A 115,343-nucleotide genomic window follows, 5' to 3' on the forward strand; every position below is an offset into this window, starting at 1 on the left:
CCAGCCATGATGAAAAAGCCGGAGCGATACGTATGCAGTTCGGTGGCGATGCTGCTGACTTCGGGAAACCAGCGTGAGTACAGCAGCGGAACTTCGCCACCTACCTCGTACTGGGTGTGTTCGATATAGCGTTGGTCTGGGTATTCGTCTTCGTGGACTCGCTGATCACCGTCGGTGTATCGGTAGTGAATGATCATGCCGTTTTCGTTCATTGGAATGCTTTCAAGTTGCGTCACGGTGCCTTTCACCTCGACGGCACTCCATTGAATCGCTCCGTAGATGATCCCTGAATGTTTTGCCAGGGACGCGAGGAACAGGAGCACACAGCACGCTACGGTAAGCAGGATGATTCGGGTATACAGGTGATCTTTTTCGGCTTCGCGTGGGTAGTACATGTTCCGGTCCTTCGTATGAGATTGCTGCGCAACCTATCGACGGTCGACCGAGCAACTTGAGTTTTATCCAGCGCCGTAACCCCTCCCTCCTAAATTTAGCCGGAGGGGAGAAGCCGGGGTTTGTTTGGGTGGGGACTTTCGAATAAGGGCTGCTGCGCAGCCCAGCGGGAGCAAGCTCCCTCGCCACGGGATTTGATGTTTACCCAGTGAGCAACGTGGTGCTAGGCGCCCTCGCCCTTCTCCGACGCTTCATCGCTGTGCACCACCACCAGCAATTGCGCCTGGACCTCGCCCACCGACCGCAGGCGATGGGGCTTCTGCGCATTGAAGTGCAAGGCATCGCCACGGTTCAGCAGCACGCGCTCGTTCATGAAGTCCACTTCAACCTGGCCTTCGTGCACGAACAGGAACTCCTCCCCGGTGTGTTCCTTGAACGCGTGGTGAGCGGTGAATTCGCTCGCCGGATAGAGGATGAAGGGCAGCAGGCTGCGCTCGGACACCTGGTGGGCGAGGACCGCGTATTCGGAGCTACCACTGCTCGCCGCCAGCGATTGACGGTCTTCGCTGCGCACCAGGCTGTAGCTGTCGAGGGCGACGTTTTCTTCGGAAAACAATTCCTCGACTTTCACGTTCAGCGCCTTGGCGAGCTTGAGCGCCGTGGCGATGGAGGGCGAGCTCAAGCCCCGCTCCACCTTGGACAGGTAGCTCTTGGTCATCCCGGTTTTCTCGGCCAGGACGTCCAGTGTCACCCCGAGTTTTTTCCTGAGCAATTTCAAGCGAATGGACATAGGTAACCAACATTTCCAGGGAAACGGACAATCTGCGATTGCAAATGACACTTTGTGTCATATAGTCTATTTAGTGTCATTAGCACCTCCATCCCACAGCTTCCATGACGCGGATCAAGAACGGTCAAAGAACGAATCAGGAGAACTGACATGAGCAAGACCCTGGCGACACCCAAGGACCAGCTGGTCCAACACGCTGTTAACCAGATGCAGAAAACCCTGCCGGATAATACGTGGACTGTACGACAAAAGCTGGCCCTGACCTGCCGAATCCTGTTCGAAAACGGCCACGACTCCGGCCTGGCCGGGCAGATTACCGCGCGCGGACCGCAACCCGGCACTTACTACACCCAGCAACTGGGCTTGGGCTTCGACGAGATCACCGCCGGCAATCTGCTGTTGATCAACGAGGACCTGGAGGTGCTGGAGGGCCACGGCATCCCCAACCCGGCCAACCGCTTTCACACCTGGGTCTACCGCGCCCGGCCGGATGTGAATTGCATCATCCACACCCACCCTACCCACATCGCCGCGCTGTCGATGCTGGAAGTGCCGCTGCAGATTTCCCACATGGACCTCTGCCCGCTGTACGAAGACTGCGCATTCCTGGAGGGCTGGCCGGGCGTGCCCGTGGGCAATGAGGAAGGCGAATTGATCGCCGGCGCCCTGGGTGACAAGCGCGCCATCCTGCTTTCCCACCATGGCCAGTTGTCGACCGGCGAGACCGTGGAAGAAGCCTGCAACATCGCCCAACTGATCGAGCGCGCCGCGAAGCTGCAACTGCTGGCCATGGCCGCCGGCGAGGTGAAACCGATCCTGCCGCACCTGGGTCGCGAAGCCCACGACTGGATCGCCCGCCCCAAGCGTCACGCCGCCGCCTTCAACTACTACGCCCGGCAGAACCTGCGCCAACACGCCGATTGCCTGAACTGAATCCATTAGGAGCGAAGCCATGTCTACCCCCAACATCCACGGCATCATCGGATACACCATCACGCCCTTCTCCGCCGACGGCCAGAACTTGGACCTGGACGCACTGGGCCAATCCATCGACCGCCTGATCGACAGCGGCGTCCATGCCATCGCGCCCTTGGGCAGCACCGGCGAAGGCGCCTACCTGAGCGATGCGGAGTGGGACCAGGTCAGCGAGTTCAGCATTGCCCGCGTCGCCGGCCGGGTGCCGACCGTGGTCAGCGTGTCTGACCTGACCACCGCCAAAGCGGTCCGCCGCGCACGTTTTGCCCAGGCCCATGGCGCCGATGTGGTGATGGTGTTGCCGGCCTCTTACTGGAAGCTGAGCGAGGCGGAAATCCTCAGGCATTACCAGACCATCGGCGCCAGCATCGACCTGCCCATCATGCTTTACAACAACCCGGCCACCAGCGGCATCGACATGTCCGTGGAGCTGATCCTGCGGATTTTCAACGCGGTGGATAACGTCACCATGGTCAAAGAAAGTACCGGCGACATCCAGCGCATGCACAAGCTGCAACTGCTCGGCGAGGGCCAGGTGCCGTTCTACAACGGCTGCAACCCGCTGGCGCTGGAAGCCTTCGCCGCTGGGGCTAAGGGCTGGTGCACGGCAGCGCCGAACCTCATCCCGCAGCTTAACCTCGACCTGTACGCAGCGGTATTGGCCAACGACCTGAGCCAGGCGCGGGCGTTGTTCTATCGTCAATTGCCGCTGCTGGATTTCATCCTCAAGGGAGGCTTGCCCGCCACCATCAAGGCCGGTTTGCGCACCCTCGGCCTGGAAGTCGGCGACCCACGCTTGCCGGTCTTCCCGCTCGACGATGCGGGCAATAGCCGATTGCACGCCATGTTGAACGAACTGCTCTGATCCTTCCGGCCCTGGCGACTCGGCAGGTGGCGTCTGAAAACACACACCTGTTCGGTCGCCTTTGAACGAGAGACTTCAATGACCATCAAAGTCTATGACACGCACGTACGCACCCAAGACGGACGATACTTGCACTTCGACGTGCTGATCGACCGCAACGACCAGGAATTCGCCCAAGCCTGCGCGCGACGTTTCCTGGCCGAACAGGGCATCGAAGACCAGGACATCACCTTGAACGACTGCCGTTTCTGCCACGTCGAGCCAAGCAACCCCAAGGTAGTCGAGGCCATCGCCCGGCAAGGTTTTTTCATCCTGAAACTGCAAGGCTGCGAGATTTGAAATGGATACCTATAAACCGTTGCACTGCGACCTGCATGACTATCTGGAAATCGCTTGCCTGTGCGGCTACACGCTGGACATCGAACTGACTGACGGCCAACGACTGACAGCCCAGGCGATCACCACGCGGACCGCTTCCACGCGGGAAGAGTTTCTCGAAGTCGAAACTACAGATGACCGCCAGGAGATTCGCCTCGATCAGCTATTAGCAATTACGCCGCTAAATGAGAACGCCAGGTTTGGCCGGGTTGTGTTGACGGTGGGTGACCCGATTAGCCGTTGAAATGGATCTAAGTTGTGCGGGGCGGGTTTTGTCCTAAGAAGCCGGCGCCGTTTTCACGCTCGCTGACTGACGCACCGCTATCGCGAGCAAGCTCGCTCCCACAAGGGGATGTTGCGCCTGGAACTCGATGGACATCCAGCTACCCTATGGCGAGGGAGCTTGCTCCCGCTGGGCTTCAGCAAAGGAGACGGATTATTTCAACAGGTGAAATAGATCTGTCCCCTTTCGTCGGTAACTAGGCTGGATAGGCTTCGTTAAACGCCAATGCAAAGTCTTCCGCTTTTGAAAAGAGCAGCATCTCCACGTCACCTATCTCGACATTGAGTTTTCGGGAGACATTCACCAACAACCCGATGTAGGTTGGGTAGACATCGGTCGTCGCAATTCGAAGCCAGCTCTGTTGCCGCGCCAGGGTCTTCAAGCGCGGCCAACATGCGTTGAGCTGCGTGTTTCGACCTGCCAAGTGCGGAAACCACATGCGTTGCTCATCACCGTGAATCAGTTGCAGGACGTTCAGGGAAAATGAAACCCGCGCATCGAAGATGGCATGCTCGTTTGGATTCGAGAATGCCGCCACCTTCGACCATGAGGCGATTCCTTTGTGATTTGACGGCACTTGCCCCTGTGACACGGTCTGAACGTAGCCTTGCATCGTTGCAGGCGCATTTCTTTTGACTCCGCCCCAGACTCGCACCGCGTAGTCCGCAAGTGCCATCCGTTGTTCGGGCGACGAACCCCACTTTCGGGCGGCATGCCGCTTCAGTGCGTGTGTCTTTTCATACCAGTTCGAGCCACCAATCTCCCATTCAAACGAGTGGCGGACGAGCGCGGTATCAAACTTCCAAGTGTAGATTTGGGGAAGTGATGGCAGGTGCTGTGTGGCGTAAGAAAGCAGCGTATTTTCGAGAGAATGCATGAACGGGATCACGTGTTGAACGAGGCGGCCATGGTAATGGACTCCCAGTGTTCCTACACCCCACGCAAAAAAAATTTCCAATCCATCCCCTCCCGCAAAGCCCCCATCCGCTTCTGCAAACACCCCCACCCATCCCCACCTCGATAATGCCCTCCTCACTCACCCCTACCGCTACAACCGAGCACCGTGTACCCCCCATGAACCTACGCACCGTCATCCGGAGCTATTGCCTCAACTCCAAGCTCGCCACACATACCCTGACCCGCCTGCACAAGGCGCTGTCCTCCCTGGCCGGCTACCTGGCCCAACAAGGCTTCGATTCCAATACATGGCCGACCACCCGTGACGAAGCCACGCTGGACCGTCGCCTCAATACCGTCTGCCCAGAACTGGCCGCCACCGTATTCAGCCACGCCCGCGAAGGCATCATCCTGGTCGACCCCTTCGGCCGGGTCATCGCCGTGAACGAGGCCTTCACCCGGCTCACCGGTTACGGGCAGGAAGAGATAGAGGGCCGCGAGCTGAACGCCCATCGCATGGTCCGTCGGCTCACAGCGTTTTATGCGCCGATGAAGAATGCGCTGGATTTTCACGGGCATTGGTCCGGCGAAATCCAAAGCAGCCACAAGGATGGTCGGGAGATGACGTCGCGGATCAGCGTCAGTGCGGTGCATGACCGGCACGGCAATGTTCAGCACTATGTGGCGCTGCTCGGCGATATGACGCAGATGAAGCAGCGGCTGCAGTTACTTGAGCGTGATGCCCGGTATGACGCGCTTACGCAGTTGCCCAATCGGTTGTTGTTGGCCGAGCGGATGCGTCAGGCGTTGGGCAAGGCGCGTATTCATCAGCAGAAGGTGGCGATCGCGTTTATTGACCTGGATGGGTTCAAGGCGCTGAACGACAGTTATGGCCATGACTGGGGGGATCGGGTGTTGCAGATTGTCGCGGCGCGGATCAATGCGACGTTGCGTGAGGGCGATACGTTGGCGCGGCTGGGGGGTGATGAGTTTGTCGCGGGGCTGGTGGGGTTGCAGGCGGTGGAGGACAGCGAGCCGTTGCTCAAGCGGATGCTGGCGGCGGCGAATGCGCCGATTTTGATTGGTGCGCAGACGGTGGAGATTGCCGCGAGTATCGGGGTGGCGTTTTATCCTGAGCATGGGCATGAGGTCGATGGGCTGATCAGCAAGGCGGATCAGGCCATGTATCTGTCAAAAAAGGCCGGCGGTAACCGTTTGGCGTTTTGTCCGACGCGGTTTATTTCCCTCAATAGCGAAGCCTGACGGTGGTGCCGACGGTTCGTTCGCTACCGGTCATGACGCCGTAGTCGCCGGCGCCGAGCAGTGAATACACGGCGGTGATGTACTGACGGTCGAAGACGTTGCGCACCCAGCCTTCCACTTCCCAGGCGCGGTCCTGGCTGCGCAGGCCCAGGCGCAGGTTGGTGAGGCCGTAGCTGGGTTGGTAGCTGCCTTCACCGCCTTCGAGGGTGCCGGAGTAGCCGGTGCGGAAGCTGTAGTCGATGCCGCTGAAGGCTTCCAATCCGTAGGGCAGCGGGTGGGTGTGGTCGAGGCCGCTACTGAGGCTCCATTCCGGGGCGTTGTAGAGGCGCTCGCCGCTGAGGTCGCAGGTCCATTGGCCCGAGGCCGGTGGGCACGGTGCGTTGGGGAAGCTGCGGTAGCGCGCATCGCTCCAGGCCAGGCCCAGGCGCCCGGTGAGTCGCGGGGTGAGTTGCCAGGCGGAATCGAGTTCGATACCGCGCAGGCGGACTTTGCCGACGTTGATCAGGTTGTCCCGCAGCGGCGGCGCGAACACGGACGTGGGCGGGCTGTAGGTGAGCGCTTGGTAGTTGTCGACGTCGGTCTGGTAGACGGCGAGGTCGAGCAAGGCGCGCTCATCCCAGAAGCGCGTCTTCATGCCCAGTTCCAGGGACGTGGCCCGCTCGGGCTCGAAGGTGGGCGCGGTGAACGGGCCGACCACGTCGAAGTTGATGCCGCCGGCCTTGTAGCCCCGCGACCAGCTGACGTAGCCCATTACCGCATCGCTGAAACGGTAGCTGGCGCTGAGGAGGCTGGAGACGTTGTTTTCTTTTATCGAATCCTCGCGGTAGTAACCACCGCCGAGGGCGATGTCGCGCAGCAATTGTCCACCGGCCTGGAACACCGGTGGCAAGCCGGTCAGCGGGGTGAGGTTGCTGGCGTCGCGGGAGATCCAGCCGTCCTTGCGTTCCTGGCTGTAGCGCAGGCCGCCGGTGAGTTCCAGCGGGTCAATCGGGCGCCAGGAGAGCTGGCCGAAAATGGCCCGGCTGTCGCCCTTCTGCTCGCCGTCGTAACGTTGCCGGGTGCCGTCCAGCAGCATGGCTGGCACCTGCCTCGGATCGGTGAAGGTGATGCCGTAGAGCTTTTGCAATTGCGCCAGTTGATCGCCGACGAACCAGGGCGCGGCGTCCTTGCCGAATTCGGTGTCGATCTGGCGGTCGAGCTGTTGGCGCAGGTAGTAGAGGCCGGCGACATAATCGACGGACGAGCCGGCCGTGCCGGACAGGCGCCATTCCTGGCTGAACTGCCGATGGCCCAGCTCGGTTTCGGATTGGGCCACTGAGAGCGCGGTGCTGTCGCTGTCGCGGGTGGCGCGGTAGTCCCAGTCGCGGTAAGCGGTGATGCTGGTGAAGCGCATCGCCTCGTCGAGGTCCCAGTTCAATTCCAGTGACACGCCGTTCTGCAGGGTTTGCGGATGACCCGGTGCGTCGATGCGGGACTCGCGTTTGTAGGGGTCGGGCTCGGTCAGCGGATAGCCGAGGAACTGGGCGCGCTTGCGGGTCTGGGAGCTGTAGTGATTGACCAGCAGGACGTTGCCGGCTTCGTTTTGCTCGGCATAGTCGGCGATCAGGCGGGCGCTGAAATCGGTGTTCGGCGTCCACAGTAGTTGGCCGCGCAGGCCTTGGCTGTCGGCGTCGCCGAGGCGGGCGCCGTCTTGCAGGTTTTCCACGGCGCCATCGGTGGCGCTGTCAAAGACATTGAGCCGGCCGGCGAGCACGTCGTCTTGCAGCGGCCCGGAAATCGTCCCGCGATATTCGCGCAAACCGCGCTCACCGTAGCTGGCTTCGAGGTTGGCTTCGGGCTGGAACGTCGGTTGTTTGGTGATGATGTTCAGCGCGCCGGCGGTGGTGTTTTTGCCGAACAAAGTGCCTTGGGGTCCGCGCAGCACTTCGATGCGTTCGATGTCCATCAATTCGGTGAAGGCCATGCCCTGGCGCGCCTGGTAGACGCCATCAACGTAGGTGCCGACGCTGCCTTCCAAGCCATCGTTGTAGGCGGTCGCGCCGAAGCCGCGCAGGCCGAAGCCGGCGTAGCGGGCGTCGTGGCCGGACACGATCAGGCCGGGCACGCGTTGTTGGATGTCTTGCAGCCGGTGCAGGCCGGCTTCGTCCAATTGATCGCCGTAGAGGACGTTGATCGGGATCGGTACGTTTTGCGGGTCTTCCTCGCGGCGGCGAGCGGTGACGGTGGTTGCGTCGAGCGTAAGGGCGCTGGGCGCCGCTTGTTCGGCCTGGACCGACACCCAAGGCAGTGCCGAAAGGCTGCCAAGCAAGAACAAGCGGTACCCCAAACCCGGCATGCTAGAACTCCCGAGCCATTTCGCGACGCACCGTGTCCGGGCAGCAGGCCAGTGTCTTGACGCAGGCCAGCAATTCGCGGCTGTCGGCGGGTTTGAGCAATATCGCGTCGAAGGCCAGGTCCTTTGGGTAGTTCTCCGGCCGGCGTGGCGGGACCGCGGAGTAAAGGATCACGGGCAGGTGATCCCAACGCTCGCGCACTTGACGCAGCAGTGCCCAGCCGTCCATGCCCGGCATCATTTGGTCGCTGATCAGCAGGTCGATAGGCTGTTCAGCCAGGCAGGCCAAGGCGTCTTCGCCGTTCGCCGCCATGCTCACGTCGAAACCGTAGCCGGCCAGCAAGTCGTAGAGCCATTCGCTGTTTTGCTCGATGTCGTCCACCAGCAGGACGTGTTTGCCCTGGCCGTCGAGCGGCGTGACGTTGTTGTCGACGATGCCGTTTTCCAGGTCGTGTTCTTCGGCACATTTGAGTTGCAGGCGAAAACTGAAGTGGCTGCCCTGCCCCGTGGCTTGGGGTTCGAGGCGGCTGTCCATGCGTTCCAGCAGTTGGGTGACGATGGACAGGCCCAGCCCGCTGCCTTCGTAACGCTGGGCATTGCGGCCGCGGCGGAACGGTTGCAGCAGTTGTTCGAATTCTTGTGGGTCGATGCCGATACCGCTGTCGATCACGCTGAAGCGCAGTTCCACGGCGTCGGCGGTCGTCCCCGGATGAGCGCTCACTTCGAAACGGATCTGGCCGTGGCGGGTGAATTTTGCCGCGTTGGCCAGGAGGTTCATGAGGATCTGCCGGAGGCGTTTGAAATCGGCCTCCACCAGTGGCGGCAAGTCATCCGCCAGCACAGCCTTGAAGGTGTTGCCCTGGCGCGCGGCGAGAAAGCCCGCTTCGTCTGCGATCTCCTTGAGGAAGCCGTACAGGTAGCCCGGCGCAAGGGTCAGTTGCATCTGCTCCAGCTCGCCACGGGAGAACTCGAGCATTTCGTCGATCAGCTCCAGTTGCTGGCGGGCGTTGCGCTCGATCGTGGCTGGATAGTCGCGGTTGGGGCCGGTGTGCAGCAGGCGCGCGTAGTCGATGATGCGCACCAGCGGCGAGCGCAGGTCGTGGCTGATCCGCGCCATCAACGCGCTGCGGGCCGCCAGGGATTCGCGCAGCTGCGAGGTGCGCAGCGCCACGGTGCTTTCCAGGCGTTCGTGCTCGGCTTGGCGTTGTTGTTCGAGGGTGGACAGGGCGTTTTTTTCGCGGTGGCGACTGCGGCTGACTTCCATGATCAACGTGCACACCAGCAACACCACGCCCGCCAAGGTGGACGATAGGCTGTATTTCGTTTCCGGCGATTGCCAGGGCAATTGTTCCTGGGGGAAAAACAGCCGCATCAGCAGTTGTGCAAGCAACAGGCCCGGCACCAGGTAGGCCATCCAGCTGTAGCTCAGTCGTTTGCGCCAGGCCATGAACAGCGTGGCGAGCAGTACGCCGTAGAAGCTCAGCAGGGACATCTGGACGATCTGTGCGCCCTGGACGGGATCGATTTTCAGCCACCAGAGTCGGCCGAAAACACAGCCCAACAGCGGCAGCCAATAGCTCCAGCCGATGACCCGAGGCAATAGGGACACCTGCAACAGCACGCGGAAGTAGGCCAGGAACAGCACGAACGAGACCGCGCTGGCGCAGGTCAGCAGCTCCCGTGTCCAGCCCAGCGCCGTGGGCCAGTAGATCAGGTAGCCGTTGAGGATGCAGGTCAGCAGGATGTAGCTGAAGACCGCGCCGGCGTTCACGGTGAGCAGTCGGGAACGAAGGATCCAGCCGACGATGAAGCCGAACGGGACGACCAGCAGGACAATGCCGAGGGTGAGTCCGTCGCTCAGGTAGGTCTGTTGCTGACTACGCAGCAGCGCGGGTTCGGACCAGAGTTCTGGCTCCAGCAACATCTGGAAATTGCTCGCCACGCGGACGAACACCGTGACGCTCTCCCCCGCCGCCACCGAGACCGGGAACGCCGGCTGACGCGCCGCCGGCTGGAGCCATTCAACCAAGGGATAGGCGGCTCCGCCGTGGGCAACACGTCCCGGTTGGTAGACGCGGATGTCTTCCAGGCGCGGCGCGCCGATCACCAACAGGCGCGAACACGCCACAGCGCTTGAGTTGGTGAGCGGCACTTTCAGCCAGAAGGCGGAGCGGCTGTAGCCTTGGGTCGGCCAGCTTGGGGTTGCGGGGTTGAAATGCGTGTCAGGCAGTTGGGCGACGTCTTCCAGGCTCAGGCTGGCCTGGGTGTCTTCGAAAACTTGCATCGCGGGCATCAAGTCCTGGTGGTCAGCCCGGCAGATATCCACAGGCGCGGCGTGCAGCGAGCCTGTGGATAACAACGCTATCGTCAGCAATAAAAACGGTAGGAGCCGCATCAGGCGCGCCCGGCCGACTCGGTTTCAGCGATGCCCAGGGTCTGCTGGCGAAACTGACTGGGTGTCATGCCGATTCGCTGTCGAAAGGCCGTGGTGAAATTGCAGGCGTTGCGAAAGCCCACCAGTTCGGCAACGTCCTGCACGCTCATGGCGCTTTCACAGAGCAGATCCTGGCCGCGCCGCAATCGGGCGTCGCGAATGTAGGCGAACACGGTCATCCCCAGGTGTTCGCGAAAAATGGCGGTGAGGCGTTTTTCATGGGTGCCGACTTTTTGCGCGAGCATGCCCAGGGACGGCATGTCGTCCAGCTGGTTTTCGATCAGTCGCATCGCCGCGCGCAGCACGATCTCATCGCCTTGGGGCTCCGGATCGGCCGGGCTTTCATGGACGGCCGGTGGCGCGCGCCAGGTCAATTGCAGGTGGATCTTGATACGCGCCAGCACTTCTTCGGGGGCGCAGGATTTGGGAATGTAGTCCACCGCGCCCACGGTCAGCCCCTCCAGCCGCTCCAAGGAAGTATTGGCCGACGACAGGAACAGGATCGGGACATGCCGGGTGGCCGGTGCCTCGCGCAATAGCCGGCAGAGGCTGAAACCGTCCATTTGCGGCATGTGCACATCCAGGACGATGAGGTCCGGACGCAGGGCCAGTGCGCGTTGATAGCCTTGATAGGCGTCGCTGGCCAGGGAAATGCGCCAGGGCTGTGATTTCAACAGAACGAGCGTGGCGCGGATGTCTTCAGGGACATCGTCGATCAGCAGAATATGCGGCAACAGCTCGGACGCCGCCACGCCCCCCGCCGTCGCTGCTTGCCTTTCGTATCGTCCGTTGTCCATTCGCCAGGTCTCTTGTTGTGTTTAGCCAGGTCACTGTCGCGAAATTGCCAGGCAAGAATCACATATCGGGCCGGCAACAAGTCGATATAACGGCAGATCAGGCGAGAACTGAAGCTATCAAATTTTTAATGGGCGATAAACGGTCATCCCGACCTGCGGGATGTTATGGACGGGACGCAGAGGCGTGTGGTGGGGGATATGGAACAAGCGGTGGCTGCGCCTGAAAAATCCAGACGAGCCGACCCACGCGGTTGATGCTGTTCACTCCAACCGTGGCGAGGGGATTTATCCCCGTTGGGCTGCGAAGCGGCCCCAAAGCAGCGAACCCAGCCTGGTTTGGGGCTGCTGCGCAGCCCAGCGGGGATAAATCCCCTCGCCACAGGGTTTAACTCCTTACCTTAAATGGACAGCAGTACCACCGTTAGCTGGCCTTGAACCGGTTAGAACTGGTAACCGATCTGAGCCAGCAATTGAGGGTTTTCCTGGCGGGTATCGCTTTGCGCTTCACCGCCGGAGTGGCGCCACGCGACTGTTGCGTCGAATGAAATCTGGCCGTATTGAGCGCGTAACCCCACACCGCCGCCGGAGATACTGCGGGTATTTTTCTCATCGGCCCACTCGTTGTGGTTGATGCGTACTTTACCGGCATCCCAGAACAGGTAAGGCGTGAGTTTGTCGATCGGGTAGCGAAGTTCGATCTGGGTCAGCATGCCTTCGTCGCCCGAGGCTTCGCTTTGGGGATAAGCCCGCACGCCATCGATGCCGCCGAGGCTGAAATCTTCGGACGAGTCGAGGTTGTCGTTGCTCCATTGCCCGAGAACGCGGGCGAAGAGCGTGAAGTTGGCGGGCAGCGCTTGCAGACGGGCGAGGTCGACGTTCACTTTGCTGAATTGGCCTTCGGTCTGGGCGGTCTGACGGTCGCCCTCGCGCAGGGCCGAATCCAGTTTCAGGTCGCCGTAGGTCAGCGTCGCGCCGCCGTAGGTGATGCCGCCGCCGAACAAGGTGTCCCTCACGTCGAATTGCAAGCTGATGGGCAGCGTGTTGCTGCTTTTTTCAAAGCTCAGACCCAGCACTTCGTACTTATCCTCAAGGTCCTTGTGCTGGTATTGCCCGGCCAACATGACGTTCGCCTGGTTACTGCGCAGGAGCGGATAACTCAGGCCGATGCTGCTGACCTCGGCGGTGCCGGTTGCCCCCAGGTCGGCGAATTCGGCGCCCAGGTCATAAGCGCTTTGGGCGTAACCCACGTTGCCGCGCAGGCCAGACGTGCCCAATGGCATCGAGTAACCGAGGCTACCGAAATACAGTTCCTCATCGGTCGCCATCACCGCGGCGCTGAGCCTGTCGCCCAGCATTAACGGGCTGTTCCAGTCACCTTGTACCGTCAGGCGGTTGCGCCCCGAATAGCGGTTGCCATGGTTGTCCAGCGTGGCCTTGCCCTCAAAGGCCTCGGTTTTGCTCACTTTGGCATCAAGATCGCCCGTACCGAGCGCCTCCCCCGGCCGGATAACCGGGCGAACAGCCACGCCCGGCAAGTCAGACAGTACCAATATGCTGCGCTCCAGCCGGTCACGCTCGATCACCTCGCCCGGCTTCAAGTCGTCCAGGAAGGGCTGCGCCTGCGCAGCCAGTTTCGCATCGTCGGTGGCAGCGGTGACTTTCCCATAACGGCCTTCAATGACCGCAATGGTCAGCTCGCCGTTGGCCATGCGCTGGGCCGGCAAGTAGGCACGGGCAAACGGGTAGCCTTGCTCGCGGTAGTAAAGCGTGACCTGCCGGGCCACTTCCCGCAGCTCATCCAGGTCAAGGGCCTGACCGATGGCCGGGGCGACGACGCGTTGCAGGCTGGCCTCGTCGATGCGGGTGTTGTCGGTGAACCGGACGGCGTTGAGCTGGACTTTGGCGCCGCCGACTTTTTCCTGGGCCGGTTGCGGTGCCTCTACATCCAGGCGAATGCTTTGCGGCAGTTCCTGCTGAGGAATCGGCAGTTCCTGCAGGATACGGCCGGCGTCGGGGATCGGGCGTGTCGGCAGGGTCGCCGCCCAGGCCTGGGAGGTGGACAACAACGCCAGACCAGCGGCGCAGGACATCAGTTTGTTATGCATTGGATAAGTCTCGAATAATGCGGGTTGCCTGAGCCCATGACCGCGTCCGGGGACGCGGCCAAGGGGCTCCTTCAAATGAAAAGGTGGATGTCAGGGATCAGGGACGCATGGCCAGACTCGGCAAGCGCACACCACCGCGCACCACGAATACGGTCTGCGGCGGGTAGGCCGCACAGGCGCTTCCACCCGATACACCGCCATCGGCGCAGACGTTCCCGGCCAGTTCCCGCTCGCTGTCGGCGCTCTCGGCCTGGGCAGCCGAATCGCCGTCGCCATTGCCAGCGCCGTTCGCACGAGTGCCGCCCTGGTCCACCAGCAACAAACCACCGTCGTCGACCCCGTAGTCAGACCAGTCAGCCGGTTTCGGCTGGGCCGGGTTGAGCTCCGGCGCATGCGGCGAAGTCACCTGCGCGCCGACGCGGGTTGCATCGGCGACGCTCTGCCGGACGGCGTCGTAATCAACGGACGGTGTCACGGTCAGGTTGGCGTTGGCCGGGTTGCTCACGATCAGGTAACCCAGGTCAGCCAGCCCGCCGATGTTGATCAGGTGCGAGCCCGGGCCTTGCGTCCCAACCGAGTACAGTGGGTTGCCGAGCATCTGCTTGGTGTCGCCGTTCCACAGACCATTGGCGTCATAACCGGCTATACCGCCACCGTTGAACGTGGTTTGGCCATCGAATGGCTTGGTCTGGGTGGTCGAACCGTTCGTGGACGCCACCAGGACGGGTTGCTCGCGGTACACGGCATGAACACCGGTGCTGCCCAACGCCCTGCCGAAATTGCTCTGCTGCTCGTCACTGTTGTAGCGGAAATTGCCGCTGCCACTGCCGACCACATCCACCACGCGGGTGCTGCCAGCGAGGCTACCGGTGTAAATCACCGCCCGGCCGCCGGCGCCGGTGGACACCGTCACGCCCGCGCCAGCCTTCACGTCGCCGCCCGCAGCCACGCCTGCCGAAGCGGATTGACCGGCGTTAAGCACGATCGCATCGGAGGCGTTGCTGGTGGTGCTGACATTCTCGGCCAGGGTGATGTGACCGGTGGTCGTCACCACTTGGACTTTGCCGGTGTTGCCAATGCCGACGATCTGATCCAGCTGGGTGCCGTCCAGTGCCGTCTCGGTCAGCCTGCCGACGGTGACGTCACTGCGGTTGACGAAGCTGACATCCTTCGCGCGGCTGGCGATATCGCCGACCCAGTTGCTGGCGTTGCGCAGGTCGAAATTACCGCCCTTGAGCGCCAGGCCATCGGCGGTGATGTTGCCTTTGGCGTTTTGGGTAGTCTTGCCATCGATGTTGAGGAACACGTTGCCACTGGTGGCCAGCGCTTCGTTGATCGCCAGGTTGCCTTGGGTGCCGATGCTCACATCGCCAGTGTTGTTCACACCGGTGGTGGTCTTGATCAGGTTGCCGTTGCCATCGGTTTCAGTCAGCGTGCCGACCTTGAGGTTGCCGGTGTTGTTGAACGCGACCTTGCCCGCCTTGCTGGCGATATCACCCACCACGTTGCCGTTGTTGCGCAACTCGAAGTCGCCACCGTTGAGGGCCAGGCCGTCGGCGGTGATGTTGCCCTTCGCGTTCTGAGTGGTCTTGCCATCGACGTTAAGGAACACGTTGCCGCTGGTGCCCAGGGCTTCGTTGATCGCCAGGTTGCCTTGGGTTCCGATGCTGACGTCGCCGGTGTTGTTCACGCCGGTGGTGGTCTTGACCAGGTTACCGTTGCCATCGGTTTCGGTCAGCGTGCCGACCTTCAGGTTGCCGGTGTTGTTGAAGGCGACCTTGCCCGCCTTGCTGGCGATATCACCCACCACGTTGCCGTTGTTGCGCAACTCGAAGTCGCCGCCGTTGAGGGCCAAACCGTCAGCGGTGATGTTGCCTTTGGCGTTTTGGCTGGTCTTGCCATCAACGTTGAGGAACACGTTGCCGCTGGTGGCCAGCCCTTCGTTGATCGCCAGATCCCCGACGGTGCCAATGCTCACGTCGCCGGTGTTGTTCACGCCGGTGGTGGTCTTGACCAGGTTGCCGTTGCCATCGGTTTCAGTCAGCGTGCCGACCTTCAGATTACCGGTGTTGTTGAACGCAACCTTGCCCGCCTCGCTGGCGATGTCGCCCACCACGTTGCCTTTGTTGCGCAACTCGAAGTCGCCGCCGTTGAGGGCCAAACCGTCAGCCGTGATGTTGCCCTTGGCATTTTGGGTGGTCTTGCCGTCGACGTTGAGGAACACGTTGCCGCTGGTGGCCAGCCCTTCGTTGATCGCCAGATCCCCGACGGTGCCAATGCTCACGTCGCCGGTGTTGTTCACGCCGGTGGTGGTCTTGACCACGTTACCGTTGCCATCGGTTTCGGTCAGCGTGCCGACCTTGAGGTTGCCGGTGTTGTTGAACGCAACCTTGCCCGCCTCACTGGCAATATCGCCGACCACGTTGCCGTTGTTGCGCAACTCGAAGTCGCCGCCGTTGAGGGCCAAGCCACCGGCGGTGATGTTGCCGTTGCTGTCCTGGGTGGTCTTGCCATCGATATTGAGGAAGACGTTGCCGCTGGTGGCCAGCCCTTCGTTGATCGCCAGGTTGCCCTCGGTGCCGATGCTGACGTCGCCGGTGTTGTTCACGCCGGTGGTGGTCTTGATCAGGTTGCCGTCGCCATCGGTTTCAGTCAGCGTGCCGACCTTCAGATTACCGGTGTTGTTGAACGCAACCTTGCCTGCCTCGCTGGCGATGTCGCCCACCACGTTGCCTTTGTTGCGCAACTCGAAGTCGCCGCCGTTGAGGGCCAAACCGTCAGCGGTGATATTGCCCTTGGCATTTTGGGTGGTCTTGCCGTCGACGTTGAGGAACACGTTGCCGCTGGTGGCCAACCCTTCGTTGATCGCCAGATCCCCGACGGTGCCAATGCTCACGTCGCCGGTATTGTTCACGCCGGTGGTGGTCTTGACCACGTTGCCGTTGCCATCGGTTTCGGTCAGCGTGCCGACCTTCAGGTTGCCGGTGTTGTTGAACGCGACCTTGCCCGCCTCGCTGGCGATGTCACCCACCACGTTACCGTTGTTGCGCAACTCGAAGTCGCCGCCGTTGAGGGCCAGGCCGTCGGCGGTGATGTTTCCGTTGCCGTCCTGAGTGGTCTTGCCATCAACGTTGAGGAACACGTTGCCGCTGGTGGCCAGCCCTTCGTTGATCGCCAGATCCCCGACGGTGCCAATGCTCACGTCGCCGGTGTTGTTCACGCCGGTGGTGGTCTTGACCACGTTGCCGTCGCCATCGGTTTCGGTCAGCGTGCCGACCTTCAGGTTGCCAGTGTTGTTGAACGCAACCTTGCCCGCCTCACTGGCGATATCACCCACCACGTTGCCGTTGTTGCGCAACTCGAAGTCGCCGCCGTTGAGGGCCAAACCGTCAGCCGTGATGTTGCCCTTGGCATTTTGGCTGGTCTTGCCGTCGACGTTGAGGAACACGTTGCCGCTGGTGCCCAGCGCTTCGTTGATCGCCAGATTGCCTTGGGTGCCGATGCTCACATCGCCAGTGTTGTTCACGCCGGTGAGGGTGGTCTGGGTGCCGTCGGCATGGGTCGCGGTCAGCGAGCCCACCTTGAGGTCCCCACTGTTGTTGAACTGGACTTTGCCCGCCTCGCTGGCGATATCGCCAATCACGTTGCCGGTGTTGCCCAGCGCGTAATTGCCGCCCAGCAGCACCAGGCCGCTGGCATCGAGCTTGGCGCCGGCGTCGCCGGACTGAGTGGTTTTGCCCGCCACCTCCAGGGTGATGATGTCGTCGGCACGGGTTTGGCCCTGACCGGCGTCATCCCGTGGACCATTTTCGATGGTGATGCCTTTTACCAGCGTCAGGTCGTGATCGGTTTTCAGGGTGACCGCCTCATCGGAGGTGATTCCCACGGTGCCGTCCACGACGCCCACTGTCAGGTTGCCGTTGCCGGCGAATTTCAGGCTACCGACATCGGCGGCGATGACACCTACGTCATGCCCGCCGTTGCCCAGATTGAAATCACCTTCGCCGCGCAAGGCCAGCTCGTCTGCAGTGATGGTCGCGCCTGTTGCCTGGGTCGCACCTTTGCCCGCGTCGACGCTCAGGGTCAGGCCCTTGCCGGTGGTGCCGTCTTCGTCGGTGCCTTCAGGGTCCTTGAGCGCCAGATCGCCCAGCAGGTTCAGGACGCCGTTTGCGATCAGGGCCAGATCGTCCTTGAACGTTGCGCCTTCATCGTCGACGGTGATGTTGCGCGTCTTGTCGTTACCGATGGCGACCTTGTCGAAGCCATCCTGGATATTCGCCAGGTCAGCGTCAGACAGCACCAACGGATCGTTAGGCCCGGTCACTTCCGGGTCATCGCTGCCACCCAGGTGGATATCCAGGCCATCGGTCTTCTGCTTCAGCGTGAGGCTGCCGCTACCGGCAACGCTCGCGGCGAGGTCGATTTCATCGGCGCTCAGGCTGGTATCGCCTTGGGTGAGCAGGGCCTGGCCGACCGTGAGTGTATCCGCGACCAGGTTCAGGTCGCCGGTCTGGGTCATGCCGGCGACCGGCACGCCCTGGGGGTTTGCCGGGGTCTGGCTATCGGGAATGGTCACAACGCCGACGGTCAGGTCATCGACATCGGCAAAGCTCACCGTGCCGGTGTCGCTGGCGATCGTGTTGACGTCGTTGGCCGCGTCGTCGAGGTCATGCACGGCACCGTCACCCAGCAGCACCAGGCCATCGGCGACGATGGCACCGCCGGCGGTCTGGTCGATCTTGCCGCCATTGCTTTGCAACGCCAGGACCGGCGCCGGTTTGTTGTCATCGTTACCGGTGCCCGGTGCGTCCGCCACGGTCAGTTGGTCATTGATGTGGATGTTGCCGGTACCGGCATCCAGGATGAGGTTGTCGTTGATCCGGGTCGCTTCGATGATGCTGATGTCACCGGTCATGTCCGCGCCACCGATCTTGACCGAGGAGAACCCATCGCCCAAGGCGTTGATGTCGGTGCCGGTCAGTTCCAACGAACCAGGGGCATCGCCGGTGCTGCCGCCCACGGCAATGTCTTTGCTCGGGGTGTTGGTCTCGAGGGCAATTGAACCGTTGCCGGTGACGCTGCCGGCGCCGCCGTTGAAGTTGATGTCGTCGGCCTTGATGGCCAGGTTGTTGTCGGTGCTGTTGAGGCTGCCGTTGAAGGTGATGGAACTGCCTTGCAGGCCCTTGCTGCCCGAGGTGTTGGTCTTGATGTTGTCGACGTACAGCGAGCCGCCGACCTGCTTGCCCGCGGTCTGGTCGAAACTGCCCGAGACGAACACGAACTTGTACGTGCCGGCCCTATCAGCCGTTGCCGTATGGGTCTGCCAATTCACCGCGCCGGTACCGTTACCCGTTTCGTTCAGGATGATTTGGTATTCGCCGGTGTTGACGTTCAACAGATAGCCGAAGACATCGTAGGTATCGCCGCCCGCGACCGGTTTGTAATCGAAACTGACCGATTCCCCCGCCGCCAGGGAGACCGTGCCTTCACTCACCACCGAAGGGCCGCGCATGATGCAGCCGGCGGGTGCGTTGAGGCAGTTTGAGTTGTTCTCGGTACCCAGCAGCAGCGCAGCGCCGCCGTCCTTGCCCTGGCCAGCCGCGGCGACCGGGGTGAGGGGTTTGTAGTTCATGTCGCCTTGGTCGCCAGGCGAAACGCTCGGTGGGTTGCCGTTCGTTGGCGATGTGGTCGGCAGCGTCGGGTCATCAGGCGACACCACGCCATCGACCACGGTGACGCCGGTGAAGAACTGGGCGATGGAGGTCTTCCACCCGACCAGGCCGTTTTCGAAGTCGGCGTTCAGGAACTGCGAAGTGCCCAGCTCAACGGCCCCGGTGTAGACCTGCTCGCCGCTGGTGAAGACTTTCGCGCCGTTGATAAACGTCTTGCCGGCGCCGCTGGTGGTCGCGTACAGAGCACCCAGCGCACTGTTACCGCCGACCATGTCGCTGAAGATGATCGAGCCCGAACCGGCGTCGACGCGCAGTTGGCGGTTGTTGGCCACCGCATCGGAATCCACCACGCCGGCAAACACGATGTTGCCGCCGTTGCTCTTCAAACTGACGTCGGTGTTCAGCGCCATCTTGCCGTTGAAGATCAACGCCAGGCTGTTGCCGTTGCCCGCGCCGCTGGCGTCGATGTCACCGTTGAGGAAAATATTGCCGAAGACGTAGCGGCCCGTTCCAACGTCGTTGTGTCCGGACTGCAAGGTCAGCGTCCGCTCGCCGCTGATGCTCGTCGGGGTGTAGTCGCCGTTCCAGTGGATACTGTTGTCGGCCTTGATCGCGACATCGGTGCCGCCGGCCAGGGCCGTGTCGATCGCGTTGAAGCCAACCGTGGCGTCTGTCCCATTGGTGCCGCCGGTCAACCCGCCGTTACCCGGCCCCACCGTGACGCTGTCCGGATCGAGCAACCACAAGCCGCCCTTGCCGTTTTTAGCCGAAGCGTCGGCGGCTTTGCTCACCGCCAGTTTCGCGCCGCTGGTCTCGATCTTGCCGCCGTCGCCGCCCTTGGCGCCGCCGGTGGCTTTCAATGTGCCGTCCACGCGGGTCACGCTGCCCGGTTTCTTGACATCGGACCAAGCCACCACGGTGCCGCCCTTGCCGTTGTCGGTCGCCGACGCATCGAGCACGGCACCGGCGGCAATGGTGGTCTGGCTGGCCTGTTTGATCGACGTGTCCTTGCCTTGCCAGCTACCGCCCACATAAATCTCGCCGCCACCCTTGGCGCCGGTAGCGTCGAGCTCGGCGCCGCCGTTGATCGCCACGCGATCCCCGGTCACGACGATCTTGCCGCCCTTGGCGGTGTCGGAGGACACATCGATACGTCCAGCGACTTGCACACCGCCCTGGTCGCCCATCAGCGTGACCAGGCCGTTTTCACCGATATCCAGGGAACGGGCTTCGATCAGCCCGGTGTTGTTGATGACGGTGCTCGCCAGGGTTTCCGCGGCACGGGCGGTCAGCAGGATTCGGCCGGCATCGGCACGAATGGCCCCGCCGTTTTCGATCAACGCTTGGAGCGCGCCTTCTTTGACTTCCAATTGCACCGGCCCGCCCAAGTCGAGCGTCACGACACGGCCGGCGCCCAGCAGCACATTGCCCTTGTGCGCGGTGATGGTGCCTTCGTTGACGATTTTCGCCGCGATCAAGGCAATGGTGCCGCCCTGTGCGGCATTGATGTTGCCTTGGTTGACCACCGAGGCGGCGCTGTCGCCACTGAAACGGTAGTTGCCGGCGAGGAAGTCTTCTGTGGATAAGTTGAGCGTGGAAGCCACCAGGCCGCCGACATCAACCTGCGCGCTGGGCGTAAACAGGACGCCGTTGGGGTTGACCAGGAACACTTGGCCGTTGGCTTTCAGTGCGCCCTGGATCACCGACACATCCGAGCCCAACACGCGGTTCAACGCGACGGACGCCGCGCCAGGCTGGACGAACTGGACGGTGTTGCCTTTGCCGATGGAAAAGCTCTGCCAGTCAATGGCGAGCTTATCGCTGCCCTGGTGGATGGCCATGTTGTTGCCGTTCTGATGAACGCTGCCATTACCCGCCACGATATTGCCGCCGGAAGGCAACCCTCCCGCCGCGGCGACCGAGGCGAAAACACCGCTGCTCACGCCGATGACGAGGCTGAGGGATTGACGGCTTTTGTCTTTGCCCTGGCTTTTGACCAACTCGGATGCCACCTGCCACGCGCCCATCACGGCATTCCAGACGACTCGGTAAGCTCTATTCATTTTTGTTCACTCATCCCTAATGCGGCGGGTCGCGCCATGACGACCAGGCGGTTCGCTGTCGACAAATCAAATGGAAAACCGCATCCGGACGGATGGCGGCTCGAAAATCCCACAGTGCTCCGCGCCATCATCTCTGCGGCTTACGGGTCGCGCTTTTGCTTGAGCGCCTAGGGCTTTTGATTGAAGGGATCCGATGAATTTTTTTTTACGATGGGTGGGTGAAGTGCGGCGGATCAATCCTGGTCGCCTCGTCGTGGGCGACCTATGCTCAGGCGGTCTCACTTCGACAGGCAGGCTTCGATGATCCAGTGCAAACGCGCCTATGAAACAGCGAGCGCCGAGGATGGCGTACGGGTTCTGGTGGACCGCTTGTGGCCGCGCAATTGCCGCAAGGATGCGCTGGCGATTACGGAGTGGCTGCCGGAGGTCGGGCCTTCTCATGAGTTGCGCAAGGCGTTCAAGGCGGGGACGGTTTCGTTTGCCGAGTTCAGTGGGGCGTACCGGCGAGAGCTGGCGGGACGACCGGAGCATTGGTGGAAGCTGGTGGATATTGCGCGCAATGGGACGCTGACGTTGGTGTATGCGGCCAAGTCGACGGTTGAAAATAATGCGGTGGTGTTGGCGCAGTGGTTGGAGGATGAGGTGGAGAAACGGGCGGACGCGAGTTCACCGGTTTGTTATTTGTCTGAGTTTCCGGAGCGTTGAGTCACTGGACTACCTATGGGAGCGAGCTTGCTCGCGATAGCGGTAAACCAGCCGCCATTGAGGTTGCCTGACCTGGCCCTATCGCGAGCAAGCTAGCTCCCACAATGGTCTGTGCCCGGCCAGGGGACGGTGGTTGTCTTTTTGGGAGGGTGTGCGGCTAAGATGGCGCGCAGAGAAACCACAAGGAAGACAGGCGTGATGCAATCGCAATTCGATCCGTTGGTTCATATCGATTGGAAAACACCGGGCGGCGATTTGCTCGGGCTGTTGCAGCACTACTATCCCGACGTCGGTGTGTTTGCCGGCCCGGGGTTCGAGGCGTTGTTGGATGAGCTGTCCAACGAGATGCCCGAGGTCTGCTTCGAGGCGCTGGCGCCGGTGTTGGCCGGTCAGGGTTATGACTTGTGGAACCTGGATGCCGGTGGCGATGATTATCGGCCGGTGATTGTCCCGGTCGGCCAGCGCGAGGCGTTTGCCCAGCATTGGCAAGCCCAGCGCGGCGAGCCGAGGTTTACGGCGAGCTTGATCGAGCCGCCGAAACCTGCCGCCGTCGAACGCAAACCGGCCAAACCCAAGCGCGGCAAAGTGAAGTGGCTGCAGGAAGTCCATGACTACCCCGGCGCCACCTATGTGCATGAGTACAACTACCGCAACGGTTGGGCCGCCATCACTGAGCAGGACGAAGACCAGTGGCTGTGCTTTCTGATCGATTACAACCAATGGCCGCCCGCCGAGCAGGACATGCTCGAACACCGCACCGATGGCGTGGACGGTGCGGACTTGCAGCTCATCGATGCCGATGCCCAGCGCAGCCTGTGGAAACGTCGGGTCATACGCGGTGATTACAGTGCAGACGACCGCTACCAGTACGAAATTCGGCAAGGCGATGAGATCGCGGCGTTCGGGCCTGCCGGGGTGCAATGGCCGGAGTTTGAACAACCCTGCGTGGTGGTGGGTTCGCAGATATTCGAACGTCAGCGCCTCTATGAACCTGAGCATTTGACACGGATCTGGCGGATCACGGCAGACAGCAGCGAGGTGATTTTCGAGTTTGCGGATGAACTGACAATCCTGCCCATCGGCCCGCGCCGCTTGTTGTTCATGCAGCACAACGGCCCGAAGTGCTGGGTCTGGCATCAAGACCCGCCGCACCAGTCCATCGTCGCCAAACCGATGCCCGCTGAGGCCTATAAGCTGCGGACGTCAACCGCGTACCTGGGGGGTGATGAGGTTTTGCTGTTCAGCGAAGGCGCGCGGCAGAACGTTGAGCATTCGGGTTATCAGGAAACCGTGCTGTTGGCCTGGCGCTTCAACTTCATGACCGGCGCCAAGACGAAGGCGACGCTGGACGGTTTCGGCAGTGAACTGCGCCAGGACACACGCCTGCTCGTCACCCAGCCCAAGCAAGTCATCACGTTGCGCACCTTTCATGGGCAGTTGCATGTTGCCCGGGGGCATGGGGATTGGTGGGTGTGGACTTACCGCGCCAACACCTTTGGCACACAGACGCTGGCGTGGTTTTGGAATCAAGAGAGTCATGAGGTGGTGAAGCTGTCGACCAAGGACATTGCGCGGGTCAAGCCGGATGTCCGTTATGTGCCGGCGCAGGATCGCTACCTGGCGTTTGAGACGGAGTTTGTGGCGCGCTTGCCGGGGTTTAGCGAGATGGTTGAGGCCAAGGGAAGTGAGGTTTTGGTTTTTGAGTGAGGTGGTTTTGCCCCGCCACGATCCTTCGAGCACACAAGTCCCTTGTGGCGAGGGGATTTATCCCCGCTCGGCTGCGCCGCAGTCGTAAAACCTGCCGACGCCGTTTTTCCTGGTGCACCGCGGTGGATGGGTTTGGGGCTGCTACGCAGCCCAACGGGGATAAATCCCCTCGCCACAGGTGCGGGTCTCCCTTTAAACCTGCAGCAACCCGCGAAACCCGCGCGCCGCGTAATACGACTGCACGCCATTGTGGTAGATGAACACCCGGCCATACCGGTAGTCGCCAAAAATCGCCCCATCGAGCGAACGAAGCTCTGGCGGGGTTGCCAGCCAACTGGACGTCTTCGCGTCAAACTCGCCGAGGGTTTGCAGCGCTCGGTACTGGTCTTCCGTCAGCAGGGCGATGCCCATCGCTTCGGCCATTTCGATGGCACTGCCTTTGGGCTTGTTCTCCTTGCGCGCATCCAGGGCCGCGCGGTCGTAGCAAAGGCTCCGGCGTCCGGTGGGGCTCTCCTTGGCGCAATCGCAGAAGGTGACAGCGCCGGTCTTCGGGTCGAAGTCGATCACGTCTGGCTCGCCGCCGGAGACTTCCATGGCCTGGAGGGATTTCAGGGCATTGGGGTGGTGTTCGAGCCGGGTCTGGACGTCGGCCCAGGGGATGTCTGGGTGACGGTTCAGGTTTTGTTCGAAGCGGGTTTGCAGGGTTTGGATGAGGTTGTCTTGTTCTTGTTTTTTCATGGTGTGGATGTCCGTGGGTGATCGGTTGGTCAATGATAGTGACTTCTAGAGACGCTGAGTCATGCCCAAATGGTTATAGGAAATGCGTCAGACGCTCTGCTGAGCTTTCGTCCGGTTAACCTCAATCAGGACAGCGATCTTTGCGTGCGCTTCTTTGAGGACATGCTGCTGTGTGCGTTTGGTTCTGCACAACAGCTTCACGACCCCGATGGTAGGCAGCGATACCTTCAGTCGCTGCAAGAAAAAGCAGCCGAGGCTCCTGGCAGCGTTGTCCATGCCTGGGATGAAACACGGATCGTGGGGCAGATAGAGATGTCGCTGCTGAAGACAGAACCTGCAGTGGGTTACATCCACTTTTTCTATCTCACCCCTGAATGGCGATCACGCGGCGCTGGGAAGTTGCTGCTGGCTTATGCGACCCACTTTCTTGCAGGGCTGGGCTGCGAGCGGATGAGATTGTCGGTGAGCGAAACGAACCCGAGGGCGGCGCGGTTTTATCGTCACCATGGTTGGGCTGATATCGGGCCCAGGCAAGATAAGCCAGAGCTGCGCTTGATGGAAAAGCCCATTAGCTCGGCGCAGCCGGCAACCGTCTGACCTAAGGTGAAGTCACCCGAAGCGTCCATCACTGAGCACATGAGGCCCCTATGAAGAACTTCACGATTCAACGTATTGACCACATCGTCATGCGGGTAAAAGACATCGAACGCAGCCCCTGTGGGAGCGAGCTTGCTCGCGATGGCGGCGTATCAGCCAGCAGATTGGTTGACTGTGAATCCGCTATCGCGAGCAAGCTCGCTCCCGCAGGGGGTTGGAGGCCTGCTTAGCTGTTTGTCAGGCACTGAACTGCTTGATCCAATCAAGGCCTGCCACGGTAGAGCCGGTGGGACGGTACTCACAGCCGATCCACCCTTGGTAGCCACGCCGCTCCAAGTCTGCGAACAAGCCCGCAAAATCCATATTCCCCGTCCCCGGTTCATGACGCCCCGGGCAGTCAGCAATCTGCACATGGACAGTTCTGTCATAAAACCGAGCCAGGCTATCCGCTGCATCCCCAGTCAGAAGTTGGGCATGGTAAAGATCGAGAATCAGCCCAACACTCGGAAAGGTCTCCAGCACCTGTTGCGCCTTGCTGAAGTCAGACATGTAATAGTCCGGCATTTCCTGGGTGCAGATGACTTCGATGAGCGGTCGCAAACCCTGGTCTTCGAAGTATTTGACTGCGTACTCCAGGTTGCTTGCGAAGATAGGCGCTGCGTCATCCTGCGTCGTAACGCCCGACATGATGTGGACATCCGAACACGCCAACGCTTTTGCATAACGAGCGGCCTGGAGCAGCCCGCTACGAAACTCCTCTTCCTTGCCCCGTAAGGCAGCGATGCCTTTGGTAACGCCAGCCGGTGCGGCGAACTGGATCAGCGGCAGGCTGTATTGAGTCAGGTGATCAGCCAGAAGACTGGCGTCGAATTCATAGGGCGATGGGAATTCCACCGCACGAAACCCCGCAGCAGCGGCGGCTTCGATGCGTTGTAGAAACGGCACTTCATTGAATTGAAAACCGAGATGAGCGTTGAACTTGGGCATTGGGTAAATCATCCATCCTGGGAAGAAACGAAATCATCCGTTTTGAAGCAACTTGCGCAGCGCCAGCACTGCACTGTCGGGCGTGGTCAATACCGGCAGACCGGAACGAGCCTGAGCTTGCCCGGCGGCACTGGTCATCGAAAACTGGGCGAAACAAATCAGGTCGCAGCCCTCGACCCGGGCGGACATTTCCACGATGGCGGCATCATGGGCTTGCGGGTTGTCTTCTTTCAGCGCCTGCAATGCGCCCGGAACGAAATAGGGCACGACTTCCACCGCGCAGCCACTGCGCTCTGCCGCTTGCTTGAACTCGGGCATCATCGAGGTAATAGTGGGCTCGAACGTTGCCAGCACAGCAATGCGCGATGCCTGGCTCAGCGCCAGGTCGATCATGGCTTCGTTCGGCTTGAGCACGGGAATGGCCACCTGGGGTTTAACCAGGTCGATGGCATCGCCAAACGCCGAGCAGGTAAACAGAATGGCATCCGCTGCGCTTTGTACCGCGTAGTGGGAAAGCGTCACGAAACGCGCCTTCATACTCGTGGTTAATTCGCCCTCTTCCACCCGATCCCCGGGCAGTGAGTCTTCGAGCAGATTGATGATCTGCGCCTGCGGCCAGTGCCGGGCAAAAGCCGCCGCTATGGGCTCGATTGCCAATGCCGTCGCGTGGATCAGAAAGATGCGTGGAGCCTTCATGCTTATGCCTTTCTCCAGATCATGTTTTTTGCACGGTATCAGAAGCCCTGATAGCGTGTGGAGTTTCTGAGGCGATCAACTCCGCGCCAGGCGTGATCAAGACTCGGGCGCAGTTTTCTGACAAGTTTGCTCCTCTTACGCTGGCTTGGGTACGTCTCCCGAGCCAGGCAATATCACGACATCACTGCGTTGGGTGACGATGCAGGCATGTGAATGTTGCGGCCATTCGCCCAACCGTGTACCACTCAAACCACTGGGGCACAGAAGCAGAACGTCACCAAGCGAGAAGAGCGGAAAGGCTTTTACAACCGGGAGGTTCTGGCTCGCCTCTACCGTTCCCCAGCTCGCCGGATCAAAGTCCTTGGACTCGAAGTTTTTCAACAAACGATATTTGAGTGGAGTCGTCTCGCGCACGCCCATCATTCCGGCTGCCTTGAACACTACGGTGGAACTTGCACCCGGATAGATGGCGACGATGACTAGGGTCACCAGCAACGCCGATCCGACCGACAATAGTCCTCGCGTGACGATATGTTTTTTGCTCACAAAAAAGATCAGGGCTGGCAAGAACAAGAGGACCACCGCCACCATGGAAATGATCATCAGTGTCGTGATGACTTCCGGGGTGTCTTTGCCGGTGTAAGACTTCAGCAATATCAACATCGGGTAGACGGCAGCGAAAACGGCAACCATCAAAACGAAGTAGGCAGATAGGAATATGCCAGCCTGATGCCACCAAACCCCAAGTTTCTTCAAGTTACTGAAGAGGGACACCAGTTCCAGCGCCGTTCGAAATTTCTTTGATTTCAACGACGCCCCCATGACGGCGCTCATGCCCAAGATAATCACGCAAGCGACAATGGGATGGCCGACCTCGGGTCCTTGAAACGCGAAGGCGACGATGATCAAGGAGCCAACCACCGCCGCCCAGAAAAAGAACCACGCAATTGTTGGCCTGAGGTTCGGCGTTTGGTTGAACATCGACACGGCTAATGCGTAAAACAGCGTAGTGACGCCCATCACCACCATATAAAGAAACAGGACAAAGGCGACCATCCCCATCCAAGGAAGCAATGCCGAGAGCTGCTTGTCGAAGACCAGGGGTAAAAGGTCGATTCTGTCGATCGCCTTTGCATAGGTCATCAAGATCCCGAAACTGACTACTGCACTGAGCAAGGCGCCGAGGCTTCCTATCAGGCCCCAATGCTCCGCCATCAACTTGAGGGCCGCGTAGATATCCGGCTGGAATGAGGCGAGTTTCTGTTTCTCGTCCGTTGTACCGACTTTTTGGTCCATTGCCCCTATCCTTGTCATAACGAGGCGCTGATGGGTGCGCACTCTTCCAGAAAGACCCTATCGACTTCATGTCGATGAACTTTAGCCAGCAGGATACCGGTAACGGGTCGACAGCCGTGGATGAACTGTGCGACGACATTCCAGCATGAATAGCTAAGGTGAAGTCACCCTAAGCGTCCATCACTGAGCACATGAGGCCCCTATGAAGAACTTCACGATTCAACGTATTGACCACATCGTCATGCGGGTAAAAGACATCGAGCGCAGCCTCGCTTTCTATACCTTGGTGCTCGGTTGCGAACTCAAGAAGCGCCGGGACGATCTTGGCATGGTGCATCTGGGCACCGGTGTTTCGATGATTGACCTGGTTGCCGTCGACGGGCCTCTCGGTCGCCAGGGTGGGCCGGCAGCCGGTAAGCAGGGGCACAATGTCGATCACCTCTGCCTGCGTATCGAGCCGTTTGATGAACCAGCCCTCCTCGCGCATTTGGCCTCAGCCGGCCTGACCGTCGAGAAGGCGCAGATGCGCTATGGCGCGGAGGGCAAGGGGTGGTCGATTTACTGCTTCGATCCGGACGGTAATCAGATCGAGTTGAAGGGGCCGGCGCTGGAACCCTGAGCTGCAACTGGCGGCTGCGGCCCCTGTGGGAGCGAGCTTGCTCGCGATAGCGGTCTGTCTGGCCGGTGATGTTGAATGTGCCGCCGTCTTCGCGAGCAAGCCCGCTCCCACAGGGGCTGCGGTGGAGGTCATTACGCCGTCACTTCGACCACACCCCGAACCCGCTGCTGCATATTGATCAAATGCAACCGCATCGACGCCCGCGCCGCTTGCGCATCATGCCGCGCCAATGCGGCATAGATCTGCTCCCGCTCACGCACCACCAATGTCCGATTTTCACCCGTCACCGCGGGCCCGGCCTGTTGCACTACCGCGATCAACGTATTGCCCACATGGCCCATGGCGTCGATGAAAAAGCTGTTGCCGGTGCACTGGGCGATCTGCCGATGAAAGTCGAAATCGACCCGGGCGCTTTCTTCATCCGTCGTATCAAGAGCATTCGCCGCGTCGAGCGCTTCACGCATCGCCTGCAATTGCTCCGGCGTGGCGCGTTGTGCGGCGATGCCGGCGGCTTCCACTTCCAGGCTCAGGCGTAGTTCGATGACGGCCAGCGCATCGTAGGCGCCGCCCTTGACGTGTTTGCTGCCCTGGAAATCCCCCGGGCGCGCGGTGTCCACCACGAAGGTGCCGATGCCGTGACGGGTTTCCACCAAACCTTCTGCCTGGAGCCGCGACATGGCTTCGCGGACCACAGTTCGACTGACGCCGCGTTCCTTGATGATCACCTGTTCGGTGGGTAACTTGCTGCCCGCGGGCAGTTCGCCGGCCAGTATCTGTTGCGTCAGGTCGACCACCAGTTGCTGGGTCATGCTCAGGCGTCGATCGGGTGTGACACGGTCCATTGCACCTATCCATTAAAGCCAGACGATCGCGGCATTATAGCCGCGACCTTGCGCCAAAACTCACTATAATGCCCGCTGATCACACTAGAGCACGCCGATGACGGATCAAGCGTTATCTCCACTGAACAAGCCGCGCCGCCTCGCCGAAACCCTGGTCGACCGCTTTGCCCAGCGCATGCGCGACGGCATCCTCAAGTGCGGCGAAAAGCTGCCTACCGAAGTGCATATCATGGAGGCCGAAGGCGTCAGTCGTTCGGTGGTGCGTGAGGCGCTGTCGCGCTTGCAGGCGGCAGGGCTGGTGGAGACGCGGCATGGCGTCGGCACCTTTGTCCTCGACATGCCGGCGCCGGAGGGCTTCACCTTGGGGCCGGCGACGATTGCCACGTTGTCGGATGTGCTCAACCTGCTGGAATTTCGCCTGAGCCTGGAAGTCCAGGCCGCCGGCATGGCCGCCGAGCGCGCAACGCCTGAAGCGCAGGCCGAATTGGCCCAGGCGCTGGAGGCGTTGCTGCAAGGGCCGGAAAAATCCGGTACCACCATCAATGCCGATTTCCAGTTCCATCTGAAAATCGCCAAGGCCGCCGGCAATTACTACCTGATCGATATCATGAAACATCTGGGCACGAAGCTGATCCCGCGCACGCGCATGAACTCCGCCTATTCCGGGCAAAGTGACCGCAGTGCTTACCTTCAGGGGATCAACGCCGAACACCAGCAGATCTTCGACGCCATCGCCAGCGGCAATGTCGACGCGGCGCGGGCGGCCATGTACTTGCATTTGAGCAACAGCCGCATGCGCCTGTGTGAAACCCAACAACGGCAGGCGTTCTACAACGAATAACCCGCACTGCTTCTGTGGGAGCCGAGCTTGCTCGCGATGACGGCGATACATCCAACATCATCGGCACAGGCAGACCGCTATCGCGAGCAAGCTCGCTCCCACAGTTTTTGATCCCAGTGTTCACACAACTTAGAAGAAGCTGTATTTAACACCGACCCGCAACCGCAACTGGCGATCACTGTCGACCGAATTGACTTTAATATCACCGATTTCAAAGAACGGCGCCCAGCGTTTATCCCACTGGTATTTGACCACGGCATTCTGTTCATAGTCGTCGGTACCGCCGTTATAGCGAATGTAGTCGGCATCGAAGTAAGTCAATTGATATTCATAGGCCCACGGTCCTTGAGGACCATAGTTGATATAAACATCGTAACGGTTGACCTTCTGATCGTCCTGCCCATTATCCGGCACGTCACGGTCGATCTGGTCGCGGTCCAGCTTGGCTGAATCAAAACGGTAGCGACCGGCAATGCTCAGCTCCTTGGTCACGCGGTAACCCAGGCGCAGGCCCATTTTGTAGGTGGTGGACTCCTCATCGCTGTCCAGGGCCAACGAAGGCGTCAGCGTCCAGCGGTCATTGAGCTTGTGCTGGTAGTTGACGGTAAATTCATGACCACTGCCGACGGTGTTGTCGAAGGCGACGTCTTGCCGGTCACCGGCGGTCTTGTATTTGAGTTCACCTTCCAGACCCACGCCGTTATCCAGCCGAATACCAAACTTGGCACGGTCGGCGTGCATGCGGGTTTTTTCCGCATATTGATGGCGTACGTTGATATAACCGGTATCGGCCACGGCAACGACTGAAGTGAACAAGGAAGTGAGGGACAGCGCGACGAGTGTCTTTTTCATGTTTTTTTATTCTTGTTAGTTGAGTGATTAGTTGGGTTGAACGCCAAATCACAGGCGAGCGCGTGCGCGGCATTGAAACCTGCGGTTCAACGTCTTCTGCGGGTTAAAACACGTGCAACGAATCAGTTACCTCAAACAGCGATAGGTATTCGCTGTATGTCCCGACTGGCTTGCACCAGCAAACGGGTGTACGCATGGCTCGCGCCATCATTTGCCAAGAGATGGCTGTCGAGCGTCTCCACCACCCTGCCCTGCTGCATCACCGCCAGCCGATCACACAGATGCGCCACCACCGCCAGGTCGTGAGTGACCATCAGGTAGGTCAACCCTTCCTGGCGGCGCAAGTCGGCCAGCAGGTTGAGGATTTCCGCCTGCACCGAGACATCCAGCGCCGAGGTCGGCTCGTCCAGCAACAACACCCGGGGACGCAGGATCAGCGCGCGGGCAATCGCCACGCGTTGGCGCTGGCCACCGGACAACTGGTGCGGATAACGGAAGCGAAAGCTGTCGTTCAAGCCGACCTTGCGCAGGATCTCGCTGACCTTCTGTGCGCGCCCATCGATGCCATGGATGCGCAGCGGCTCCTGCAACGCGGCATCAATGGTGTAGCGCGGATGCAACGAGGCATACGGGTCCTGGAACACCATCTGCACGGTGCGGTAGTGGTTCAACGGCAGGTTTCGCGTCACGGCCTGGCCGGCGACCCGCAGTTGTCCACTCCAATGCTGGTATTGCCCGGCCAGGCAGCGCAGCACGGTGGTCTTGCCCGAACCGGACTCCCCCACCAGGCCGAATGCCTCGCCTTCGGCAACGCGCAAATCGACGTCGTGCAATACCGCATTAAGTGCCGCGCCGGTGCCGAAACTGAGGTTCAGGCCGGCGATTTCAATCATGCTCATGACAGGCTCCTCAAGCATTCAACCACTGTGGGTCACGCTGCAGCACCGGCAAGGTGGTGCGTCGATGATCCAAGCTCGGCAATGCGGCCAACAGGCCTTGGGTATAGGGGTGGGTGGCGCGGTCTAGATCGGCGGCAACAATCGACTCGACCACGCGCCCGGCATACATCACCAGCACGCGATCACAGAAATGCCGCACCAGGTTCAGGTCGTGACTGATGAAAATCAGCCCCAGGTCCCGCTCGCTGACCAACTCTTCCAGCACATTGAGCACCTGCCGGCGCACCGACACGTCTAGCGCCGAAGTGGGTTCGTCGGCGATGATCACCTGGGGATCGGTGATCACCATCATGGCGATCATGATCCGCTGGCCCATGCCGCCCGAGACCTCGTGGGGGTACAAGTCATAGACCCGCCGAGGATCGCGAATGTGCACCTTGGCGAGCATGTCCAGGGCCCGTTCGCGGGCTTCGCGATGGGGCACCTTGTGATGGGCCAGGTAGGCCTCGGCGATTTGCTCGCCGACCCGCACCACCGGATTCAACGAGTACTTGGGGTCTTGCATGATCATCGACATGCGCGCACCGCGAATCGCCTGGATCTGCTTTTCGCTGGCGGCCAACAGGTCGATATCGGCGAAGCGCAAGGTCTTGGCGGTGACCCGCGCCGTCGGCGGATGCAGACGCAAAAGGCTGCGGCCAACGGTGGATTTGCCCGAGCCGGACTCACCGACAATGGCGAGTTTTTCCCGCCCCAACGTGAACGACACATCACGCACCGCCTGGGAGGTTTTGCCGGCGTTGCGAAATTCCACGCACAAATCCTGTACCGCAAGTTTTATCTCAGTCATGGCCTGTTCCTCAGGATTGGCTGCGGGGGTCGAGGACGTCACGCAAACCGTCGCCCAACAGGTTGAAGGCCAGGCTGACCAGCATGATCGCCGCACCGGGCGCCGCCACCAGCCACCAGCTTTCGAGCATGTAACGTCGCCCGGTGGAGATCATCGCGCCCCACTCCGGCAACGGTGCCTGGGCGCCGAGGCCGAGAAAGCCTAGGGCGGCGGCGGTGAGGATGATGCTCGCCATGTTCATGGTCAGGCGGATGATCACCGACGACAGGCACATGGGGATGATGTGGCGCAGGATGATCCGGGTGCTCGACGCGCCCTGAAGCTGCACCGCAACGACGAAATCAGCGTTGCGCAGCGGCAGTGTTTCGGCGCGGGCAAGCCGGGCAATCGGCGGCCAGGCCGTGAGGGCGATGGCGATCACTGCATGCTCCAGTCCCGGGCCGAGGGCGGCGATGAAGGCCAGTGCCAGGACCAGGCTGGGGAACGAAATGAAGATGTCGGTGATGCGCATGAACAGGCTGTCGACCCAGCCGCCGAAGTAACCGGACACCGTGCCGACCAACAGGCCGATGGGGCCGACGATCACCGTCACCAGCAAGACGATGTACAGGGTGATGCGCGAGCCATACACCAGCCGCGCGAACACATCGCGACCGTACTCGTCAGTGCCGAACCAGTGCGCACTGCTGGGTGCCTGCAACGCGCCGGCGAGGTTCTGCAACAGCGGATCGTGGCCGGCGATCCAGGGCGCGAAGACGGCGACCAGCATCAGGGTCGCGACGACGATCAGGCCGGCGAAGGTCATAGGGTTGCGCAGCAAAAAACGCAACAGGCGCAAGGTGCTGGCGACCATCGCCGCCGTACTGGAAGCCGGCAACGCGGCGTTGCCAGGGGCGCTGGAAGCAAGGGGCAGGTTCATTAGCGAGTCCTCGGGTCGAAGATCTTGTACAGCGCATCGCTGATCAGGTTCAGCGTCACGAAGATGAGGCCGATCAGCAGCACGCAGGCCATCACCGCGTTCATGTCGCCGAGCAACAGACTGCTGGTCAGGTACTGACCGAAGCCCGGCCAGGCGAACACGGTTTCGATCAGCACCGCGCCTTCCAACAGGCCGCCGTAGGCCAGCGCGACGATGGTCAACAGCTGCACGCGGATGTTGCCGAAGGCATGACCCCAGACGATGCGACGCTGGGACAAACCCTTGACCCGGGCGGTGATGATGTACTCCTGGGACAGTTGTTCGAGCATGAAGCTGCGGGTCATGCGGCTGATGTAGGCGACCGAGTTGAAGCTGAGGATCACCGCCGGCAACAGGATGTGCCGCAGTGCGCTGCGAAAGGCCTCCCACTCGCCAGACCAGGCGGTGTCGATCAACAGCAGTCCGGTGTGTTTCGGGATCAACCCGTCATAGGCCAGGCCGATGCGCCCGACGCCGCCGGCCCAGCCCAGCCAGGCGTAGAACACCAGGAAGGCCATCATGCCGATCCAGAAAATCGGCGTGGAGTAACCGAACAGCGTGATCAGTCGTGCGACATGATCACCGGCACGGCCCTGATGCGTTGCCGCGTAGACCCCCAGCGGCAAGCCCGCCAATACGCCGAACAGAATGGCCAGGGTGGCCAGTTCCAAGGTGGCCGGGAAGACCCGGGCGATGTCGGTGATGACCGGGTTACCGGTCAGCAAGGCCATGCCGAAGTCACCGTGCAGCAGATCGCCAAGGTAGATCGCGAATTGGGTCCACAACGGCTTGTCCAGGCCCAGCTCTTTGTACACCTGGGCGTAGGCCGAGGCATCGGCGTCCGGGCCGACGATGGCCAGCACCGGATCCAGGGGCATCACCCGCCCAATAAAGAAAGTCAGCAGCAACAACCCCAGCAGCGTCACCGCCACCGAGCCGCTGCGCCGGGTCGCCGCAGCGGCCCGGGTGGTCCAGATTGAAAAGGATGCAGTCGACATGTTCATTCCTGCCTTGGCCCTGTGGCCGTCGATTTCAGCGCTGCTTGTAGACGTCGCGAAGACGCGTGGTGGCGGCGGTGTGGCCGATGTAGTTGCGCACATCCGCATGGATCACCACTTCGTCCACCATCTGTGAGACCGGCATGATCGCCCCGACCTGTTGGTCGTAGAGGGTCTGGATCTGGGCGTAGATTTCGCGCTGGCGCTCGGGGTCCCGCTCACGCTCGGCTTGCTCGATCAACTGGTTGAGCTGCGGGTTGAAGAACGAGGTGCGCCAGCCCTGGAAATTGCTCAGCTTGGCTTCGGTGCGGTTGTCCGGGTTGTACACCAGGGCCCGCAGACTCGAATGCGGATGACGCTCCGCCCCGCCGCCGCCACGACCGACGAGGATGTCGAACTGGCGGTCGCGCATCGCGCCATAGATCTGGTTGCCGGTGCCGGTGATGATCGTCGCCTGGATCCCCGCCTGGGCCAGCGTCGCTTGCAGGCTGGTGGCGATGTTGATGAACGGTGGATCGGTCAGCGAACGAATGGTCACCTTGAAGCCTTCGGCATGTCCGGCCGCAGCCAACAGACGCTTGGCCTCGGCCACGTCCAGGCGATAGCCCGGATCGTCCAGGCGCGCTGGCAACCCCAGTTGCAACGGCCGCTGATTGATCACGCCGTAGTGCGGCATGACCACGTCATTGATGCCTTGGTAGTCGATCAGCAGGCGGATGGCCTGGCGCACGCGGATGTCCTGGAACAACGGTTGCTGCATGCTCATCGCCACGTAGTACAGCGTGCCGCGGGCGATGCTCTGGATGCGCACTTCATCGACCTTCCCCAACGCCTGGATGTCAGTTGCGGCCATGCCGCGGGCAACGTCCAGGTCGCCGCGCTCGACCATCAGGCGCAGGGCCTGGGACTCGGTCATGTTGCGCATGATCACCCGGCGCAACTTCGCCGCGCCGCGCCAATAGTCGTCATTGCGACTCATCAGGATCACATCGTTGGCGCGCCAGATGTCGAGCTTGAACGCGCCGGACCCAGCCGTGTGCGTCGCCAGCCACGCCGCGCCCTGATCGTCGCCGACCTGATGCTGCAAGGCGACGCTGCGATCGATGATGAAGGCGCTGGGTGAAGTCGCCAGGGTGTTGAGCACCAGCATCGGGTCAGTGACCCGTGGCAATTCCATGACAAAAGTGTGCGGCCCTTCGGCGCGCATCAGTTTGACCACGTTGTCGGCGGTGAAACCGTAGGCTTTCCAAGTGGAAGCCAGGGCGCGGTTGAGGGTGACCACGCGCTGCAACGACCAGGCGACGTCTTGGGCGGTGAGTGGCGCACCGGAGTGAAAACGTACGTCGTCACGCAATTGGAAGGTCAGGCGCATGCGGTCGGGGCTGACGTCCCAGGTTTTCGCCAGGGCCGGAATCAGCGTGTCCGGCTGCGCCGCGTCCTGCTCCAGGAGCATGTCATAGACATTGGCATTGACTTCGGCAACCTCCAGACCCGTCGCCGCGGCAGGGTCCAGGGACAGCAGATTGATCATGCTCATGCCCACCACCAATTGGTCGGGGGGCGTTTCGCCTTGGGCCAGGCTGACGGGCACCTGCACTGCGCACAGGGCCACGGTGACACACAGCAGCCTGGTCAGGCGCTTGGGCCAGAGATTCATGGTTCAGTCCTTTCTTATATTTATAAAGACTTGTCGCCCGGGCAGTCATCGGCCCCAGGCGTGGAACAGGCTCAATGTCGGGACAAGGTGTTGGCCTCGATATACGCGAAGTTGATGTCCTCGCCCAAGCCCGGCCGGTCGGACAGGTGCACAAAACCGTCGGCGTCCATGGGGTCGACGATGCTGTTGAGGTGCGCCGGGATTTCTTCATAGTCAAGGAACGGGTGCAGCAGGCCGCGCTCGTACCAACGGCAATTGCTGATGGCCCCGACCACCGCCAGGTTCGCCGCGCCATTGCCGTGGACTTCACAATCCATGCCGAACGACTCCGCCAGGTGCGCCACCTTCAGGCACGGCCCGATCCCCCCGACCCCGGCCACGCCGGCGCGCAGGATGTCACAAGACTTCTGCGTGACCCAGCTGGCGCGACTGTGGAACTTGCCAGCGATGCTCTCCGGGCCCAGCACCGGGATGTCTAGGTTGGCGGCCAGCCAGGCATAAGACTCCGCCGAGTCTTCCATCATCGGCTCTTCGAACCAGGCGAAATTCAGCTTTTGCAGCGCCTTGCCAATGGTCAGCGCGTCCATGCGGCTGTACCAGTGATAACCGTCGAGCATCAGCGCGATGTCCGGCCCCACCGCCTCACGCACGGCGGCGCAGGCCTGGATGTCCATTTGTGGATTCGGCGCGAAGGAAATCGGCGGCATCCAAGTGTGCAACTTGATGGCCTTGTAGCCGCGCTGCACCAGCTTTTCGGCAAATTGACCGTACTCATCCGGCGTCGACAACCCACCCGGTAAATCGTCGCCGCACATCGTCGAGCCGTACGCCGGGACCTTGTCGCGATAACCACCAATCAGTTTATGCACCGGCAACTTGAGCGTGCGCCCGGCCAGATCCCACAACGCTTGTTCCACCAGCGCCAGCGCCCGGTCGGTGAACTGCCCGGCACTGCCGCGCTGCCAGTGCGCCAGGTTTTGCCAGATGCTTTCGCGGTCCATCGGATCGCGACCGATCAGCACTTTGCGTACGAAGGATTCAATGATGTGCGGACGAATCAACTCAGGCGGACCAAAGGCATAACCCTCGGAGCCATCGTCGCAACCGATTCGCAGCAAAGCCATCTTGATCATGACCTCATCGCCTGGATGGGCATGGCCGGCGCTGTCCTGGGCACGGCGCGAAGGAGTGGAAAAAACTTCGACGTGAACGCCTGTGATTCTCATAGGGGAGGAACACCAATGTTGTTATTGTTTATTTGTATGTCGTCATACAACGTGATGGATTATTCTGACGTTACTGGCGGACTGTCAACCCCATAACGCAATAAAACCTACACATACAGGAGACCTTTTGCGGAGATGCGAGTATTTCAGCGAGCGGAATTTTAAGAAGTCGTCATACCACGCAACATGAGGTGGTACCACTTGCCGCAGACGAGGTAGTGCCCTGAAGGCTGATGACGCGGACCAGGAGATGGGCAATTGTGGGAGCGAGCTTGCTCGCGAAGGCGGCCTGTCTGAGACGGTGATGTTGGCTGGGCCGCCGTCATCGCGAGCAAGCTCGCTCCCACAGGGGTCGGTGGTGAAAGCACAATCCACAGCCACGCCCCATGGATTCACCGAGCACTGGCGCGAGATTGAAAGCCAGTAGCCATCACCGCTCCTTTATGGTTTCCTGCCCCAGGCACGGTTGCTGACTGAAAGCATTAAAAAATGAGCCGTTTGTGATGTTTCAGCCCGACGCAAGGAAGGCTCTAGCGCAACCTGTCGAGAGGTACAGCCGAATGACGGTTTTTCCCGTTAACCGTCCCCGACAAGTTGTTTTTCTGCCTAGACTCATCATTGTTCCGCCGTGCGCTGTATGTTGAATGAGCCCGCACGAAAATACTAAAAACAAGAGGAAAGCCCCTAATGTTCAAACCTATCTGGAAAGCGCTCGCTTGCACATTGGCCCTTAGTGCGATGAGCACGGCCATGGCGGCAGATCCGGTGGTCATCAAGTTCTCCCATGTGGTCGCCGAACAAACACCCAAAGGCCAAGGCGCACTGCTGTTCAAGAAGTTGGTGGAAGAACGGCTGCCAGGCAAAGTGAAGGTCGAGGTCTACCCCAACTCTTCTTTGTTCGGCGACGGTAAGGAGATGGAAGCCTTGCTATTGGGCGACGTGCAGATGATTGCGCCATCGCTGGCCAAGTTCGAGCAGTACACCAAGACGGTGCAGCTGTTCGACTTGCCGTTTCTGTTCGATGACATTTCCGCTGTGGATCGCTTCCAGTTGAGCCCTGAAGGCCAGAAACTGCTCAAGTCCATGGAAAGCAAGAACATTACCGGCCTGGCCTATTGGCACAATGGTATGAAGCAGTTGTCGGCAAACAAGCCGTTGCGTGAACCCAAGGATGCCCGGGGCCTGAAGTTCCGGGTGCAGGCTTCTGCAGTGCTGGAAGAACAATTCAAGGCGGTGAACGCCAACCCGCGCAAGATGAGTTTCGCCGAGGTGTACCAAGGTTTGCAGACCGGCGTGGTCAACGGTGCGGAAAACCCGTACTCGAACATCTACAGCCAGAAAATGCATGAAGTGCAAAAGTACATCACCGAGTCCAACCACGGTTTGCTCGACTACATGCTGATCACTAACACCAAGTTCTGGAACGGCCTGCCGCCGGACATCCGCACGGAACTGGACAAGATCCTGGTGGAAGTCACGGCCCATGTGAACAAAGAGGCAGCGCAGCTGAACGAGCACGACAAACAACGCATCCTCGAGGCCAAGACCACCGAGATCATCACCCTGACGCCAGAAGAACGCGGCGAATGGCGCGACAAGATGAAACCGGTGTGGAAGAAGTTCGAAGGTGATATCGGCGCGGACCTGATCAAAGCCGCCGAAGCCTCCAACAAAGCCCAGTGATTGGTTGGCCGATGCCGTCACCCTGGCGGCATCGGCCTGTCGTCCCCCACAGGAGATGTCATCCATGAACGCCCTCCGGCGCATCTGGGAACACTTCGAGGAAGGTTTCATTGCCTTTCTTCTGGCCGCCATGACGCTCGTCACGTTCGTCTACGTGGTACTCAATAACCTCTATGCGGTTTTCTACAGCCTCGGCGACCATTGGCCCGCCGCCAGCGAGCCGATGTTCGCCATCGGCGACAACATCATGGGCATGGCCCAGGCAATGACCTGGAGTAGTTCGCTGACCAAGGCGCTGTTTGGCTGGCTGATTTTCTTTGGCCTGTCGTACGGCGTGCGCACGGCCGGGCACATCGGCGTCGATGCGCTGGTGAAGCTGGCGAGCAAACCGGTGCAGCGCTTGATCGGTGTCATCGCCTGCCTGTGCTGCCTCGCCTACGCCGGGCTGCTGGCGGTGGCGAGTTTCGAATGGATCAACACCTTGATGGTTGCCGAGATCGGCGCCGAGGACCTTGGCCATTTCGGCATCATGCAATGGCATATCGGGCTGATCGTGCCGGTGGGGTTCGCTCTGGTGTTCATTCGTTTCGCGGAAATTCTCGTGCGCATCCTGATGAATCGCCAGACCGGCCTGGGCCTGGCCGATGAAGCGGCCGAAGCCATCAAATTGACCGAACACGAGGAAGACAAGCCATGACCATTGCCTTCCTGTTCATTGCACTGTTCGTGCTGATGTTCATCGGCGTGCCCATCGCCATTTCGTTGGGGCTGGCTGGATCGTTGACCATCATTTTCTTCAGTCCCGACTCGGTTCGGTCCCTGGCGATCAAGCTGTTCGAAACGTCCGAGCATTACACGCTGCTGGCGATTCCGTTCTTCCTGCTGGCCGGTGCGTTCATGACCACGGGCGGCGTGGCGCGACGGTTGATCGATTTTGCCAACGCCTGCGTCGGCCATATCCGTGGCGGCCTGGCAATTGCGGCGGTGCTGGCCTGCATGCTGTTTGCGGCGTTGTCGGGTTCAAGTCCCGCGACAGTGGCGGCGGTCGGCTCCATTGCCATTGCCGGGATGGTGCGTTCGGGTTATCCACAGGCGTTTGGCGCCGGCATCGTCTGCAACGCCGGGACCCTGGGCATCCTGATTCCGCCCTCGATCGTGATGGTGGTGTATGCCGCGGCGACCGAAACCTCGGTGGGCAAATTGTTCATGGCCGGTGTGATTCCCGGCTTGCTGTTGGGGTTCTTCCTGATGGTGGCGATCTACATCGTCGCCGTGAAGAAAAACCTGCCGGCAATGCCGCGGGCGACGCTGCGGGAATGGTTGAGCACGGCACGCCAGGCGATCTGGGGCCTGTTGCTGATGTTCATCATCCTCGGCGGGATTTATTCCGGGATGTTCACGCCCACTGAAGCGGCGGCGGTAGCGGCGGTGTATTCGGCGTTCATTGCCTTGTTCGTCTACAAGGACCTTACGTTCCGCGAGACGCCCAAGGTGCTGCTGGAGTCGGCCAAGCTGAGCATCATGCTGATGTTCATCATCGCCAACGCCATGCTCTTCGCCCATGTGCTGACCACCGAACAACTGCCGCAGCAAATCACCGCCTGGGTGATCGATGCCGGATTGACGCCGGTGACCTTCCTGCTGGTGGTGAACATCGTGCTGCTGATTGCCGGCGCGTTCATGGAGCCTTCGGCGATCATCCTGATCCTGGCGCCGATCCTGTTCCCCATCGCCATGAAGCTGGGCATCGACCCAATTCACTTGGGCATCATCATGGTGGTCAACCTGGAGATTGGCCTGATCACGCCACCGGTAGGGCTGAACCTGTTCGTCACCTCGGCGGTGACCGGCATGTCCCTGCCCGCCACGATTCGTGCGGCGATGCCGTGGTTGATGATCCTGTTGGCGTTCCTGGTGCTGATTACCTACGTGCCATGGATCTCGCTGGCGCTGCCTAACTGGTTGGGGATGAGTTAAACCCGGTAAACACACACCGTGGCGGGCGCAGGACAACTTGCCCGCTTACAGAGGTATGGGGCCGACCTGTCGGCCCTGTGCCTTCGGACACTGAAAGGGACGCCTTGCAATGCTAAAACCTGTATGGAAAGCGCTCGCCTGCACCCTGGCTTTCGGGGCGTGGGGCACGGCCATTGCGGCTGAGCCGATCGTCATCAAATTCTCCCATGTGGTAGGCGAACAAACGCCCAAGGGCCAGGGCGCGTTGATGTTCAAGAAGCTCACGGAGGAGCGGCTACCGGGCAAAGTGAAGGTCGAGGTGTACCCCAACTCCACGCTGTACGGCGATGACAAGGAGATGGAAGCCTTGCTCCTGGGAGAGGTGCAGATCATTGCCCGGTCGCTGGCCAAGTTCGACCAGTACACCAAGACCGTGCAGTTGTTCGACCTACCGTTTCTATTCGACGACATCGCCGCCGTGGACCGTTTCCAGCAGAGCCCCGAGGGCCAGAAGCTGCTCAGGTCCATGGAAAGCAAGAACGTCACGGGCCTGGCCTATTGGCACAACGGCATGAAGCAGTTGTCGGCCAACAGGCCATTGCGCACCCCTGAGGATGCCCGTGGCCTGACGTTCCGGATCCAGACTTCTACGGTGCTGGAGGAACAGTTCAAGGCAGTGGACGCCAAAGCCAAACCGATGATTTTCTCGGTGGTGTACCAGGGCCTGCGCACCGGCTTGGTCCACGGCACGGAAAACACCTATTCGAATTTCTACAACCAGAAGCTCAATGAGGTGCAGAAATACGTCACCGAGTCCAACCACGGCATACTCGACTACATGTTGATCACCACGTCGGACTTCTGGAACGGCCTGCCGCCGGACATCCGCAGCGAGCTGGACAAGATCGTGGTCGAATCCACCGCCCATGCCAACCAGGAAGCGGAGCGATTCAACCAGCAGGACAAGCAGCATGTGCTGGATGCCAAGACCACCGAGATCATTGCCCTCACGCCGCAAGAACGCAGCGCCTGGCGTGACAAGATGAAGCCGGTGTGGGCCAAGTTCGAAAAGGACATCGGGGCGGATTTGATCAAGGCGGCGCAGGCGTCCAACGTCGCTCAATGATGCAGTGACTTGCATAGGTATCAGATGGCCAAGTACTTCCCCTTGTGGCGAGGGGATTTATCCCCGCTGGGCTGCGCAGCAGCCCCGAACAATTAACCAGGCACACCGCTGTGTCAGGTTTTAGGGGCGCTTCGCACCCCAGCGGGGATAAATCCCCTCGCCACAAAAGCAGGGTTACCACAATGCCTCCCCATCCCCAGCAACCCGGCACATTGCGCTATGATCCCCGCCTCTCCCTGAACAGAGCTTTTCTCGCGAATGCTGTCGTCCACCCCAGACCTCACCTCTACCCTGCCCCCCGTCCTGGTCGGCCCGCTGTTACGGCGGCTGGAGCCTGCGCGCCTGGTGATGTGGCTGGTGGGCACGCGAGCGTTGGCATTGACGCTGCGCATTGACGGTGTCGGCGACCTGGAACTCGATGCATCGCGTTGCACCGTGGTGCCGGTGGGGCAGCGGGCGTTTGTGCACTTGATCGATGTGACGCTCGACGCGCCCCTGCCCCAGGACGTAGCGATTGACTACGACCTGCTGGTGGACGACGCGCCCATCGCCGAGTGGGCGCCGCACCTGTTGTATGACGGCGCCCAGTGCCCGAACTTCATGTTGCACTCGCGCATCGAGCAATTGGTCCACGGTTCTTGCCGAAAACCCCACTACCCGGCCAACGACGGCCTGCTCTGTGTCGACCGACTGCTGGCGCAAGCCCCCGCGCAACGCCCGGCACTGTTGATGATGAGTGGCGACCAGGTCTATGCCGACGACGTCGCAGGGCCCATGCTGCGGGCGATTCACGGGCTGATCGAACGCCTGGGGCTGTTCGAGGAATGCCTGGACGGCGCCGTGGTGGAAGACAGCGCCAAGCTCTACCAACACCCGGCCAGTTATTACCATCGCGCCGATTTGCTACCGGCACTGGAGAGCAACGAAACCCTGCGCGAACGCTTTTTCGGCGGGGCGCGCAAGCCGATCTTCACCAGCAGTAGCGCCGACAATCACTTGGTGACCTTCGCCGAGGTCATGGCGATGTACCTGCTGGTGTGGTCGCCGGTACCCTGGACACTGATCGCGGTGCAGCCGCCAGAGCTGACCGTCGAACGGCGCCAGCGCTACGACCTGGAACAGCAACGCATCGATGCGTTCAAGACCGGACTGGGCGGCGTGGCACGGGTGTTTGCGCACTTGTCGTGCCTGATGATTTTCGACGACCATGACATTACCGATGACTGGAATCTGTCCGCGCAGTGGGAGGAAACGGCCTACGGCCATCCGTTCTCCAAACGCATCATCGGCAATGCCTTGATCGCCTACATGCTCTGCCAGGGCTGGGGCAACAACCCGGATGCCTTTGTTGACGTACTCCCGCAAACCTTGGCCTTGAGCGACACAGCCCGGGACCGTTACCTCGACAGCGAGCCACAGGACACACTGATCGACTCCTTGCTGGCTTTCCAGCACTGGCATTACGTGCTGCCAAGCACCCCAGCCCTGGTGGTGCTCGACACCCGGACCCGCCGCTGGCGCAGCGAGAACAACCTCAAGCAGCCTTCCGGCCTGCTGGATTGGGAAGCCCTGAGCGAGTTGCAGCAGGAGTTGCTGGATCACCCCTCGGCCATCATCGTCTCACCGGCGCCGATCTTCGGGGTGAAGCTGATCGAGACCGTGCAGCGGGTGTTCAGTTGGTGCGGTTATCCGTTGCTGGTGGACGCGGAAAACTGGATGGCCCATCGCGGCGCGGCCCAGGTGATCCTGAACATTTTCCGACACTCGCGCACACCGGGTAATTACGTGGTGCTGTCAGGGGACGTGCATTATTCCTTCGTCTACGAGGTGCTGATCCCACACCGCAAGGGCGGCCCGCGCATCTGGCAGATCACCAGCAGCGGCATCAAGAATGAATTCCCGCCGGTGTTGCTGGAATGGTTCGACCGCCTGAACCGCTGGCTCTACTCGCCGCGCTCGCCCCTGAACTGGTTCACCAAGCGCCGCAGCATGCGCATCGTCCCCCACACCCCGGAACACGCCGAAGCGGGCGAACGGTTGTGGAACAGCGCCGGCATTGGTCAGGTGTTCTTCAATGAACAGGGCCAGCCCACGCAGATCTACCAGCACAACGCCAACGGCCAGCCACCGACACGCATGCGGGCTCCCAAACCTCCATCCCCCTGAAACCTGTGATCTGCGATCAATGTGGGAGCGAGCTTGTTCGCGATGACGGAGGCACAGCCAACACATTCGCAAGCTGACTATCCGCTATCGCGAGCAAGCTCGCTCCCACAGTTGTTTTAGGGTGACTATAAATTTGCATCCACTCCCACAAGGAAAGTGGCAGTCAGAACGCCAATTGCAGGCTCTGCTGGCCTTCGAGGCTGAGCAGAAATTGTTTGGCCGCCAGGCCGCCAGCGAAGCCGGTAAGGCTGCCGGAGCTGCCGATGACGCGGTGGCACGGGGCGATGATCGAGATGGGGTTGCGACCATTGGCGGCGCCGACCGCCCGGACCGCCGTCGGTTGGCCGATCTGGAGGGCGATGTCGCGGTAGCTGCGGGTTTCTCCAAAGGGGATGGTCAACAAGGCGTGCCAGACTCGGACCTGGAAATCAGTGCCGGCAAAGTCCAGCTCCAATTCGAAACGACGGCGCTGACCGGCGAAGTATTCCAGCAACTGACGTTCGGTTTCCTTGAGGACTGGATGCTGGGTGTCTTCCTCCAAAGGCCCCAGACGCACCCGATTGAGCCGCTCGTTTTCCCACAGGATGGCCGCCAGTCTTGTCTCCCGGGCGACGAGGATCAGTTGGCCGACGGGGGATGGGATGGTTTTGTAGAGGGGCAACATCAAACATTCCTTCACTGGCACTGACTGTTTTTTGTGGCGAGGGGATTTATCCCCGCTGGGCTGCGAAGCAGCCCTCGATTGCTTCGGACATGATTTATGCCTGATACACCGAGGAGGGGGCTTCGCCCCCAGCGGGGATAAATCCCCTCGCCACAAAAGCTCTTCGACACAAATAAACCCCGCTCAGCCCAACAACCCCAACGCCTTCGCCCGCGCCACCGCCTGGGTGCGGCGCTCGACGCCGAGTTTGCTGTTGATGTGACTGGCGTGGGTCTTGACGGTGTGTAGCGAGATGAACAATTGCTCGCTGATTTCCTGGTTCGAGCAGCCTTGGGCAATCAACTGCAATACCGCCCGTTCGCGACTGCTGAGGGTTTCGACAGGCGCCGCCGGGTCGGTAGGCTGAGCCACCGTCGAGGGCAGGCGTTCGAGCAAGTGGTCGCGCAAGGTACTGGGCGGCGCGTGCAGCAGTTGCTCGCGCAACCAATCACGGTGCTTGCCGAACAACCACTCGAAGGGCTGCAACACCCCGCCGCTGGCGGCTTCGAAAGCCTGGGCCAGGGTGCGGCGTGCTTCGGGTTCGCGGCCGAGGCTCAGCAGCAAGGCGACCTTCTGGTTGAGCGCCATCACGCTGAGCATCTGCCGACCGGTTTGCTGCCCATGCTCAAGCAAGGCATTGAGCCGCCCCTCTGCAAGCATCGGTTGACCCCGAATGGATTCCAGCACCGCCTGCTGCAGTTCGACATGCAGCGGCAGTTGCGGGTGGAATTCCGGTGGCGCGGCGGCCCGTTCGCCCGTGTAGGTCTGGCCCAAGCGCGCCAACCAGGCTTCGGCCAGATCGGTGCGGCCCTGAGCCAGCCAGAGTTCGCATTTGACCAGGGTAATCATCGCCAGGTAATAGATCGGCGGAACGTCCCAAATGTGCATCAGGCGCTCGGCTTCAGCCAGTTCGGCAAAGGCCCGGGCGAACTCGCCGCTATAGCCTTCGATACGGGCGATCACGCAATGACCGATCAGCACGCTGATATCGCGGCAGGCTCGGGCTTCGGTGAGGCCCGCCTGCAACCGCGCCAGGCCGACCTGGGGTTGCATGCGCAAGGTCAGCAGGAAACCCTCGTACATGATCAACCGTGCCCGCACCGCATACAGCCGTTGGGGCGGTAGCTTGTGCAAACGTTGCAGGCCCTGGTGTACTTCGTCCAACGCCCGCAGGATCTCCCCCCGCGCCTGCAAGACCCGGGCACGATCGTAATGGGCCAGGGCCTCGAACAGTGGGTTGCCGACCCGCTGCGCCAGTTCCAGGGATTCGCGGTTCAGGTTCCGGGCGCGCCACAGGTCGCCGTCAGCAATCGCCAGGTTCGACAATGTGGACAGGCACATCAGCCGCTGGCCGTAGCGTTTTTGCGGCAGGCTTTCCAGGGCTTCGCTGCAATAACGCACGGTGGCTTCCCGGTCCCCACGGCCACGGGCGACAATGCCGCTCAGGGCCAGCCATTGGGCGAGCATGGATTTTTGCGCAGTGGCCGAGGGGGCCGGCAGGAAACGACTCAAGTGCGCGGCAAGCTCTTCAGCAGCGTCCAACTGGCAGGCCAGCCCCAGCGCCCAGCTGTAGAGCACGATCAACCTCGGCGTGCTGATGAGCAGGCTGTCGGGCAGGTCCATCTTCCAGCGCAGCAACATGCCGACGTTCTGCTCGGCCAGCAACTGCTCCTCCGAAAGGTTCTGCACCAGGTTCGCCGCCACGTCCAAGTGCCCGGCCCGTAGCGCCTGCTCCACGGCTTCGTCGATCAGGCCCTGGGCATTGAACCAGCGACAGGCCCGCAGGTGCAGGGTCGCGGCTGGGACCATGGCCGGGGCGCTGGGGCGACTGCGCAGCAGGTCGGAAAACAAGTGGTGATAACGGTACCAATGGCCATGCTCGTCTAGCGGCACCAGGAATACCTGGTGAGCCGCCAGGTAACGCAGGATCTGCGCACTGTCATGGGCTTCGCGCACGGCATCGCACAGCGCGCTGCAAAAGCGTTCCTGAGGAGCGGTGTCGTAGAGGAACGCCTGCACCTCGGCGGGCAGGCAATCGATGACTTCTTCGAGCAGGTAATCGCGGATCAGCCCTTCCCCGCCGTGCAGGGCCTGGGGCAGCAGGCCTTCGGTGCCGGCTTCGGACGCGGCCAGCAACCAGAAGCGCAGCCCGGCCACCCAGCCTTCACTGCGCTGGATGAGATTCTCCAGTGCCTCACCGCGCAACGAGCTGCTGTGGTGCTGGAGCAGGGTCAAGGCTTCTTCGTGGGTCAAGCGCAGGTCTTGCTCGTTGAGTTCGAGCAATTGCCGTGACAGGCGCAGGCGTGCCAGATGCCAGTCCGGGCGCTGGCGGCTGGTGACGAGCACCAGCAAACCGTCGGGCAGGTGATTGAGAAAAAACTGCAGGCAGCGATCCAGCACCGGGCTTTGGGCCAAATGGTAATCGTCGAGGACCAGCAGCAAGGGCTCGCGCGCCGATAAGTGCGTGGACAGCTCGTCCAGCAGGCCATCGAGCCATTCTTCGAAGGCAAAGGGTTGATGGCGCTGGCGCATTTTCAGCAGCCCCAGTGCCCGGCCGCCCAGTTGCGGGAAAAACGCCTGGAGCCCTTCGAGCAGGCGTTCCAGGAAACGCCCAGGGTCGTTGTCTCGGGCACTGAGCCCCAACCAGAGGCTTTGCCAATGGGCCGGCAGGCTCTGGCAGAACTCCACCGCCAGGGAGCTTTTACCAAACCCCGCCGGTGCACTGACCAGCAGCAACCTGCCCCCGAGCCCTGCGCCCAACCGCTCGCACAACCGCGGCCGCGCGACATGGCCATCGGGCAAGGGCGGGCGGTAGAAACGCCCGTCCTGTACCGCGATGGCTGCGCGGGCAGAATCCGGAAGTGAAGACAAATCAGTCATGGCCGGCTCTTGTAGGAATGCGGGTGGCGGCATTGCAGATGTCCGCAGACTAGCGGTAAACGAGGAGGTATTGAAGGGAGTGCTACAAATGGCTACAAAAAGACTACACGCCGACCTGGAAAAAACCGCTCTTGTGGCGAGGGAGCTTGCTCCCGCTGGGTGGCGAAGCCGCCCCAAAAAGCGATGAGCGCTTCGCACTCAAGCGGGAGCAAGCTCCCTCGCCACAGGGTTTGTGTTGACTGATCGAGCAAAAAAAAACGCCCCGAACCAGTCGGGGCGTTGTTTCGAGGATGCGGCCTCGGGTGGAGCGGTTTAGCGGATGCCGTCCTGACGCAGTGCGTTCGGGGTGAAATCGGCGGTGGTGGCGGTGAAGCCGAAGTCATAGGCCGATTTCTCTTCGTTCTTCATGCCCAGTGCCAGGTAGCGGCCGGACTGCAGGTCGTAGAGGGTTTCCAGGGCGTACCACGGCACTTGCTTGTCGTAGTAGTTCTCGGCATGGGCCTCGGCCACGCGCCACAGTTGGCCACGACCGTCGTAGTGGTCGATCACCGCAGCTTGCCAGGTGTCTTCATCGATGAAGAAGTCACGCTTGGCGTAGATGTGGCGCTGACCTTCCTTCAGGGTCGCGGTCACGTGCCAGACACGACGCAGCTCATAACGGGTCAGGTCCTGGTTGATGTGGCCGGCCTTGATGATGTCGGCGTACTTGAGTTGCGGCGAATCGATCCTGTAGCTGTTGGCAGCGATGTACATCTCTTGCTTGCCTTCCAGTTTCCAGTCGTAGCGGTCCGGTGCGCCGTTGTACATGTCCAGGTTGTCGGAGGTACGCAGGCCGTCGGCCGCCGTACCCGGGCCGTCATAGGACACTTGCGGGGCACGGCGCACGCGGCGCTGACCCGCGTTGTAGACCCACGCCGAGCGCGGTTCCTTCACTTGGTCGAGGGTCTCGTGCACCAGCAGCACGCCACCGGCCAGGCGCGCTGGCGCGGTCACTTGTTGCTTGAAGTAGAACAGGATGTTGCCAGGGTTGGCCGGATCGAAATCCTTCATCTTGTCGCGGAACACGAATTGGTCGCGGAAGTACACCAGACTGTACGAACCGTTGGGCTGCGGGGTGGCCTGGGTGACCAGGCGCGTCACGCTGCCGCCGCGATAGCGGGTGATGTGGTTCCAGATGACTTCCACGCCGCTCTGGGGAATCGGGAACGGCACGGCCGTCTCGAAGTTCTCCAGGCCGTTGCCACCGGAGACCAGCTTGGTGTTGACCGCGTTTTTCTTGATGGAGGCGAACACCTCGTCCGGCACGGTGGCGCCGCGATGGGTCGGGTAGACCGGCATCTTGAAGGTTTCCGGGTAGCGCTTGAACATCGCGTACTGGCCCGGGGCGAGCTTGGCCTTGTACTGCTCGACATTCTGCGCAGTGATGGTGAACAGCGGTTTTTCCGTCGGGAATGGATCGGCAAGGAAGCCCTTGCTGTCCACGGCACCGGCGTTCTTGGCCATGGGTTTCCAGGCCGAGATCGAGCCGTCGGCATTGCCGGCCATCTCGGCGCCCATCGGCGTCAGGCTCTTGCCCAGTTTGTCGGCCTCGGCAGCAGGCACTGCCGCCATGACGCTGGCAGCCAGCAGGGATAGCCCCAGAACACCGACCTGCAACAGATTCTTTGTTATTTTCATAGTGTGTCGTCCTGAAATTCGGTGCTTAGAAGGTCACGCCGACGCTGAGCGCCAGGAAGTCACGATCGTCCACGGTACTGAAGTCGCCACCAAAGAAGTTGGTGTAGGCCAGGCTGGCGTTGTAGGTGTTCTGGTACTCGGCATCCAGCCCGAGGCTGACGGCCTTGCGGCCTTCTTCGAAGTTGCCGCCAGGGCCTGGCGAGTAGCCTTTGACGTCATGGGACCAGGCCACGTTGGGCTTGAGGTTCACGCCGGCGAAGACGTCCGGGTATTCCCAGATGGCGCGAGCGCGGTAGCCCCAGGACGTGGAGGTGGTGAAGCCGTCGTTGTTGCAGTTGCTGTTCACACCGCTGCTGGTCTGGCCGCCACCTGCGGCGGTAGAGGCGTTGAGCGTGTTACAGAAGCCATTGGGCAGTTCACCTGGACCGAACACTGGGTCACGGCCGTAGCGAGCCTCGGACCTGCTTTCCAGCCCTCCGACGTGAGTGACCCCAATCTCACCCACCAAGGTCAGACGGCTCGCGCCCATAACTTGATCGAGGAAGTGGGTAAAGGTGGTCTGGAACTGGGTGATTTCCTTGCGGCGATAGCCGTGCAGATCCTGACCTGGGGTGCCATCGAGCACCGAGGCATTACCAAAACCCGGGATCGGAGTAACACCTGCAAAGAGAATATCGGTGGTACTCAACTGCACCGGCGCATTCGGCCGATAACTCAGCTCGCCGCTCCAGGCCGTGCCGGTGGGCAAGGTAGTGGAGAAACTCAAGCCATAGAGCCGAATGTCTTCCGGGTATTCAACGAAGTATTTGGAATTACCCGCCACGATCAGAGGGCGCAGCCCTGCCAACGGCCCCAACGGCGTGGAGTAGAACTGTTGTGCAGCTCCCGTGGCACTGAAAATCGGCGCACGGCTGTGGTAGTTCATGAAGTAGGCACCGAATTCGGTGTCCAGCGGCTCGAACATATACTTCAAGGACGCGCCCCATTGGCCGCCGTCACGGGCATCACGATCAGCCCCCCGGCGGACCAGGACCCCTTCCTCGTTCACGTCCACACCAAATGCACCCAAGGCCGGCAAGGCAGCCCCTGGGATCCTGGAACGTTTATTCAACACCCGCAGATTATCCGTACAGCCATCGGCAATAACATCTGGCTGGGAGAAGAACGTACCGCAGTTATCGACAACAGTCTGGTCCCACTCCAACTGGTAGAAAGCTTCAGCCGACAAGTTGTCGGTCAGGCTCTGGGACACATAGAACATGTTGACCGGGATCAAGCCTTCCTTGACCTCGGCACCAGGACGACGGAATGCGGACACATCGACCGGGTTGATGGAGTTGATGCCGCCCTGGATGAAGGTACTTTCACCCCAGCTGACAACCTGCTTGCCCAGGCGGACCGAACCCGGCTGATCGGCAATGGCATAGTTGTGATAGACGAACGCATCGAGGATCTGCCCGCCGGAAGACTTGGCGCCTTCCTTGCGATTGTTGTCGCTGATGTCCTTGTACAGGCGGTTTTCGTCCTTGAGTTCAAAGTCGTACCAGTACTTGCCGCGCACAAACACGCCGGTATCGCCGTACTTCAGTTCCAGATCGTGGATGCCCTTGAAGATCTTCGAGAAGGTTTCCCCGCGCTTGAAGTTCAAGTGGCCGTCATCGGAGGTCTGCGACAGCCCACGGCCGCCGTTGTTGACACCGATCAGATCCTTGTTGGCGTTGGCCGTGGACCAGCTCGCCCCCACCGACAAGGACGAGTCGAACTGGCCTTCGATTTCACCAATGTTGAAGCTGACGCCGAATGCAGGGCCGGCGAGCGAGGAGGCAAGACTGACAGCCAGAGGCAGTTTTGCCCGGCGCCAGAAAGTGTTTGCTGAGGTCATCGACGCAACTCCATGTGTTTTATTGTTATGGCAGCGGACATTTCCGGAAACCCTTCGCCGTGCTGGCACGTACGTCCCATTCCGAAAATCCCTTGAGCGGACTATAGCCAGCAGGTAGTACGGCTTGATCCCTCTAAAGTGTGATTTGCAGCCCTCAACCACTCTGGAACAGTCCTTTTGCCAGGCCGACAGATGCCGGCACGGCAAGGATGGCTGAAATTTTCAGTTTGACAAGGCAAGCGCTTGCTTGGTGGGGCTGCCGTGCCCTTTCGGGCACGGCAAAAGGGCCTAAAGCGTGGAGAGGAAGGTGCTGTTGTTGCTCTGCCATTCGGTGATGTCGACGCGGATGCGCTTCTTATCGAGCTTGCCGACGCTGGTCTTGGGAATTTCCGTAACAAGGGCGATCTGGCTCGGGATCGCCCACTTGCTCAAGTGCCCCAGCTCAACGAACGGCTTGAGGTGCTCCTTGAGTTCGCGAGCCCCGATCTCATGCCCTTCGCGAACCACCAGCAAGGCAAACGGCCGCTCGCCCCACTGCGGATCGGGAATGCCGACCACTGCTACTTCACGTACCGCCGCGTGACGGCTGATGAGGTCTTCCAGGTCCAGGGAGGAGATCCATTCGCCACCGGTCTTGATCACGTCCTTGATGCGGTCGCGGATGTCGATGAAGCCCATGTTGTCGAGCGTGGCGACGTCACCGGTGTGCAGCCAACCGCCGGCCCAGAGCTCGGCGCCCTTCTGCGGCTCGTTGAAATAGCCCTCGGTGAGCCACGGCGCGCGCAGCACCAGTTCGCCCTGGGTCTCGCCATCGGCCGGCAGGAACCGTCCCTCGGCGTCGACAATCGCAGCCTCCACCAGCGGCCCCGGCACACCGGCCTTGATCCGGTAGGTGGTACGTTCGTCTTCGCTGCCGGCCATCAGTTCCGCGTTGAGGTGGGCGCAGGACACCAGCGGGCCGGTTTCCGACATGCCGTAGGCGGCGGTGAGCTGGATGCCCCGGGCCTTGGCCGCTTCGTACAGGCTGCGGTTCAGGGCGCTGCCGCCGATGACGATCTTCCAGCCGCCGAAGTCGGTGTCCTGGGCGCCCTTGGCATTGAGGACCATTTGCAGGATGGTTGGCACGCAATGGGAAAAGGTGACCTTTTCCTTGCGCCACAGCTGGACCAGGAGTTCGGGGTCGTAGCGGCCCGGGTAGACCTGCTTGAGCCCGAGCATGGTCGCCACGTAGGGCAGGCCCCAGGCGTGGACATGGAACATCGGCGTGATGGGCATGTACACGTCGTTGGTGCCCAGCAGCCGCACGCTGTCGATGGCCCCCATGATGGTCGCCACGCCCATGGTGTGCAGCACCAGTTGCCGATGGGTGAAGTACACGCCCTTGGGGTTGCCCGTGGTGCCGGTGGTGTAGAACGTGGTGGCGACGGAGTTTTCGTCGAAATCCTGGAAATCGTAGGTGGGCGTGGCGGCGGCCAGCAATTGCTCGTACTCACCCACCAGGTTCGGCAGGTCGGCGGTTTTTTCCGGCAGGTCGGTCAGCAGCAGGGTCTTGTCCACCGTGGTCAGGTGCCCGGCGATCGCCTGGTACAAGCCGACGAACTCGCTGTTGACCAGCACGAAGCGGTCCTCGGCGTGATTCATGGTGTAGACGATCTGCTCCGGTGACAGGCGCACGTTGATGGTGTGGATCACCGCGCCGATCATCGGGATCGCAAACATGCATTCCAGGTAACGGTGGCTGTCCCAGTCCATCACGGCCACGGTATCGCCGGCCTTGACCCCCGCCTCGGTCAACACGTTGGCCAGGCGCGCGACCCGTTCGATCAGCGTCGGATAGCTGTAGCGCAGTTGGTCACGGTAGATGATCTCGCGGGTTTTCTCGTAACGCGTGCCGGACATCAGCAGCCGCTTGATCAGCAGCGGGTATTGATAGGCGCCTTCGGCTGGAGGAATAACGCGAGTCTGCAACATAAGAGTCCCTTTTCTGACTGCACGGTCTTGGCTGGAAGTAAGCACTCTAGAGCGCTTATACACGGATCAAATCACCCAAAGGAATGATTTGATCCGCGCGCAGATACTAGCCTTGAGCCATGTCCGGGACAGTGGGCGCTGGATCAATGCGCCTCGGTAAACGCCAGCTTCACCCCAATGGCGACGAGCACCGCGCCCATGGTCCGGTCGAACCAGTGGCCCATGCGCGCGAAGCCGGCGCGCACCCGTTGCTGGCTAAACAACAGCGCCACCAGGCAGAACCAGACGGCCGTCGCCATCGCCAGGTACACGCCATAACCGGCCTGGATCGCCAACGGCGTATGCGGATTGATCACCACGGTGAACAGCGACAGGAAAAACAGCGTCGCCTTGGGGTTCAGGCCATTGGTGACAAAGCCGGAAATGAACGCGCCACGGGCGGTACGCTCACCGACTTCCTTGTGCAGGTTTTCCTCGGCCGGCTTGGCCGGTTGCGCCCGTAGTGCCTTGAAGCCGATGTACAGCAGGTACGCGGCGGCGGCCCATTTCAGCGCGTTGAACAGCACGATCGATTGCGACACGATCAGGCCGATGCCCAGCAACGAATAGCCCACGTGCAGGAAAATCGCCGTGCCGACGCCCAGCGCCGTCCAGGTCCCGGCGCGCCGGCCATGGGTCACGCTTTCGCGCACCACCACGGCAAAATCCGGCCCGGGGCTGGCGACGGCCAGCAGGTGGATCAGGGCGACGGTGAGGAATTCGGTGAGGTACATGGTGGCTCCTTGGCTAGCTCAATCTCGAAACAAACATCAACTGTGTGGCAAGTGAATCTGTGGCGAGGGGATTTATCCCCGTTGGGCTGCGCAGCAGTCCTAAAAGCAGTGAACTCAATCTGCCTGGTACACCGAGTTGCCTGGTTTGGGGGCCGCTTCGCAGCCCAGCGGGGATAAATCCCCTCGCCACAGGGTTCTTCATAAGCCCATTATTCGGGCCAGGCCACAGCCACATTCCATCTGATAGGCTCGCCACATTACGCCTTCGGTTCTTGACATAAAAGGTACAGCTGATGACGAACACCGCCCGCGCCGTTTTCCTCGACCACCCTTCCCTGGACCTCGGCGACCTGGACCTGGCCCCGTTGCGCGCCTGCTTCGGCGACCTGCAACTGTTCGCCCGGACCACGCCGGAGCAGGTGATCGAGCGGCTCAAGGGCGCCACCGTGGCGATCACCAACAAGGCCGTGATCGATGCCCAGGCCATGGCCGCCAACCCCGAACTGAAGCTGATCCTGATCAGCGCCACCGGTACTAATAATGTCGACCTGGAAGCCGCTCGCCACCACGGCATCACGGTGTGCAATTGCCAGGGCTACGGCACGCCGTCGGTGGCCCAGCACACCATCATGCTGTTGCTGAACCTGGCGACGCGCCTGGCCGATTATCAAAAAGCGGTGGGGGAAGGTCGCTGGCAGCAGGCTTCGCAGTTTTGCCTGCTGGACTATCCGATTGTCGAACTGCAAGGCAAGACCCTGGGCTTGCTCGGCCATGGCGAGTTGGGCAGCGCTGTCGGGCGGCTGGCCGAGGCCTTTGGCATGCGCGTGCTGCTGGGGCAGATTCCCGGGCGCCCGGTCCGCCCCGACCGCTTGCCGCTGGAGCAACTGCTGCCGCAAGTCGATGCCCTGACCCTGCACTGCCCGCTCAACGAGCACACCCGAAACTTCATCGGTGCCCGCGAACTGGCCCGGCTCAAGCACGGCGCATTTGTGGTCAACACCGCCCGTGGCGGCCTGATCGACGAACAGGCCCTGGCCGAAGCACTGCGCAGCGGTCATTTGGGTGGTGCCGCCACCGACGTGCTCAGCGTGGAGCCGCCGACCCAAGGCAACCCGCTGCTGGCCAACGATATCCCACGGTTGATCGTCACTCCACACAACGCCTGGGGCAGCCGCGAGGCGCGGCAACGGATCGTCGGCCAAATGAGCGAAAACGCCCAAGGCTTTTTCAGCGGTACAGCGCGGCGTGTCGTCAGTTGATAAACTGCCGCACTTTTTTTCAAGGAGCAGACCATGGATCCGCGCAGTGAAGTACTGCTTCGTCAGGCCGAATTATTCCAGGGTTCGGTGTTGTTGGCCGGCCTGCCCGCCGATGACCTGCTCGGCCGTTTGCCTGAGGCCCATGGTTGGTGCTGGCATGCCGGCGATCAGGCGGCGCTGGACGCTCGTTTTCCCGAGCGCAGCCACTTTGGCGTGAACGTCCCCGAGCATGGGTTCGACACCGCCGTGGTGTTCTTGCCCAAGGCCAAGGACCTGACCGACTACCTCCTCAATGCCGTGGCGGCGCGCCTGGCCGGGCGCGAGGTGTACCTGGTGGGGGAAAAACGCAGCGGCATCGAAGGCGCCTCCAAGCAGCTCAACCCGTTCGGCAAGCCGCGCAAACTCGACAGCGCGCGGCACTGCCAGCTGTGGCAAGTCACGGTCGCGAATGCGCCCGAGGCCACGCCACTGGAAAGCCTGGCCCAGACCTACGAACTGCCCCTGGCCGAAGGCCCGCTGAAGGTCATCAGCCTGCCGGGGGTGTTCAGCCACGGTCGCCTGGATCGCGGCAGTGCGCTGCTGTTGGAACACCTGGATAAACTGCCCAGCGGGCATTTGCTCGACTTCGGCTGCGGTGCCGGCGTGCTGGGGGCGGCGGTCAAGCGGCGCTATCCACACAACACCGTCACCCTGTTGGACGTGGACGCGTTCGCCGCCGCCAGCAGTCGCCTGACCCTGGCCGCCAATGGCTTGGAAGCCGACGTACTGACCGGTGACGGCATCGACGCTGCACCGATGGGTTTGAGCGCGATCCTGAGCAACCCGCCGTTCCATGTCGGTGTGCACACCGACTACCACGCCACGGAGAACCTGCTGCGAAAAGCGGCCAAACATCTGAAAAATGGCGGCGAACTTCGCTTGGTCGCCAATAGTTTCCTCAAATACCAGCCGCTGATCGAGGAGCATTTGGGCGTCTGCGCAATCAAGGCCGAAGGCCAGGGTTTTCGCATCTACCGGGCCAAGCGCGGCTGAAGTTTTTTAGGCAACAGCACTTGCTCAATCGGATTTGCCTAGGCAGAATCCGCTCCGTCCTAGGGGAGTAGTCTCCCGCGAGCGCCATGCTCGCCCGGCATACGTCAACATACTTGGTCAGCAGACCATGGCGTATGCGGCCCAAGCGTCCACGCAGATGGTCGCTGGGTTTGACAAGACCTATGACACGCACACCTTACCCGGGGCGGGAAGGCTGTACGTGTCATAGCCGTGTCGACCCGCCCCTTTAGGAAATCCCTGATGCTGGATTCACTCCTCGTACCCACGGCGATCGTTGCGCTGGCCGAAATCGGCGACAAGACGCAATTGCTCGCGCTCATCCTGGCCGCTCGCTTTCGCAAACCCTGGCCGATCATCGCCGGCATCGTTGCCGCGACCCTGGCCAACCATGCGGCGGCCGGTGCGGTCGGCGCCTGGGTCAGCGGTTTTTTCTCCGACCCGGTCCTGCACTGGATATTGGCGGCCAGCTTCACGGCCACGGCACTGTGGACCCTGATCCCGGACAAACTGGACGATGAGGAAGCCAACACGGCCCGCCGGTTCGGACCATTCCTGACCACGCTGATTGCGTTCTTCCTGGCGGAAATCGGCGACAAGACGCAGATCGCCACGGTGATGCTCGCCGCGCAATACCCGGAGCTGTGGCTGGTGATCATTGGCACCACGGTGGGCATGTTGATTGCCAACGTGCCGGTGGTCCTGGCGGGCAATTTCGCCGCCGAGAAGCTGCCCCTGACCCTGATCCGCCGCCTGGCCGCCTCGGCGTTCTTCGTCCTGGCGATCGTGGCGGTGTACAAAGCGATGCAGAGCAGTGGGTGGGTTTGACCCTGTGTCACACTTTGGGCTGAGGATAACTGTGGGAGCATAGCTTGCTCGCGATAAGCCATGACGCGGTTTGATTGACGTCTGCGTCGCCCCTGTCGCGAGCAAGCTTTACTCCCACAGCGATGCTTACTTCTTGGCCTGCTGATACAGCGGCATCACCTTCGGAATCGCCGCCTGCAACGAAGCGATACGACTGCTCGACGATGGGTGGGTGCTCATGAATTCCGGCGGCGCGCCTTCCGAGGCCTTGGCCATCTTGTTCCACAGGGTGATCGCGGCGTTCGGGTCGTAGCCGGCGCGGGCGGCCAGTTCGAGGCCGATCAGGTCGGCTTCGTTCTCGTTACCTCGGCTGTTGGGCAAGGTCATGCCGTAGTTGGCGACGGTGTCAGCCAATGCCAGGCTATCCTGGCCGAGGCCGAAGATGGCACCGGCGCCCTGCTTGGCCATTTCGATACCGTAGGCCTTGGACATTGCTTCGCGCCCGTGCTCGCGCAGGGCGTGGGCGATTTCATGGCCAATGATCGCGGCGATTTCATCGTCGGTGAGCTTCAGCTTATTGATCAGGCCGGTGTAGAAAATAATTTTCCCACCAGGGCCGCAGCTGGCGTTGAGCTCATCGCTCTTGATCAGGTTCACTTCCCAGTTCCATTGCGCCGAATCAGGACGGAACACCGGCGCCTGGGCGATCAGCCGACTGGAGATAGCCTGGACCCGCTTGGCATCACTGCTGGTCTTGTCCAACACGCCCTGGGCACTCGCCTCGCCCATCGTCTTTTGATAGGACTGGGCGTACATCTGGTTGACCTGGTCGGTCGACAGCATGCTGAACATGTACTGCTTGCGCTCCACGCCCACGGCTCCGCCGCTGGTGGTGTTGACTGACTGGCAACCTGCAAGCAGCAGACCCGCGCTGATAGCGCTGACCATCAAAGTCTTGTTCATACAAAAGAAGCTCCATGGAATCGTGGGCGTATCCTAGGCCTTGATTTGTATCGGCGCCAGATACACAAGGAGGGATTAGCGTTTTTTCGGACAGATCTCACCGCGTCCATTTGCGACACCCACTTCGCTAATACAGTCACCCGACGAACAGCGCCTCATGCCGCGCCACAGAAACGCCGATACAGACTCCAGACGTCATTTCCGCGTCCGGAGCCTTTATGAAATTCAGATCGATCCAGTTTTCCGTGGCCGCCCTGGCCGGTGCCATCGTGCTCAGCGTGGTCGGCGCCCTTGTGCTGTACGCGCTGTTTGCCGGCGCCCGCACCCAGGAGATGGTGCAACAGCGAACCAAGGCGCAGTTCGAGCAACTCATCGAACAACGCCTCAGTGCCCTGGCCCGCACCCAGGCCAGCCTGATCCAGCGGGAATTGGAAGCACCGCTGTTGCTCGCCCGTGGCCTGGCCACCAGCAATGCCTTGATGGGTATGAACGGCGCGGACGGCAACCCGCAACTGAAGGTACCCCGCGAGCAAATGATCAGCCTGCTGCGCGAAACCGTGGTGCGCAACCCGAAGATCCTCGGCGCCTATATCGCCTGGGAGCCGAACGCCATCGACCACGATGACGCCAATTATGTGAACAGCCCGGTGCTGGGCATGGAAACCAACGGACGTTTCCTGCCGTGGTGGTTTCGCAACCAGGACGGCTCCCTGGGCCTGGAAAAACTTGCCGACGTGACCGACCAGAAACTGCTCTCCACCGGCATCCGCGCCAGTGAGTACTACCTGTGCTCCCAGGACAGCAAGAAAGCCTGCGTGATCGACCCGGCGCCCTACCGCGTCGGCAGTACGATGACCATGCTCGCCTCGTTCATCGAGCCGATCATGATCGATGGCAAGTTCCAGGGCATCGTCGGCGCCGACCTGTCGGTGAACTTCATCCAGGACATGCTCGTGGCCGCCGACGGCAAGTTGTACGACGGTGCCGGGGAAATGGCCTTGCTCTCCAACAACAACCGGCTGGTGGCCTTCACCAAGGACCCGAGCAAACTCGGGGAAAAGGCCAGCGACCTGCTGGACGCCAGCGAACTGGATAACCTCGCCAAGCTGGGCGTCGGCGAGGTGCGCTACGACATTGATGAAGAACACGGGCATATCGAGGTGTACATGCCGTTCGGCATCGGCGAGACCAACGCTCGCTGGACGCTGATGCTGCAGTTGCCGCTGAAAGCGGTCATGGCCGACCTGCAAGCGTTGCAGCAAGATCTCGACCAACAGCGCCAGGCCGATATCTTCGGCATGGCAATGGTGGGTCTGGTGATCGCCGGCATCGGCCTGCTGGTGATCTGGCTGGTGGGCCACGGCATTGCCCGGCCACTCAAACAAATGGTGGCAATGCTTGATGACATCGCCCAGGGCGAAGGCGACCTGACCCGCCGCTTGGTGAGCGACCGCGCCGATGAGCTGGGGGCGATCGCCAGGGGGTTCAACACCTTCCTGAGCAAGTTGCAGGGCATGATCACCCAGGTGGTGACCTCGGTGCAGAGCGTCAGCGACTCATCGGAGCACACGGCCGATATCGCGATCCGCACCAATCAGGGCGTGCACAAGCAGATGTCCGAGATCGATCAGGTTGCCACAGCGGTGCACGAAATGACCGCCACGGCCCAGGACGTGGCCCGCAACGCGACTCAGGCGGCCCAGGCCGCCAGTCATGCGGACCAAGCCGCCAGCCAGGGCATGCAGATCGTCCGGGATACCTCCACCTCCATTGGTGCCCTGGCCGTGGAAATCGGCAAGGCGGTGGGTGTGGTGCAGACACTGGCCAAGGACAGCGAGAACATCAACGCGATCCTCACCGCCATCCGCGGCATCGCCGAGCAGACCAACCTGCTGGCCCTCAACGCGGCCATCGAAGCGGCCCGGGCCGGTGAACAGGGCCGTGGTTTCGCGGTGGTCGCCGATGAAGTGCGCAACCTGGCGCAGAAAACGCAGCAGGCGACCGAAGAAATCCAGGCGATGATCCAGCAGTTGCAACAAGGCACCCGGGACGTGGTGCGGGTGATGGAAGACAGCCAGCACCGTACCGATGAAAGCGTGCAGCATGCGGCGAAAGCGGCCCAGGCCCTGGAGACGATTACCCAGGCGGTGTCGGTGATCAATGACATGAACACCCAGATCGCCAGCGCTGCCGAGGAACAAAGCGCCGTGGCTGATGACATCAACCGCAACGTGATCAACATCGGGCAAGTGGCGAACGAAGTGGCCAGCGGCGCCGACGAATCCAGCGCGGCCAGCGCCGGGCTGACCAAACTGGCGGAGCAGCAGCGGCGGTTGATCAACCAGTTCAGGGTCTGATCCAAAGGCCCCATCGCGAGCAAGCTCGCTCCCACAGGGGTATCTGCGGTGGCATGCCGATCTGGTGAACACCCCAAAACAACTGTGGGAGCGAGCTTGCTCGCGATAGCGTCAGGTCAGCCAACATTGAAGTGACTGACACTACGCCTTCGCGAGCAAGCCCGCTCCCACAGAGGATTTGCGGTGGAATTCCGACCTTGCTAACACCCCAAAAAACTGTGGGAGCGAGCTTGCTCGCGATAGCGTCAGGTCAGCCAACATTGAAGTGACTGACACTACGCCTTCGCGAGCAAGCTCGCTCCCACAGAGGATTTGCGGTGGAATTCCGACCTTGCTAACACCCCAAAAAACTGTGGGAGCAAAGCTTGCTCGCGATAGCGTCAGGTCAGCCAACATTGAGGTGACTGACACGACACCTTCGCGAGCAAGCTCGCTCCCACAGGGGTATCTGCGGTGGCATGCCGATCTGGTGAACACCCCAAAACAACTGTGGGAGCGAGCTTGCTCGCGATGGCGTCAGCTCAGCCAATATTGTAGTGACTGACACTACGCCTTCGCGAGCAAGCCCGCTCCCACAGAGGGTTTGCGGTGGAATTCCAACCTTGCTCCCACAGATTCCTACAGACTCCCACAGGTTCAATGCAGGGTTTCAGAGTTCGCCGAGGGCGTCGATCAGGGCCTGGTTCTGCTCCGGTGTACCGATGCTGATCCGCAGGAACTGGGCAATCCGCTCCTGCTTGAAGTGCCGCACGATCACACCCTGTTCCCGCAGTTTTGCCGCCAACCCTGCCGCATCGTGGCGGGGGTGGCGGGCGAAGATGAAGTTGGCCGCTGAGGGCAGGACTTCAAAACCCTTGGCTTGCAACTGGGCCACCACCCATTCACGGTGCTCGATGACTAACCGGCAGGTCTGGTCGAAATGCTCACGATCATCGAACGCCGCCGCGCCGCCGACGTTCGCCAGGCGATCCAGCGGGTAGGAGTTGAAGCTGTTCTTGATCCGCTCCAGCGCTTCGATCAGGTCCGGATGGCCCACCGCCAGGCCCACGCGCAGCCCCGCCAGCGAGCGGGACTTGGACAATGTCTGGGTCACCAGCAGGTTCGGATAACGGTCCACCAGGCTGATGGCCGTTTCACCGCCGAAGTCGATGTAGGCCTCGTCGACCACCACTACCGAATCCGGGCTGGCCTTGAGGATCTGTTCGACCGCGTCCAGCGCCAGCAGGCAGCCAGTCGGTGCGTTCGGGTTGGGGAAGATGATCCCGCCGTTGGGTTTGGCGTAGTCGGCCGGGTCGATCTGGAATTGCTCATCCAGCGGCACCGCCTCGAACTGGATGCCGTACAACCCGCAATACACCGGATAGAAGCTGTAGCTGATGTCCGGAAACAACAGCGGCTGGTCGTGCTGCAACAGGCCGTGAAAAATGTGCGCCAGCACTTCATCCGAACCGTTACCCAGGAACACCTGGTTGCTCTGCACGCCGTAGTAGCGGGCCACGGCGCCTTTGAGCAGGTCGCTGTTAGGGTCCGGATACAGGCGCAGGTTGTCGTTCAGTTCGGTCTGCATCGCCGCCAGGGCCTTGGGCGATGGGCCGTAGGGGTTCTCGTTGGTGTTGAGCTTGACCAACCGGGTCAGCTTCGGCTGTTCGCCCGGCACGTAGGGCACCAGGTTCTTGACGAACGGGCTCCAGAATTTACTCATTTCAGTTCCCCTGCCCTTTAATGGAATTCTCGTCAAGAATACGGTACTCGGCGCTGCGGGCGTGGGCGCTCAGCGATTCGCCACGGGCCAGCACCGAGGCGGTCTTGCCCAGTTCGGAAGCACCCTGCTCGGAGCAGAAAATGATCGACGAACGTTTCTGGAAGTCATACACCCCCAGCGGCGACGAGAAGCGCGCGGTGCCGGAAGTCGGCAACACGTGGTTGGGACCTGCGCAATAGTCACCCAGGGCTTCGCTGGTGTGGCGGCCCATGAAGATCGCACCGGCGTGGCGGATCTGCGGCAACCAGGCCTGCGGATCGGCGACCGACAATTCCAGGTGCTCCGGCGCGATGCGGTTGGCGACCTCGATGGCCTGCGCCATGTCGTCGACCTTGATCAGCGCCCCACGACCATTGATCGAGGTGTTGATGATCTCGGCGCGGTCCATAGTCGGCAACAGCTTGTCGATGCTGGCGGCGACCTTGTCGAGGAACTCGGCGTCCGGGCTGACCAGGATCGCCTGGGCGTCTTCGTCGTGCTCGGCCTGGGAAAACAGGTCCATGGCGATCCAGTCCGGATCGGTCTGGCCGTCGCACACCACGAGGATTTCCGACGGGCCGGCGATCATGTCGATGCCGACCTGGCCGAACACGTGGCGCTTGGCAGTGGCGACATAGATGTTGCCCGGGCCGACCACTTTGTCGACCCTCGGCACGCTTTCCGTGCCATAAGCCAGCGCGGCAACGGCCTGGGCGCCACCGATGGTGAACACCCGGTCCACGCCAGCGATGCAGGCGGCGGCCAGCACCAGTTCGTTGATTTCACCCCGCGGGGTCGGGACGACCATGACCACCTCGGTCACGCCAGCAACCTTGGCCGGAATGGCGTTCATCAGCACCGAGGACGGATAGGACGCCTTGCCGCCCGGTACGTACAGACCGGCGCGGTCCAGCGGTGTGACTTTCTGGCCCAGCACCGTGCCGTCGGCCTCGGTGTAGCTCCAGGAATCCTGTTTCTGCCTTTCGTGATAATCACGCACCCGCGACGCGGCTTTTTCCAGGGCTTCGCGCTGGGGTACGGTGATCCGGGTCAGGGCCAGTTCCAGGCGCTCGCGCGGCAGGATCAGATCGGCCATGGACGCCACTTGCAGGCCATCGAATTTCTGGGTGAATTCCACCAGGGCGGCGTCGCCACGCTCGCGCACGGCCTTGATGATGTCCAGCACCCGCTGATTGACCGAGTCGTCAGACACACTTTCCCAGCTCAGCAGATGATCCAGATGATGTGCGAAATCCGGGTCGGCAGCGTTGAGTCGGCGAATCGAAGTGGGAGCGGTCATAGCGAGGGCCTCATTAATGGCAATGCTCAGGCGCCCTAAGCTACCAGTCCATTCGCGTGGGCACCTGAGAAAATTGGCTATGACACGGATAGACGGGCGCGACTCAAGGTCGCGCAGGTGGATCAGCCGCGGTGTCGCGATTCCACTGCCTTGCGCAGGGTATCGATCAAAGCCTGGATACGGGCATGCTGCATTTTCATCGACGCCTTGTTGACGACCAGCCGGGAGGTGATGTCAGCGATGAAATCCTGGGGCTCCAGGCCGTTGGCCCGCAGGGTGTTGCCGGTGTCGACCACGTCGATGATCTTGTCCGCCAGGCCGATCAGCGGCGCCAGCTCCATCGAACCGTACAACTTGATGATGTCGACCTGACGGCCCTGCTCGGCGTAATAACGCTTGGCAATGTTGACGAACTTGGTCGCCACCCGCAGACGCCCCTTGGGCTCCGGCGCGCCGACTTTACCGGCGGTCATCAGCTTGCAGCGGGCGATCCGCAGGTCCAGGGGCTCGTACAGGCCCTGGCCGCCGTATTCCATCAGCACGTCTTTACCGGCGACGCCCAGGTCGGCGGCGCCATGTTCCACGTAGGTCGGCACGTCGGTGGCACGCACGATCAGCAAGCGCACGTCGGCCTGGGTCGTGGGGATGATCAGCTTGCGGCTCTTGTCCGGATTCTCGGTCGGCACGATGCCCGCTTCAGCCAGAAGCGGCAGGGTGTCGTCAAGGATGCGGCCCTTGGACAGTGCGATGGTCAACATGGGAAACGTCAGTCCTTATCAAGGTACTCATGCCCGGTCGCAAGCGGCGCCGGACACACATCGAGGGTGCAAACACCCTCGACCTGAAACGAAATCAACGGGCACATCCTTATGCCCATGCAGCCGGAACTAGCCCGGCACGCGGCGGATCTTGGCGCCGAGCATCTGCAGTTTTTCTTCGATGCACTCGTAGCCACGGTCGATGTGGTAGATGCGGTCGATGAGGGTATCGCCTTCGGCAACCAGGGCCGAGATCACCAAGCTGGCCGAAGCCCGCAGGTCGGTGGCCATCACTGGCGCGCCCTTGAGCTTCTCGGTGCCGGTGACGATGGCTGTGTTGCCTTCGACCTGGATCTTGGCGCCCATGCGGTGCAGTTCGTAGACGTGCATGAAGCGGTTTTCAAAGATCGTCTCGATCACTGCGCCGGTGCCTTCGGCAATGGCGTTGAGGGAGATGAACTGCGCCTGCATGTCGGTCGGGAACGCCGGGTACGGAGCGGTCCGCACGTTGACGGCCTTGGGCCGTTTGCCGTGCATGTTCACTTCGATCCAGTCTTCGCCACAGGTGACTTCGGCACCGGCTTCCTTGAGTTTTTCCAGGACGGCTTCGAGGATGGTCGGATCGGTGTCCTTGACCTTGACGCGGCCACCGGTGACGGCAGCAGCCACCAGGTAGGTGCCGGTTTCGATCCGGTCCGGCATCACTTTGTAGGTGGCCGAGTGCAGGCGCTCGACGCCATCGATGGTGATGGTGTCGGTGCCGGCGCCGCTGATCTTGGCACCCATGGCGATCAGAAAGTTCGCCAGGTCGACCACTTCAGGCTCGCGGGCGGCGTTTTGCAGCACGCTGCGGCCCTTGGCCAGTGCAGCGGCCATCATGATGTTCTCGGTACCGGTCACGCTGACGGTATCGAAGAAGAAGTGCGCGCCGCGCAAGCCGCCTTTCGGCGCCTTGGCCTTGATGTAGCCGCCTTCGACGTCGATTACCGCGCCCATGGCTTCCAGGCCGCGGATGTGCAGGTCCACCGGACGCGAGCCAATGGCGCAACCGCCAGGCAAGGCGACTTCGGCTTCACCGAAACGGGCGACCATCGGGCCCAGTACCAGGATCGACGCACGCATGGTCTTCACCAGCTCGTACGGGGCGATCAGGGTCTTGATGGTGCGTGGGTCGATTTCGACGCTGAGCTTCTCGTCGATCACAGGCTCAATGCCCATGCGGCCGAACAGCTCGATCATCGTGGTGATGTCGTGCAGGTGCGGCAGGTTGGCCACGGTCACAGGACCATCGCACAGCAGGGTCGCAGCCAGGATGGGCAGGGCGGAGTTCTTTGCCCCGGAAATACGGATTTCGCCATCAAGACGAACGCCGCCGGTAATAATCAGTTTATCCATAAGAATCTCGAGGCCCTTGGGCTCAGGTGCGCTCGGCCCAGGCCGCGCTGCTGAAAAATTTCATCGTGACCGCGTGGATGCTGCCATCGGCAATCCATGGGTTCAAATGGGCATAGATGCTCTGCTGACGCTTCACTGGGCTCAATGCCGCCAGTTCATCGCTGATTACGTTCAGCTGGAAGTTGCAGCCTTCGCCTTCAACTTCCACCTGCGTACCAGGCAGCTTTCCTTCAAGGAAGCTCTTCACTTCTACAGCCTGCATGCTCAACCTCAATCGGCGCCCTGTGCGCGCGGGTCGCACATCATACAAAAAAGCCCCGCGCCTGCGAACCCCGCGAAGCAGGACTCTGACGGGGGGACTTTTCCAACGATGTGGGTCAGGAGTGCGCCAACAGCTCGGTCAGCTCGCTGACCTGGGCTATTTCGCGCATGTCTTCGGGCATCCCACGGATGCTCCACGTTTTGCCGGCCGCCTTGGCGTCCCGCATGAAGCACAGCAGCAGCGACAAGCCGACACTGCTGGACTTGCGCACCGCCGAGCAGTCAATGACCACCTCGGCGGCGCCGACGGACTTGATCAGCGCCTGGCCCTGCTTGCGCAAGGCCGGGCCGGTGCGGTAGTCCAGCACGCCACTGAGCAGCAGCTCACCAGCCCCGCCCAGACGAACGGCCGACTCACTCACCGACTCGATCATTGTTCCTGGTTCTCTTTGGCTTCTTCGGTCACTTCCTTGGCCTTGGCGACTTCACCGGCCCAACCGTTGATGGTCTTGTCCAGGTCGTTGCCGTTGCGCTGCATCGCGTCGGCGAACTGATCGCGGAACAGCTTGCCAATGTTGATGCCATTGATGATCACGTTGCGCACCTTCCACTCGCCGTTGATTTTCTCGAGTGTGTAGGACACAGGGTAGACCGCGCCGTTGTTGCCCTTGACCTGCATGTCGACGCTGGTGCGGGTGCCGCTTTCGTCCTTGGCCGGGGAAACGGTGATGCCCTGGTTGTTGTATTCCAGCAAGGCGTTGCCATAGAACTGCATCAGGCTGCGTTTGAAGTTCTCCTGGAAGCGGGTCATCTGCGCCGGGCTTGCCTTGCGCGAGTACTTGACGGTCATGATGCTCTTGGAGATGCCATCGGCGTCCACCACCGGGCCGACGATGCCGTTCAGCGCGTCATAGAAGGCGCTGGGGTCCTGCTTGTATTTCTCTTTATTGGCGGCAAGGTCCGCCAACAACCGGGTGGTCGTGTCCTGGATGATGTCATGGGCCGAAGGCGCGGCCACGGCGTTGGCCATCAACGGCAGCGCCGCGAGCAGCACCAACAGGCTACGTCGCAAGATAGAGATCATTCAAAAGCTCCTCATTTGGCGTCTTTGCTAACGGTATTGAGCAGGAATTTACCGATCAGGTCCTCGAGCACCAGGGACGACTGCGTGTCATGGATGACGCCGCCGTCCTTGAGCACGGTGTCTTCCCCACCCACGCTGATGCCAATGTATTTCTCGCCCAGCAGCCCGGCCGTGAGGATAGATGCAGTGGAGTCAATCGGCAGGTTGTCCACGCGCTTTTCCAGCTGCAGCGTCACCCGACCGGTGAAATCCTCGCGGTTAAGATCGATTGCCGTGACCTTGCCGATGGTCACACCGGCCATGGTCACCTTGGCTCTGACCGTCAAACCGGCGATATTGTCAAAGTTTGCATAAAGTTTATAAGTATCGGTGCTTGCCGTCGGCGCCAATCCACTGACCCGCAGGGCCAGCAGCAGCAAAGCCAGGATGCCAGCCAGCAAGAAAAGGCCGACACCGATTTCCAGGGTGCGGTTTTGCATCAGAAATCTCCAAACATCAAGGCGGTCAGAATAAAGTCGAGGCCCAGGACCGCCAGCGAGGCGTACACCACGGTCTTGGTTGTGGCACGGCTGATCCCCTCTGAAGTGGGCTCACAGTCATAGCCTTGAAACACGGCGATCCAGGTCACGACGAACGCGAACACGGCACTTTTGATCACGCCATTGAGGACATCGTCGAGAAAATCGACGCTATTTTGCATGTTGGCCCAATAGGAACCCTCATAGACCCCCAGCCAGTCGACAGCCACCCAGGAGCCGCCCCAGATTCCCACGACGCTGAAAATCATCGCCAGCACCGGCAGGGAAATGAAGCCGGCCCACAGGCGCGGGGCAATGATGTACTTGAGCGGGTCGACACCGATCATTTCCAGGCTGGACAGCTGTTCGGTGGACTTCATGTTACCGATTTCAGCCGTCAGCGCCGAACCGGCCCGCCCGGCGAACAGCAGCGCGGTCACCACGGGGCCGAGCTCACGCAGCAGTGTCAGGGCAACCATCTGCCCCACCGCCTGCTCCGAACCGTAGCTGGACAAAATGCTGAAGCCCTGCAGCGCCAGCACCATGCCGATGAAAATCCCGGAGACCACGATGATCACCAGGGACATCACGCCCACCGAGTGCAACTGCTTGACCAGCAGGCCAAAACCGCCGCCCGTCGAGTTGCGACCGAGCAAGGCGTGCATCAAAAACAGCGAGGAACGGCCCAGTACTGCCACCACGTCGATGCCGGAGCGGCCGAACAGGCGAATTCTTTCCAATAGTGATTTCTTGCGCATCAGCGCTTCCCCAGCAGATCGGTACGGTAATCCGTGGCCGGAAAATGGAACGCCACTGGCCCGTCCGGATCACCCTTCATGAATTGGCGAATGCGCGGGTTGTCCGAATCCGCCAGCTCCTGCGGTGTGCCCTGCCCCAGCACCTGGCCGTCGCCAACCACATAGATGTAGTCGGCAATGCTGGCGGTTTCAGCCAGGTCGTGGGAGACCACGATACTGGTGATGCCCAGCGCATCGTTGAGCAGGCGGATCAGGCGCACGAGCACGCCCATGGCGATCGGGTCCTGGCCGACGAAGGGCTCGTCGTACATAAGGATCTTCGGATCGAGGGCAATCGCCCGCGCCAAGGCGACGCGACGCTTCATGCCGCCGGACAGTTCGTCCGGCATCAGGTCGATGGCCCCGCGCAGCCCGACGGCCTGCAACTTGAGCAGGACGATGTCGCGAATCATCTCTTCCGGCAGGTCGGTATGGACTCGCAGTGGGAACGCCACGTTCTCGAACACATCAAGGTCGGTAAACAGCGCGCCGCTCTGGAACAGTACGCCCATGTGCTTGCGCGCATCGAACAGGTCGCTGCGAGACAATTGGGGAAGATTCTGGCCATTGACCCAGACTTCGCCGGCGCTGGGGCGCAGTTGTGCCCCCATCAGCCGCAGCAACGTGGTCTTGCCACACCCGGACGGCCCCATGATGCCGGTGACCTTGCCCCGTGGTATGCGAATATCGATGTCATTGAAAATGCTGCGCGTCCCTCGCTTGAAGGACAGTCCCTTCAGCTCGACCGCGTAGGCGTTGTCGGCACTCATCTAAACTCCTTGCGATGCAGCCTCACATTCGAATGCCCCGGGCAGCCGACAAGCGCCGGTACCGCCGGGCACGCGAACCGGCGGCGAACTATATCACTGCAACAGCCAAGCGCCCAAGGCCAACGCCCCGCCCGTTAAGCCTGGCTTAAGGAAAAAGCCACATTTTATGTCAATCGTTGCGGCCCCTCGAACAAAGCATGACGAACTTACGTGAGGGAATTGTTCATTGCCGCTATAATCGCCGCCTTTTCATCGGGCTATACGATTTCTGACATGAGCCAATCCAGCGACCTGATTCAATCGGCACAACGTACCATCCGCCTAGAGCTCGAAGCCGTGCAAGGCTTGCTGCCCCATATCGACGCTGATTTCGTACGCGCCTGCGAGATGATTCTGGCCAGCAAGGGCCGCGTGGTCGTGGTCGGCATGGGTAAGTCCGGGCACATCGGCAACAAGATCGCCGCCACCCTCGCCAGCACCGGCACCACGGCTTTTTTCGTCCATCCGGCCGAAGCCAGCCACGGGGACATGGGCATGATTACCCGGGACGACGTCATCCTGGCCCTGTCCAACTCCGGCTCCACCAATGAGATCATCACCCTGCTGCCGCTGATCAAGCGCCTGGGCATCCAGTTGATCAGCGTGACCGGCAACCCCGCCTCGCCGCTGGCCAAGGCCGCCGAAGTGAACCTCAACGTCCATGTCGAACACGAAGCCTGCCCGCTGAACCTGGCGCCGACCTCCTCCACCACCGCGGCGCTGGTCATGGGCGATGCACTGGCCGTGGCGCTGCTGGAAGCCCGGGGTTTCACCGCCGAAGATTTCGCCTTTTCCCACCCCGGTGGCGCCCTTGGCCGTCGCCTGTTGCTGAAAGTCGAAAACGTGATGCACGCCGGCCAGGAATTGCCACAGGTACTGCGCGGCACGCTGCTCAAGGACGCGTTGATGGAAATGACCCGCAAGGGACTGGGCATGACCGTAGTCCTGGAGACCGACGGCAAGCTCGCCGGGATCTTTACCGACGGCGACCTGCGCCGCACCCTGGACCGCACCATCGACATTCATAGCGCGACCATCGAGCAAGTCATGACGCCTCACGGCAAGACTGCCCGCGCCGAGATGCTCGCCGCCGAGGCCCTGAAAATCATGGAAGACCACAAGATCAGCGCCCTGGTGGTCGTCGACGACGACGACCGTCCGGTGGGCGCCCTGAACATGCACGATTTGCTGCGTGCGGGAGTCATGTAAATGAACACAGACCTGTTGCAACGGGGCAAAGCCATCAAGCTGGCCGTGTTCGATGTGGACGGCGTGCTGACTGACGGTCGCCTGTACTTCCTCGAAGACGGTAGCGAATTCAAGACCTTCAACACCCTCGATGGCCAGGGCATCAAGATGCTGATGGCCGCCGGCGTACAGACCGCTATCATCAGCGGCCGAAAGACCCCAGTGGTCGAGCGGCGCGCGAAGAACCTCGGCATCCCGCACCTTTACCAAGGGCGCGAGGACAAACTGGTGGTGCTGGACGAGCTTCTGGGTCAACTCAACCTAAGCTATGAACAGGTGGCCTACCTCGGTGACGACCTGCCGGACCTGCCGGTAATTCGCCGGGTCGGCCTGGGCATGGCGGTCGCCAATGCGGCCAGCTTCGTCCGCGAGCACGCCCACGGCGTCACCACGGCGCGAGGCGGCGAAGGTGCGGCCCGCGAGTTCTGTGAACTGATCCTGCGCGCCCAGGGCCGCCTCGAAGCGGCCAACGCCGCGTACCTGTGAGCCATTTATGCTGAGCAAAAAGATTCGCACCATTGTGGTGTTTGCCTGTATCGCGGCGATTTTCGCCGCAGTGGGCTATTGGAACATCAGCCCCGAACGGTTTCTCGACCAAACTACACCCCAGGTCGAGGAGCGGATCGACTGGTACGCGACCAACACCCATACCCTGCAGTACCTGCCCGACGGCAAAGTGCAATATGAGATGACGTCCGACAAGGTCGACCACGTAAAGGCCACTGACATTACGCTGGTCACCAAACCGGACCTGAACATGTTCCGCGGCACCGAATTCCCGTGGCATGTGCAGAGCGAGCACGCCGAAGTCAATTCCGGCGGCACCGAAGTGGAACTGATCGACTCGGTACGCGTTGCCCGAACCGACGAGAAAAACCGCACGACCATCATCACCAGCACACGCATGACCGTATTCCCACAGCAAGAATATGCGCAGACCGAGCAACCCGTTAGAATCGACGGCGCCGGGGGTGTATCGACCGGCACGGGAATGAAAGCGTATTTGAAGGAAAGCAGGATACACCTGCTATCGAACGTAAGAGGACAGTATGAAGCTCGCTAAAACCCTCCCTATTTTGCTCAGTCTGGGCGCAGCACTGGGAAGCGCGAGCGCCTGGGCTCTTCCCAACGACCGCGACCAGCCTATCCGCATCCAGGCCGACGACGCCCAACTCGACGACAAGAATGGCGTCGCCACCTATAAAGGCGACGTGATCATCACCCAGGGCTCGATGAAGGTCACCGGCAACACCGTGACCATCACCCGCACCCCAGCTGGCGATATCGATGTGGTGACTTCGGTGGGCAACCTGGCCTATTTCGAGCAGATGCAAACCGTGGGCGACACTAAGCCCGTCCAGGGCTACGGGGTGACCATCCAGTACCACGCCTCCCAGGATCGCGTGGTCCTGATCGACCGCGCCAAGGTCGTCGACAAGGACAACAACGTTACCCAGGGCGAGAAAATCGTCTACGACACGGTCAAGAAGCTGGCCAGTGCCGGTCGCGCCACCGGTAGCAAGGTGACCGAGTCGCGTCCGCGCATCGACATGGTGATCCAGCCGAAAAAGAAAACCGACGAGCAGAAGGCCCAGTAATGGCAACTCTGAAAGCTCAGCACTTGGCCAAGAGCTACAAGAGCCGTCAAGTCGTGCGTGATGTCAGCCTGTCCATCGACAGCGGCCAGATCGTTGGTCTGCTCGGTCCTAACGGCGCGGGCAAGACCACTTGCTTCTACATGATCGTCGGCCTGGTCCAGGCCGATCAGGGGCGCGTGTTGATCGACGACCTGGATGTCAGCCACCAGCCGATGCACGGCCGGGCGAAGGCAGGTATCGGCTATTTGCCGCAAGAAGCGTCGATCTTCCGCAAACTGTCGGTAGCCGACAACATCATGGCGATCCTCGAGACCCGCAAGGAACTCGACAAGGCCGGCCGTCGCCAGGAACTGGAAAGCCTGCTGCAGGAATTCCACATCAGCCACATTCGCGACAACCTGGGCATGAGCCTGTCGGGTGGTGAACGGCGTCGTGTGGAAATCGCCCGCGCCCTGGCCACCGCACCGAAGTTCATCCTGCTCGACGAACCGTTCGCCGGCGTGGACCCGATTTCGGTGGGCGACATCAAGCAGATCATCCATCACCTCAAGGCCAAGGGTATCGGTGTGCTGATCACCGACCACAACGTGCGCGAGACCCTGGACATCTGCGAAACCGCCTACATTGTCAATGACGGCCAATTGATCGCCGAAGGTGACTCCGCCGCGATCCTGGCCAATGACCTGGTCAAGGAAGTGTACCTGGGCCATGAGTTCCGCCTGTAAGCACACGTGTCTGGCGAATTGCCCGGGCGTCGTTTAATTTTATTATGGCGACGCTCTAGGCAAACACTTCAGTTTCAGGCATATAATTTGCTTAAGTTTGGCGCTCCGGCGCCCTGTAGTGGATGGCGCATGTGCGCCGGCGAATAAGGTGTTAAGCCCCTGCCATGAAACCATCGCTAGTCTTGAGAATGGGCCAGCAGCTGACGATGACACCGCAGCTGCAACAGGCCATCCGCCTGCTCCAATTGTCGACCCTGGACCTGCAACAGGAAATCCAGGAGGCCCTGGAGTCCAATCCGATGCTCGAACGCCAGGAAGAAGGCGACGACTTCGATAACACAGACCCGCTGGCCGACAACGTCGAGCAGAAGCCCAACACCGAGATCCCGGAACCGTCCTACCAGGAAGCCGCCCCGACGGTGGACAACCTCGAGGATGGCGAATGGAACGAACGCATTCCCAACGAGCTGCCCGTGGACACGGCCTGGGAAGATGTCTACCAGACCAGCGCCAGCAACCTGCCCAGCAGCGATGACGACGAGTGGGACTTCACCACCCGCACCTCTGCCGGTGAGAGCCTGCAAAGCCACCTGTTGTGGCAACTGAACCTGGCGCCGATGTCCGACACCGATCGCCTGATCGCCGTGACGCTGATCGATTGCATCAACAACCAGGGCTACCTGGACGAGACCCTCGAAGAAATCCTCGAAGCCTTCGACCCCGAGCTCGACATCGAGCTGGACGAGATCGAAGCCGTTCTCCATCGCATCCAGCAATTCGAACCGGCCGGCATCGGCGCCCGCAACCTGGGCGAGTGCCTGTTGCTGCAATTGCGCCAGTTATCCGCCAAGACGCCATGGCTGGCCGAAGCCAAGCGACTGGTCACCGATTACATCGACCTGCTGGGCGGTCGCGACTACAGCCAATTGATGCGTCGCATGAAGCTCAAGGAAGATGAACTGCGCCAGGTCATCGAGCTGGTGCAGAGCCTCAACCCCCGCCCCGGCTCGCAGATCGAATCCACCGAGCCTGAGTACGTGGTCCCCGACGTGATCGTGCGCAAGCACAACGATCGCTGGCTGGTGGAGCTCAACCAGGAGTCGGTGCCCAAGCTGCGGGTCAATGCCCAGTACGCCGGTTTCGTCAAGCGCGCCGACACCAGCGCCGATAACACCTTCATGCGCAACCAGTTGCAGGAAGCCCGCTGGTTCATCAAGAGCCTGCAAAGCCGCAACGAAACCCTGATGAAAGTAGCCACCCAGATCGTCGAGCACCAGCGAGGCTTCCTGGAGTACGGCGATGAAGCGATGAAACCATTGGTCCTGCATGACATTGCCGAAGCGGTGGGCATGCACGAATCGACGATTTCCCGGGTGACCACCCAGAAATTCATGCATACCCCCCGGGGCATCTATGAATTGAAATACTTTTTCTCCAGCCATGTCAGCACCTCCGAAGGCGGCGAATGCTCGTCCACGGCCATCCGCGCGATCATCAAAAAACTGGTGGCCGCGGAAAATCAGAAAAAGCCGTTGAGTGACAGCAAGATCGCTGGTTTACTGGAGGCACAAGGCATTCAGGTGGCCCGCCGTACCGTCGCCAAGTACCGCGAATCCCTCGGGATCGCGCCTTCGAGCGAACGCAAGCGGCTGATGTAACAGGCCACGCCACAGCGTTCCAGTGGCAGGCATTTCTGCCTGCCGCTTTATGCACTGGCAACGAAGGAGAAGCTGTATGCAAGTCAACATCAGTGGACACCAACTGGAAGTGACCGAACCCCTGCGCACCTACATCGGCGAAAAACTCGACCGATTGGAGAGGCATTTCGACAAGATCACCAACGTGCAAGTCACGATGAACGTCGAGAAGCTGCTGCAGAAAATCGAAGCCACGCTGCATATCCCCGGCGGAGAAGTGGTTGCCAACGCAGAGCACACAGACATGTATGCCGCGATTGACCTGCTGACCGACAAGCTGGATCGCCAACTCAAAAAGCATAAGGAAAAGACCCAGAGCCTCCTCCAGGGCGCGACCGGTCGTTAACCCCCCCAATCCATGATCCGACTAGAAACCATCCTGACCCCCGGCCGTTCCCAAGTGAACGCGCCGGGCGGCAGTAAAAAGAAAGCCCTCGAACAAATTGCCAACCTGATCCACCGCGAGGTGCCGGATCTGGGAATGCAAGACGTCTTCGAGGCCCTGGTTGCCCGTGAAAAACTCGGTTCCACCGGTTTTGGCAACGGCATCGCCATTCCTCACTGCCGTCTCAAGGGTTGTGCCGCGCCGATCAGCGCGTTGTTGCACCTTGATACCCCCATAGATTTCGACGCCATCGACGGCGCTCCGGTCGACCTGCTGTTTGTATTGCTGGTTCCGGAAGCGGCGACCGATGCGCATCTTGAGCTGCTGCGCCAGATAGCCAGCATGCTGGACCGCAAGGAAGTGCGCGAAAAACTGCGCAGCGCGCCGAGTAACGAAGCTTTGTACCAGGTGGTCCTGGACGAGCAGAACGGTCATTAAACATGCGCATGATCATCGTCAGTGGCCGCTCCGGCTCCGGTAAAAGCACGGCCCTCAACGTGCTTGAGGACAGCGGCTACTATTGCATCGACAACCTGCCCGCCGGCCTGCTGCCGGAACTGGCCGAACGCGCCCTGATCCACACCGAGCTGGCGCAGCCGCTGGTGGCGGTGTCCATCGATGCGCGCAACCTGCCGAGCCACCTGTCGCGTTTTCCTGAACTGCTCGAAGAAGTGCGCAGCCGGCATATCCAGTGCGACGTGCTGTACCTGGATGCCGATGAGGAGACGCTGCTCAAGCGTTTTTCCGAAACCCGTCGGCGTCACCCCCTGAGCAACGCCAACCGCTCCCTGGCCGAAGCCATCGAGGATGAAAGTCAGCTGTTGGGGCCGATCGCCGACCTGGCGGACCTGAAGGTCAACACCACGCACCTGAACCTGTACCAGTTGCGTGACACGATCAAGCTGCGCCTGCTGAACCAACCGGAGCCGGGCACGGCGTTCCTGGTGGAATCGTTCGGCTTCAAGCGTGGCATGCCGGTAGACGCCGACCTGGTGTTCGATGTGCGTTGCCTGCCCAACCCGTATTGGAAACCGGAATTGCGTGAGCAGTCCGGGCTTGATCAACCGGTGATCGACTACCTGGCCGCACAGCCGGATGTCGAGGAAATGTACCAGGACATCTCCAGCTACCTGCTCAAATGGCTCCCCCGCTTTGCCGCGAGCAACCGCGCCTATGTCACGATCGCCATCGGCTGTACCGGCGGTCATCACCGCTCCGTCTACCTGACCGAACGCCTGGGTCAGCTCCTGCAACAATCCCTGAAGAATGTCCAGGTTCGCCACCGCGACCTCAGCTAAAGGATTCACATCGCGATGCCTGCTCAGGAAATTGAAATCATCAACAAGCTGGGTTTGCATGCCCGGGCGTCGGCAAAATTTGTAGGTGTGGCGGGGAGTTTTCCGGATACCACGATCAGGGTCGGGCGTACGCCAGAGTCCACGGTCGACGGTAAAAGCATCATGGCAATGATGATGCTCGCGGCCGGCAAGGGCACCAAGATTCACCTGAGCACTGAAGGGGAGAAAGCGCAGGAAGCGATGGAGGCCCTGGTTGACCTGATCAACAGATACTTCGACGAAGGCGAATAACGGCCCCAAGACTCGAGTCGAGCCAGTTGTGGCAAAGGGATTTTTTGTGGGAGCAAAGCTTGCTCGCGATGAACGATAACGCGGATAACCTGCACAATCGCGGCGCCTGCATCGCGGGCAAGCCTTGCTCCCACAGATAAATCTCACCACAGGTGTGGATTCGCGCCCTTCGCCGTCAGCCCAACGCCGTATCCAGCACCATCATCAGACAGAACCCCACCAACAACCCCAGGCTCGCCAGTTTCTCGTGACCATTGCGGCGGGATTCGGGAATGACCTCGTGGGTCACCACCAGCAACATCGCCCCGGCCGCCAACGCCAGGCCCAGGGGCAAGAGCATCTCGGCCAGGCTCACCAACCAGGCGCACAACAGCGCGAACACCGGCTCGACCAGCCCTGACGCCGCGCCAATCAGGAACGCCTTGACCCGCGACATGCCCGCCGCGGCCAGCACCAGCGCGATCACCAACCCTTCGGGGACATCCTGCAAAGCGATGCCCATCGCCAGGCTGTCGGCATCCGGCATGCCGCCACCCGCCGATACGCCCACCGCCATGCCTTCCGGAATGTTGTGGGCGATGATGGCAAACACGAACAACCAGATCCGCGGCGCAATAATCGGACGTCCTGGTGCCACCACCATCCTTTCGGGGCTGGCCGAGACCTTGCGGTCCACCAGATACAGCCCGAACGCCCCCGACATAATCCCGACACAGATAAGGCCGCTGGCGGCCCAAGGCGTGAGCCCCAACTGCTCGGCCGCGGCAATGCCCGGCACGATCAGCGAAAACGCCGTGGCGGCAAGCATCACCCCGGCACCGAAGCCCAGCAGCGAATCGCTCACGGCCTGGGGCATGCGCCGGATGACCAGCACCGGCACCGCCCCCAACGCGGTGCCCAAGGCACAAAGCCCGCCGCCCTGAAAGGCACGCAACAACCTGGGCTCCAGGTCCAGCCACGCCAGGCCCTGGGCCGCCAACAACGTCATCCCGGCCAACAGCAGCAACGACCCCAAGGCATAGCGGAACATCCGTCCGCTTCCAATCGCCAGTGTTTGAGTATCCATAGTCAGCCTTGGCGGGTGTTCATGAAGGACTCGAAGCCAGCGCCGCCTGATAGCGTCGGGCGACTTCAGGCCAATTGATCACGTTGTAGAACGCATTGATGTATTCCGGACGACGGTTCTGGTAGCGCAGGTAATAGGCGTGCTCCCAGACGTCCAGGCCAAGAATCGGCGTGTTGCCATTCATCAGCGGACTGTCCTGGTTGCCGCTGCTTTCCACCACCAGGGTCTTTTGCGGGGTCACACTCAACCAGGCCCAGCCGCTGCCGAAACGGGTCAGCGCCGCTTTGGTGAAAGCCTCCTTGAAACGCTCGATACCGCCCAGTTGCGCATCGATCGCCGCCGCCAGGGCGCCCTCGGGCAGGCCGCCGCCCTGGGGCGTCATCACCTCCCAGAACAACGAATGATTGGCATGGCCACCGCCCTGGTTGATCACCGCAGCCTTCAGGCTTGGCGGCAACTGCTCCACGCTGGACACCAGTTTTTCGACGGGCCACCCGGCGTATTCAGTGCCGTCCACCGCCGCGTTGAGGTTATTGATATAGGTCTGGTGGTGCTTGGTGTAGTGGATCTCCATGGTTTGCGCATCGATGTGCGGTTCCAGGGCATCGTAGGCGTAGGGCAATGCAGGCAAGGTAAAGGCCATGTTCAATGAACTCCATGATGAAGAGGGGCATTGCGCTGCCGGGACGTAGCGGCATTGCAATGCAGCAGGCGTTGGGTGCGGGGGTACTCACCGTGCTCGCTGATGAAATTCAGCAGTTCGACGTAGGTCTTGTGGCTCTGGCGCTGCGCGGCGGCGCGCAGGGCCGGTGTCAGGCGTTCGTCCTGCATCGTCTGCAACAACCGTTGGTGGATCGCACACAAGTATTCGGCGCTCTCCTCCGGCTGGTTCAAGCGCAAGTGCAGGTCCGCCAGGTTGTGATGGGAGACGACGCAAGCGGCGACCGCTTCGTCGGCATCCGCCCAGCGCTCGAATAACACCTGGGCCAGCGCCAGGGCTTGCAGGTAGGCTTCGCGGGCATCCACCAGCTCGCCCAGCATGAAACAGCGATTGGCTCGTTCGATCGTACGTTTCCAGTGTTCCATGATGAGTCCTCCACACAGGTGTCGGGGTTACACGCCGCCGGCGGTGAGCTTCTCCGGGTCCAGCAGGACTTCGAGTTCGCTGCGAGACAGGTCGGTGTGTTCCAGGGCGACATCGATGACCGGTCGGCCTTGCCGGTAAGCCTTCTTGGCGATTTCAGCGGCCTTCTGGTAACCGATGATCGGGTTCAGCGCGGTCACCAGGATCGGGTTGCGCGACAACGCTTCCTTGAGCCTGGCTTCGTTGACCTTGAACGTGGCGATGGCCTTGTCCGCGAGCAAGCGGCTGGCGGTGGACATCAGGGTGATGCTGCTGAGCAGGTTCTGGGCGATGATCGGGAGCATCACGTTCAATTCGAAGTTGCCCGATTGACCGGCGATGGTGATTACCGTGTCGTTGCCGATCACCTGGGCCGCTACCATGGCGGTGGCCTCGGGAATGACCGGATTGACCTTGCCGGGCATGATCGAGGAGCCCGGTTGCAAGCCCTCGAGTTCGATCTCGCCCAGGCCTGCCAGCGGACCGGAATTCATCCAGCGCAGGTCGTTGGCGATTTTCATCAGCGACACGGCCGTGGTCTTGAGCTGCCCGGAAACCGCCACGGCAGTGTCCTGGGAGCCAATCAGCGCGAACAGGTTCTTGCCCGGGGTGAATTGCACTTGGGTCAGTTGCGTCAGTTGCTGGCTGAACAGTTCGGCGAAACGTGGATGGGCATTGACCCCGGTGCCGACCGCCGTCCCCCCCTGGGCCAGGGATTGCAGGCTCGGCAACAGGTCCTGCAAGTGGCCGATATTGGCCTTGAGCTGTTGCGCCCAACCGTCGAGCACCTGGCTCAGGCGCACCGGCATGGCGTCCATCAGGTGGGTGCGGCCGGTTTTGATGAACGGGTGGACGTCTTCGGCCTTGCGCTCGATCACCTGCACCAGGTGCAACAACGCCGGCAGCAGTTGCTCATGCAAGGCCAGCGCGGCACTGACATGAATGCTGGTGGGGATGATGTCGTTGCTGCTCTGACCGCAGTTGACGTGGTCATTCGGGTTGACCGTCTCCCCCAGCAGGCCGCTGGCGAGGGTGGCGATCACTTCGTTGGCGTTCATGTTGGAGCTGGTGCCGGAGCCGGTCTGGAAGATATCCACCGGGAAATGGTCCATGAAACGGCCTTCGAGCAGTCCCATGGCGGCATCGACGATGGCCTTGCCCTGGGCCGCGCTGATTTGTTCCAGCTCTACGTTGGCCCGAGCGGCCGCGGCCTTGGCCAGGATCAGCGCGCGGATGAACGGCGCTGGCATGCGCTGGCCGCTGACCGGGAAGTTATCCACGGCACGCTGGGTCTGGGCGCCATAGAGGGCGTCCACTGGGACGTGCAGCTCGCCCATGCTGTCGCGTTCGATACGGGTATTACTCATCGGGAGATCCTTGCACCAGTTCAATAAGAGGAATCGATGGCGCCAGGGCGCAGGTCGCCAGCGCCCAGGCATGGCTCTGCCAGCGCTTGAGGCGGCAGCGGCACAATGATTGGCGTTCGAGGTCACGCAGGGGGCGCCAGGCCTGGTCGAGGCAGAGGCTGCGCCAATGCCAGGGCAGCGCGACGTCCGAAGCGGTGTCGAGCAGCAGGCGGAAGGCGGTTTCGGAGATCATCCACGGCGAGGTGGCCGTGCAACAAGCCAGGTAGCGGCCCTCGGCCAGGTAGTGCTCGATCAACCGCGGCTCGTCCGGATTCATCGCGCAACGGATCTGGCGGCTCATCCAGCGCCAGCTTTCAAGGTAGGGTTGTTCGTGCAGGGCAGAACTCATGACCGGGGCTCACTCGGCGAATGAGATTCATTATTAGATGATAATAAGAAGCAACACAACCGTGGAACACCACAAAAGCGTCGTCGCCACAGGATTTCGGATACAAAAAAGGCGCATCACCCCGTGGATGACGCGCCTTTCTTTACGCGATGAGTATCAGCTACCCGCCACCATCATCCGCTCGATCAGCACCGAGCCGGTGCGGATGTTACTGCGCAATTCCAGGTCGTTGCCCACGGCCACGATCTGCTTGAACATGTCGCGCATGTTGCCGGCGATGGTCACTTCCTGGACCGGGAACTGGATCTCGCCGTTCTCGACCCAGAAACCCGCCGCACCACGGGAATAGTCGCCGGTGACCATGTTCAAGCCATGGCCCATCAGTTCGGTCACCAGCAGGCCCCGGCCCATGCGCCGCAGCAAGGCGGCCTGGTCTTCTTCGCCATGGGTCACGAACAGGTTATGCACGCCACCGGCATTGGCGGTGCTCGGCATGCCGAGTTTGCGGCCCGAATAGGTGCCGAGGATGTAGGACACCAGCTCGCCCTTTTCCACGAAGGGCTTGGCGTAGGTGGCCAGGCCATCGCCGTCGAACGCTGAGCTGCCCATGGCCTGCATCAGGTGCGGACGCTCGTCGATGGTCATCCATTCCGGGAACAGTTTCTGGCCCAGCGCGCCCTCGAGGAACGACGACTTGCGGTACAGGTTGCCGCCGGATACCGCAGACAGGAAGCTGCCGAACAGGCCACCGGCCAGCTCGGCCGAAAACAGTACCGGCACTTCGCAGGTCGGCACCGGCCGCGCGCCCAGGCGGCTGGCCGCCCGTTGCGCGGCTTTCTGGCCGATGCTCACCGGGTCCGCCAGCAAGGTGCCCTGGCGGCTCACGTCGTACCAGTAATCGCGCTGCATCTGGCCGTTGGCTTCGGCGATCATCACGCAGCTAAGGCTGTGGCGGGTCGATGCATAACCGCCGATGAAACCATGGCTGTTGCCGTAGACGCGGCAGCCCTGGTGGGTATTGAGCGTCGTACCGTCGGCATTCTTGATCCGCGAGTCGGCATCGAACGCCGCCGCTTCGCAACGCAGTGCCTGCTCGATGGCCTGCTCGGGGGTGATGTCCCAGGCGTGGAACAGGTCAAAGTCCCGCAACTCTTTGCACATCAGTGCGGCATCGGCCAGGCCCGAGGCTTCGTCTTCAGAGGTGTGCTGGGCAATCGCCAGTGCCGCGGCGACGGTTTCGCGGATGGCGTCCGGGCCACTGGCCGACGTACTGGCCGAACCCTTGCGCTGGCCTACGTACAAGGTGATGCCAAAGCCCTGGTCGCGATTGAATTCGACGGTTTCCACCTCGCGCTGGCGTACCGAGGTCGACAGGCCCTGTTCCAGGGACACCGCCACCTCACACGCACTGGCGCCCTGCCGCTTGGCCTCGGCGAGGATCTGCTCGACTTGTTCCTGCAGTGCCGGCAATGCTTGCGGGCCGACGCTCTGAACTGCACTCATGGTGTTCTCCACTCAAATTCTGTTTTCGGGATGGCCTTCGAGCGACCGGGCCGGACAAGCGGCCCCCGACTGGTTATCATGGCGGCGTTTCTTTGCGGACTGCCACCATGGTTGATTCTTACGACGACTCCCTCTACGAGGGTGAAAAAAGCAAATCCCAGGTCAAACGCGAGCTGCATGCTCTGGTTGACCTCGGCGAGCGCCTGACAACACTCAAGCCTGACTTGCTGGCCAAACTGCCTTTGACCGACGCCTTGCGCCGGGCCCTGGCCGATGCGCCCAAGCACACCGCGAATATCGCGCGTAAACGGCACCTGCAATTCATCGGCAAACTGATGCGCGATCAGGACACTGACGCCATCCTGGTGCTGCTCGATCAACTCGATGCCTCCACCCGGCAGTACAACGAACGCTTCCACAACCTGGAACGCTGGCGCGATCGCTTGATCGCAGGCGACGACGGCGTGCTGGAAAAATTCGTCATCGACTACCCGGAGGCTGATCGCCAGCAACTGCGCTCCTTGATCCGTCAAGCCCAGCACGAGTTGGCGCAAAACAAGCCACCGGCCTCGAGCCGTAAAATCTTCAAGTACATCCGTGAGCTGGACGAGACTCAACGCGGCCTGCGCTGATCGCTAACAGCTTTACCCTCCTGCAAGAGGTTTCCGTGGCGAGGGAGCTTGCTCCCGCTCGGTTGCGCAGCAACCGCATCGGGGCTACTGCGTAGCCCAGCGGGAGCAAGCTCCCTCGCCACGATGACTCATGCAAGCCCCAGAGCACGCTCATGCGCCCGTGCCACCCACGGTAATCGCATCGATCTTCAGGGTCGGTTGACCGACGCCTACCGGCACCGATTGCCCATCCTTGCCACACGTCCCCACGCCACTGTCCAGCGCCAGGTCGTTACCGACCATCGACACCTTGCTCATCGCCTCCGGCCCGTTGCCGATCAGGGTCGCGCCCTTGACCGGTGCGGTAATCTTGCCGTCTTCGATCAGGTAGGCCTCACTGGTGGAGAACACGAACTTGCCGCTGGTGATGTCCACCTGGCCACCGCCGAGGTTGGCGCAATAGATGCCCTTCTTCACCGAGGCGATGATTTCCGCCGGATCGCTTTGGCCACCGAGCATGTAGGTGTTGGTCATGCGCGGCATCGGCAGGTGCGCGTAGGATTCACGACGGCCGTTGCCGGTGCGGGCCACGCCCATCAGCCGGGCATTGAGCTTGTCCTGCATGTAGCCCTTGAGCACGCCGTTCTCGATCAGCGTGGTGCATTCGGTCGGTGTGCCTTCATCGTCGACGCTCAGGGAGCCGCGACGCCCGGCCAGGGTGCCGTCATCGACAATGGTGCAGAGTTTCGAAGCAACCATTTCCCCCATGCGTCCGCTGTAGGCCGAACTGCCCTTGCGGTTGAAATCGCCTTCCAGGCCGTGGCCCACCGCTTCGTGCAATAGCACGCCGGACCAGCCGGAGCCCAGCACCACTGGCAACGTGCCGGCCGGGGCCGGGATCGCCTCAAGGTTGACCAGCGCCTGGCGCAACGCTTCGCGGGCGTAGCCCATGGCGCGGTCTTCGCTGAGGAAATAACGGTAGTCTGTGCGCCCGCCGCCGCCATGGCCGCCACGCTCACGCCGACCGTTCTGCTCGACGATCACGCTGACATTGAACCGCACCAACGGTCGAACGTCCGCCGCCAGGCCGCCGTCGGTGGAGGCCACCAGGATGCGCTCCCAGACCCCGGCCATGCTCACCGTCACTTGCTGGATGCGCGGGTCCAAGGCACGGGTGGCGACGTCGATGCGCTTGAGCAACTCGACTTTTTCGGCGCGGCTCATGACTTCCAGCGGATTGTCCGGCGCATACAGCTGCGCCACGTCCTGGCTGCTGAACGCCTGGACCGTGCCATTCTGCCCGGCGCGGGAAATCGAGCGGGCGGCACGGGCCGCAGCGCCGAGGGCTTCGAGGGTGATGGCGTTGCTGTAGGCAAAACCGGTCTTTTCCCCGGACTGGGCGCGCACGCCCACGCCCTGGTCGAGGTTGAAACTACCTTCCTTGACGATGCCGTCTTCCAGCGACCAGGACTCGGAGATCTGGCCCTGGAAATACAGGTCGGCCGCATCGATGCCCGGGCCGGCCAAGTCGCCCAGCACGCCTTGCAGGCTTTCGAGGGTCACGCCGCCGGGGGCTAAAAGGTGTTCACTGACTGAGGACAACAACCCGCTCATATGTTTTACGCCTTGAATTCGTCGTCTTGGACAGGCCGCTGTCGAGCGCCCTGCGAGAAAAAGCGCCGATGGCTGGCCACCGGCATGCGCGCCCGGATGGACGCTTGTTCGCTGCTGTCGCGCTCGGCCACCAGCACGGCCTCGCCTTGATCCTGTTGTGCCAGCACGCGACCCCACGGGTCGACAATCGCCGCATGGCCAAAGGTTTCCCGAGGCCCCGGATGCACACCGCCCTGGGCGGCCGCCAGCACGTAGCACTGGGTCTCGATGGCCCGGGCGCGGATCAGCACATCCCAATGGGCCGCGCCGGTCACCGCGGTAAACGCCGACGGCGCCGTGATCAGTTCGGCCCCGGCCGCCCGCAGCTCGCTGTAGAGCTCCGGGAACCGCAAGTCATAACAAACCGTCAGGCCCACCCGGCCGGCGGGGGTATCGGCAACCACCACGTTGGCACCATAAGCATAGTCATCCGACTCGCGATAGCGCCCGCGATTGTCCGCCACATCCACATCGAACAGGTGCAGCTTGTCGTAACGCGCCACGATCTGACCCTGGTCGTCGACCAGCAACGAACAGGCATGGGACCTGGCCTCGGGCTGGTCCACCGGCGGCAACGGCAACGTGCCGGCCACAATCCATAACTTGAGGTCACGGGCGACCTGTTTCAACCACGGCAGGATCGGTCCCTGACCAAAGGCTTCGGCACGGCCGATATCGGCAACGTCCCGCCGCCCCATCGCCGCGAAATTCTCCGGCAGCACCGCCAGCCTCGCACCGCCGGCAGCAGCCTGCTCCAGCAGCACCCGGGCACGGGCCAGGTTGGCGAGCACATCGCTTTGGCTGACCATTTGAATCACGGCGACTGGCATGGTTTCTCCCTCATTTTCATCCTCGCCCAAGGTGGCTGTGGGAGCAAAGCTTGCTCGCGATGAGGCAGGTACATCCAACATATAGGCTGGTTGATACACCGCAATCGCGAGCAAGCTTTGCTCCCACAGGCCCGCTCCCACAAGGGGGTTGGCGTCGAACTGTCAAAACGGCTTGTCGAAGGTGATCTTCGGCTCTTTCCACGGCCCCTTGACGTCGTATCTTACGCTGGCAAAACGCGCCACGCGGTCGCCGATCAGTTTGTCGATCAGAAACAGCGCCCCACCCACCGCCGGTGCGCCAACGATCAGCGCGGCAATCGGCAGGTTGTTGGTCACCGGCAGCGTCACCAGCAGCTTGGCGTCGACCCGATCGGCCACCATGTCCAGCGTGCCGTTGAGTTCCAGGTTGCTCGACGGCCCGGTCAGGGTAATGGGTTCGCGGGTCACGTACACCCCGTCGCTCGCCACCAACAACCCTTTGACCCGGTCGTAGCTCAGGCCCTTGCTGAACAGGTCGGAGAAGTCCAGGCGCAAGCGTCGGCCGATGGAGTTGAAGTTCAACAGGCCAAATACCCGCAACGCCTGGGCACTGCCTTCGACTTCAACGAACTGGCCTTTGCTCAACGACGCATCGAGGCTGCCGGAAAAGCGCTTAGTGGCGACCCACGCCGGCGAACCGGGCCAACGCCCATCGACATCCAGGCGGAATGTCTGGCTGGTCACGCTTGGCGCAAAGCCCCAGCCCTTGAGCACATCGCCCAGGTTCTTGCCGCCGATCCGGCCCTTGTACCAACTGCTGGTGGCACCGGGCGCGCCTTCCCAGCCGCCGCTGCCGTTCAACACCATGCCCTTGAGGCCCATGTCCAGGTTGTTCAGCGCGATGCCCTTGGCGGTCGGTCGCACTTTCAACGACCACGCGCCGATGAGATCGGGGCCCTGGAACAATTGGTCGATGGCGATATCCATGGCCGGGATCTTGCCGGGATCGACCGACGCCAGAGGGTCCGGTGCGTTTTCATCCGCCTGGACGGTCGGGTCCGCGGCCGGCAGGCGAACATAGTCGAGCTTGATACCAATCGGGGCGGCCTTGGCGTCCGGCAGGTTGACATTGCCCTTGGCCTGCTGGCTGTCGAGCCGCAAGGCCCAGGCGTCCGGCTTGCGATCCAGTTGCACCGACGCCTGGTCCAGGGTGGTGCCCATGGCCGTAAGTTTGCCAACGTTCAGATCGACGCTGCTGAGCAGTTGCTTGGCACTGCCGCCCGGATCCTGGCCCGCGTATTTGTTCACCAGGTCCTGCCAAGGACTGACATCCAGTTCCGCCAACGTGCCGCGCAGTCGCAGCCCCTTGCCGCCAGGCAGCACCGCATCGCCGGCCCCCAGCAGCAATTCGCCGCGACCGTCAGCGACTTTCCCGCTCGGCGCGGCGTAAGTGAAGCTGGCCAGGTCGCCATAATCGACCCAATAACGCCGTTCCGCCCCTTGCAGGGTCATGCGAAACACCGTGTCGCGCCCGACCTCGGCGGCCATTCCGAAGGGAGCCGGCAGGTCGATGGCCACGCCCTTGAGGCTGGAGCTGACCGACAACTGGCTGTCGGCGCCGTCGAGGATCACTTGCAACTGGTAGGGCACGACGCCCGATACCGGCAACGGTTGGGTGACATTCAGCCAACGGGTGAGCTTGTTGATTTCCACCTGCCCGGAGGCGGCGACCCGCGTGTTGAGTGCACCGGCACGGCCCTCGGCGAAAATCTGCGCGGTTACGGGCCGGTCGAATGCCCGGGCACTGATGCCTTTGCCACTCAAGCCCTTGTTGCTGTCAAAGCGAAAATCGCCCTTGAGCTGGGTCAGTTCCAGCGCCGGCTCGCTGAGTTTAAGACGAGCCTGGTCGGTGGCGAAGTCCACCAGGATCTTCGGTTGCTCGCCTTTGACCAGCGGGATATCCAGCTTCACGCTGCCTTTGAGGTCGCCCTCACCTTCCCAGCCGGCGAACGTCTCGGCGGTCCCGATCGGCGCGGTCTGGAGAATTTTCAGACCGTCGCCCAGCCCACCGGCGAACCCGCCGTCCAGCAGCAGATGAGAGCTCTGGCCGGTCGGGACATGGGGAATGTTCACCGAAACATCCTTGACCTGGGTCTCGAGCAATTGCCCTTGGCTGGCATAGATGCGCACGCCGCTGTCTTCGACGAAGACATCGCCGCTGACCTTGCTGACCGAAGGCCAACCCGGCTGGAACGCCAATTCGGCGTCATGCACCTTGAAAAACAGGCTGATGCTGCGGTCCGCGTCCCCGGCGCCTTTATTCAGTGAGCCTTGGTACTGGAAAAAGCCCTCGTCCACCGCGCCCTTGACGATGGCCGTGCGCAGCCACTCATCCAGCGCTGGGCTGAGGACCGCCGGCAGGTACTTGGCGGTGTAGCGTCCATCACCGTCCACCAGGCCGACCCGCAGGTCCATGTAGTCTTCCTGGCTGTGGTCGAAGTGCAGGCGGATCAGGAAGTCGCCGGCAATCCGGCCCTCCTCGCCCAGCACCTTCAGGTACGGCGCGATCAGGGTGAAACCTTGCTTGTCGAGCTTCCAGGTCAGCCGGGCGTTGGCCTGCAGGTACTGCCAGGGCTTGGCGAAGATCGGGTCCAGGTGCAGGGAAAAGTCCTTGCTGTCCATGCGCAGCTCGCCGCCGCCCAGGTCGCCGCTCAGGCTCCCGGAGACATTGCGCGCCGCCGGGGCGCCGCGATAGGCATCAAAGCCCACGGTGTCCAGGTTGGTGGCGAAGCTGACTTTCTGGTCACCGGTGTTTTGCGGCCGGTAGTCCAGCAGCACGTTGCGCAGGGCTCCGGTCACCTTGAGCCGGTCAATCGTCGTGGCGAGGCCTTCGGGCAATGGCGCCAGGGCATTGAGCAAAGGCGTGAGCGGGGTCAGGTCGAGGCGGTCGGCCTGCAGGTGCCAGCGTTCCTCGGCCTGCTCGGTGGCGGCCGTTTGTTGCAGTTGCAGGTGCGATTCCCAGCGGGTCTCGCCCAGGTTCATCGCCAGGGAGTCGAAGGTCGCGGTGAAGCCTTGGCTACCACGCTGGAAATAAGCGTTGAGGGCCAGGTTGTGGATCTGTACCGGCTTGCGTTCGCCATAGGCGCCCTGGAGCTGCGGCGCGTTCAGGCGCATGGTCGCACTTTGCAGCGTGCCCTCGGCCCAACTGAGCCAGAACTCACCGCCGGCCTTGATCTGGGAGAAATTCCATTGCTGGGTCAGGCGTTTCGGCAGCCATTTGGACCAGTCGCTTTGCGGCAGGCTCAAGTAGGCATCGGCCTGGCCGTTCTTCCAGTCGCTGGCGCGCAGGCGGGTGCGCAGGTTGATCGCCACCGGCTGCCCGTCAGGCAGAGTCAGGCGTGCGTCCAGGCGCTGGCGGGTGGCGCCGGTGCGCAGGCTCAAGCCGACGTAGGTGAGGGTCAGTGGCGGTTGTTCGATGGGCTGCAAGGTCACCTGGCTATCGAGCACCGAGAGCTTGGAGACCATTTGCATGCGTTCGAGCAACTGCTGCGGATCGAGGGGCTGCTCGTCCTTCACCGGCAGGCCTTCCAAAGCCCACTTGCCGTCGGCGCCTTCCTTGAGGCTGATCTTCAGGCCACTGACTTCCAGGTGGGCGATACGCACCTGACGCGCCAGCAGGCTGTCCCACAGGTCAGGCACGGCCCGCACCTGATCCAGGTGCAAGGCATTGGGGCCCTCGCCGACCACCACGTCGCGCGCCGCCAGGATCGGCGCCAAGCCGCTCCAGCTGCCGTCGAGGCTGCCGATGTGCACGGGCATGCCCAGGGCGGCACCGGCGCGGGTCTCGACCTCGGCGCGGTATTCGGCCACCAGCGGGACCAACTCTCGACCGAGGCTGACGTACAACGCCAGCAACACCAACAGCAGGGCGCAAAGCCCCAGCCCCCAACGGGTCAGCGTCGCGATCATGCGTGTCAGACGCTCCATGTCAGTGGGCTCCCCCTGGCTAAGACAATCAAATCCGCGGGCCCGCCGCTTCCCAAGCTCTTCAGAGCAGCACCACGTCGTATTGTTCCTGGGAATACATGGTTTCAACCTGGAAGCGAATCGTGCGTCCGATAAACGCTTCCAACTCCGCGACATTGCCTGACTCTTCGTCGAGCAGGCGATCCACCACTTTCTGGTTCGCCAACACTCTATAACCGGTCGCCTGGTAGGCGCGCGCCTCCCGGAGGATTTCCCGGAAGATTTCGTAACACACGGTTTCCGGGGTCTTCAGCTTGCCACGCCCCTGGCAACTGCTGCATGGCTCGCACAGCACCTGCTCTAGGCTTTCGCGGGTGCGCTTGCGGGTCATCTGCACCAGGCCCAGTTCGGTGATACCAATGATGTTGGTCTTGGCGTGATCGCGTTCGAGTTGTTTTTCCAGCGTCCGCAGCACCTGGCGCTGATGCTCTTCATCCTCCATGTCGATGAAGTCGATGATGATGATCCCGCCCAGGTTGCGCAGGCGCAGCTGCCGGGCAATCGCCGTGGCGGCCTCCAGGTTGGTCTTGAAGATGGTTTCTTCCAGGTTGCGATGGCCGACGAACGCTCCGGTGTTGACGTCGATGGTGCTCATGGCTTCGGCCGGATCGACCACCAGGTAACCGCCGGACTTGAGCGGTACCTTGCGTTCCAAGGCTTTCTGGATTTCGTCCTCGACCCCGTACAGATCGAAAATCGGCCGCTCGCCAGGGTAATGCTCCAGACGGTCGGCGATTTCCGGCATCAGCTCGGCGACGAACTGGGTGGTCTTCTGGAAGGTTTCCCGGGAGTCGATGCGAATCTTCTCGATCTTGGGGCTGACCAAGTCGCGCAAGGTCCGCAGCGCCAGGCCCAGGTCTTCATAGATCACGCTGGGGGTGGCGATGGTCTTGATCTGCGCGGCGATCTGATCCCAGAGGCGGCGCAGGTAGCGGATGTCCATGAGGATCTCATCGGCCCCGGCCCCTTCGGCGGCGGTGCGCAGGATGAACCCACCGGTTTCCTTGATGCCTTCTTTTTCCACGCAATCGCTGACCACCTGCTTGAGGCGCTCGCGCTCAGCTTCGTCTTCGATCTTCAGGGAAATGCCAACGTGGGCGGTACGCGGCATGTACACCAGGTAGCGCGACGGGATCGACAGTTGCGTGGTCAGGCGTGCGCCCTTGGAGCCGATGGGGTCCTTGGTGACCTGCACCACCAGGCTCTGGCCTTCATGCACCAGCGCGCTGATGCTCTCCACGGCCGGTCCTTCGCGCATGGAGATTTCCGACGCATGGATGAACGCCGCGCGGTCCAGGCCGATGTCGACGAAGGCCGCCTGCATGCCCGGCAGCACCCGTACCACCTTGCCTTTATAGATATTGCCGACGATGCCACGCTTTTGCGTACGCTCGACGTGGACCTCTTGCAGCACACCGTTTTCAACCACCGCCACGCGCGACTCCATCGGCGTGATGTTGATCAGGATCTCTTCACTCATGGCAGGGTCTCGCTCAGGCATGTTCACGATAATGGCCGCATCAAGTCAGACGGCGCTCAGCGCGCGTTCAAGGTTTGCCAACAGGGTATGCCGAAATGGCCCAGTAGTTCTGCGGTTTCGCACAGCGGCAGGCCGACAACGGCTGAGTAACTGCCTTCAAGCCCGGCGACGAACACCGCGCCCAGCCCTTGGATACCATAGCTGCCAGCCTTGTCCCGGGGTTCGCCGCTGGCCCAATAGGCCATTGCTTCCGGTTCGGTGATGGGGCGAAAACGCACCCGGCTGCGCACCACCCGTGATTCGCAGCGCGAGCCGTCCAGTACGGCGATGGCGGTCAACACCTCATGGTCGCGACCGGACAGGCTCAGGAGCATCGACAAGGCGTCAGCCTGGTCCACGGGTTTGCCAAGAATCCGCCCCTCCAGCACCACGGCGGTGTCCGCCCCGAGCACGCAGCCCTCCACACCGGCGTCCAGGCCTCGTCGCCCAGCCTCGGCCTTGCCGCGCGCCAGGCGCTCGACATAGGCCGATGGGGTTTCATGATCCAGGGGCGTTTCGTCGATGTCCGCGCCGATGGCGGTAAAGGGCACGCCGATCTGCGTGAGCAGTTCACGCCGACGCGGCGAACCTGAGGCGAGGTAAAGCGGTTTCATCAAGACATCTCCCTAACGCGACCGGCTTTTGTGGCGAGGGGATTTATCCCCGTTGGGCTGCGCTGCAGCCCTAAAGCAGTGAACTCAATCTTCCTGGCACACCGAGTTGCCTGGCTTGGGGCTGCTGCGCAGCCCAGCGGGGATAAATCCCCTCGCCACTGGGATGTAAGTCATCAAAAAAGTGTAGATAGCCTGACCGAATCAGTTGATTTTGAAACGCAGGCGCAGGCCACGCAAACCGAAGCTGACCCATGGCCAGAGCAAGGCACTGACCAGGGCTGGCAAGACCAGCGCCAGGGTTGGCTGGCGATTGCCGGTCAGAGCGCTGAGCCATAGTTGCACCAGTTGCGCCAGGCCGAAGATCACCAGGATCACCAGGCACTGTTGCCACATGGGGAACATCCGCAGGCGTTGTTGCAGCGACAGCACCAGGAAGGTGATCAGGGTCAGGATCAACGCGTTCTGTCCCAACAGCGTGCCGTAAAGCACGTCCTCGGCCAGGCCCAGGCACCAGGCGGTGACCATGCCGACCTTGTGGGGCAAGGCCAGCGCCCAGAAGGCCAGCAACAGGGCCAGCCACAGGGGGCGCAGGATTTCCATGAACTGCGGCAGCGGCGAAACGCTGAGCAACAGGCCGATGGCGAAGGTCAGCCAGACCATCCAGCCGTTACCGGATTGGGTACTGCTCATTCTTCTCGTGCTCCCCTGGTCGCCGGTGTAGCGGCGGGTGTCGAGGCCGGTGGTCGAGCCGCCGGCCTCGCAGGCTGGGACGCCGGCGCATGGTTGGCCGGCCGGGCGGGTGCCGCGGCAGGCGTGGCGGGCGCGGTCGACGGCGTGGTGGCCGGGGCAGTCGCAGCGGGTGTTGCCGCTGGAGGCTTGGGCACCGTGGCCGGTGCTGCGGGTGCGGTCGGGGCAGCCGACTCACCGCCCTGGCGGTCCTGGGCTTCCTGGGCCACGGCGGCGTCGTTGGCACGCTCTTCCGGCGTGCGGTTGTCACTGAAGACCAGCAGCAGGTAGCGGCTGCGATTCAGCGCCGCCGTCGGCACCGCGCGGACAATGGCGAACGGCTGGCCGGAATCATGGATGACTTCCTTGACCGTCGCCACCGGATACCCGGCCGGGAAGCGCTGGCCGAGGCCGGAGCTGACCAGCAGGTCGCCTTCCTTGATGTCGGCGGTATCGGCCACGTGCCGCAGCTCCAAGCGCTCCGGGTTGCCGGTGCCGCTGGCAATCGCCCGCAGGCCGTTGCGGTTGACCTGCACCGGAATGCTGTGGGTGGTATCGGTCAGCAACAGCACGCGGGAGGTATAGGGCATCAACTCCACCACCTGGCCCATCAGGCCCCGGGCATCGAGCACCGGCTGGCCGAGGACCACGCCATCGCGCTCGCCCTTGTTGATCAGGATGCGGTGGGTGAAGGGGTTGGGGTCCATGCCGATCAACTCGGCCACTTCGACCTTCTCGTTGACCAGTGCGGAGGAGTTGAGCAACTCGCGCAGCCGCACGTTCTGCTCGGTGAGGGCCGCCAACTTCTGCATGCGCCCCTGCAACAGCAGGTTTTCGGTCTTGAGTTTTTCGTTTTCGGCGACCAGTTCGGTCCGGCTGCCAAATTGGCTGGCGACACCTTGCCATAAGCGCTGCGGCAGGTCGGTGATCCAATAGGATTCCATCAACACCAGCGACATCTGGCTGCGTACAGGCTTGAGCAGCGTGAAGCGGGCATCGACCACCATCAGCGCGACCGATAGCACGGTCAGCACCAGCAGGCGCACGCCCAATGAGGGGCCTTTGGCGAAAAGCGGTTTAATAGGCCGCTCCTCCCAGGCAAATGTTTTCTTTATTCATACGGCATCAAACCGGCCTGGATACGAATGACAGAAGATAAACGCCAACGGGCAGCACTGCAAAGTGCTGCCCGGGAGCGAACAACATAGACCACTCAGCCAGACTTATTCGCTGGAGAGCAGGTCCATGGTGTGCTTGTCCATCATTTCCAATGCACGGCCACCGCCGCGGGCAACGCAGGTCAACGGGTCTTCGGCCACGATCACCGGCAGGCCGGTTTCCTGGGCCAGCAGCTTGTCGAGGTCACGCAACAGCGCACCACCACCGGTCAGCACCAGGCCGCGCTCGGCGATGTCCGAGGCCAGCTCCGGCGGCGACTGCTCCAGGGCGCTCTTGACGGCCTGGACGATGGTCGCCAGCGATTCCTGCAACGCTTCGAGCACTTCGTTGGAGTTGAGGGTAAAGGCCCGTGGAACGCCCTCGGCCAGGTTGCGACCGCGTACGTCGACTTCACGGACTTCACCGCCCGGGTAGGCCGTGCCGATTTCCTGCTTGATACGCTCGGCGGTGGATTCGCCGATCAGGCTGCCGTAGTTGCGACGCACATAAGTGATGATCGCTTCGTCGAAACGGTCGCCGCCCACACGTACGGATTCGGCGTAGACCACACCGTTGAGAGAGATCAGTGCGATTTCAGTGGTACCGCCACCGATGTCGACGACCATCGAGCCGCGGGCTTCTTCCACCGGCAGGCCGGCACCGATGGCCGCGGCCATGGGCTCTTCGATCAGGAACACTTCACGGGCACCGGCACCGAGGGCCGATTCACGGATGGCGCGACGCTCTACCTGGGTGGACTTGCATGGCACGCAGATCAGCACACGAGGGCTGGGCTGCAGGAAACTGTTTTCGTGAACCTTGTTGATGAAGTACTGCAGCATCTTTTCGCAGACGCTGAAGTCGGCGATCACGCCGTCCTTCATGGGGCGAATGGCCGCGATGTTGCCCGGTGTACGGCCCAGCATGCGCTTGGCTTCCGTACCGACAGCCACGACACTCTTCTGGTTACCATGGGTGCGGATGGCCACGACCGAGGGTTCATTCAGGACGATACCGCGCTCGCGCACGTAAATAAGGGTGTTGGCAGTGCCCAGGTCGATGGAAAGATCGCTGGAAAACATGCCACGCAGTTTCTTGAACATGGGAAAGGGACCCTAGGCAACGCGTGGGTAAAAAAGTGCGGCAAACTCTAACAACGACAGGGATTTTGGGCAAGGCGCCAATATGTTAAATTGGCCGCTTTTCTGTGCACCAAACCCCGAAATCGCGGCCGTAGGGCCGTAGAAATGCGGTAGTGTTCCGACAATCTAACACACGGACAGACTGCGTCCGTTTTGTTTTCCACTGGAGAATCCCATGGCGCTTGAACGCTCCGACGTGGAAAAAATCGCTCATCTGGCCTGTCTGGGCCTCAATGAAGCCGATCTTCCACACATTACTTCTGCCCTGAACAGCATTCTGGGGCTGGTCGACGAGATGCAGGCGGTCAACACCGACGGTATCGAACCCCTGGCCCACCCACTGGAAGCCAGCCAGCGCCTGCGCGCCGACGTCGTGACCGAGTCCAATCACCGCGAGGCCTACCAGTCCATCGCACCAGCGGTCGAAAACGGCCTGTACCTGGTTCCGAAAGTCATCGACTAAAGGGAAAGAGCCTCTCATGCATCACATGACCCTGGCCGAGATCGCCCGCGGACTCGCCGATAAAAAGTTTTCCTCCGAAGAACTGACCCAGGTCCTGCTGGCGCGCATCGCCCAGCTCGACCCGCAGCTCAACAGCTTCATCAGCCTCACCCAGGAGCTGGCCCTGAACCAGGCCAAGACCGCCGACGCCCGTCGCGCCAAGGGTGAGACCGGCGCCCTGCTCGGTGCGCCGATTGCCCACAAGGACCTGTTCTGCACCCAGGGCATCCGCACCAGTTGCGGCTCGAAGATGCTCGACAACTTCAAGGCCCCGTACGATGCCACCGTGGTCGCCAAGCTGGCCGCCGCTGGCACCGTGACCCTGGGCAAGACCAACATGGACGAATTCGCCATGGGCTCGGCCAACGAGTCGAGCTACTACGGCGCGGTGAAGAACCCGTGGAACCTGGAACACGTACCGGGCGGCTCGTCCGGCGGTTCCGCCGCCGCCGTGGCCGCGCGCCTGTTGCCGGCCGCCACCGCCACCGATACCGGTGGCTCGATTCGCCAGCCAGCAGCGTTCACCAACCTCACCGGCCTGAAGCCGACCTACGGTCGCGTTTCGCGCTGGGGCATGATCGCCTACGCCTCCAGTCTCGACCAGGGTGGCCCGCTGGCGCGCACCGCCGAAGACTGCGCGATCCTGCTGCAAGGCATGGCCGGCTTCGACCCGAACGACTCCACCAGCATCGATGAGCCCGTTCCGGACTACAGCGCCAGCCTCAACGGTTCGCTGCAAGGTTTGCGCATCGGCGTGCCGAAGGAATACTTCAGCGCCGGTCTCGACCCACGCATCGCCGAGCTGGTCCACAACAGCGTCAAGGAGCTGGAGAAGCTCGGCGCGGTCATCAAGGAAATCAGCCTGCCGAACATGCAGCACGCGATTCCTGCGTACTACGTGATCGCCCCGGCGGAAGCGTCCTCGAACCTGTCGCGCTTCGACGGCGTGCGCTTCGGCTATCGCTGCGAGAACCCGGAAAACCTGGTCGACCTGTACAAGCGCTCCCGTGGCGAAGGCTTCGGTGCCGAAGTGCAGCGCCGGATCATGGTCGGCGCCTATGCGCTGTCCGCCGGCTACTACGATGCCTACTACCTCAAGGCGCAGAAAATCCGCCGCCTGGTGAAGAACGACTTCATGGCCGCCTTCAACGAGGTCGACATCATCCTCGGCCCGACCACGCCGAACCCGGCCTGGAAACTCGGCGCCAAGAACAGCGACCCGGTCGCCGAGTACCTGGAAGACGTCTACACCATCACCGCCAACCTCGCCGGCTTGCCGGGCCTGTCCATGCCGGCCGGCTTCGTCGATGGCTTGCCGGTGGGCGTGCAATTGCTCGCGCCGTATTTCCAGGAAGGCCGCCTGTTGAACGTTGCCCATCAGTATCAGTTGAACACTGACTGGCACACCCGCACCCCAACCGGCTTCTGAGGAGAAACACATGCAATGGGAAGTCGTGATCGGGCTGGAGATTCATACCCAGCTCACCACCCGGTCGAAAATCTTTTCCGGTAGCTCCACCACATTCGGTTCCGAGCCCAACACCCAGGCCAGCCTGGTGGACCTGGGCATGCCCGGCGTCTTGCCGGTGCTGAACCAGGAAGCGGTGCGCATGGCGGTGATGTTCGGCCTGGCGATTGACGCCGAGATCGGCCAACACAACGTGTTCGCCCGCAAGAACTACTTCTACCCGGACCTGCCCAAGGGCTACCAGATCAGCCAGATGGAATTGCCGATCGTCGGCAAGGGCCACCTGGACATCGCCCTGGAAGACGGCACGGTCAAGCGCGTCGGCATCACCCGGGCGCACCTGGAAGAAGACGCCGGCAAGAGCCTGCACGAAGAATTCAACGGTGCCACCGGCATCGACCTGAACCGTGCCGGCACGCCGCTGCTGGAAATCGTCTCCGAGCCGGACATGCGCAGCGCCAAGGAAGCCGTGGCCTACGTCAAGGCGATCCACGCGCTGGTGCGCTACCTGGGCATCTGCGACGGCAACATGGCCGAAGGTTCGCTGCGCTGCGACTGCAACGTGTCGATCCGGCCCAAGGGCCAGGTTGAATTCGGCACCCGCTGCGAGATCAAGAACGTCAACTCGTTCCGCTTCATCGAGAAGGCGATCAACAGCGAGATCCAGCGCCAGATCGAACTGATCGAGGACGGCGGCAAGGTTATCCAGCAGACCCGCCTGTACGACCCGAACAAGGACGAGACCCGTCCGATGCGCAGCAAGGAAGAAGCCAACGACTACCGTTACTTCCCCGACCCGGACCTGCTGCCGGTGGTCATCGAGGATTCGTTCCTCAATGACGTGCGCGCTACCCTGCCGGAACTGCCACCGCAGAAACGCGAGCGCTTCCAGGCACAGTTCGGCCTGTCGAGCTATGACGCCAACGTCCTGGCCACCAGCCGCGAACAGGCCGATTACTTCGAGAAAGTCGTGAGCATTGGCGGCGACGCCAAGCTGGCGGCCAACTGGGTGATGGTCGAGTTGGGCAGCCTGTTGAACAAACAGGGCCTGGAAATCGATGAGTCGCCGGTCTCGGCCGAGCAACTGGGCGGCATGCTGGTGCGGATCAAGGACAACACCATTTCCGGCAAGATCGCCAAGATGGTGTTCGAAGCCATGGCCAATGGTGAAGGCAGCGCCGACGAGATCATCGAGAAGCGCGGCTTGAAGCAGGTCACCGACACCGGGGCGATCAGCGCCGTGCTCGATGAAATGCTCGCGGCCAACGCCGAGCAGGTCGAACAGTACCGTGCGGCAGACGAAGCCAAGCGCGGCAAGATGTTCGGCTTCTTTGTCGGCCAGGCCATGAAGGCCTCCAAGGGCAAGGCCAACCCGCAACAGGTCAACGAACTGCTCAAAAGCAAGCTCGAGGGCTGATAGCCATGGAGCCAGATTTCAAGCCTGGCTCCCTTCGCCCTTACGGGAGCGAGCCCGTGGGAGCAAAGCTTGCTCGCGATGAAGACACGTCGATCCATCAGTGGACCGCGTTATCGTTCATCGCGAGCAAGCTTTGCTCCCACAGGCTTTACTCCCACAAGCTTTGCTCCCACAGGCCAGTTCCCCTATCTGTAGTTGGAAAACCCTACATGAAGCGTCTCCTCGGCGCCTGCGCCCTGCTGTCCTTGCTGGCCGGTTGCGCCAGCCAGAGCGGGACGGTCGATCCACACGGCTACGACCAGACCGGCGTCGCCTCTTATTACGGTGCCAGGCACCATGGCAAGCGCACCGCCAGCGGCGAGCGTTTCAACCAGCACGGCCTGACTGCCGCCCATCGCCAGTTGCCGTTTGGCACCCGGGTGAAAGTCACCAACCTGAAAAACAACGACAGCGTCGTGGTCCGCATCAACGACCGCGGCCCGTATACTCGTGGCCGTTTGATCGACGTATCCCGCGAAGCTGCAGAGCAACTGGGCATGTTGCGCAGCGGCACCGCGCGGGTGCGCGTGCAAGCCCTCGACGATTGATAGACGGAGCCCGGCCATTTCCCTAATCACCGCCCTACCGCTGCTCAGCCTGATCGAATTGTTCGGCGCCCTGCTGTTGCTGATCGGCGGCGCCGAACTGCTGGTGCGCGCCGCCGTGGGCCTGGCGGCACGCTTGCAGGTACGGCCGCTGATCATCGGCCTGACCGTCGTCGCCTTCGGCAGCAGCGCGCCGCAAATGGCCGTCAGCCTGCAAGCGACCCTGGCGCAGAACGCCGACATCGCCGTGGGCAGCGTGATCGGCAGCGGCATCTTCAACATCCTCGTCACCCTCGGGCTGTCGGCGCTGATCATTCCGTTGCGCGTCTCGCGCCAACTGGTGCGCCTGGACATCCCGCTGATGATCGGTGCCAGCCTGCTGGTGTTCGTGCTGGCATTGAATGAAGAACTGACCCGATTGGACGGCGCCTGGCTGCTGCTGGCCCTGGCGGTGTACCTCGGGTTGTTGCTGCGCCAGTCGCGGCATTCGGCGCGTCCGCACCCGGTGGGGGGCGAGGTGGCCCACCTGTCCTGGTTCAAGAGTGTGCTGATGATTGCTTCGGGCCTGGCGATGCTGGTGTTCGCCGGGCACTTGTTGCTGGGTGCGGCAGTGGAAGTGGCGACGGACCTCGGGCTCTCGGAACGCATCATCGGCCTGACCATCGTCGCCGTCAGCACCTCGCTGCCTGAACTCGCCACTTCGCTGATCGCCGCCTTGCGGGGCCAGCGGGACATTGCCGTGGGCAACGTGATCGGCAGTAATCTGTTCAACCTGCTGGGCGTGCTGGGGGTCACCGCCCTCGCCGCACCCACGCCACTGTCGGTCTCGCCGAACGCCCTGGATTTCGACCTGCCGGTGATGCTCGGCGTGGCGGTGCTGTGCCTGCCGGTGTTCTATTCCGGTTATCGCGTCACCCGTGCCGAAGGCCTGCTGTTCCTGGGTTTGTACCTGGCCTATGGGCTGCACGTGGTGTCGTTCACCACCGGCATGCCCCTGGCCGGCCAACTGGAACGGCTGATGCTGTTCTATGTGCTGCCGGCCCTGCTCGCGTTTTTGCTGTTCACCTCCCTGCGCGCCTGGCGCCGCCAACACCACAAGAGGGATTTGCCATGACCGACACTCCAAAGACCGGCCTGGACATGCGTCGCCAGGTCATGGGCGACGCGTTCGTCGACCGCGCCCTGGGCAACGCCACCGACTTCACCCAGCCGTTGCAGGACTTCGTCAACGAACACGCCTGGGGCAGCGTCTGGAGCCGCGACGGCCTGCCGCTGAAGACCCGCAGCCTGATCACCCTCGCCGCCCTCACCGCCCTCAAGTGCCCGCAGGAGCTCAAGGGTCATGTGCGTGGTGCACTGAACAATGGTTGCACGGTGGAAGAGATTCGCGAGGCGTTGCTGCATTGCGCGGTGTACGCGGGCGTGCCGGCGGCGATTGATGCGTTTCGGGCGGCGCAGGAAGTGATCGATAGTTATCAGAAATCTGAGTGAGCGTTAGATCGCTATCGCGAGCAAGCTCGCTCCCACAGGTGATCGCGGGTGTATGGGTTATTTGAATGCACCTAAAAACCACTGTGGGAGCGAGCTTGCTCGCGATTGGCCCTCAAGAACACCGCAAGCCCAAGCCTAGATCCAGCCACCCCACTGCAACACAAAAATCCCCAGGTTGGTGGTAATCGCCGCCATCAAGGTGGTGATGACGATGATCGCCGCCGCCAGTTCATGGTTGCCATCGGCCGCCCGGGCCATGACATAGCTCGCGGCGGCGGTGGGGCTGCCGAAGTACAGGAACAGAATCCCCAGTTCCGCCCCGCGAAAGCCCCAGAGCCAGGCACCGAGGGTGGTCACCAGCGGCAGGCCGACCATTTTCACCAGGCTCGAACTCAAGGCCATTTTGCCGCTCTTGCGCAGGGCCGCCAGCGACAGCGTGCCGCCGATGCAGATCAGCGCCAGGGGCAAGGTCATTTGCGACAAGTATTTGGCCGAGGTCTCGAACCAGTTCGGCAGGCCGATCTGCCAATAGGCGAACGGCGCGGCGACGATCACGCTGATGATCAGCGGGTTGCTGATCACGCTTTTGCAGATGCTCCACGGATCGGACTTGATCACCGGGCTGTAGACCGCCAGCACGATGGTCGACAAGGTGTTGTAGAACAGGATCACCAACGCCGCGAGAATCGACCCCAGGGAAATCCCGTAGTCGCCATACATGCTCGCCGCCAGCGCCAGGCCGATGACCCCGTTGTTGCCGCGAAACGCACCCTGGGTGTAGATGCCGCGATCCTCCCGCGGGCAACGCCAGATCGCCCAGCCCCAAGCCATCGCAAAGCTCACCAGGGTGGCGATAGAGAAATAGATCAACAGGTCAGGCTGCAAAGCCGAGTGCAGGTCGGCGTGCAGGATGCCGAGGAACAACAGCGCCGGCATGGTGACGTTGAACACCAGGGACGAGGCGATGTGGATGAAGTTGTCGTTGATCCAGTTGATGCGCTTGAGCAACACCCCCAGAAACAGCATGGCGAACACCGGCGCGGTGACGTTCAGGGTTTCGAGGAAAATTGCCAGCATGCCGGAGGACCTTGAGAGGGGTGTCGTTAGGTGGCTAATGATAAGCCACTCACGGCATTGGCGTCTGGTAGAGCTTTATCGCGAGCAAGCTCGCTCCCACATTTATTCTGCGCCGAACACAAAATCCACATTCACCCTACATCCCTGTGGGAGCGAGCTTGCTCGCGATGGCGGCGGCACATTCAAAATCAACTCAAGCTGAACCACCGCTATCGCGAGCAAGCTCGCTCCCACATTTGTTCTGTGCCGAACACAAAACCCAAATTCACCCTATATCCCTGTGGGAGCGGGCTTGCTCGCGAAGACGGCGGCACATCCAACATCCATGCAACTGATCCATCGCTTTCGCGAGCAAGCCCGCTCCCACATTGGTTCTTCAGTGGGCAGCGGATCAGGTAATCGGCGCAGGGTTGAACAAGGTGATGTCGTTGTACAGCTTGTGCCGCTCGGCCCAGGTCTGTTTCTTGCCGCTGGCCACGTCCAGGTAGTAGTGGAACAGCTCCCAGCCCAACTCTTCGATGGTCGCCCGTCCGGTGGCGATCCGGCCGGCGTCGATGTCGATCAGGTCCGGCCAGCGCTGGGCCAGTTCGGTGCGGGTCGAGACCTTCACCACCGGGGCCATGGCCAAGCCGTACGGCGTGCCGCGGCCGGTAGTGAACACGTGCAGGTTCATCCCCGCCGCCAGTTGCAGCGTGCCGCAGACAAAATCACTGGCCGGTGTGGCGCAGAAGATCAGGCCCTTTTGCTTGAAGCGCTCGCCCGGGCCGAGCACGCCGTTGATCGCGCTGCTGCCGGACTTGACGATCGAGCCCAGGGATTTTTCGACGATGTTCGACAGCCCGCCCTTCTTGTTGCCCGGCGTGGTGTTGGCACTGCGATCGGCTTCGCCCTTGGCCAGGTAGCGGTCGTACCAGTCCATTTCCCGCACCAGCTCCTGGGCGACTTCCTGGGTTTGCGCCCGGGAGGTCAGCAGGTAAATCGCATCGCGCACTTCGGTGACTTCAGAGAACATCACCGTCGCCCCCGCCCGCAGCAACAGATCCGAGGCATAGCCCAGCGCCGGGTTGGCGGTGATGCCGGAAAACGCATCGCTGCCGCCGCACTGCATGCCCAGGATCAGCTCCGAGGCCGGCACGGTTTCGCGACGGCGCTGGTCGAGTTTCTTCAGGCGCGTTTCAGCCAACTCCATGATCTGCTCGATCATTTCGGTAAAGCCGTGACTGGAATCCTGCAAGCGATACAACCACGGCTCGCTGAGGTCCACCGAACTGTCGCCTTCATGCATCACCTGCCCGGCCTGCAATTTCTCGCAGCCCAGGCTGATCACCAGTGCCTCGCCCCCCAGGTTCGGGTTACGCGCCAGGTTGCGCACGGTGCGGATCGGGATGTAGGCGTCGGTGGCGGTGATCGCCACGCCACAGCCATAACTGTGGGTCAGCGCCACCACGTCATCGACGTTCGGGTACTTGGGCAACAGCTCGTCCTTGATGCGCTTGACCGCGTGGTCCAACACGCCAGTCACGCACTGCACCGTGGTGGTGATACCCAGAATGTTGCGCGTGCCGACAGTCCCGTCGGCGTTGCGATAGCCCTCGAAGGTGTAGCCCTCCAGCGGCGCATCGGCCAACGGCACGTCGGTGGACAACGGCAGGCTGTCCAACGGCGGCGCGGTGGGCATGCGCAGTTGGTCTTCCTTGACCCAGCTGCCACGAGGGATCGGTTGCAGCGCGTAGCCAATGACCTGGCCGTAGCGAATCACCTCGCCTCCCTCGGGAATGTCCACCAGGGTGACCTTGTGGCTCTGGGGTACGAAGTCGACGGTGACCAGCCCGTCCGGGAACTCGGTCCCGGCCGGTACGCCCTGGTCATTGACGACGATCACCACGTTGTCCCGCTCATGCAAGCGGATGTAACGGGGCGAATCGGCATGTTCAATCAGTTGCATCGATGCCGCTCCTTCAGGATTTAGCTTCAGACAGGCTGGAAAGGTCGGCATCCTTGGCCGTGGGTTCCTTGAGTACCACACGCTTGATCGGCCCTACGATGACCAGGTAGCTGAACACCGCCACCAGCGCGTTGCAACCGACGAACACCAGTGCCCACTTGAACGAACCCGTGGCGCTGATGATGTAGCCGATGACGATTGGCGTGGTAATCGATGCCAGGTTGCCGAAGGTGTTGAACAGGCCACCGCTCAAGCCGGCGATCTGTTTTGGCGACGTGTCGGACACCACGGCCCAGCCCAGTGCGCCGACGCCTTTACCGAAGAAGGCCAGGGCCATGAAGCCCACCACCATCCATTCGATGTCCACGTAGTTGCACGCCACGATGCTGCTGGACACCAGCAGGCCGGCGATGATCGGCGTCTTGCGGGCGAAGGTCAGCGAGTGGCCCTTGCGCAGCAGGTAATCGGAAATCACCCCGCCGAGCACGCCGCCGATGAAGCCGCAGATCGCCGGCAAGGACGCGATGAAACCAGCCTTGAGGATGGTCATTCCGCGTTCCTGCACCAGGTACACCGGGAACCAGGTCAGGAAGAAGTACGTGATGCCGTTGATGCAGTACTGGCCCAGGTATACGCCGAGCATCATGCGGTTGGTCAGCAGTTGGCGGATGTAATCCCACTTCGGACCGTCGGCTTTCTTTTCCTTGCCCTTGTCCTGGTCCATATCGACCATCGCGCCATTGGCGGCAATGTGATTGAACTCGGCCTCGTTGATCATCGGGTGCTGACGCGGGCTGTAGATCACTTTCAGCCAAACCAGCGAGAACACGATGCCGATCACGCCCATCACGATGAACACGTGCTGCCAACCGAAACGGTAGACGATCCAGCCCATCAGCGGTGCGAACAACACCGTGGCGAAATACTGCGCCGAATTGAAGATCGCCGAGGCGGTGCCACGTTCTGCGGTGGGGAACCAGGCGGCGACGATCCGTGCGTTGCCCGGGAAGGACGGCGCTTCGGCCAGCCCGACCAGGAAGCGCAGCATGAACAGCGCAACCACGGCCGTGGACATGCCGAATTCACCCACATAGCCTTGCAGCACGGTGAACAGCGACCAGGTAAAAATGCTCAACGCATAGATTTTTTTCGACCCGAAACGGTCGAGCAGCCAGCCGCCGGGAATCTGCCCGGCCACATAGGCCCAGCCGAAAGCGGAGAAGATATAACCGAGGGTGACGGCATCGATGCCGAGGTCTTTTTGCAGGCTGGAGCCTGCGATGGCGATGGTCGCGCGGTCGGCATAGTTGATCGTCGTCACCAAAAACAGCATGAGCAGGATCAAATAGCGGACGTGTGTCGGCTTGGTCTCTTGCATGTAATCTACTTCCACTATTTATTTTTATACGGGAAATCAATTTGTGCGGTCGGCGCCGGGACTCGGCGCCGACCGGTGTTGCGTATTACGAACCGATGTAGGAGGTCTTCACCACGGTGTAGAACTCTTGCGCGTAGCGACCTTGCTCACGCGACCCATAGGACGAACCTTTGCGTCCGCCGAACGGCACGTGGTAATCCACGCCGGCGGTCGGCAGGTTGACCATCACCATGCCCGCCTGGGAATGGCGCTTGAAGTGGTTGGCATACTTCAGCGAGGTGGTGGCGATACCGGCCGACAGACCGAACTCGGTGTCGTTGGCCATCGCCAGCGCCGCCTCGTAGTCGGCCACGCGCACGACGTTGGCCACCGGGCCGAAGATCTCTTCGCGGCTGATGCGCATCGACGCTTCGCTGTCGGCGAACAGGGTCGGCGCCAGGAAGTAACCTTCAGTGTCGCACGTCACCAGACCGCCACCGCTGACCAGCCGCGCGCCTTCGCTCTGGCCGATGTCGATGTACTTCAAGTCCTGGCTGAGCTGGGCTTCGGAAACCACCGGGCCGATGTCGGTGCCGGCCTTCAACGCATGACCGACCTTGATCGACTGCATGCGCTCGGCCATCGCCGCGACGAACTTATCGTGGATGCCGGCGGTGACGATCAGGCGGCTCGAGGCCGTGCAACGTTGACCAGTGGAGTAGAACGCGCTCTGCACCGCCAGTTCGACGGCCTGCTTGAGGTCGGCGTCGTCGAGGATGATCTGCGGGTTCTTGCCGCCCATCTCCAACTGCACCTTGGCCTGGCGCGACACGCAATTGACCGCGATCTGCCGGCCCACGCCCACGGAGCCTGTGAAACTGATACCGTCGACTTTCGGGCTGTTGACCAACACTTCGCCGACCACCCGGCCGCTGCCCATCACCAGGTTGAACGCACCGGCCGGGAAACCGGCGCGGGAGATAATTTCAGCCAGGGCCCAGGCGCAGCCCGGTACCAGCTCGGCGGGCTTGATCACCACACAGTTGCCGTAGGCCAGGGCCGGGGCGATTTTCCACGCGGGGATGGCGATCGGGAAGTTCCACGGGGTGATCAGGCCGACCACACCGAGGGCTTCACGGGTCACTTCGACGTTGACGCCTGGGCGCACCGACGGCACGTAATCGCCCGACAGGCGCAGGCATTCACCGGCGAAGAACTTGAAGATGTTACCGGCGCGGGTCACTTCGCCGATGGCTTCGGGCAGGGTCTTGCCCTCTTCCCGGGCCAGCAGTTGGCCGAGTTCTTCACGGCGGGCGAGGATCTCGGTGCCGACTTTGTCCAGCGCATCGTGACGGGCCTGGATGCCCGAGGTCGACCAGGCCGGGAAGGCGGCGCGGGCGGCTTCGATGGCGGCATTGACTTGCGTTGCGTCAGCCTTGGCGTATTCACCGATGACATCGGACAAGTCAGACGGGTTGATGTTGGTGCAATAGTCGGCACCGGCTACCCACTGACCGTTGATGTAGTTATCGAAACGCTTTGAATCTGCCACGGAGCTACTCCTTCTACAAAAGCTGTCTAGGGACGCAAAGCGTCCCTGGTGGCATTCCCACGTGGAGCGTGGGAATGAACAAGCCTTACGCAAAAAGCCGCTGATTACTCAGCGGCTTCATCGGTCTGTTACTGCTTGCCTTGCTTGTCGATCAGCGCGGCCAGGGCTTCGTATTCTTCTGGCAGCAGGTCGGTCAGCGGCGTGCGCACAGGGCCTGCGTCATAGCCAACGATCTTCGCGCCAGCCTTGACGATGCTCACCGCGTAACCGGCCTTGCGGTTGCGGATGTCCAGGTAAGGCAGGAAGAAGTCGTCGATGATCTTGCCGACAGTCTCGTGATCGTCACGGGCAATGGCGTGGTAGAAGTCCATCGCGGTTTTCGGGATGAAGTTGAACACCGCCGAGGAGTAGACCGGCACGCCCAGGGCCTTGTAGGCCGCGGCGTAGACTTCAGCGGTCGGCAGGCCGCCCAGGTAGCTGAAACGATCGCCGAGGCGACGACGGATCGACACCATCAGTTCGATATCGCCCAAGCCATCCTTGTAGCCGATCAGGTTCGGGCAGCGCTCGGCCAGTTGTTCCAGCTGGGTGGCGTTCAGGCGGCAGACGTTGCGGTTGTACACCACCACGCCGATCTTCACCGATTTGCACACGGCTTCAACGTGGGCGGCAACGCCGTCCTGGCTGGCTTCGGTCAGGTAATGCGGCAACAGCAACAAGCCCTTGGCGCCCAGGCGCTCGGCTTCTTGAGCGTATTCGATGGCTTGGCGGGTGGCACCGCCGACACCGGCAAGGATTGGCACGCTGGTGGCGCAGGTATCGACGGCGGTCTTGATGACCTGCGAATACTCGCTGGCGGCCAGGGAGAAGAATTCACCGGTGCCGCCCGCTGCGAACAATGCAGAGGCGCCATACGGGGCCAGCCACTCGAGGCGCTTGATGTAGCTGTCGCGATTGAAATCGCCTTGGGCAGTGAAATCGGTGACCGGGAACGACAGCAGGCCAGACGAGAGGATGGACTTCAGTTCTTGTGGATTCATTATTCGAACACCCTGGACGCAAATGATGTGTTGTAGGAAACGGTTAGCTTCGCTGAGAAGTTGTAGGTCATCGTACAACTTAAAATATGAACGTCAACTGCATTTCGTCTTTTGTCGGGTGTTGGGTTGAGGTGTTTGGCGTGAAGCCTTGTAAATCGGGGCTTTGGGCGCGATGGGAAGACGGATGAAACTTGCCGGAAAAGCGCCCAGGACCGCTCGTCGCCACTGTCAACTCTGCCAGTAGGCGCCGTTACGGCGAGGGGGCATAACCCACGTATGGCCGTGCTGGGCACGGCCGTAGTCCCTTTCACAATCTTTTAAGTGAGTCGCCCGCGCGCAACGAGCAGGGCTGTCTCACTGGGAGTGACATCATGGCGAAGACGTATGTGAAACCGACGCTAAAGGGTTTTCAACCCTCTGAGGAAGTCGCGATCAGTTTGTCAAATACAGAGACGTTAACAGTGGAGATTCCGGATGCAGCTTTCGAAGCGTACTCGAACGCCCGCCTAACTCTGGGCGAGGGCTCGACGCGTCCAACTCCCGTAGGCGTGTTTACGCCTCTGAGCGAGGGCGAGGAAGGTACGCCACTCAAGGATGTGACAATGCCTCTAACCAATGCCGACTTGAAAAATTACATCGACAAATACTTGACAGATTACATCGACAAATTGGTTGAGCTTCGTTACGAGGTTAGTTACGAGAGCAGGGATCCCGATACATCCGAGCCGCAGATGTTGCGGATCAAGGCGTAGGACTACGCGCCTACGATTCGTCAGACGGGCATACGGATCTAAAGCCGGACACCGCTCCCCTGTGGCGAGGGGATTTATCCCCGCTGGGTTGCGCAGCAACCCCAAAGGCGGCGACTCAATCCGATCAGACACACAGACGCGTCAGTTCCGGGGTTGCTGCGCAACCCAACGGGGATAAATCCCCTCGCCACAGGATGCGTCCGACGTGTCCGCGCGTCTCAGCCCTGCGCCTGTGCCTCTTCATGGGCCTGGCGCAGCCTTTCGCGGCTGTTGGTCAGGTGCAAACGCATGGCCGCCCGGGCCGCGTCGGAGTCTTGGCGGGCGATGGCTTCGTAGATTTCCTCGTGCTCGCGGCTCAGGCGATCCATGTAGTGCTGGTGGTCGTCGTGGGCCAGGCGCGCCGAGTTCAGCCGGGTGCGCGGGATGATGCTGGTGCCCAGGTGGGTCATGATGTCGGTGAAGTAGCGATTGCCGGTGGACAGGGCGATTTCCAGGTGGAAGGCGAAGTCCGAGGCTACCGCGTCACTGGCGTGGGCGGCGCTTTCCTTCAAGGCGTCGAGGGCGGCGCGCATCGTCGCCAGTTGCTCGTCGCTGCGGCGCTGCGCCGCCAGCCCGGCGGATTCCACTTCCAGGCTGATGCGCAACTCCAGGATCGCCAGCACGTCGCGCAAGGTGACCACCGTGGCCGGGTCGATGCGGAAACCGCTCGGGCTAGGCGTGTCCAGCACGAAGGTGCCGATGCCATGGCGGGTTTCCACCTGGCCGGCGGCCTGCAAGCGGGAAATCGCCTCACGCACCACGGTGCGGCTGACGCCATGGGCTTCCATGATCGCCGACTCGGTGGGCAATTTATCACCGCGCTTGAGCAGGCCGTCGCGAATCTGCTCGGTCAGCACCGTCACCAGCTCCTGCGCCAGGCTGCGGCGCTTGCGGGGAAGGCGGGGTACGTCGATCGGGTTTTCCATTGTGTCTGTGTCTCGGCAAGCGGCTGAATGACAACATCATAGCGCAACGTGGTTGTACGATCACCGTGGGGCACTGATATCCGGGGCTGGCGGTTAAACCGAGTCGCCTTCATCGCGAGCAAGCTCGCTCCCACATTGGATCGGTTGTGCACCTAGATATCATGATCAACCCAAACCCGTGTGGGAGCGAGCTTGCTCGCGATGGCGGCGGGTCAGCCACAGCGACATCAACTGATACATCGCTATCGCGAGCAAGCCCGCTCCCACAGGTTTTGGGGTGGTCAGGCGGTTACGGTGCGCTCCACCAGTTGGCCATTTTCGATACGTACATGTCGCGGATGGAACCGTTTCAAACTGCTTCGGTGGCCGACGCTGACGATGCTCAAGCCCGGCAACTGGTCGATCAGCGCCTGGTACAGCGTCGCCTCGTCTTCTTCGTCCATCGCCGACGTAGCTTCGTCCATGTACAACCATTGCGGTGCATAAAGCAATGCACGGGCAAAGGCCAGGCGTTGTTGCTCGCCAGGCGAGAGCATGCGCTGCCAGTGGTTGCTTTCATCCAGCCGCGCAATCAGGTGCGGCAGGCGGCAGGTTTCCAGCACCTGTGCATAACGTTCGTTGGGGTACACGTCGCCAGCCTGTGGATAACTCAACACCTCCCGCAGGCTGCCAATGGGCAGATAGGGCTTCTGCGGCAGGAACAGGTAACGCGCCGCCGGAAGCCGGATCGTCCCGTGCCCCGCAGGCCACAAATGCCCCATCGCGCGAAACAGAGTGGATTTACCACTGCCGGAACGACCGCTGAGCATGACCCGCTCGCCCGGCGCCACGCTCATATCGGCGTTGTCGAGCAGATGACGACCGTCGGCCAGATCCAACCCGAGGTTATGAACCGCCAACGCGCTGCCCTGGTTCTGCACATCGATGGCCGGCACGCGGTCTTCGTTGTCGCTCATGGCCTGGCGGAAGCTCAGCAGACGATCACAGGTGGCGCGCCAAGCGGCGAGGTCGGCATAGGCACTGATGAACCAACTGAAATTTTCCTGCACATTGCCGAAGGCCGAGTTGATCTGCATGAGCTCGCCCAGCTGGATCTTGCCGGCGAAGTAGCGCGGCGCGGCGACGATGAACGGGAAGATGATCGCGATCTGGCCGTAGCCGGAGGTGAAGAACGTCAGGCGCTTGGACACCCGCATGATGTCCCAGAAGTTATGCCAGACCAGACCAAAACGCCCGCTCAGGCGGCGGTTCTCGTTCGGTTCGCCGTTGTACAGCGCAATGCTCTCGGCGTTTTCACGCACCCGCACCATGGAGAAACGCAGGTCGGCTTCGAAGCGTTGCTGGTTGTTGTTCAGCCCGATCAGGCGTCGGCCGATCAGATGCGTCAACCAACTGCCCACCGCCGCATACACCAGGGCGCACCAGAACATGTAGCCGGGGATGGTGTAGCCGAACACCTCGATGCTGCCGGACACGCCCCACAAAATGATCGAGAACGACACCAGGCTGACGACGGTGCGCAGCAATCCCAGCCCCAGGCCCAGGGTGTTGGTGGTGAAACTGTTGAGGTCTTCGGAAATCCGCTGGTCCGGGTTATCGGTGTAGCCGCCCTGCTCCAGTCGGTAGTAATTCTTGTTGCCCAGCCAGCGGGCGAAGTGCTGCTCGGTGAGCCAGGCCCGCCAACGAATGGTGAGCATCTGGGTGAGGTACAAGCGATAGACGGCGCCGAGAATCGCCACCGCGGCGATGCCGCAGAAATACAGGATCAACTGCCAGAACGCCGCGCTGTCCTTCTCTTGCAGGGCGTTGTAGAAATCCTTGTACCAACTGTTGATCCACACCGAAATTGCCACGCTGAACAGCGACAACGCGATGACAGCGATCAACAACGTCCAGGCCTTGCCCTTCTCCTCACTGCGCCAGTACGGCGTGGTCATTTGCCAGACACGGCGGAAAAACTGCCCGCGCACCGCGTCATTGACCGCGGAATATTCAGCGTTCTGATTCATGGTTAAGGCTCAAATAAAGAAAAGACTCGGGCCGATCATAGAACAACGGCCCGATGTGTCGCGAGGGTGGACAGCATTCGTTCAGCGCAGGTTCAGCGACGCACGGGACGTTTCTGCAATTTGCGCTGCAAGGTCCGCCGGTGCATGCCCAGGGCGCGGGCGGTGGCGGAGATATTGCCTTCGTGCTCGGTCAGCACCCGCTGGATGTGTTCCCATTGCAAGCGATCCACCGACATGGGGTTTTCCGGCACCAGGGTGTCGAGGTCGGCGTGCTCGGACAACAGCGCCGCCAGTACGTCATCGGCATCCGCCGGTTTGCACAGGTAATTGCAGGCACCGCGCTTGATGGCCTCGACCGCGGTGGCGATGCTCGAATAACCGGTGAGGATCACCACGCGCATCTCCGGGTCCAGCTCCAGCAACTTGGGCAACAGCACCAGGCCCGAATCGCCGTCCATTTTCAGGTCCAGGGCGGCATAGTCCGGCAGGTCGGCCTGGGCGATGGTCAGGCCTTCCTCGGCGGAGCCTGCGGTACTCACGCGAAAGCCGCGGCGGGACATGGCCCGGGCCATGACGCGGGTGAAGGTGGCGTCGTCATCCACCAGCAACAGGTGCGGCAGTTCTTCGCCGTCGACTTGGATCTCGTCACTCATGTTTCGTCTCCTCGGTCGGCATGGGGCAGGCGCAGCTCGGTGAGCGTGCCGCCTTCCTCATGGGGGTAGAGTTTCACCGAGCCGCCGGCGCGTGTCACGCTGGCTTTGCTCAAGAACAGGCCCAGGCCGAAACCTTTGCCTTTGGTGGTATAGAACGGCTTGCCGATCTGCTCGGCAATCGCCAGGGGCACACCGGCGCCGTGGTCGCGAATGCAGATGGTCAGTTCATAGGCGTTCCAGTCCAACGCCACTTCCAAGTTGTCGGGACAGGCATCGGCGGCATTGTTCAGCAGGTTCAACAGGGCCTGGGTCAGGTCCGGCGGCGGCGCCATGCGCGGCACCACACCCTTGCCCAGGCACTGGAAGCGATAACTGGCTTCCGGGCGCATCAGGTGCCAGCGGTTCAGGGCATCGTCGAGCCAAAAGGTGACCGCCTGCATGTCGATGTCCAGCCGGCGATTGGCCTCGGCGGCGCGCACCAGGTATTGCAGGGTTTCCTTGCAGAGCTTGACCTGGTCCTGGAGCACGCTGAGATCGTCCTGCAGCGCCGGGTCGTGATGGTCCTGGCGCATTTCCTTGAGCAGCACGCTCATGGTCGCCAGCGGTGTGCCCAGTTCATGGGCGGCGCCAGCGGCCTGGGTCGCCACGGCCAGCAATTGCTCGTCCCGCAGGCCTTCTTCACGACGGATCGCCCGCAGCTCTTCCTGGCGGCGCAGCTCCTCGGCCATGCGCGCGGCAAAAAACGTGATGACCGCCGCGGCCAGGGCGAAGCTCAGCCACATCCCATAGATCTGCAGGTTTTCCCGAGCGATGGGGAAGGTTTCCAGTGGGTAGAAGCGCGCCAGCAGCAAGGTGTACAGCGCCAGGGCGATGCCGGACAGGATCAGCGAATACCGCCACGGCAAAGTCACGGCGGCGATGGTCAGCGGCACCAGGTAATAGGAGACGAAGGGGTTGGTGGAACCGCCGGAGAAATACAGCAGCGCGCTGTGGATAAACAAGTCCCCGGCCAGCTGCACCGCATATTCCAGCTCGGTCACCGGCCACGAGGCACGCAGGCGAATCGCCGTCAGCGCGCAGAGCACGCTGGAACAGACCAGGGTGATCGCCAGTTGCAGCCAGGGCAGTGGCAGCAGGTCGAACCAATAGGCAAGCCCCACGGAACCGGCCTGGGCCGCGAGGACCAGGATACGGATGAATGTCAGGCGCCAGAGGTTCTGGCGAGAGGCGGAAGTCATTTGCAAAGGGGCGAGCATGAGCTCTCCTGATGAGCGCTCCAGGCGAATCGCACGGAGTATAACCAAGGCGCGGGTTGCAGCGGCAGATATGCGGCAAAGCGCCACAGCTTCCAGCCTCGCTGCATGACCTTGTGGCGAGGGGATACTGTGGGAGCAAGGCTTGCCCGCGATGAAGGCGCTGCGATCTTTCATAGATGGAGGTGCCTGTTTCGCGAGCAAGCTTTGCTCCCACAGCGGGGCGGGGCGACGTTTCGCTAAATCCCCTCGCCACAAAAAGCCTCTCACCCGCAATCTGTATAGAAGTTGTAACTGTGCGAACCCGCCCATAAAAGCTAGAGTCTTATCCTTCACGCAGGCCTGGAACCTACCCCTGCGCCTCATCCCAAGGAGCTTTCATGCACACGTTCAGTCGCCCCGCCGCCCTGCTCGCCCTCAGCCTCGGCACCGTCGCCAGCCTGCCGGCCCTGGCCGCCGACGAGCTTCACTACAACCAGATTTCCCTGCGCGCCGAAGTCAACAAGGACGTGGCCCGTGACCTGATGATCGTCACCCTCTACACGGAGGAGCAAAACACCGACCCGGCCAAACTCGCCGCGACCGTCAGCACTACGCTGAACAAAGCCATCGGCCAGGCCAAAGAGGTCAAGGACATCACCCTGCGCCAGGGCAGCCGCAGCAGCTACCCGATCTACGACAACAAAGGCCAGAAAATCACCGGCTGGCGCGAACGCGCCGAACTGCGCCTGGAAAGCGCCGACTTCGCCGCCCTGTCCAAACTCACCGGCGAACTGCTGGGCGACCTGAAGATGGGCGGCATGGACTTCGCCATCGCCACCGCCACCCGCCAGAGCAGCGAAGACGCCCTGCTCAAAGACGCCGTCAACGCCTTCAAGGCCCGCGCCCAACTCGCCACCGAAGCCTTGGGCGGCAAGGGCTACAAAATCGTCAACCTGAACTTCAACACCAACGGTTATCCACAACCGTACATGCGCCCGCAGATGATGATGAAAGCGGCGTCGATGGATGCTGAGTCGGTCACACCGGAAGTCGTACCTGGCACCAGCCAGGTGACGATGACGGCGGATGGGGTGGTTGAGGTGTTGATGCAGTAATGATCGGCGGTGGTTCAGCCAGTTTCACTGACTCAACCACCGAAGCCGAGCGACAACACTCCCGTGGCGAGGGAGCTTGCTCGCGCTGGGTTGCGCAGCAGACCCGAACCTGACATCTCGGTGTATCAGATGGATGCAGTCGCTGCTGTTGGGGCCGCTTCGCGCCCCAGCGGGAGCAAGCTCCCTCGCCACGGGGGATCACGGTACAGGGCTGGCCGGTGCCTCAAGCTGATCCAGCGCCTTGTCCACCAGCAACTGGCACAACTCCACCAACTGATGAATCCCCAGCGCCACACTGCGCCGCGTACCCTCCACTTCAAAGGCCAGGTCCTCGGCCATGGCTTTGATTGAGGCCAAGGTTTCGGAGGTGCTGATCAATAGCGTGTCGGCGTCGGCTTTGGCGGTGACGGAAAACAGGCTGTCGATGCGCTGATCGGTGCTTGGCTCTGAAGGCTTTGGGTTGAGGTAGTGATTGAGGGCGCGCTCGGCGGCGGCGCGGTCTTTGAGTAGGTCTTCGATGGAATCGAAGCCGGAAAGAGGGTTGGTTTTGTTGAAGGGTGGATCGGGGACTGACTTATCCATATTCAATTCTCCTGCTTAAAGTTGGAGCCATCCCTGTGTCGTTTCCACGCGACAATAGGTGGCAGCGGTACGTGGGGTGGAAATACCGGTAAGCAGGACCCGGCCAGACCGAAGTCTGCCCACGCACAGCCGCCAAGACGCAGTTTGCAGACGAAACCAGACGTCGGCAACACGATGTTCAGCCATGCCACTGCTAAAGGTTCAGGTTTCCACACCCGGTCGCTGATTAGGCAGCGACGTTCAAAGGTTAGAGAGCCCACTTCCGAGGGACAACCCTAAAAAGCTGTGGGATGTTTCGTTTCGGGGCCGGTGATCCTTCCGACACAAATGAATGACTGATCACACTTCTCAGGCCGCTGCAAAACCCGTGGCGAGGGAGCTTGCTCCCGCTGGGCTGCGCAGCAGCCCCAAACCTGACACCTCGGTATGTCAGATGAATGGAGTCGCTGTTTTTAGGGCCGCTTCGCGCCCCAGCGGGAGCAAGCTCCCTCGCCACGATTTTGTGGTCGGCCAGCAATTCGAGGTTGGCCCTCAGGCCGCCATCGCGAGCAAGCTCGCTCCCACAAATGGATCAGGGTATGGCCGGAGAAACAGGTCGGCTATCAGGCCGCCTTCGCGAGCAAGCCCGCTCCCACAAATGGATCAGGGTATGGCCGGAGAAACAGGTCGGCTATCAGGCCGCCTTCGCGAGCAAGCCCGCTCCCACAAATGGATCAGGGTATGGCCGGAGAAACAGGTCGGCTATCAGGCCGCCTTCGCGAGCAAGCCCGCTCCCACAAATGGATCAGGGTATGGCCGGAGAAACAGGTCGGCTATCAGGCCGCCTTCGCGAGCAAGCCCGCTCCCACAAATGGATCAGGGTATGGCCGGAGAAACAGGTCGGCTGTTAGGCCGCCTTCGCGAGCAAGCCCGCTCCCACAGGGGAAACGCGATCCCACCAAGAACCAGGTCGGCTATCAGGCCGCCTCGTGACGGACGTTGATCTCGGGCGCCCCGTTAACCACGATGGCCGAACGCAGGC

At 61.6% G+C, this 115,343-nt stretch carries 99 protein-coding genes, 1 pseudogene and 1 riboswitch (1 of these 101 running past the window's edge); of the genes and pseudogenes, 39 read left to right on the forward strand and 61 right to left on the reverse strand.

Annotated features, from left to right (window positions below):
- Both AB4N80_RS00295 and AB4N80_RS00300 read right to left on the reverse strand, forming a co-directional pair.
- A protein-coding gene (locus AB4N80_RS00295; protein WP_135843809.1) for a DUF3592 domain-containing protein crosses the window boundary here: on the reverse strand, positions 1-395 show its 5' portion. Its footprint begins 91 nt before the window's first position; only the first 395 of its 486 coding nucleotides appear in the window; it begins with the start codon at positions 393-395; its stop codon lies off the left edge, out of view.
- Between the two features lie 221 nt (positions 396-616).
- Positions 617-1,183, reverse strand: coding sequence for a helix-turn-helix domain-containing protein (locus tag AB4N80_RS00300; protein WP_305469805.1), 567 nt, complete (start codon positions 1,181-1,183; stop codon positions 617-619).
- 150 nt (positions 1,184-1,333) lie between these two features.
- Here AB4N80_RS00300 and AB4N80_RS00305 point away from each other — a divergent pair, with 150 nt between their 5' ends.
- The 4 genes from AB4N80_RS00305 (at position 1,334) to AB4N80_RS00320 (ending at position 3,645) form a co-directional block, all read left to right on the forward strand.
- A complete protein-coding gene (locus AB4N80_RS00305) occupies positions 1,334-2,116 on the forward strand; it encodes an aldolase (RefSeq protein WP_122568828.1) in 783 nt (260 codons plus the stop codon).
- A gap of 19 nt (positions 2,117-2,135) precedes the next feature.
- Complete coding sequence (locus AB4N80_RS00310; RefSeq protein WP_122568829.1) at positions 2,136-3,023, forward strand: dihydrodipicolinate synthase family protein; 888 nt, start codon at positions 2,136-2,138, stop codon at positions 3,021-3,023.
- Positions 3,024-3,101: 78 nt separating this feature from the next.
- A complete protein-coding gene (locus tag AB4N80_RS00315; RefSeq protein WP_122568830.1) occupies positions 3,102-3,362 on the forward strand; it encodes a DUF2024 family protein in 261 nt (86 codons plus the stop codon).
- A gap of 1 nt (position 3,363) precedes the next feature.
- Complete coding sequence (locus AB4N80_RS00320; protein WP_122568831.1) at positions 3,364-3,645, forward strand: Rho-binding antiterminator; 282 nt, start codon at positions 3,364-3,366, stop codon at positions 3,643-3,645.
- Between the two features lie 235 nt (positions 3,646-3,880).
- Here AB4N80_RS00320 and AB4N80_RS00325 read toward each other — a convergent pair whose 3' ends face one another.
- The gene (locus AB4N80_RS00325; RefSeq protein WP_163006865.1) at positions 3,881-4,684 is read right to left on the reverse strand and encodes a hypothetical protein; all 804 of its coding nucleotides are present in this window, start codon (positions 4,682-4,684) and stop codon (positions 3,881-3,883) included.
- 74 nt (positions 4,685-4,758) lie between these two features.
- On the opposite strand from AB4N80_RS00325, the gene AB4N80_RS00330 reads away from it, so the two are divergent.
- Positions 4,759-5,844 carry a sensor domain-containing diguanylate cyclase gene (locus AB4N80_RS00330; protein WP_122568833.1) on the forward strand — a complete coding sequence of 362 codons (1,086 nt, stop codon included), beginning with the start codon at positions 4,759-4,761 and terminating at the stop codon, positions 5,842-5,844.
- Here AB4N80_RS00330 and AB4N80_RS00335 read toward each other — a convergent pair.
- The 5 genes from AB4N80_RS00335 to AB4N80_RS00355 all read right to left on the reverse strand — a co-directional run bounded on the left by AB4N80_RS00335 (position 5,828) and on the right by AB4N80_RS00355 (position 21,247).
- Positions 5,828-8,179, reverse strand: coding sequence for a TonB-dependent receptor (locus tag AB4N80_RS00335; protein ID WP_122568834.1), 2,352 nt, complete (start codon positions 8,177-8,179; stop codon positions 5,828-5,830). The two genes, AB4N80_RS00330 and AB4N80_RS00335, sit on opposite strands and share 17 nt — an antisense overlap.
- Before the next feature lies 1 nt (position 8,180).
- On the reverse strand, positions 8,181-10,460 hold the full coding sequence (locus tag AB4N80_RS00340; RefSeq protein WP_460080171.1) for a hybrid sensor histidine kinase/response regulator: 2,280 nt from the start codon (positions 10,458-10,460) through the stop codon (positions 8,181-8,183).
- Between the two features lie 110 nt (positions 10,461-10,570).
- On the reverse strand, positions 10,571-11,407 hold the full coding sequence (locus tag AB4N80_RS00345) for a response regulator transcription factor (RefSeq protein WP_305469796.1): 837 nt from the start codon (positions 11,405-11,407) through the stop codon (positions 10,571-10,573).
- A gap of 440 nt (positions 11,408-11,847) precedes the next feature.
- The gene (locus tag AB4N80_RS00350; protein WP_460080175.1) at positions 11,848-13,512 is read right to left on the reverse strand and encodes a ShlB/FhaC/HecB family hemolysin secretion/activation protein; all 1,665 of its coding nucleotides are present in this window, start codon (positions 13,510-13,512) and stop codon (positions 11,848-11,850) included.
- A gap of 97 nt (positions 13,513-13,609) precedes the next feature.
- Positions 13,610-21,247 carry a two-partner secretion domain-containing protein gene (locus AB4N80_RS00355; protein WP_460080177.1) on the reverse strand — a complete coding sequence of 2,546 codons (7,638 nt, stop codon included), beginning with the start codon at positions 21,245-21,247 and terminating at the stop codon, positions 13,610-13,612.
- Between the two features lie 300 nt (positions 21,248-21,547).
- On the opposite strand from AB4N80_RS00355, the gene AB4N80_RS00360 reads away from it, so the two are divergent.
- Together AB4N80_RS00360 and AB4N80_RS00365 are read left to right on the forward strand one after the other, a co-directional pair.
- Positions 21,548-21,952: a DUF488 domain-containing protein gene (locus AB4N80_RS00360; protein ID WP_122568906.1), complete on the forward strand. Its 405-nt coding sequence runs from the start codon at positions 21,548-21,550 to the stop codon at positions 21,950-21,952.
- A 198-nt stretch (positions 21,953-22,150) separates the two neighbouring features.
- Complete coding sequence (locus tag AB4N80_RS00365) at positions 22,151-23,659, forward strand: hypothetical protein (RefSeq protein WP_354337235.1); 1,509 nt, start codon at positions 22,151-22,153, stop codon at positions 23,657-23,659.
- Between the two features lie 192 nt (positions 23,660-23,851).
- On the opposite strand, the gene AB4N80_RS00370 is transcribed toward AB4N80_RS00365, so the two are convergent.
- Positions 23,852-24,397, reverse strand: coding sequence for a DUF4256 domain-containing protein (locus AB4N80_RS00370; protein ID WP_460080181.1), 546 nt, complete (start codon positions 24,395-24,397; stop codon positions 23,852-23,854).
- A 69-nt stretch (positions 24,398-24,466) separates the two neighbouring features.
- On the opposite strand from AB4N80_RS00370, the gene AB4N80_RS00375 reads away from it, so the two are divergent.
- Positions 24,467-24,994 carry a GNAT family N-acetyltransferase gene (locus tag AB4N80_RS00375; RefSeq protein ID WP_122568838.1) on the forward strand — a complete coding sequence of 176 codons (528 nt, stop codon included), beginning with the start codon at positions 24,467-24,469 and terminating at the stop codon, positions 24,992-24,994.
- 237 nt (positions 24,995-25,231) lie between these two features.
- On the opposite strand, the gene AB4N80_RS00380 is transcribed toward AB4N80_RS00375, so the two are convergent.
- From AB4N80_RS00380 to AB4N80_RS00390, 3 genes are all read right to left on the reverse strand, one after another.
- Entirely contained in the window at positions 25,232-25,981 is a 750-nt protein-coding gene (locus AB4N80_RS00380; protein WP_122568839.1) for a TIM barrel protein, read from the reverse strand.
- A 33-nt stretch (positions 25,982-26,014) separates the two neighbouring features.
- Complete coding sequence (locus tag AB4N80_RS00385) at positions 26,015-26,677, reverse strand: aspartate/glutamate racemase family protein (protein WP_122568840.1); 663 nt, start codon at positions 26,675-26,677, stop codon at positions 26,015-26,017.
- A gap of 135 nt (positions 26,678-26,812) precedes the next feature.
- Positions 26,813-27,973 (reverse strand): hypothetical protein, encoded by a 1,161-nt coding sequence (locus AB4N80_RS00390; RefSeq protein WP_460080187.1) that lies wholly within the window; start codon positions 27,971-27,973, stop codon positions 26,813-26,815.
- Between the two features lie 202 nt (positions 27,974-28,175).
- Here AB4N80_RS00390 and AB4N80_RS00395 point away from each other — a divergent pair, with 202 nt between their 5' ends.
- Positions 28,176-28,592: a VOC family protein gene (locus AB4N80_RS00395; RefSeq protein ID WP_122568841.1), complete on the forward strand. Its 417-nt coding sequence runs from the start codon at positions 28,176-28,178 to the stop codon at positions 28,590-28,592.
- Positions 28,593-28,723: 131 nt separating this feature from the next.
- Here the strand turns inward: AB4N80_RS00395 and AB4N80_RS00400 are convergent, their stop codons facing one another.
- Positions 28,724-29,434, reverse strand: a complete 711-nt coding sequence (locus AB4N80_RS00400; RefSeq protein ID WP_122568842.1) for a FadR/GntR family transcriptional regulator — start codon at positions 29,432-29,434, stop codon at positions 28,724-28,726.
- A gap of 97 nt (positions 29,435-29,531) precedes the next feature.
- Between AB4N80_RS00400 and AB4N80_RS00405 the strand changes: the two genes are divergently transcribed.
- Positions 29,532-30,275 carry a FadR/GntR family transcriptional regulator gene (locus AB4N80_RS00405; RefSeq protein ID WP_122568843.1) on the forward strand — a complete coding sequence of 248 codons (744 nt, stop codon included), beginning with the start codon at positions 29,532-29,534 and terminating at the stop codon, positions 30,273-30,275.
- A gap of 129 nt (positions 30,276-30,404) precedes the next feature.
- Here the strand turns inward: AB4N80_RS00405 and AB4N80_RS00410 are convergent, their stop codons facing one another.
- From AB4N80_RS00410 to AB4N80_RS00440, 7 genes are all read right to left on the reverse strand, one after another.
- On the reverse strand, positions 30,405-31,127 hold the full coding sequence (locus AB4N80_RS00410) for an oligogalacturonate-specific porin KdgM family protein (RefSeq protein WP_122568844.1): 723 nt from the start codon (positions 31,125-31,127) through the stop codon (positions 30,405-30,407).
- A gap of 131 nt (positions 31,128-31,258) precedes the next feature.
- The gene (locus AB4N80_RS00415; protein ID WP_122568845.1) at positions 31,259-32,026 is read right to left on the reverse strand and encodes an ABC transporter ATP-binding protein; all 768 of its coding nucleotides are present in this window, start codon (positions 32,024-32,026) and stop codon (positions 31,259-31,261) included.
- A gap of 10 nt (positions 32,027-32,036) precedes the next feature.
- Positions 32,037-32,876 (reverse strand): ABC transporter ATP-binding protein, encoded by an 840-nt coding sequence (locus AB4N80_RS00420; protein WP_305469779.1) that lies wholly within the window; start codon positions 32,874-32,876, stop codon positions 32,037-32,039.
- Positions 32,877-32,886: 10 nt separating this feature from the next.
- On the reverse strand, positions 32,887-33,795 hold the full coding sequence (locus tag AB4N80_RS00425; RefSeq protein WP_122568847.1) for an ABC transporter permease: 909 nt from the start codon (positions 33,793-33,795) through the stop codon (positions 32,887-32,889).
- Positions 33,795-34,832, reverse strand: a complete 1,038-nt coding sequence (locus tag AB4N80_RS00430) for an ABC transporter permease (protein ID WP_122568848.1) — start codon at positions 34,830-34,832, stop codon at positions 33,795-33,797. Before AB4N80_RS00430 ends, AB4N80_RS00425 begins: the two co-directional genes overlap by 1 nt.
- A gap of 34 nt (positions 34,833-34,866) precedes the next feature.
- Positions 34,867-36,489: an ABC transporter substrate-binding protein gene (locus tag AB4N80_RS00435; RefSeq protein ID WP_122568849.1), complete on the reverse strand. Its 1,623-nt coding sequence runs from the start codon at positions 36,487-36,489 to the stop codon at positions 34,867-34,869.
- A 71-nt stretch (positions 36,490-36,560) separates the two neighbouring features.
- On the reverse strand, positions 36,561-37,715 hold the full coding sequence (locus AB4N80_RS00440; protein ID WP_460080196.1) for a mandelate racemase family protein: 1,155 nt from the start codon (positions 37,713-37,715) through the stop codon (positions 36,561-36,563).
- A gap of 687 nt (positions 37,716-38,402) precedes the next feature.
- Between AB4N80_RS00440 and dctP the strand changes: the two genes are divergently transcribed.
- From dctP to AB4N80_RS00465, 5 genes are all read left to right on the forward strand, one after another.
- On the forward strand, positions 38,403-39,398 hold the full coding sequence (gene dctP, locus AB4N80_RS00445) for a C4-dicarboxylate TRAP substrate-binding protein DctP (protein WP_122568851.1): 996 nt from the start codon (positions 38,403-38,405) through the stop codon (positions 39,396-39,398).
- Positions 39,399-39,462: 64 nt separating this feature from the next.
- Positions 39,463-40,095, forward strand: coding sequence for a TRAP transporter small permease (locus tag AB4N80_RS00450; protein ID WP_122568852.1), 633 nt, complete (start codon positions 39,463-39,465; stop codon positions 40,093-40,095).
- A complete protein-coding gene (gene dctM / locus AB4N80_RS00455) occupies positions 40,092-41,375 on the forward strand; it encodes a C4-dicarboxylate TRAP transporter large permease protein DctM (RefSeq protein WP_122568853.1) in 1,284 nt (427 codons plus the stop codon). Before AB4N80_RS00450 ends, dctM begins: the two co-directional genes overlap by 4 nt.
- A gap of 109 nt (positions 41,376-41,484) precedes the next feature.
- Complete coding sequence (locus AB4N80_RS00460; protein WP_305469771.1) at positions 41,485-42,480, forward strand: TRAP transporter substrate-binding protein; 996 nt, start codon at positions 41,485-41,487, stop codon at positions 42,478-42,480.
- 258 nt (positions 42,481-42,738) lie between these two features.
- A complete protein-coding gene (locus AB4N80_RS00465) occupies positions 42,739-44,646 on the forward strand; it encodes an alkaline phosphatase D family protein (RefSeq protein WP_122568855.1) in 1,908 nt (635 codons plus the stop codon).
- A gap of 163 nt (positions 44,647-44,809) precedes the next feature.
- On the opposite strand, the gene AB4N80_RS00470 is transcribed toward AB4N80_RS00465, so the two are convergent.
- The 6 genes from AB4N80_RS00470 to AB4N80_RS00495 all read right to left on the reverse strand — a co-directional run bounded on the left by AB4N80_RS00470 (position 44,810) and on the right by AB4N80_RS00495 (position 54,532).
- Positions 44,810-45,310, reverse strand: coding sequence for a methylated-DNA--[protein]-cysteine S-methyltransferase (locus AB4N80_RS00470; RefSeq protein ID WP_122568856.1), 501 nt, complete (start codon positions 45,308-45,310; stop codon positions 44,810-44,812).
- Positions 45,311-45,493: 183 nt separating this feature from the next.
- Positions 45,494-48,229, reverse strand: coding sequence for a LuxR C-terminal-related transcriptional regulator (locus AB4N80_RS00475; RefSeq protein WP_460080203.1), 2,736 nt, complete (start codon positions 48,227-48,229; stop codon positions 45,494-45,496).
- Between the two features lie 312 nt (positions 48,230-48,541).
- Positions 48,542-49,906 (reverse strand): DUF1329 domain-containing protein, encoded by a 1,365-nt coding sequence (locus tag AB4N80_RS00480; protein WP_122568858.1) that lies wholly within the window; start codon positions 49,904-49,906, stop codon positions 48,542-48,544.
- A gap of 25 nt (positions 49,907-49,931) precedes the next feature.
- Entirely contained in the window at positions 49,932-51,788 is a 1,857-nt protein-coding gene (locus tag AB4N80_RS00485; protein ID WP_122568859.1) for a DUF1302 domain-containing protein, read from the reverse strand.
- A gap of 288 nt (positions 51,789-52,076) precedes the next feature.
- The gene (locus AB4N80_RS00490; RefSeq protein ID WP_122568860.1) at positions 52,077-53,759 is read right to left on the reverse strand and encodes a fatty acid--CoA ligase; all 1,683 of its coding nucleotides are present in this window, start codon (positions 53,757-53,759) and stop codon (positions 52,077-52,079) included.
- A gap of 143 nt (positions 53,760-53,902) precedes the next feature.
- Complete coding sequence (locus AB4N80_RS00495) at positions 53,903-54,532, reverse strand: LysE family translocator (protein WP_122568861.1); 630 nt, start codon at positions 54,530-54,532, stop codon at positions 53,903-53,905.
- 293 nt (positions 54,533-54,825) lie between these two features.
- Here AB4N80_RS00495 and AB4N80_RS00500 point away from each other — a divergent pair, with 293 nt between their 5' ends.
- The 3 genes from AB4N80_RS00500 to AB4N80_RS00510 all read left to right on the forward strand — a co-directional run bounded on the left by AB4N80_RS00500 (position 54,826) and on the right by AB4N80_RS00510 (position 57,669).
- Positions 54,826-55,791, forward strand: coding sequence for a 2-hydroxyacid dehydrogenase (locus AB4N80_RS00500; RefSeq protein ID WP_122568862.1), 966 nt, complete (start codon positions 54,826-54,828; stop codon positions 55,789-55,791).
- A gap of 33 nt (positions 55,792-55,824) precedes the next feature.
- Positions 55,825-56,823: a class I SAM-dependent methyltransferase gene (locus AB4N80_RS00505; protein WP_122568863.1), complete on the forward strand. Its 999-nt coding sequence runs from the start codon at positions 55,825-55,827 to the stop codon at positions 56,821-56,823.
- Positions 56,824-56,872: 49 nt separating this feature from the next.
- Positions 56,873-56,995, forward strand: a riboswitch (yybP-ykoY riboswitch).
- An 89-nt stretch (positions 56,996-57,084) separates the two neighbouring features.
- The gene (locus AB4N80_RS00510; protein WP_122568864.1) at positions 57,085-57,669 is read left to right on the forward strand and encodes a TMEM165/GDT1 family protein; all 585 of its coding nucleotides are present in this window, start codon (positions 57,085-57,087) and stop codon (positions 57,667-57,669) included.
- A gap of 126 nt (positions 57,670-57,795) precedes the next feature.
- On the opposite strand, the gene AB4N80_RS00515 is transcribed toward AB4N80_RS00510, so the two are convergent.
- Entirely contained in the window at positions 57,796-58,611 is an 816-nt protein-coding gene (locus tag AB4N80_RS00515; RefSeq protein ID WP_122568865.1) for a M48 family metallopeptidase, read from the reverse strand.
- Between the two features lie 1,394 nt (positions 58,612-60,005).
- On the opposite strand from AB4N80_RS00515, the pseudogene AB4N80_RS00520 reads away from it, so the two are divergent.
- Together AB4N80_RS00520 and AB4N80_RS00525 are read left to right on the forward strand one after the other, a co-directional pair.
- Positions 60,006-60,062: pseudogene (locus tag AB4N80_RS00520) on the forward strand (hypothetical protein); the annotation flags it as partial.
- A gap of 201 nt (positions 60,063-60,263) precedes the next feature.
- Entirely contained in the window at positions 60,264-60,968 is a 705-nt protein-coding gene (locus tag AB4N80_RS00525; protein ID WP_411828789.1) for a methyl-accepting chemotaxis protein, read from the forward strand.
- A gap of 649 nt (positions 60,969-61,617) precedes the next feature.
- Here the strand turns inward: AB4N80_RS00525 and hisC are convergent.
- From hisC to AB4N80_RS00575, 10 genes are all read right to left on the reverse strand, one after another.
- Positions 61,618-62,670 carry a histidinol-phosphate transaminase gene (gene hisC, locus AB4N80_RS00530; RefSeq protein ID WP_122568867.1) on the reverse strand — a complete coding sequence of 351 codons (1,053 nt, stop codon included), beginning with the start codon at positions 62,668-62,670 and terminating at the stop codon, positions 61,618-61,620.
- A 1-nt stretch (position 62,671) separates the two neighbouring features.
- The gene (gene hisD / locus AB4N80_RS00535; protein ID WP_122568868.1) at positions 62,672-64,009 is read right to left on the reverse strand and encodes a histidinol dehydrogenase; all 1,338 of its coding nucleotides are present in this window, start codon (positions 64,007-64,009) and stop codon (positions 62,672-62,674) included.
- Positions 64,010-64,131: 122 nt separating this feature from the next.
- Positions 64,132-64,767, reverse strand: coding sequence for an ATP phosphoribosyltransferase (hisG, locus tag AB4N80_RS00540; RefSeq protein ID WP_053118502.1), 636 nt, complete (start codon positions 64,765-64,767; stop codon positions 64,132-64,134).
- A gap of 129 nt (positions 64,768-64,896) precedes the next feature.
- On the reverse strand, positions 64,897-66,162 hold the full coding sequence (gene murA / locus AB4N80_RS00545; RefSeq protein WP_122568869.1) for a UDP-N-acetylglucosamine 1-carboxyvinyltransferase: 1,266 nt from the start codon (positions 66,160-66,162) through the stop codon (positions 64,897-64,899).
- A gap of 22 nt (positions 66,163-66,184) precedes the next feature.
- Positions 66,185-66,424: a BolA family protein gene (locus tag AB4N80_RS00550; protein ID WP_007953556.1), complete on the reverse strand. Its 240-nt coding sequence runs from the start codon at positions 66,422-66,424 to the stop codon at positions 66,185-66,187.
- A gap of 115 nt (positions 66,425-66,539) precedes the next feature.
- Positions 66,540-66,845 carry an STAS domain-containing protein gene (locus AB4N80_RS00555; protein WP_122568908.1) on the reverse strand — a complete coding sequence of 102 codons (306 nt, stop codon included), beginning with the start codon at positions 66,843-66,845 and terminating at the stop codon, positions 66,540-66,542.
- An 8-nt stretch (positions 66,846-66,853) separates the two neighbouring features.
- Positions 66,854-67,507, reverse strand: coding sequence for an MlaC/ttg2D family ABC transporter substrate-binding protein (locus tag AB4N80_RS00560; RefSeq protein ID WP_122568870.1), 654 nt, complete (start codon positions 67,505-67,507; stop codon positions 66,854-66,856).
- Positions 67,508-67,518: 11 nt separating this feature from the next.
- Positions 67,519-67,986 (reverse strand): outer membrane lipid asymmetry maintenance protein MlaD, encoded by a 468-nt coding sequence (gene mlaD / locus AB4N80_RS00565; protein WP_122568871.1) that lies wholly within the window; start codon positions 67,984-67,986, stop codon positions 67,519-67,521.
- Positions 67,986-68,783 carry a lipid asymmetry maintenance ABC transporter permease subunit MlaE gene (gene mlaE, locus AB4N80_RS00570; RefSeq protein WP_079302654.1) on the reverse strand — a complete coding sequence of 266 codons (798 nt, stop codon included), beginning with the start codon at positions 68,781-68,783 and terminating at the stop codon, positions 67,986-67,988. The genes mlaD and mlaE overlap by 1 nt, the downstream gene beginning before the upstream one ends.
- Positions 68,783-69,592 (reverse strand): ATP-binding cassette domain-containing protein, encoded by an 810-nt coding sequence (locus AB4N80_RS00575; protein ID WP_092205009.1) that lies wholly within the window; start codon positions 69,590-69,592, stop codon positions 68,783-68,785. The genes mlaE and AB4N80_RS00575 overlap by 1 nt, the downstream gene beginning before the upstream one ends.
- Positions 69,593-69,865: 273 nt before the next feature.
- Between AB4N80_RS00575 and AB4N80_RS00580 the strand changes: the two genes are divergently transcribed.
- From AB4N80_RS00580 to AB4N80_RS00625, 10 genes are all read left to right on the forward strand, one after another.
- Positions 69,866-70,840, forward strand: coding sequence for a KpsF/GutQ family sugar-phosphate isomerase (locus AB4N80_RS00580; protein ID WP_122568872.1), 975 nt, complete (start codon positions 69,866-69,868; stop codon positions 70,838-70,840).
- Positions 70,841-71,365, forward strand: coding sequence for a KdsC family phosphatase (locus tag AB4N80_RS00585; protein ID WP_109753554.1), 525 nt, complete (start codon positions 70,841-70,843; stop codon positions 71,363-71,365).
- 7 nt (positions 71,366-71,372) lie between these two features.
- Positions 71,373-71,942, forward strand: coding sequence for an LPS export ABC transporter periplasmic protein LptC (lptC, locus tag AB4N80_RS00590; protein WP_122568873.1), 570 nt, complete (start codon positions 71,373-71,375; stop codon positions 71,940-71,942).
- Positions 71,929-72,477 (forward strand): lipopolysaccharide transport periplasmic protein LptA, encoded by a 549-nt coding sequence (gene lptA, locus AB4N80_RS00595; protein ID WP_122568874.1) that lies wholly within the window; start codon positions 71,929-71,931, stop codon positions 72,475-72,477. The genes lptC and lptA overlap by 14 nt, the downstream gene beginning before the upstream one ends.
- Positions 72,477-73,202, forward strand: coding sequence for an LPS export ABC transporter ATP-binding protein (lptB, locus tag AB4N80_RS00600; protein WP_018614004.1), 726 nt, complete (start codon positions 72,477-72,479; stop codon positions 73,200-73,202). Before lptA ends, lptB begins: the two co-directional genes overlap by 1 nt.
- A gap of 164 nt (positions 73,203-73,366) precedes the next feature.
- A complete protein-coding gene (locus AB4N80_RS00605; RefSeq protein WP_122568875.1) occupies positions 73,367-74,860 on the forward strand; it encodes an RNA polymerase factor sigma-54 in 1,494 nt (497 codons plus the stop codon).
- Positions 74,861-74,936: 76 nt separating this feature from the next.
- Entirely contained in the window at positions 74,937-75,245 is a 309-nt protein-coding gene (gene hpf / locus AB4N80_RS00610; protein WP_003178005.1) for a ribosome hibernation-promoting factor, HPF/YfiA family, read from the forward strand.
- A 12-nt stretch (positions 75,246-75,257) separates the two neighbouring features.
- A complete protein-coding gene (gene ptsN / locus AB4N80_RS00615) occupies positions 75,258-75,722 on the forward strand; it encodes a PTS IIA-like nitrogen regulatory protein PtsN (protein WP_122568876.1) in 465 nt (154 codons plus the stop codon).
- Between the two features lie 2 nt (positions 75,723-75,724).
- Positions 75,725-76,582 (forward strand): RNase adapter RapZ, encoded by an 858-nt coding sequence (gene rapZ, locus AB4N80_RS00620; protein ID WP_018613998.1) that lies wholly within the window; start codon positions 75,725-75,727, stop codon positions 76,580-76,582.
- A gap of 15 nt (positions 76,583-76,597) precedes the next feature.
- Positions 76,598-76,873, forward strand: a complete 276-nt coding sequence (locus AB4N80_RS00625; protein WP_122568877.1) for an HPr family phosphocarrier protein — start codon at positions 76,598-76,600, stop codon at positions 76,871-76,873.
- A gap of 175 nt (positions 76,874-77,048) precedes the next feature.
- On the opposite strand, the gene AB4N80_RS00630 is transcribed toward AB4N80_RS00625, so the two are convergent.
- The 6 genes from AB4N80_RS00630 to pmbA all read right to left on the reverse strand — a co-directional run bounded on the left by AB4N80_RS00630 (position 77,049) and on the right by pmbA (position 82,320).
- Positions 77,049-77,939, reverse strand: a complete 891-nt coding sequence (locus AB4N80_RS00630) for a ZIP family metal transporter (protein ID WP_460080222.1) — start codon at positions 77,937-77,939, stop codon at positions 77,049-77,051.
- 19 nt (positions 77,940-77,958) lie between these two features.
- Positions 77,959-78,582, reverse strand: coding sequence for a superoxide dismutase (locus AB4N80_RS00635; RefSeq protein ID WP_122568879.1), 624 nt, complete (start codon positions 78,580-78,582; stop codon positions 77,959-77,961).
- A gap of 2 nt (positions 78,583-78,584) precedes the next feature.
- The gene (locus AB4N80_RS00640) at positions 78,585-79,025 is read right to left on the reverse strand and encodes a hypothetical protein (RefSeq protein ID WP_305469747.1); all 441 of its coding nucleotides are present in this window, start codon (positions 79,023-79,025) and stop codon (positions 78,585-78,587) included.
- A gap of 27 nt (positions 79,026-79,052) precedes the next feature.
- Entirely contained in the window at positions 79,053-80,429 is a 1,377-nt protein-coding gene (locus AB4N80_RS00645; RefSeq protein WP_460080226.1) for a class II fumarate hydratase, read from the reverse strand.
- The gene (locus AB4N80_RS00650) at positions 80,422-80,817 is read right to left on the reverse strand and encodes a hypothetical protein (RefSeq protein ID WP_053118468.1); all 396 of its coding nucleotides are present in this window, start codon (positions 80,815-80,817) and stop codon (positions 80,422-80,424) included. Before AB4N80_RS00650 ends, AB4N80_RS00645 begins: the two co-directional genes overlap by 8 nt.
- 156 nt (positions 80,818-80,973) lie before the next feature.
- Complete coding sequence (pmbA, locus tag AB4N80_RS00655) at positions 80,974-82,320, reverse strand: metalloprotease PmbA (protein WP_122568882.1); 1,347 nt, start codon at positions 82,318-82,320, stop codon at positions 80,974-80,976.
- Between the two features lie 107 nt (positions 82,321-82,427).
- Here pmbA and yjgA point away from each other — a divergent pair, with 107 nt between their 5' ends.
- Positions 82,428-82,952, forward strand: coding sequence for a ribosome biogenesis factor YjgA (yjgA, locus tag AB4N80_RS00660; RefSeq protein WP_003197830.1), 525 nt, complete (start codon positions 82,428-82,430; stop codon positions 82,950-82,952).
- Between the two features lie 150 nt (positions 82,953-83,102).
- Here the strand turns inward: yjgA and tldD are convergent, their stop codons facing one another.
- The 8 genes from tldD to mreB all read right to left on the reverse strand — a co-directional run bounded on the left by tldD (position 83,103) and on the right by mreB (position 94,539).
- Positions 83,103-84,545 carry a metalloprotease TldD gene (gene tldD, locus AB4N80_RS00665; RefSeq protein ID WP_072341241.1) on the reverse strand — a complete coding sequence of 481 codons (1,443 nt, stop codon included), beginning with the start codon at positions 84,543-84,545 and terminating at the stop codon, positions 83,103-83,105.
- 5 nt (positions 84,546-84,550) lie between these two features.
- A complete protein-coding gene (locus tag AB4N80_RS00670) occupies positions 84,551-85,414 on the reverse strand; it encodes a carbon-nitrogen hydrolase family protein (RefSeq protein ID WP_122568883.1) in 864 nt (287 codons plus the stop codon).
- Between the two features lie 162 nt (positions 85,415-85,576).
- Positions 85,577-89,380 carry a YhdP family protein gene (locus AB4N80_RS00675; RefSeq protein WP_122568884.1) on the reverse strand — a complete coding sequence of 1,268 codons (3,804 nt, stop codon included), beginning with the start codon at positions 89,378-89,380 and terminating at the stop codon, positions 85,577-85,579.
- A 61-nt stretch (positions 89,381-89,441) separates the two neighbouring features.
- Positions 89,442-90,899 (reverse strand): ribonuclease G, encoded by a 1,458-nt coding sequence (gene rng / locus AB4N80_RS00680; RefSeq protein ID WP_053118461.1) that lies wholly within the window; start codon positions 90,897-90,899, stop codon positions 89,442-89,444.
- Positions 90,900-90,955: 56 nt separating this feature from the next.
- Complete coding sequence (locus AB4N80_RS00685) at positions 90,956-91,552, reverse strand: Maf family protein (RefSeq protein WP_122568885.1); 597 nt, start codon at positions 91,550-91,552, stop codon at positions 90,956-90,958.
- Between the two features lie 201 nt (positions 91,553-91,753).
- Positions 91,754-92,242 carry a rod shape-determining protein MreD gene (gene mreD / locus AB4N80_RS00690; protein WP_003197820.1) on the reverse strand — a complete coding sequence of 163 codons (489 nt, stop codon included), beginning with the start codon at positions 92,240-92,242 and terminating at the stop codon, positions 91,754-91,756.
- A complete protein-coding gene (gene mreC, locus AB4N80_RS00695; protein WP_240998533.1) occupies positions 92,239-93,330 on the reverse strand; it encodes a rod shape-determining protein MreC in 1,092 nt (363 codons plus the stop codon). The genes mreD and mreC overlap by 4 nt, the downstream gene beginning before the upstream one ends.
- A 171-nt stretch (positions 93,331-93,501) precedes the next feature.
- Entirely contained in the window at positions 93,502-94,539 is a 1,038-nt protein-coding gene (mreB, locus tag AB4N80_RS00700) for a rod shape-determining protein MreB (protein ID WP_002555108.1), read from the reverse strand.
- 214 nt (positions 94,540-94,753) lie between these two features.
- On the opposite strand from mreB, the gene gatC reads away from it, so the two are divergent.
- From gatC to AB4N80_RS00730, 6 genes are all read left to right on the forward strand, one after another.
- Positions 94,754-95,041 carry an Asp-tRNA(Asn)/Glu-tRNA(Gln) amidotransferase subunit GatC gene (gene gatC, locus AB4N80_RS00705; protein WP_003197816.1) on the forward strand — a complete coding sequence of 96 codons (288 nt, stop codon included), beginning with the start codon at positions 94,754-94,756 and terminating at the stop codon, positions 95,039-95,041.
- A gap of 16 nt (positions 95,042-95,057) precedes the next feature.
- Complete coding sequence (gene gatA / locus AB4N80_RS00710) at positions 95,058-96,509, forward strand: Asp-tRNA(Asn)/Glu-tRNA(Gln) amidotransferase subunit GatA (RefSeq protein WP_122568887.1); 1,452 nt, start codon at positions 95,058-95,060, stop codon at positions 96,507-96,509.
- Positions 96,510-96,519: 10 nt separating this feature from the next.
- Complete coding sequence (gene gatB / locus AB4N80_RS00715; RefSeq protein ID WP_122568888.1) at positions 96,520-97,965, forward strand: Asp-tRNA(Asn)/Glu-tRNA(Gln) amidotransferase subunit GatB; 1,446 nt, start codon at positions 96,520-96,522, stop codon at positions 97,963-97,965.
- A 209-nt stretch (positions 97,966-98,174) separates the two neighbouring features.
- Positions 98,175-98,552 carry a septal ring lytic transglycosylase RlpA family protein gene (locus AB4N80_RS00720; RefSeq protein WP_122568889.1) on the forward strand — a complete coding sequence of 126 codons (378 nt, stop codon included), beginning with the start codon at positions 98,175-98,177 and terminating at the stop codon, positions 98,550-98,552.
- A 49-nt stretch (positions 98,553-98,601) separates the two neighbouring features.
- On the forward strand, positions 98,602-99,663 hold the full coding sequence (locus AB4N80_RS00725) for a calcium/sodium antiporter (protein WP_122568890.1): 1,062 nt from the start codon (positions 98,602-98,604) through the stop codon (positions 99,661-99,663).
- Positions 99,660-100,040: a carboxymuconolactone decarboxylase family protein gene (locus AB4N80_RS00730; protein WP_122568891.1), complete on the forward strand. Its 381-nt coding sequence runs from the start codon at positions 99,660-99,662 to the stop codon at positions 100,038-100,040. The genes AB4N80_RS00725 and AB4N80_RS00730 overlap by 4 nt, the downstream gene beginning before the upstream one ends.
- A 135-nt stretch (positions 100,041-100,175) precedes the next feature.
- Here AB4N80_RS00730 and AB4N80_RS00735 read toward each other — a convergent pair whose 3' ends face one another.
- From AB4N80_RS00735 to kdgD, 5 genes are all read right to left on the reverse strand, one after another.
- Positions 100,176-101,117, reverse strand: a complete 942-nt coding sequence (locus AB4N80_RS00735) for an AEC family transporter (RefSeq protein WP_122568892.1) — start codon at positions 101,115-101,117, stop codon at positions 100,176-100,178.
- Between the two features lie 391 nt (positions 101,118-101,508).
- A complete protein-coding gene (garD, locus tag AB4N80_RS00740; protein WP_122568893.1) occupies positions 101,509-103,062 on the reverse strand; it encodes a galactarate dehydratase in 1,554 nt (517 codons plus the stop codon).
- Between the two features lie 13 nt (positions 103,063-103,075).
- Positions 103,076-104,440, reverse strand: a complete 1,365-nt coding sequence (locus AB4N80_RS00745; RefSeq protein WP_122568894.1) for an MFS transporter — start codon at positions 104,438-104,440, stop codon at positions 103,076-103,078.
- An 85-nt stretch (positions 104,441-104,525) separates the two neighbouring features.
- A complete protein-coding gene (locus AB4N80_RS00750; RefSeq protein WP_460080236.1) occupies positions 104,526-105,971 on the reverse strand; it encodes an aldehyde dehydrogenase family protein in 1,446 nt (481 codons plus the stop codon).
- 128 nt (positions 105,972-106,099) lie between these two features.
- Positions 106,100-107,011 (reverse strand): 5-dehydro-4-deoxyglucarate dehydratase, encoded by a 912-nt coding sequence (gene kdgD, locus AB4N80_RS00755; RefSeq protein ID WP_014336610.1) that lies wholly within the window; start codon positions 107,009-107,011, stop codon positions 106,100-106,102.
- Between the two features lie 371 nt (positions 107,012-107,382).
- On the opposite strand from kdgD, the gene AB4N80_RS00760 reads away from it, so the two are divergent.
- Positions 107,383-107,763, forward strand: a complete 381-nt coding sequence (locus AB4N80_RS00760; protein ID WP_122568896.1) for a hypothetical protein — start codon at positions 107,383-107,385, stop codon at positions 107,761-107,763.
- Positions 107,764-107,981: 218 nt separating this feature from the next.
- On the opposite strand, the gene AB4N80_RS00765 is transcribed toward AB4N80_RS00760, so the two are convergent.
- The 4 genes from AB4N80_RS00765 to AB4N80_RS00780 form a co-directional block, all read right to left on the reverse strand.
- Complete coding sequence (locus AB4N80_RS00765; RefSeq protein WP_072410832.1) at positions 107,982-108,728, reverse strand: FadR/GntR family transcriptional regulator; 747 nt, start codon at positions 108,726-108,728, stop codon at positions 107,982-107,984.
- Positions 108,729-109,009: 281 nt separating this feature from the next.
- On the reverse strand, positions 109,010-110,737 hold the full coding sequence (locus AB4N80_RS00770; RefSeq protein WP_122568897.1) for an ABC transporter ATP-binding protein/permease: 1,728 nt from the start codon (positions 110,735-110,737) through the stop codon (positions 109,010-109,012).
- Between the two features lie 92 nt (positions 110,738-110,829).
- Complete coding sequence (locus AB4N80_RS00775; protein WP_003177957.1) at positions 110,830-111,390, reverse strand: response regulator transcription factor; 561 nt, start codon at positions 111,388-111,390, stop codon at positions 110,830-110,832.
- On the reverse strand, positions 111,387-112,646 hold the full coding sequence (locus AB4N80_RS00780; protein WP_092171480.1) for an ATP-binding protein: 1,260 nt from the start codon (positions 112,644-112,646) through the stop codon (positions 111,387-111,389). The genes AB4N80_RS00775 and AB4N80_RS00780 overlap by 4 nt, the downstream gene beginning before the upstream one ends.
- 377 nt (positions 112,647-113,023) lie before the next feature.
- Here AB4N80_RS00780 and AB4N80_RS00785 point away from each other — a divergent pair, with 377 nt between their 5' ends.
- Positions 113,024-113,740 carry an SIMPL domain-containing protein gene (locus tag AB4N80_RS00785; protein WP_122568898.1) on the forward strand — a complete coding sequence of 239 codons (717 nt, stop codon included), beginning with the start codon at positions 113,024-113,026 and terminating at the stop codon, positions 113,738-113,740.
- A 198-nt stretch (positions 113,741-113,938) separates the two neighbouring features.
- Here AB4N80_RS00785 and AB4N80_RS00790 read toward each other — a convergent pair whose 3' ends face one another.
- Entirely contained in the window at positions 113,939-114,322 is a 384-nt protein-coding gene (locus AB4N80_RS00790) for a DUF6124 family protein (protein WP_460080243.1), read from the reverse strand.
- Positions 114,323-115,343 lie beyond the last annotated feature (1,021 nt).

The organism is Pseudomonas sp. H3_A02, assembly GCF_054671965.1.

Bases quoted from the DNA above. Each gene is read 5' to 3' on its own strand.
- AB4N80_RS00300 (WP_305469805.1), bottom strand. From the start codon at position 1,183: ATGTCCATTCGCTTGAAATTGCTCAGGAAAAAACTCGGGGTGACACTG.
- AB4N80_RS00305 (WP_122568828.1), top strand. From the start codon at position 1,334: ATGAGCAAGACCCTGGCGACACCCAAGGACCAGCTGGTCCAACACGCT.
- AB4N80_RS00310 (WP_122568829.1), top strand. From the start codon at position 2,136: ATGTCTACCCCCAACATCCACGGCATCATCGGATACACCATCACGCCC.
- AB4N80_RS00315 (WP_122568830.1), top strand. From the start codon at position 3,102: ATGACCATCAAAGTCTATGACACGCACGTACGCACCCAAGACGGACGA.
- AB4N80_RS00320 (WP_122568831.1), top strand. From the start codon at position 3,364: ATGGATACCTATAAACCGTTGCACTGCGACCTGCATGACTATCTGGAA.
- AB4N80_RS00330 (WP_122568833.1), top strand. From the start codon at position 4,759: ATGAACCTACGCACCGTCATCCGGAGCTATTGCCTCAACTCCAAGCTC.
- AB4N80_RS00335 (WP_122568834.1), bottom strand. From the start codon at position 8,179: ATGCCGGGTTTGGGGTACCGCTTGTTCTTGCTTGGCAGCCTTTCGGCA.
- AB4N80_RS00340 (WP_460080171.1), bottom strand. From the start codon at position 10,460: ATGCAAGTTTTCGAAGACACCCAGGCCAGCCTGAGCCTGGAAGACGTC.
- AB4N80_RS00345 (WP_305469796.1), bottom strand. From the start codon at position 11,407: ATGGACAACGGACGATACGAAAGGCAAGCAGCGACGGCGGGGGGCGTG.
- AB4N80_RS00350 (WP_460080175.1), bottom strand. From the start codon at position 13,512: ATGCATAACAAACTGATGTCCTGCGCCGCTGGTCTGGCGTTGTTGTCC.
- AB4N80_RS00355 (WP_460080177.1), bottom strand. From the start codon at position 21,247: ATGAATAGAGCTTACCGAGTCGTCTGGAATGCCGTGATGGGCGCGTGG.
- AB4N80_RS00360 (WP_122568906.1), top strand. From the start codon at position 21,548: ATGATCCAGTGCAAACGCGCCTATGAAACAGCGAGCGCCGAGGATGGC.
- AB4N80_RS00365 (WP_354337235.1), top strand. From the start codon at position 22,151: ATGCAATCGCAATTCGATCCGTTGGTTCATATCGATTGGAAAACACCG.
- AB4N80_RS00370 (WP_460080181.1), bottom strand. From the start codon at position 24,397: ATGAAAAAACAAGAACAAGACAACCTCATCCAAACCCTGCAAACCCGC.
- AB4N80_RS00375 (WP_122568838.1), top strand. From the start codon at position 24,467: ATGGTTATAGGAAATGCGTCAGACGCTCTGCTGAGCTTTCGTCCGGTT.
- AB4N80_RS00380 (WP_122568839.1), bottom strand. From the start codon at position 25,981: ATGCCCAAGTTCAACGCTCATCTCGGTTTTCAATTCAATGAAGTGCCG.
- AB4N80_RS00385 (WP_122568840.1), bottom strand. From the start codon at position 26,677: ATGAAGGCTCCACGCATCTTTCTGATCCACGCGACGGCATTGGCAATC.
- AB4N80_RS00390 (WP_460080187.1), bottom strand. From the start codon at position 27,973: ATGGACCAAAAAGTCGGTACAACGGACGAGAAACAGAAACTCGCCTCA.
- AB4N80_RS00395 (WP_122568841.1), top strand. From the start codon at position 28,176: ATGAAGAACTTCACGATTCAACGTATTGACCACATCGTCATGCGGGTA.
- AB4N80_RS00400 (WP_122568842.1), bottom strand. From the start codon at position 29,434: ATGGACCGTGTCACACCCGATCGACGCCTGAGCATGACCCAGCAACTG.
- AB4N80_RS00405 (WP_122568843.1), top strand. From the start codon at position 29,532: ATGACGGATCAAGCGTTATCTCCACTGAACAAGCCGCGCCGCCTCGCC.
- AB4N80_RS00410 (WP_122568844.1), bottom strand. From the start codon at position 31,127: ATGAAAAAGACACTCGTCGCGCTGTCCCTCACTTCCTTGTTCACTTCA.
- AB4N80_RS00415 (WP_122568845.1), bottom strand. From the start codon at position 32,026: ATGAGCATGATTGAAATCGCCGGCCTGAACCTCAGTTTCGGCACCGGC.
- AB4N80_RS00420 (WP_305469779.1), bottom strand. From the start codon at position 32,876: ATGACTGAGATAAAACTTGCGGTACAGGATTTGTGCGTGGAATTTCGC.
- AB4N80_RS00425 (WP_122568847.1), bottom strand. From the start codon at position 33,795: ATGAACCTGCCCCTTGCTTCCAGCGCCCCTGGCAACGCCGCGTTGCCG.
- AB4N80_RS00430 (WP_122568848.1), bottom strand. From the start codon at position 34,832: ATGTCGACTGCATCCTTTTCAATCTGGACCACCCGGGCCGCTGCGGCG.
- AB4N80_RS00435 (WP_122568849.1), bottom strand. From the start codon at position 36,489: ATGAATCTCTGGCCCAAGCGCCTGACCAGGCTGCTGTGTGTCACCGTG.
- AB4N80_RS00440 (WP_460080196.1), bottom strand. From the start codon at position 37,715: ATGAGAATCACAGGCGTTCACGTCGAAGTTTTTTCCACTCCTTCGCGC.
- dctP (WP_122568851.1), top strand. From the start codon at position 38,403: ATGTTCAAACCTATCTGGAAAGCGCTCGCTTGCACATTGGCCCTTAGT.
- AB4N80_RS00450 (WP_122568852.1), top strand. From the start codon at position 39,463: ATGAACGCCCTCCGGCGCATCTGGGAACACTTCGAGGAAGGTTTCATT.
- dctM (WP_122568853.1), top strand. From the start codon at position 40,092: ATGACCATTGCCTTCCTGTTCATTGCACTGTTCGTGCTGATGTTCATC.
- AB4N80_RS00460 (WP_305469771.1), top strand. From the start codon at position 41,485: ATGCTAAAACCTGTATGGAAAGCGCTCGCCTGCACCCTGGCTTTCGGG.
- AB4N80_RS00465 (WP_122568855.1), top strand. From the start codon at position 42,739: ATGCTGTCGTCCACCCCAGACCTCACCTCTACCCTGCCCCCCGTCCTG.
- AB4N80_RS00470 (WP_122568856.1), bottom strand. From the start codon at position 45,310: ATGTTGCCCCTCTACAAAACCATCCCATCCCCCGTCGGCCAACTGATC.
- AB4N80_RS00475 (WP_460080203.1), bottom strand. From the start codon at position 48,229: ATGACTGATTTGTCTTCACTTCCGGATTCTGCCCGCGCAGCCATCGCG.
- AB4N80_RS00480 (WP_122568858.1), bottom strand. From the start codon at position 49,906: ATGAAAATAACAAAGAATCTGTTGCAGGTCGGTGTTCTGGGGCTATCC.
- AB4N80_RS00485 (WP_122568859.1), bottom strand. From the start codon at position 51,788: ATGACCTCAGCAAACACTTTCTGGCGCCGGGCAAAACTGCCTCTGGCT.
- AB4N80_RS00490 (WP_122568860.1), bottom strand. From the start codon at position 53,759: ATGTTGCAGACTCGCGTTATTCCTCCAGCCGAAGGCGCCTATCAATAC.
- AB4N80_RS00495 (WP_122568861.1), bottom strand. From the start codon at position 54,532: ATGTACCTCACCGAATTCCTCACCGTCGCCCTGATCCACCTGCTGGCC.
- AB4N80_RS00500 (WP_122568862.1), top strand. From the start codon at position 54,826: ATGACGAACACCGCCCGCGCCGTTTTCCTCGACCACCCTTCCCTGGAC.
- AB4N80_RS00505 (WP_122568863.1), top strand. From the start codon at position 55,825: ATGGATCCGCGCAGTGAAGTACTGCTTCGTCAGGCCGAATTATTCCAG.
- AB4N80_RS00510 (WP_122568864.1), top strand. From the start codon at position 57,085: ATGCTGGATTCACTCCTCGTACCCACGGCGATCGTTGCGCTGGCCGAA.
- AB4N80_RS00515 (WP_122568865.1), bottom strand. From the start codon at position 58,611: ATGAACAAGACTTTGATGGTCAGCGCTATCAGCGCGGGTCTGCTGCTT.
- AB4N80_RS00525 (WP_411828789.1), top strand. From the start codon at position 60,264: ATGACCGCCACGGCCCAGGACGTGGCCCGCAACGCGACTCAGGCGGCC.
- hisC (WP_122568867.1), bottom strand. From the start codon at position 62,670: ATGAGTAAATTCTGGAGCCCGTTCGTCAAGAACCTGGTGCCCTACGTG.
- hisD (WP_122568868.1), bottom strand. From the start codon at position 64,009: ATGACCGCTCCCACTTCGATTCGCCGACTCAACGCTGCCGACCCGGAT.
- hisG (WP_053118502.1), bottom strand. From the start codon at position 64,767: ATGTTGACCATCGCACTGTCCAAGGGCCGCATCCTTGACGACACCCTG.
- murA (WP_122568869.1), bottom strand. From the start codon at position 66,162: ATGGATAAACTGATTATTACCGGCGGCGTTCGTCTTGATGGCGAAATC.
- AB4N80_RS00550 (WP_007953556.1), bottom strand. From the start codon at position 66,424: ATGCAGGCTGTAGAAGTGAAGAGCTTCCTTGAAGGAAAGCTGCCTGGT.
- AB4N80_RS00560 (WP_122568870.1), bottom strand. From the start codon at position 67,507: ATGATCTCTATCTTGCGACGTAGCCTGTTGGTGCTGCTCGCGGCGCTG.
- mlaD (WP_122568871.1), bottom strand. From the start codon at position 67,986: ATGCAAAACCGCACCCTGGAAATCGGTGTCGGCCTTTTCTTGCTGGCT.
- mlaE (WP_079302654.1), bottom strand. From the start codon at position 68,783: ATGCGCAAGAAATCACTATTGGAAAGAATTCGCCTGTTCGGCCGCTCC.
- AB4N80_RS00575 (WP_092205009.1), bottom strand. From the start codon at position 69,592: ATGAGTGCCGACAACGCCTACGCGGTCGAGCTGAAGGGACTGTCCTTC.
- AB4N80_RS00580 (WP_122568872.1), top strand. From the start codon at position 69,866: ATGAGCCAATCCAGCGACCTGATTCAATCGGCACAACGTACCATCCGC.
- AB4N80_RS00585 (WP_109753554.1), top strand. From the start codon at position 70,841: ATGAACACAGACCTGTTGCAACGGGGCAAAGCCATCAAGCTGGCCGTG.
- lptC (WP_122568873.1), top strand. From the start codon at position 71,373: ATGCTGAGCAAAAAGATTCGCACCATTGTGGTGTTTGCCTGTATCGCG.
- lptA (WP_122568874.1), top strand. From the start codon at position 71,929: ATGAAGCTCGCTAAAACCCTCCCTATTTTGCTCAGTCTGGGCGCAGCA.
- lptB (WP_018614004.1), top strand. From the start codon at position 72,477: ATGGCAACTCTGAAAGCTCAGCACTTGGCCAAGAGCTACAAGAGCCGT.
- AB4N80_RS00605 (WP_122568875.1), top strand. From the start codon at position 73,367: ATGAAACCATCGCTAGTCTTGAGAATGGGCCAGCAGCTGACGATGACA.
- hpf (WP_003178005.1), top strand. From the start codon at position 74,937: ATGCAAGTCAACATCAGTGGACACCAACTGGAAGTGACCGAACCCCTG.
- ptsN (WP_122568876.1), top strand. From the start codon at position 75,258: ATGATCCGACTAGAAACCATCCTGACCCCCGGCCGTTCCCAAGTGAAC.
- rapZ (WP_018613998.1), top strand. From the start codon at position 75,725: ATGCGCATGATCATCGTCAGTGGCCGCTCCGGCTCCGGTAAAAGCACG.
- AB4N80_RS00625 (WP_122568877.1), top strand. From the start codon at position 76,598: ATGCCTGCTCAGGAAATTGAAATCATCAACAAGCTGGGTTTGCATGCC.
- AB4N80_RS00630 (WP_460080222.1), bottom strand. From the start codon at position 77,939: ATGGATACTCAAACACTGGCGATTGGAAGCGGACGGATGTTCCGCTAT.
- AB4N80_RS00635 (WP_122568879.1), bottom strand. From the start codon at position 78,582: ATGGCCTTTACCTTGCCTGCATTGCCCTACGCCTACGATGCCCTGGAA.
- AB4N80_RS00640 (WP_305469747.1), bottom strand. From the start codon at position 79,025: ATGGAACACTGGAAACGTACGATCGAACGAGCCAATCGCTGTTTCATG.
- AB4N80_RS00645 (WP_460080226.1), bottom strand. From the start codon at position 80,429: ATGAGTAATACCCGTATCGAACGCGACAGCATGGGCGAGCTGCACGTC.
- AB4N80_RS00650 (WP_053118468.1), bottom strand. From the start codon at position 80,817: ATGAGTTCTGCCCTGCACGAACAACCCTACCTTGAAAGCTGGCGCTGG.
- pmbA (WP_122568882.1), bottom strand. From the start codon at position 82,320: ATGAGTGCAGTTCAGAGCGTCGGCCCGCAAGCATTGCCGGCACTGCAG.
- yjgA (WP_003197830.1), top strand. From the start codon at position 82,428: ATGGTTGATTCTTACGACGACTCCCTCTACGAGGGTGAAAAAAGCAAA.
- tldD (WP_072341241.1), bottom strand. From the start codon at position 84,545: ATGAGCGGGTTGTTGTCCTCAGTCAGTGAACACCTTTTAGCCCCCGGC.
- AB4N80_RS00670 (WP_122568883.1), bottom strand. From the start codon at position 85,414: ATGCCAGTCGCCGTGATTCAAATGGTCAGCCAAAGCGATGTGCTCGCC.
- AB4N80_RS00675 (WP_122568884.1), bottom strand. From the start codon at position 89,380: ATGGAGCGTCTGACACGCATGATCGCGACGCTGACCCGTTGGGGGCTG.
- rng (WP_053118461.1), bottom strand. From the start codon at position 90,899: ATGAGTGAAGAGATCCTGATCAACATCACGCCGATGGAGTCGCGCGTG.
- AB4N80_RS00685 (WP_122568885.1), bottom strand. From the start codon at position 91,552: ATGAAACCGCTTTACCTCGCCTCAGGTTCGCCGCGTCGGCGTGAACTG.
- mreD (WP_003197820.1), bottom strand. From the start codon at position 92,242: ATGAGCAGTACCCAATCCGGTAACGGCTGGATGGTCTGGCTGACCTTC.
- mreB (WP_002555108.1), bottom strand. From the start codon at position 94,539: ATGTTCAAGAAACTGCGTGGCATGTTTTCCAGCGATCTTTCCATCGAC.
- gatC (WP_003197816.1), top strand. From the start codon at position 94,754: ATGGCGCTTGAACGCTCCGACGTGGAAAAAATCGCTCATCTGGCCTGT.
- gatA (WP_122568887.1), top strand. From the start codon at position 95,058: ATGCATCACATGACCCTGGCCGAGATCGCCCGCGGACTCGCCGATAAA.
- gatB (WP_122568888.1), top strand. From the start codon at position 96,520: ATGCAATGGGAAGTCGTGATCGGGCTGGAGATTCATACCCAGCTCACC.
- AB4N80_RS00720 (WP_122568889.1), top strand. From the start codon at position 98,175: ATGAAGCGTCTCCTCGGCGCCTGCGCCCTGCTGTCCTTGCTGGCCGGT.
- AB4N80_RS00730 (WP_122568891.1), top strand. From the start codon at position 99,660: ATGACCGACACTCCAAAGACCGGCCTGGACATGCGTCGCCAGGTCATG.
- AB4N80_RS00735 (WP_122568892.1), bottom strand. From the start codon at position 101,117: ATGCTGGCAATTTTCCTCGAAACCCTGAACGTCACCGCGCCGGTGTTC.
- garD (WP_122568893.1), bottom strand. From the start codon at position 103,062: ATGCAACTGATTGAACATGCCGATTCGCCCCGTTACATCCGCTTGCAT.
- AB4N80_RS00745 (WP_122568894.1), bottom strand. From the start codon at position 104,440: ATGCAAGAGACCAAGCCGACACACGTCCGCTATTTGATCCTGCTCATG.
- kdgD (WP_014336610.1), bottom strand. From the start codon at position 107,011: ATGAATCCACAAGAACTGAAGTCCATCCTCTCGTCTGGCCTGCTGTCG.
- AB4N80_RS00760 (WP_122568896.1), top strand. From the start codon at position 107,383: ATGGCGAAGACGTATGTGAAACCGACGCTAAAGGGTTTTCAACCCTCT.
- AB4N80_RS00765 (WP_072410832.1), bottom strand. From the start codon at position 108,728: ATGGAAAACCCGATCGACGTACCCCGCCTTCCCCGCAAGCGCCGCAGC.
- AB4N80_RS00770 (WP_122568897.1), bottom strand. From the start codon at position 110,737: ATGAATCAGAACGCTGAATATTCCGCGGTCAATGACGCGGTGCGCGGG.
- AB4N80_RS00775 (WP_003177957.1), bottom strand. From the start codon at position 111,390: ATGAGTGACGAGATCCAAGTCGACGGCGAAGAACTGCCGCACCTGTTG.
- AB4N80_RS00780 (WP_092171480.1), bottom strand. From the start codon at position 112,646: ATGCTCGCCCCTTTGCAAATGACTTCCGCCTCTCGCCAGAACCTCTGG.
- AB4N80_RS00785 (WP_122568898.1), top strand. From the start codon at position 113,024: ATGCACACGTTCAGTCGCCCCGCCGCCCTGCTCGCCCTCAGCCTCGGC.
- AB4N80_RS00790 (WP_460080243.1), bottom strand. From the start codon at position 114,322: ATGGATAAGTCAGTCCCCGATCCACCCTTCAACAAAACCAACCCTCTT.